General features: G+C 60.5%; 85 protein-coding genes and 6 tRNA genes (1 of these 91 only partly in view). 45 read left to right on the top strand and 46 right to left on the bottom strand.

Going from position 1 to position 115,343, the window contains the following annotated elements:
• The 6 genes from N688_RS20660 to N688_RS20685 all read left to right on the top strand — a co-directional run.
• Nucleotides 1–280: the final stretch of a peptidylprolyl isomerase gene (locus N688_RS20660; RefSeq protein WP_156025578.1), read on the top strand. It extends 581 nt beyond the left edge of the window; the window shows 280 of its 861 coding nt (coding positions 582–861); its start codon lies beyond the left edge, outside the window; the stop codon is at nucleotides 278–280.
• A 292-nt stretch (nucleotides 281–572) separates the two neighbouring features.
• On the top strand, nucleotides 573–1,019 hold the full coding sequence (locus tag N688_RS20665; protein WP_081839253.1) for a peptidylprolyl isomerase: 447 nt from the start codon (nucleotides 573–575) through the stop codon (nucleotides 1,017–1,019).
• Nucleotides 1,020–1,448: 429 nt separating this feature from the next.
• Nucleotides 1,449–2,060: an ECF transporter S component gene (locus N688_RS20670; protein ID WP_052891049.1), complete on the top strand. Its 612-nt coding sequence runs from the start codon at nucleotides 1,449–1,451 to the stop codon at nucleotides 2,058–2,060.
• Between the two features lie 182 nt (nucleotides 2,061–2,242).
• Nucleotides 2,243–4,093 carry an ABC transporter ATP-binding protein gene (locus N688_RS20675; protein WP_162179601.1) on the top strand — a complete coding sequence of 617 codons (1,851 nt, stop codon included), beginning with the start codon at nucleotides 2,243–2,245 and terminating at the stop codon, nucleotides 4,091–4,093.
• On the top strand, nucleotides 4,084–4,902 hold the full coding sequence (locus tag N688_RS20680; RefSeq protein ID WP_052891051.1) for an energy-coupling factor transporter transmembrane component T family protein: 819 nt from the start codon (nucleotides 4,084–4,086) through the stop codon (nucleotides 4,900–4,902). Before N688_RS20675 ends, N688_RS20680 begins: the two co-directional genes overlap by 10 nt.
• A gap of 37 nt (nucleotides 4,903–4,939) precedes the next feature.
• Nucleotides 4,940–5,884, top strand: coding sequence for a sucrase ferredoxin (locus N688_RS20685; protein ID WP_052891052.1), 945 nt, complete (start codon nucleotides 4,940–4,942; stop codon nucleotides 5,882–5,884).
• A gap of 256 nt (nucleotides 5,885–6,140) precedes the next feature.
• Here N688_RS20685 and N688_RS20690 read toward each other — a convergent pair whose 3' ends face one another.
• The 5 genes from N688_RS20690 to N688_RS20710 form a co-directional block, all read right to left on the bottom strand.
• Nucleotides 6,141–6,830: a YrzE family protein gene (locus tag N688_RS20690; RefSeq protein ID WP_052891053.1), complete on the bottom strand. Its 690-nt coding sequence runs from the start codon at nucleotides 6,828–6,830 to the stop codon at nucleotides 6,141–6,143.
• 33 nt (nucleotides 6,831–6,863) lie between these two features.
• Nucleotides 6,864–7,430: a signal peptidase I gene (lepB, locus tag N688_RS20695; RefSeq protein ID WP_052891054.1), complete on the bottom strand. Its 567-nt coding sequence runs from the start codon at nucleotides 7,428–7,430 to the stop codon at nucleotides 6,864–6,866.
• Between the two features lie 556 nt (nucleotides 7,431–7,986).
• Complete coding sequence (locus tag N688_RS20700; RefSeq protein ID WP_052891055.1) at nucleotides 7,987–8,370, bottom strand: CBS domain-containing protein; 384 nt, start codon at nucleotides 8,368–8,370, stop codon at nucleotides 7,987–7,989.
• A gap of 578 nt (nucleotides 8,371–8,948) precedes the next feature.
• Nucleotides 8,949–11,066 (bottom strand): glycosyltransferase, encoded by a 2,118-nt coding sequence (locus N688_RS20705; protein WP_052891056.1) that lies wholly within the window; start codon nucleotides 11,064–11,066, stop codon nucleotides 8,949–8,951.
• 157 nt (nucleotides 11,067–11,223) lie between these two features.
• Nucleotides 11,224–11,529: a hypothetical protein gene (locus N688_RS20710; RefSeq protein ID WP_052891057.1), complete on the bottom strand. Its 306-nt coding sequence runs from the start codon at nucleotides 11,527–11,529 to the stop codon at nucleotides 11,224–11,226.
• Between the two features lie 106 nt (nucleotides 11,530–11,635).
• On the opposite strand from N688_RS20710, the gene N688_RS23860 reads away from it, so the two are divergent.
• The 3 genes from N688_RS23860 (at nucleotide 11,636) to N688_RS20720 (ending at nucleotide 14,290) form a co-directional block, all read left to right on the top strand.
• The gene (locus N688_RS23860; protein WP_272945050.1) at nucleotides 11,636–11,764 is read left to right on the top strand and encodes a hypothetical protein; all 129 of its coding nucleotides are present in this window, start codon (nucleotides 11,636–11,638) and stop codon (nucleotides 11,762–11,764) included.
• A 218-nt stretch (nucleotides 11,765–11,982) separates the two neighbouring features.
• Entirely contained in the window at nucleotides 11,983–12,750 is a 768-nt protein-coding gene (locus tag N688_RS20715) for a GspE/PulE/PilB domain-containing protein (protein ID WP_052891058.1), read from the top strand.
• A gap of 46 nt (nucleotides 12,751–12,796) precedes the next feature.
• Nucleotides 12,797–14,290: an alkaline phosphatase family protein gene (locus N688_RS20720; RefSeq protein ID WP_052891059.1), complete on the top strand. Its 1,494-nt coding sequence runs from the start codon at nucleotides 12,797–12,799 to the stop codon at nucleotides 14,288–14,290.
• On the opposite strand, the gene N688_RS20725 is transcribed toward N688_RS20720, so the two are convergent.
• The 7 genes from N688_RS20725 to pdxR all read right to left on the bottom strand — a co-directional run bounded on the left by N688_RS20725 (nucleotide 14,265) and on the right by pdxR (nucleotide 23,140).
• Nucleotides 14,265–15,020, bottom strand: coding sequence for an RNA polymerase sigma factor (locus tag N688_RS20725; protein ID WP_052891060.1), 756 nt, complete (start codon nucleotides 15,018–15,020; stop codon nucleotides 14,265–14,267). The two genes, N688_RS20720 and N688_RS20725, sit on opposite strands and share 26 nt — an antisense overlap.
• Before the next feature lie 455 nt (nucleotides 15,021–15,475).
• Nucleotides 15,476–16,402: a hypothetical protein gene (locus tag N688_RS20730; protein WP_052891061.1), complete on the bottom strand. Its 927-nt coding sequence runs from the start codon at nucleotides 16,400–16,402 to the stop codon at nucleotides 15,476–15,478.
• A 32-nt stretch (nucleotides 16,403–16,434) separates the two neighbouring features.
• Nucleotides 16,435–17,772, bottom strand: a complete 1,338-nt coding sequence (locus N688_RS20735; protein WP_202901985.1) for an AI-2E family transporter — start codon at nucleotides 17,770–17,772, stop codon at nucleotides 16,435–16,437.
• A gap of 432 nt (nucleotides 17,773–18,204) precedes the next feature.
• Nucleotides 18,205–18,278: transfer RNA gene (locus N688_RS20740), tRNA-Gln, on the bottom strand.
• Nucleotides 18,279–18,361: 83 nt separating this feature from the next.
• Nucleotides 18,362–19,036 (bottom strand): 2-oxoacid:acceptor oxidoreductase family protein, encoded by a 675-nt coding sequence (locus N688_RS20745; protein ID WP_052891063.1) that lies wholly within the window; start codon nucleotides 19,034–19,036, stop codon nucleotides 18,362–18,364.
• 7 nt (nucleotides 19,037–19,043) lie between these two features.
• Nucleotides 19,044–21,107: a thiamine pyrophosphate-dependent enzyme gene (locus N688_RS20750; RefSeq protein WP_052891064.1), complete on the bottom strand. Its 2,064-nt coding sequence runs from the start codon at nucleotides 21,105–21,107 to the stop codon at nucleotides 19,044–19,046.
• Nucleotides 21,108–21,550: 443 nt separating this feature from the next.
• Nucleotides 21,551–23,140: a MocR-like pyridoxine biosynthesis transcription factor PdxR gene (pdxR, locus tag N688_RS20755; RefSeq protein WP_052891065.1), complete on the bottom strand. Its 1,590-nt coding sequence runs from the start codon at nucleotides 23,138–23,140 to the stop codon at nucleotides 21,551–21,553.
• 258 nt (nucleotides 23,141–23,398) lie between these two features.
• On the opposite strand from pdxR, the gene N688_RS20760 reads away from it, so the two are divergent.
• The 3 genes from N688_RS20760 (at nucleotide 23,399) to N688_RS20770 (ending at nucleotide 26,798) form a co-directional block, all read left to right on the top strand.
• Entirely contained in the window at nucleotides 23,399–24,247 is an 849-nt protein-coding gene (locus N688_RS20760) for an eIF2B alpha/beta/delta subunit family protein (RefSeq protein ID WP_052891066.1), read from the top strand.
• A gap of 462 nt (nucleotides 24,248–24,709) precedes the next feature.
• Nucleotides 24,710–26,347, top strand: a complete 1,638-nt coding sequence (locus tag N688_RS20765; RefSeq protein ID WP_052891067.1) for a gamma-glutamylcyclotransferase family protein — start codon at nucleotides 24,710–24,712, stop codon at nucleotides 26,345–26,347.
• 157 nt (nucleotides 26,348–26,504) lie between these two features.
• Nucleotides 26,505–26,798 carry a GYD domain-containing protein gene (locus N688_RS20770; RefSeq protein ID WP_052891068.1) on the top strand — a complete coding sequence of 98 codons (294 nt, stop codon included), beginning with the start codon at nucleotides 26,505–26,507 and terminating at the stop codon, nucleotides 26,796–26,798.
• A gap of 305 nt (nucleotides 26,799–27,103) precedes the next feature.
• Here N688_RS20770 and N688_RS20775 read toward each other — a convergent pair whose 3' ends face one another.
• Entirely contained in the window at nucleotides 27,104–28,132 is a 1,029-nt protein-coding gene (locus N688_RS20775) for a gluconeogenesis factor YvcK family protein (RefSeq protein ID WP_052891069.1), read from the bottom strand.
• A gap of 402 nt (nucleotides 28,133–28,534) precedes the next feature.
• Between N688_RS20775 and N688_RS20780 the strand changes: the two genes are divergently transcribed.
• Nucleotides 28,535–29,326, top strand: coding sequence for a PadR family transcriptional regulator (locus N688_RS20780; protein ID WP_052891070.1), 792 nt, complete (start codon nucleotides 28,535–28,537; stop codon nucleotides 29,324–29,326).
• A gap of 515 nt (nucleotides 29,327–29,841) precedes the next feature.
• On the opposite strand, the gene N688_RS20785 is transcribed toward N688_RS20780, so the two are convergent.
• From N688_RS20785 to N688_RS20800, 4 genes are all read right to left on the bottom strand, one after another.
• Entirely contained in the window at nucleotides 29,842–30,738 is an 897-nt protein-coding gene (locus tag N688_RS20785; protein ID WP_052891071.1) for a hypothetical protein, read from the bottom strand.
• Between the two features lie 160 nt (nucleotides 30,739–30,898).
• A complete protein-coding gene (locus N688_RS20790; RefSeq protein ID WP_052891072.1) occupies nucleotides 30,899–31,810 on the bottom strand; it encodes an energy-coupling factor transporter transmembrane component T family protein in 912 nt (303 codons plus the stop codon).
• A 266-nt stretch (nucleotides 31,811–32,076) separates the two neighbouring features.
• The gene (locus tag N688_RS20795; RefSeq protein ID WP_052891073.1) at nucleotides 32,077–32,664 is read right to left on the bottom strand and encodes an ECF transporter S component; all 588 of its coding nucleotides are present in this window, start codon (nucleotides 32,662–32,664) and stop codon (nucleotides 32,077–32,079) included.
• Between the two features lie 134 nt (nucleotides 32,665–32,798).
• Nucleotides 32,799–34,517 carry an ABC transporter ATP-binding protein gene (locus N688_RS20800; RefSeq protein ID WP_052891074.1) on the bottom strand — a complete coding sequence of 573 codons (1,719 nt, stop codon included), beginning with the start codon at nucleotides 34,515–34,517 and terminating at the stop codon, nucleotides 32,799–32,801.
• Nucleotides 34,518–35,114: 597 nt separating this feature from the next.
• Here N688_RS20800 and N688_RS20805 point away from each other — a divergent pair.
• From N688_RS20805 to N688_RS20835, 7 genes are all read left to right on the top strand, one after another.
• Complete coding sequence (locus tag N688_RS20805) at nucleotides 35,115–37,232, top strand: glycoside hydrolase family 9 protein (RefSeq protein WP_052891075.1); 2,118 nt, start codon at nucleotides 35,115–35,117, stop codon at nucleotides 37,230–37,232.
• 139 nt (nucleotides 37,233–37,371) lie between these two features.
• Nucleotides 37,372–38,829 carry a cellulase family glycosylhydrolase gene (locus N688_RS20810; protein WP_081839087.1) on the top strand — a complete coding sequence of 486 codons (1,458 nt, stop codon included), beginning with the start codon at nucleotides 37,372–37,374 and terminating at the stop codon, nucleotides 38,827–38,829.
• Between the two features lie 227 nt (nucleotides 38,830–39,056).
• Nucleotides 39,057–40,961 (top strand): cellulose binding domain-containing protein, encoded by a 1,905-nt coding sequence (locus N688_RS20815; protein WP_052891076.1) that lies wholly within the window; start codon nucleotides 39,057–39,059, stop codon nucleotides 40,959–40,961.
• A 561-nt stretch (nucleotides 40,962–41,522) separates the two neighbouring features.
• Entirely contained in the window at nucleotides 41,523–42,521 is a 999-nt protein-coding gene (locus tag N688_RS20820; protein ID WP_052891077.1) for a DNA-methyltransferase, read from the top strand.
• 127 nt (nucleotides 42,522–42,648) lie between these two features.
• A tRNA-Met gene (locus N688_RS20825) sits at nucleotides 42,649–42,720 on the top strand.
• A 106-nt stretch (nucleotides 42,721–42,826) separates the two neighbouring features.
• Nucleotides 42,827–42,898, top strand: a tRNA-Met gene (locus tag N688_RS20830).
• Nucleotides 42,899–43,193: 295 nt separating this feature from the next.
• A tRNA-Met gene (locus N688_RS20835) sits at nucleotides 43,194–43,269 on the top strand.
• A 408-nt stretch (nucleotides 43,270–43,677) separates the two neighbouring features.
• Here N688_RS20835 and N688_RS20840 read toward each other — a convergent pair.
• From N688_RS20840 to N688_RS20900, 12 genes are all read right to left on the bottom strand, one after another.
• A complete protein-coding gene (locus N688_RS20840; RefSeq protein ID WP_052891078.1) occupies nucleotides 43,678–44,616 on the bottom strand; it encodes a ribose-phosphate diphosphokinase in 939 nt (312 codons plus the stop codon).
• A gap of 186 nt (nucleotides 44,617–44,802) precedes the next feature.
• Nucleotides 44,803–45,693, bottom strand: coding sequence for an oxamate carbamoyltransferase subunit AllH family protein (locus tag N688_RS20845; protein ID WP_052891079.1), 891 nt, complete (start codon nucleotides 45,691–45,693; stop codon nucleotides 44,803–44,805).
• Complete coding sequence (locus N688_RS20850) at nucleotides 45,693–46,211, bottom strand: YggT family protein (protein WP_052891080.1); 519 nt, start codon at nucleotides 46,209–46,211, stop codon at nucleotides 45,693–45,695. The genes N688_RS20845 and N688_RS20850 overlap by 1 nt, the downstream gene beginning before the upstream one ends.
• An 87-nt stretch (nucleotides 46,212–46,298) precedes the next feature.
• Nucleotides 46,299–48,062 (bottom strand): DUF2079 domain-containing protein, encoded by a 1,764-nt coding sequence (locus N688_RS20855; RefSeq protein WP_052891081.1) that lies wholly within the window; start codon nucleotides 48,060–48,062, stop codon nucleotides 46,299–46,301.
• A gap of 123 nt (nucleotides 48,063–48,185) precedes the next feature.
• Nucleotides 48,186–48,785 carry a metal-dependent hydrolase gene (locus N688_RS20860; RefSeq protein ID WP_052891082.1) on the bottom strand — a complete coding sequence of 200 codons (600 nt, stop codon included), beginning with the start codon at nucleotides 48,783–48,785 and terminating at the stop codon, nucleotides 48,186–48,188.
• Between the two features lie 220 nt (nucleotides 48,786–49,005).
• Nucleotides 49,006–49,323 (bottom strand): Rieske (2Fe-2S) protein, encoded by a 318-nt coding sequence (locus tag N688_RS20870; protein WP_052891084.1) that lies wholly within the window; start codon nucleotides 49,321–49,323, stop codon nucleotides 49,006–49,008.
• Nucleotides 49,324–49,385: 62 nt separating this feature from the next.
• Complete coding sequence (locus N688_RS20875) at nucleotides 49,386–50,120, bottom strand: SDR family NAD(P)-dependent oxidoreductase (RefSeq protein WP_052891085.1); 735 nt, start codon at nucleotides 50,118–50,120, stop codon at nucleotides 49,386–49,388.
• Nucleotides 50,121–50,183: 63 nt separating this feature from the next.
• A complete protein-coding gene (gene sufU / locus N688_RS20880; protein WP_052891086.1) occupies nucleotides 50,184–50,594 on the bottom strand; it encodes a Fe-S cluster assembly sulfur transfer protein SufU in 411 nt (136 codons plus the stop codon).
• A 246-nt stretch (nucleotides 50,595–50,840) separates the two neighbouring features.
• Nucleotides 50,841–52,100 carry a cysteine desulfurase gene (locus N688_RS20885; RefSeq protein ID WP_052891087.1) on the bottom strand — a complete coding sequence of 420 codons (1,260 nt, stop codon included), beginning with the start codon at nucleotides 52,098–52,100 and terminating at the stop codon, nucleotides 50,841–50,843.
• A gap of 273 nt (nucleotides 52,101–52,373) precedes the next feature.
• Nucleotides 52,374–53,834 carry a Fe-S cluster assembly protein SufD gene (gene sufD / locus N688_RS20890; protein ID WP_052891088.1) on the bottom strand — a complete coding sequence of 487 codons (1,461 nt, stop codon included), beginning with the start codon at nucleotides 53,832–53,834 and terminating at the stop codon, nucleotides 52,374–52,376.
• Nucleotides 53,827–54,642, bottom strand: a complete 816-nt coding sequence (gene sufC, locus N688_RS20895; protein ID WP_052891089.1) for a Fe-S cluster assembly ATPase SufC — start codon at nucleotides 54,640–54,642, stop codon at nucleotides 53,827–53,829. The genes sufD and sufC overlap by 8 nt, the downstream gene beginning before the upstream one ends.
• Before the next feature lie 379 nt (nucleotides 54,643–55,021).
• Nucleotides 55,022–55,525, bottom strand: coding sequence for an RrF2 family transcriptional regulator (locus N688_RS20900; RefSeq protein ID WP_052891090.1), 504 nt, complete (start codon nucleotides 55,523–55,525; stop codon nucleotides 55,022–55,024).
• Between the two features lie 358 nt (nucleotides 55,526–55,883).
• On the opposite strand from N688_RS20900, the gene N688_RS20905 reads away from it, so the two are divergent.
• From N688_RS20905 to N688_RS20920, 4 genes are all read left to right on the top strand, one after another.
• The gene (locus N688_RS20905) at nucleotides 55,884–56,258 is read left to right on the top strand and encodes a hypothetical protein (RefSeq protein WP_156025585.1); all 375 of its coding nucleotides are present in this window, start codon (nucleotides 55,884–55,886) and stop codon (nucleotides 56,256–56,258) included.
• 293 nt (nucleotides 56,259–56,551) lie between these two features.
• Nucleotides 56,552–56,627: transfer RNA gene (locus N688_RS20910), tRNA-Pro, on the top strand.
• Nucleotides 56,628–57,111: 484 nt separating this feature from the next.
• Nucleotides 57,112–57,642, top strand: coding sequence for an HNH endonuclease (locus N688_RS20915; RefSeq protein WP_052891092.1), 531 nt, complete (start codon nucleotides 57,112–57,114; stop codon nucleotides 57,640–57,642).
• A 303-nt stretch (nucleotides 57,643–57,945) separates the two neighbouring features.
• The gene (locus tag N688_RS20920) at nucleotides 57,946–59,472 is read left to right on the top strand and encodes a DUF3536 domain-containing protein (RefSeq protein WP_052891093.1); all 1,527 of its coding nucleotides are present in this window, start codon (nucleotides 57,946–57,948) and stop codon (nucleotides 59,470–59,472) included.
• 147 nt (nucleotides 59,473–59,619) lie between these two features.
• On the opposite strand, the gene N688_RS20925 is transcribed toward N688_RS20920, so the two are convergent.
• Both N688_RS20925 and ffh read right to left on the bottom strand, forming a co-directional pair.
• The gene (locus tag N688_RS20925; protein WP_052891094.1) at nucleotides 59,620–61,326 is read right to left on the bottom strand and encodes a L,D-transpeptidase; all 1,707 of its coding nucleotides are present in this window, start codon (nucleotides 61,324–61,326) and stop codon (nucleotides 59,620–59,622) included.
• 5 nt (nucleotides 61,327–61,331) lie between these two features.
• Complete coding sequence (ffh, locus tag N688_RS20930; RefSeq protein ID WP_052891577.1) at nucleotides 61,332–62,822, bottom strand: signal recognition particle protein; 1,491 nt, start codon at nucleotides 62,820–62,822, stop codon at nucleotides 61,332–61,334.
• Between the two features lie 192 nt (nucleotides 62,823–63,014).
• On the opposite strand from ffh, the gene N688_RS20935 reads away from it, so the two are divergent.
• Nucleotides 63,015–63,764, top strand: coding sequence for a class I SAM-dependent methyltransferase (locus tag N688_RS20935; RefSeq protein ID WP_052891095.1), 750 nt, complete (start codon nucleotides 63,015–63,017; stop codon nucleotides 63,762–63,764).
• A gap of 54 nt (nucleotides 63,765–63,818) precedes the next feature.
• On the opposite strand, the gene N688_RS20940 is transcribed toward N688_RS20935, so the two are convergent.
• Nucleotides 63,819–64,493 carry a helix-turn-helix domain-containing protein gene (locus N688_RS20940; RefSeq protein ID WP_052891096.1) on the bottom strand — a complete coding sequence of 225 codons (675 nt, stop codon included), beginning with the start codon at nucleotides 64,491–64,493 and terminating at the stop codon, nucleotides 63,819–63,821.
• Nucleotides 64,494–64,506: 13 nt separating this feature from the next.
• Nucleotides 64,507–65,310 (bottom strand): RNA polymerase sigma factor, encoded by an 804-nt coding sequence (locus N688_RS20945; RefSeq protein ID WP_052891097.1) that lies wholly within the window; start codon nucleotides 65,308–65,310, stop codon nucleotides 64,507–64,509.
• Nucleotides 65,311–65,776: 466 nt separating this feature from the next.
• Between N688_RS20945 and N688_RS20950 the strand changes: the two genes are divergently transcribed.
• On the top strand, nucleotides 65,777–66,073 hold the full coding sequence (locus tag N688_RS20950; protein ID WP_052891098.1) for a hypothetical protein: 297 nt from the start codon (nucleotides 65,777–65,779) through the stop codon (nucleotides 66,071–66,073).
• Between the two features lie 141 nt (nucleotides 66,074–66,214).
• On the opposite strand, the gene N688_RS20955 is transcribed toward N688_RS20950, so the two are convergent.
• On the bottom strand, nucleotides 66,215–67,108 hold the full coding sequence (locus N688_RS20955) for a hypothetical protein (RefSeq protein ID WP_052891099.1): 894 nt from the start codon (nucleotides 67,106–67,108) through the stop codon (nucleotides 66,215–66,217).
• 407 nt (nucleotides 67,109–67,515) lie between these two features.
• Between N688_RS20955 and N688_RS20960 the strand changes: the two genes are divergently transcribed.
• The 3 genes from N688_RS20960 to N688_RS20970 all read left to right on the top strand — a co-directional run bounded on the left by N688_RS20960 (nucleotide 67,516) and on the right by N688_RS20970 (nucleotide 74,564).
• Entirely contained in the window at nucleotides 67,516–68,919 is a 1,404-nt protein-coding gene (locus N688_RS20960; protein ID WP_052891100.1) for a S53 family peptidase, read from the top strand.
• 354 nt (nucleotides 68,920–69,273) lie between these two features.
• Entirely contained in the window at nucleotides 69,274–70,668 is a 1,395-nt protein-coding gene (locus tag N688_RS20965) for a S53 family peptidase (protein WP_052891101.1), read from the top strand.
• Nucleotides 70,669–71,366: 698 nt separating this feature from the next.
• Nucleotides 71,367–74,564, top strand: coding sequence for a HEAT repeat domain-containing protein (locus N688_RS20970; protein WP_052891102.1), 3,198 nt, complete (start codon nucleotides 71,367–71,369; stop codon nucleotides 74,562–74,564).
• A 19-nt stretch (nucleotides 74,565–74,583) separates the two neighbouring features.
• Here the strand turns inward: N688_RS20970 and priA are convergent, their stop codons facing one another.
• Together priA and mutL are read right to left on the bottom strand one after the other, a co-directional pair.
• The gene (gene priA, locus N688_RS20975; RefSeq protein ID WP_052891103.1) at nucleotides 74,584–77,184 is read right to left on the bottom strand and encodes a replication restart helicase PriA; all 2,601 of its coding nucleotides are present in this window, start codon (nucleotides 77,182–77,184) and stop codon (nucleotides 74,584–74,586) included.
• Nucleotides 77,184–79,262 (bottom strand): DNA mismatch repair endonuclease MutL, encoded by a 2,079-nt coding sequence (gene mutL, locus N688_RS20980; protein WP_052891104.1) that lies wholly within the window; start codon nucleotides 79,260–79,262, stop codon nucleotides 77,184–77,186. Before mutL ends, priA begins: the two co-directional genes overlap by 1 nt.
• Nucleotides 79,263–79,768: 506 nt before the next feature.
• On the opposite strand from mutL, the gene N688_RS20985 reads away from it, so the two are divergent.
• The 3 genes from N688_RS20985 (at nucleotide 79,769) to N688_RS20995 (ending at nucleotide 83,963) form a co-directional block, all read left to right on the top strand.
• Entirely contained in the window at nucleotides 79,769–80,794 is a 1,026-nt protein-coding gene (locus tag N688_RS20985) for a hypothetical protein (RefSeq protein ID WP_052891105.1), read from the top strand.
• Between the two features lie 523 nt (nucleotides 80,795–81,317).
• Nucleotides 81,318–83,330 (top strand): BACON domain-containing protein, encoded by a 2,013-nt coding sequence (locus tag N688_RS20990; RefSeq protein ID WP_162179602.1) that lies wholly within the window; start codon nucleotides 81,318–81,320, stop codon nucleotides 83,328–83,330.
• Nucleotides 83,331–83,639: 309 nt separating this feature from the next.
• Nucleotides 83,640–83,963: a 2Fe-2S iron-sulfur cluster-binding protein gene (locus N688_RS20995; RefSeq protein WP_069803332.1), complete on the top strand. Its 324-nt coding sequence runs from the start codon at nucleotides 83,640–83,642 to the stop codon at nucleotides 83,961–83,963.
• 139 nt (nucleotides 83,964–84,102) lie between these two features.
• On the opposite strand, the gene N688_RS21000 is transcribed toward N688_RS20995, so the two are convergent.
• Complete coding sequence (locus tag N688_RS21000) at nucleotides 84,103–85,425, bottom strand: hypothetical protein (protein ID WP_052891108.1); 1,323 nt, start codon at nucleotides 85,423–85,425, stop codon at nucleotides 84,103–84,105.
• 383 nt (nucleotides 85,426–85,808) lie between these two features.
• Here N688_RS21000 and N688_RS21005 point away from each other — a divergent pair, with 383 nt between their 5' ends.
• The 4 genes from N688_RS21005 to N688_RS21020 all read left to right on the top strand — a co-directional run bounded on the left by N688_RS21005 (nucleotide 85,809) and on the right by N688_RS21020 (nucleotide 89,060).
• On the top strand, nucleotides 85,809–86,066 hold the full coding sequence (locus N688_RS21005; RefSeq protein ID WP_052891109.1) for a hypothetical protein: 258 nt from the start codon (nucleotides 85,809–85,811) through the stop codon (nucleotides 86,064–86,066).
• Between the two features lie 55 nt (nucleotides 86,067–86,121).
• Complete coding sequence (locus tag N688_RS21010) at nucleotides 86,122–86,994, top strand: SDR family NAD(P)-dependent oxidoreductase (RefSeq protein ID WP_052891110.1); 873 nt, start codon at nucleotides 86,122–86,124, stop codon at nucleotides 86,992–86,994.
• 214 nt (nucleotides 86,995–87,208) lie between these two features.
• On the top strand, nucleotides 87,209–88,117 hold the full coding sequence (locus tag N688_RS21015; protein WP_052891111.1) for a proline dehydrogenase family protein: 909 nt from the start codon (nucleotides 87,209–87,211) through the stop codon (nucleotides 88,115–88,117).
• Nucleotides 88,118–88,181: 64 nt separating this feature from the next.
• The gene (locus N688_RS21020) at nucleotides 88,182–89,060 is read left to right on the top strand and encodes a C40 family peptidase (protein WP_052891112.1); all 879 of its coding nucleotides are present in this window, start codon (nucleotides 88,182–88,184) and stop codon (nucleotides 89,058–89,060) included.
• A gap of 64 nt (nucleotides 89,061–89,124) precedes the next feature.
• Here the strand turns inward: N688_RS21020 and N688_RS21025 are convergent, their stop codons facing one another.
• Both N688_RS21025 and N688_RS21030 read right to left on the bottom strand, forming a co-directional pair.
• A complete protein-coding gene (locus tag N688_RS21025) occupies nucleotides 89,125–92,814 on the bottom strand; it encodes an NACHT domain-containing protein (protein ID WP_052891113.1) in 3,690 nt (1,229 codons plus the stop codon).
• Between the two features lie 369 nt (nucleotides 92,815–93,183).
• Nucleotides 93,184–93,256 (bottom strand) — tRNA-Arg (locus N688_RS21030).
• A 277-nt stretch (nucleotides 93,257–93,533) separates the two neighbouring features.
• Here N688_RS21030 and N688_RS21035 point away from each other — a divergent pair.
• The gene (locus tag N688_RS21035) at nucleotides 93,534–94,808 is read left to right on the top strand and encodes a M16 family metallopeptidase (protein WP_052891114.1); all 1,275 of its coding nucleotides are present in this window, start codon (nucleotides 93,534–93,536) and stop codon (nucleotides 94,806–94,808) included.
• Between the two features lie 210 nt (nucleotides 94,809–95,018).
• Here N688_RS21035 and N688_RS22535 read toward each other — a convergent pair whose 3' ends face one another.
• The 7 genes from N688_RS22535 to N688_RS21070 form a co-directional block, all read right to left on the bottom strand.
• A complete protein-coding gene (locus N688_RS22535; protein WP_162179604.1) occupies nucleotides 95,019–97,022 on the bottom strand; it encodes an ATP-binding response regulator in 2,004 nt (667 codons plus the stop codon).
• Nucleotides 97,023–97,167: 145 nt separating this feature from the next.
• Nucleotides 97,168–97,593 carry a hypothetical protein gene (locus N688_RS21045; RefSeq protein WP_052891115.1) on the bottom strand — a complete coding sequence of 142 codons (426 nt, stop codon included), beginning with the start codon at nucleotides 97,591–97,593 and terminating at the stop codon, nucleotides 97,168–97,170.
• Nucleotides 97,594–97,960: 367 nt separating this feature from the next.
• Entirely contained in the window at nucleotides 97,961–98,578 is a 618-nt protein-coding gene (locus N688_RS21050) for a cytochrome c oxidase subunit 3 (protein ID WP_052891116.1), read from the bottom strand.
• 218 nt (nucleotides 98,579–98,796) lie between these two features.
• Nucleotides 98,797–99,201 (bottom strand): cytochrome c oxidase subunit 4, encoded by a 405-nt coding sequence (locus tag N688_RS23075; protein WP_052891117.1) that lies wholly within the window; start codon nucleotides 99,199–99,201, stop codon nucleotides 98,797–98,799.
• Nucleotides 99,202–99,388: 187 nt separating this feature from the next.
• The gene (gene ctaD, locus N688_RS21060; RefSeq protein ID WP_052891118.1) at nucleotides 99,389–101,074 is read right to left on the bottom strand and encodes a cytochrome c oxidase subunit I; all 1,686 of its coding nucleotides are present in this window, start codon (nucleotides 101,072–101,074) and stop codon (nucleotides 99,389–99,391) included.
• Between the two features lie 209 nt (nucleotides 101,075–101,283).
• Nucleotides 101,284–102,321, bottom strand: coding sequence for a cytochrome c oxidase subunit II (coxB, locus tag N688_RS21065; protein ID WP_162179605.1), 1,038 nt, complete (start codon nucleotides 102,319–102,321; stop codon nucleotides 101,284–101,286).
• Nucleotides 102,322–102,755: 434 nt separating this feature from the next.
• Nucleotides 102,756–103,703 carry a cytochrome c oxidase assembly protein gene (locus tag N688_RS21070; protein ID WP_052891119.1) on the bottom strand — a complete coding sequence of 316 codons (948 nt, stop codon included), beginning with the start codon at nucleotides 103,701–103,703 and terminating at the stop codon, nucleotides 102,756–102,758.
• A gap of 333 nt (nucleotides 103,704–104,036) precedes the next feature.
• On the opposite strand from N688_RS21070, the gene N688_RS22545 reads away from it, so the two are divergent.
• The 8 genes from N688_RS22545 (at nucleotide 104,037) to N688_RS21110 (ending at nucleotide 115,213) form a co-directional block, all read left to right on the top strand.
• Nucleotides 104,037–105,893: a heme o synthase gene (locus tag N688_RS22545; protein WP_081839100.1), complete on the top strand. Its 1,857-nt coding sequence runs from the start codon at nucleotides 104,037–104,039 to the stop codon at nucleotides 105,891–105,893.
• A gap of 10 nt (nucleotides 105,894–105,903) precedes the next feature.
• Nucleotides 105,904–106,569, top strand: coding sequence for an SCO family protein (locus N688_RS21080; protein ID WP_052891120.1), 666 nt, complete (start codon nucleotides 105,904–105,906; stop codon nucleotides 106,567–106,569).
• A 322-nt stretch (nucleotides 106,570–106,891) separates the two neighbouring features.
• Complete coding sequence (locus tag N688_RS21085; RefSeq protein ID WP_052891121.1) at nucleotides 106,892–107,704, top strand: BON domain-containing protein; 813 nt, start codon at nucleotides 106,892–106,894, stop codon at nucleotides 107,702–107,704.
• Between the two features lie 466 nt (nucleotides 107,705–108,170).
• On the top strand, nucleotides 108,171–108,761 hold the full coding sequence (locus N688_RS21090; protein ID WP_052891122.1) for a response regulator: 591 nt from the start codon (nucleotides 108,171–108,173) through the stop codon (nucleotides 108,759–108,761).
• A 169-nt stretch (nucleotides 108,762–108,930) separates the two neighbouring features.
• A complete protein-coding gene (locus N688_RS21095; protein WP_052891123.1) occupies nucleotides 108,931–109,863 on the top strand; it encodes a PP2C family protein-serine/threonine phosphatase in 933 nt (310 codons plus the stop codon).
• Between the two features lie 23 nt (nucleotides 109,864–109,886).
• Nucleotides 109,887–111,893 carry a protein kinase domain-containing protein gene (locus N688_RS21100; RefSeq protein ID WP_052891124.1) on the top strand — a complete coding sequence of 669 codons (2,007 nt, stop codon included), beginning with the start codon at nucleotides 109,887–109,889 and terminating at the stop codon, nucleotides 111,891–111,893.
• Nucleotides 111,894–112,014: 121 nt separating this feature from the next.
• Nucleotides 112,015–113,925, top strand: a complete 1,911-nt coding sequence (locus tag N688_RS21105; RefSeq protein ID WP_052891125.1) for a protein phosphatase 2C domain-containing protein — start codon at nucleotides 112,015–112,017, stop codon at nucleotides 113,923–113,925.
• Nucleotides 113,926–113,974: 49 nt separating this feature from the next.
• Nucleotides 113,975–115,213 carry a vWA domain-containing protein gene (locus N688_RS21110; RefSeq protein WP_052891126.1) on the top strand — a complete coding sequence of 413 codons (1,239 nt, stop codon included), beginning with the start codon at nucleotides 113,975–113,977 and terminating at the stop codon, nucleotides 115,211–115,213.
• Nucleotides 115,214–115,343: the final 130 nt, after the last annotated feature.

Here is a 115,343-nt window from a genome sequence, read left to right on the forward strand (position 1 = left end):
AGGCTATACGCTGTCCGCCGAGCCGGTGAAGGGCAACTATACCGCTGGGATGGTGGCGATGGCCAAACCAGCTAGCGGCACCGCCAATAGTGGCAGCCAGTTCTTTATCTGCGTCTCCGACCAACCGGCAAAGCAACTGACGAAATCGTATAATCTCTTTGGCCATGTGGTCCAGGGCATGGATGTCGTCAAGAAGATCCAGGGTCCGGGCGATCAGTCTTCTCAGAAGAATATCACGCCTGATGTCATTACCCATTTGGTGGTGGTGACCGCTCCCTGACGCAGGCTCTCTCAAGGCAGGCGGGCTGAGACAAGCAGAGGGCTGGCCGCGCTCGATTGGCTCTGCTAGCCCCTGACTGACCCAGCCCGCTTTGCCCCGCTTGCACCACTCGTCAGGCATTTCCTTTGCCCTGCATGGGCGCCAGGACGGCTTTGGCCGAGAAAGCGAGCTGGGAGCCTGGTGGAATGGCTACGAGCACGCTTCCTGCTAGCTGGGAGCGGCTCCTTGAGCAAGTGAAAGTGAGGATCTACAAATAATGCCTGCTGAACGATGCTATAGTGCCCCGCCCGCCATGCAGATCGATCCGCGTAAGACCTACTATGCGACGATCAGCACGACGAAGGGCAATATCCGCCTCCAGCTCTTTGCTTCCGAGGCCCCTCTGACCGTGAATAACTTCGTGGCCCTGGCCCGCGATGGCTTCTACGATGGGTTGACCTTCCATCGTGTCGTGCCCGGCTTTGTGATCCAGGGAGGCGACCCCCTGGGCAATGGCACCGGCGGCCCGGGCTACATGTTCCCTGATGAGCCAGTGCGTCGCCCCTATAAGGCCGGCACCCTGGCTATGGCGAACGCGGGCCCCAATACGAACGGCAGCCAGTTCTTCATCTGCCTGGAGGATCAGCCACGCCTCCCACCGAATTATACGATCTTCGGGGAGACGGTCGCCGGCCTCGATGTGGTTCGCCGTATCCAGGTGGGCGACATCATGCAAAGCGTGACCATCGAAGAGGCCTAGCCCCTCTCGCTCGCTTCCATTTCGACATTCGTCTCGTCTTCTCTGACCGATAAGCCAGGCTGGCCGGCTCCTGACCTGCCGTTGCCTCCGCAGCCTGCTCCCCCTCCTCGCCTCGGGCTGCCTGCACGGCCAGGCTGGGCAGATCCGCCAGCCCTGGCCATCCCTATAGCTGCATGATGACCCTCTCCCCCCTTCTCTTACTCTTCGACTACTCTCCACCTGGCTCATCAGATTACTCCCTCCCCTTGATCAGTAGTTTTACCGATCTTGGCCACCACCTGGCCTTTTGCCTCTTGACAGTTGATATTAGCATGCCCTAATATCTTAGCAACGTAGTCGGATATTAGGCTGACCTAATACCGATATCGAAGGAACGCAAGGTCAGGCGGGGCGTATTCCCCGCTGTTGCTGTTGGAGGAGTATGACCGGATGAGCAGACAGACAGACGTGAGGCAACCAGCGCGGAGTTGGCTGTCATTGCTGGCCTGGAACACACGCGATATTTTGATTTTGGCGGCAATCAGCGTGGTCTTTGGCATCCTGCTGGGCGCCTTGCTGTACCCATACATGCTATCGGTAGTGCTCGGCCCGATTGTGGCCTGGGCCTGGATTGGACTCTATATTCTGCCGGGCTTCTTCATCGCTTATGCCCTGCGCAGGCCGGGGGCGGCCTTTTTGATCGCTCTGCTCTACTGCTTTGTGACGTTGCCCATCTCCCCCTACGGGCCGTCGATCATGATCACCGGCATTCTCTACGCCTGCTCGGGTGAGATTAGCGTGGCCCTTGGAACGCGCTATCGTCACTTCGGCCTGCCCTGGATGGCTCTGACGGGCTTTCTCGGTGGCTTTGTGATGCTGATCATCTACGCTATCTTCTATCCTTCGTCTTTCCAGTTGGCGCTTCCTGTGCTGATCGGAGTGATCGCGATTACACTCGTGAGCAGCATGCTGAGCGGCATTCTGGCCAAGTATCTGGGTGATGCCGCAGCCCGCACCGGCGTCTTGGCCGGTACGATTCGCCGGGAGCAAGATGAAATCTGATGCCCTCTGCCGGTCCAGGGAGCAAGATTGCAGCCTATGGCTCTCCCTGTCGCGCCAATCAGCGCTACCTCAGCCTCTCGCAGGGGTTGGTCAACGTCGACCAGCCCCCTCTCTCCATACCGGCTGCCGTAGTGGCTGGCCGAGAAAGCAGGCAGGGAGGAGACTGGGAGAGGAGAAAGGGAATGAGTGAGACACGGACGGCGCTCATTGAGATCGAAGATCTGACGGTCAAGTATCCTGGGCGACGGGCGCCAGCTCTAGAGGGGCTTCAGCTCCAGCTACGCGCTGGTGAGACGGTGCTGCTGTTGGGTCCCTCGGGTAGCGGCAAGAGCACGCTGGCGCTCACCCTCAACGGTCTGATTCCCCACAGTATCGGCAAGCTGCAGAGCGGTCGCATACGTGTCGCTGGCTTCGATACTCGGCAGACGACGGTTGCTACTCTGGCGCAGCGGGTGGGCATTCTTTTCCAGGACCCGGAGGCCCAGTTTGTGATGTTTACCGTGGAGGATGAGATCGCTTTCGGACTGGAAAATCTCTGCTTCTCTCCCGAGGAGATGGAGCGGCGCATCAGCGAAAGTCTGCGCCTGGTGGGGCTCACAGATCTGCGCTACCGCCGTGTTGAGCAGCTTTCAGGAGGGGAGAAGCAGCGAGTGGCGCTGGCGGCTCTGCTGGCGCTTGAGCCGGAGATCCTGGTTTTCGATGAGCCGACGGCCAATCTTGATCCCCAGGGAACACGCGAGGTCTTCGACTTGTTGCGCCGCTGCAAGGAGACGGGCCGCTATACGATCGTGCTGATCGAGCATCGCCTCGATGAGCTGATGGATCTGGTGGAGCGCATGGTTGTGCTGGGCAAACGGGGCGAGGTGATCATAGATGGGGCCCCGCGCGAGGTCTTGCGCTCCCACCTGTCAACGCTCCAGGAGCTGGGGGTCTGGGTCCCCCAGGTAGCCAGGCTGGCCCACGCGCTCCAACAACATGGCTGGTCGCTTGAGCCATTCCCTCTCACGCTGAGCGAGGCCGCAGAGGTATTAACGAAGAGGCACGCGCTCAACATTTCCCGTCAGGCATCGCCGGCTCTCCTCACCAGCGCTTCGGCTCACAAGAACGGCCATCAGCAATCATCAGGCTCGCCTCCAATCAATCCCCAACCTGGTCAGGGAGAGGCAGCAATTGAGGTCTGCTCGCTTTCTTATCGCGCCGCCGGACGAGAGGTGCTGCAGGATGTTTCGCTGGCGCTTCCCCGTGGGGCCTTACTGGCTCTGGTCGGAGCCAATGGCGCTGGGAAGACCACCCTGGCGCAGCACCTGGTCGGCATTCTGCAGCCGCCCCGGGGCTGCATCCGCTTGTTGGGCCGCGACCTCACCACAATTCCGGCTCGCGAGTTGACGCGCCACGTCGGTTATGTCTTCCAGAATCCCGAACACCAGTTTATCACCGAGGCGGTCGAGGACGAGGTGGCCTATGGACTGCGCGTCATGGGTTTGCCTGCGACAGAGGTCCAGGAGCGCACACGTACGCTGCTGGAGCGCTTCAACCTGCTCTCTCTGGCCCGCGCCAATCCTTTTACGCTGAGCCACGGCGAGAAGCGGCGCCTGAGCGTGGCCACCATGCTGGCAATGGGACAGGAAATTCTGATCCTTGATGAGCCAACCTTTGGCCAGGACGAGTACAACGCGACTGCCTTGCTGGAGTTGCTCTGGCAGCTCCACAGCGAGGGGCGCACGGTCGTCATCATCACGCACGATATGTCCCTGGTAGCCACTTACGCTCAGTATGTGGCAGTCATGAACCGTGGCAGGTTGCTGTTTTATGGGACGCCAGCGGCCCTCTTTGCGCGCGAGGAGCTGCTGGCCGAGGCTCGTCTGATGCTGCCTCCACTGGCCGAGTTGGCGCGCCGGCTCGGCTGGTCGGATCTCCTGACGCTGGAGGATCTATGTGAGCGCTGCCTCCAGACAAGCTCTCTGACGCCGCAAGAAGCGATGGGCCAGGCTGAGGGAGCAGCTTCCCTGGAGGAGGGTAGGCCATGCAAGTGATTTACCAGGAGGGCGAGTCGCTGCTGCACCGCCTGAACCCGCTCAGCAAGGTTGTGGCCCTGGTGCCCGTGGTGCTTTTTGTGGCCCTCACGACCGACCCCTGGCTACCGCTGGCCTTCATGATACTGGCGAGCGCCACGATTGTCGGTCCGGCCCGCATCGCCCCAGGGACCTTTTGGCGCCTGCAGGCCCCTCTCGCCATCAGTCTGCTGGTCTTCATGATCCTGTATCCCTTTATGGTGCGCGCTGAGTTGTTCGACCACACCCCTGTTCTGCTGCGGCTAGGCCCGCTGGTGCTCTATCAGGGCGCCTTGCTAGCCGGCACGGCAGCGGTCCTGCGCGTCTACGCCATGTTCCTGCTGTCGCTGATCTTTATGTTCACTACCGATATCAGCGACTTTATTCGCGCGATGGTCCAGCAGTGGCACTTTCCCTATCGGCTGGGCTATGGGGTGCTGGCCGCTTTCCACTTCGTTCCCCTGCTGCAAGAGGAATTTCGCCTGATTCAGGCAGCGCATCGCATCCGCGGGATCGAGACACAGGGGGGAGTGCGAACCCAGGTCGAGCGCTTGCGCCGCTACTTGATTCCGCTGCTGACCAGCGCTATCCGGCGGGCAGAGCGAACGGCTCTGGCGATGGAGAGCCGGGCCTTTGGCGCTCTCAAACAGCGCTCCTATTTCCGGCGTTTCCGCTTCAGTCGCAGTGATTATCTCTTCATTCTCTGCTTCTGGCTGCTCTGCCTGCTGGTCATTGCTCTGTTCTGGCTGACTGGCTGGATGGGGCCGCTCTCCTTCACGAAGGAGCTGTAAACCATGAGCAATATCTCGACAGTGAGGAGTATCAGGTGTGGTAGAAGGCATCTTCTGCGCCCAGCTCTCTGAGGAGCGCCAGGTACCCATTTACGGGCTGGCGCCGCTGGCAAGGATCTGGGTGCTGGTGGAATATACAGGAGCCTGGGAACGATCAGCGGTGCTCTACAACGATCTGCCAGAGCCGGCCCGGCGCTGGCTGGCCGAGGTCGCTCTGAGCTATGAAACCAGGCAGAGTATGGCGGTCTTTATCAGACGGGGACCGCGCAGCAGCGGACCGCTGCGCTGCTTTGTGGCGATTACGCTGCCCGAGCGCCAGGCGCTCTACGCCTTTCAGCTCGCCAGCTACGAGGAGTTGCCGCTGCTCCCGCTTGACCAGTTAGAGCAGGGAGCGCCCGACTACGACTGCTACCTGAGTGCAGAGCCGCTCTATATTGTCTGTACTCACGGCAGACACGATCAGTGCTGCGCCAAATTCGGCATGCCTATCTATCGGGAAGCGGCTCGCCTGGCCGGAGAACAGGTCTGGCAATGTAGCCACATCGGCGGCGATCAGTTCGCCGCCAACCTGGTTTGTCTGCCGCACGGCATCTACTATAGCCGCGTCAAGGTGCCCGAGGTGGCCGCCATTCTGGAAGCTGATCGTCAGGGGAAGCTCTACCCGGAGAAATGCCGCGGGCGGGCCATCTATCCCCAGCCTGTCCAGGCCGCCGAACATTACCTGCGACAGCGCACGGGTCAGCACGAACTCTCCGCCTTCGTCTTTCTCAAGGCGCGGCAGGATGGAGCCTATCATCGGGTGCTCTTCCGTTCGCGTCTGGATGGCTCCCTGCACAGCCTGCGCCTGGTGGAGCAGAACCATGAGCTGGCAACAGTCGAGAGCTGCCGCTGTAACCTGAGCGGCAAGCTGCAACGGCAAGAGTATTGCCTGCTCGAGCACCGCATCTATATCCCACAGGTGCAGCAGGCAGCCGTCAGCTAATTCGCCAGACAACTGCCCTCCCTCTCTCACTCAGCTCTCTCGGAACTCCTTCCTCTCTTCCCTCGCCACCAGCCTGGGGCAGGCACGGGGGCCGAGGGAAGGGAGGAAGCGAGAGCGAGCGAGCGCGCCCTCAGCTCCCCCATACCTGTCGCAGAACCCACAAAGGAGGCTGGCCCGCCTGAGGCAGGCCAGCCTCTGCCTGATCTCTGTCTCTTCGCTTGTCTTGCAAACCGCTCTTCCCGAGCTTCAGTGCATCTTAGCTGTAGCCCACGTAGTAAGGGTGGCGGCGCGTTGCTAGCCAGGCTCCAAAGAGAGCGGCTAGCCCCTCCAGCAAGCCGAGTAAGAGCATAAAGATGATGGTGACCACAATTCCCCCAATGACGCCGCCGAAGGTGACATTGCCACTGGCAGGGGCATTGCTAGGGAAGCCGGGGATATAGCGCGGCAAGAAGATCGCTCCCAGATAGCAGAGCACGCCAGCCACCAGGCCCGCCAGAAAGCCCAGGCTCCGCTGGACCGCCAGCTTGCCAACGATAAATCCCGCTATGGCGCAGATCACCAGACTGATAAAGATCGTTAGGCCGCAGAGGGTTGTGACCGAGACCGCCAGCTGATAGGCATTCTGGCTGGCGAGCTGCTCCGCATTGGTGAAGAGCGAGGCATTCAGCAGCACCAGGGCGATATTCTCGGCGGCACAGAGGAGTCCAGCCACCACTCCCACGATCAGCGTGGGCACGAGACGCCCCCGGGGTAGCTCCGGCTCGCTTGGCTCCTCGCGCTGGTGCATGCGACGACGCCGCTCGCGCTCTTCTTCATCTTCTTCGCTCAGATCTGGCAATGGCTCGATATGATGGCGATGACGACCGTGACGCTCCTCTTCCTCATCCTGGCCCCACTCCTCATTTTCGTGCTGGTGGAAAGGATAGCGCTGCTCCGACTCGTTCATTGAGGGCCTACTCCCTTTTTGACTGTTTGATCCTCATTTACTGGTTGTTTGAGGGTTGGCAGCAGGAATATGAGCAAAGACCGCCGGGTAGGTATTGATCACTTGCCACTTGTTGATGGGCCAGTAGACCGCAATGGCCTTGCCGACAATATAATTGCGCGGGACCACGCCCCAGTTACGCGAATCGTCACTATCGGGACGGTTATCGCCCAGCACAAAGTACTGGTCTTTGCCCAACTTCCAGACATTGGCGATGGCATTGTAGGGGGCCTTGATATACGGTTCATTGAGCAGGACGCCATTGACCCAGACATGGGTACTATCCGTCCGAATGACATCTCCGGGAATGCCAATAACGCGCTTGATAAAGTCCTGGCGCGTATCCAGTGGCCAATGAAAGACAATCACATCCCCACGCTCGGGCGGGTGAAACAAATAGGCCAGCTTGTTGACAATGACATTCTCTCCGTCGACCAGCGTAGGCTGCATGCTCACATTCTCAACATGGTAGTTCTGGATGGCCAGGCGCGTTGCCAGGAAGAGGATCAGCGCCAGGGCAATGACCTCTAGAATATCTCGGGCAAGATGTGCTCGTTTCAAGACCGTTACCTCGCTCGCCTGTTCCGATCACTGCATGCGGGAGAACCAGCTCCGGCTCGCTCGTCCGCTCGCTACGCGCTTGCCTGGCCAGACGCCCGGCCAGCTGGCCACCAGGCCGGTGTGGTTCCCCGACAAAAGCTGGCTCCTGTACTCTATAGCTCTGTCTGGGCACATTATAGCGAAAGATCGAGAGCAGCCTTCACTTTCCACCTCGCGCAGGGGAGAAAGCAGCCCAATGGTACCAGCCTGCTTGTCTGCCAGCAACCCAACAAGCCCCGCCTCCCACCCTTCCAGGGCCGAGGCTACTACTCACCTCAACCTGCCGCGCAGGAAAGGAGCCTGGCCCCTCACCTCTGTCCCCCTGCCTTGACATGGCGACAGCGCTGCTGTCAACGGAAGAGAACCGTGACAGGCTCCTCCCCTGCTTTCACTGAGAAGCTGGCTGAGCTTGGGATCAGCAAGGCGCCGCGCCGGCTCGATTATCCTCCTGCCCGCCTGGCCTGATGGGCCAACGCTCTTCCTTCAGCCTTCCTATGATAGCACGGGTTGTCGTCTCTTACCAGCTGCGTACAATGAGGTGCCCGGCGGCTACGGCATGGACAATATCAGCACGGCTCACAATACCAACCAGACGGCCATTTTCGATGACGGGGACACGCTTGATCTTGCGTTCAGAGAGCAAAGCGGCGATCTCTTCCAGGGAAGTTTCTGCGGAGACAACGATCAGCTCATGGCTCATGATGTCAGCGACGCGCAAGCCTTCGCGATTGACCTTGCTGATGATGTCAGCCTCGGTGACCATGCCGATCAGCCTGCCGTCTCCATCGACAACGGGTGCGCCACTAATGCGCTTTTGATCCAGCAGCTTGGCTGCTTCCTGAGCACTCGCCTCGGGGCGAATGGTGTAGACCGTGCGAGTCATAATGTCTCTGGCGATCATTGAGCACTCTCCTCTGCTGCTCTGCTGATAGAACGATGCATACGAGCGGGCAGACGCTCCCATTTCCAACTCAGAAAGGATTGGACCGGGCGACGATACGACAACGTATCAGTGTCTTCCCTCACTGCGCTGTGATGGCAAGCCAAATTGCTGAGACGATGCCCACGAAAGGCCGAATAGCAGCAAGCCCCCCTGCCCGCCACCCTACACTGGCGGCAAGGCAAGACAGACGAGACGAGCAGAGAACAACGGCGCCTGGCAGGTAGGGGGTAGAGCTGAGACGACCTGACCAGACCTGCTTCCTTCTGCGACGAGCACAGGGCTGCCTGGAACAGGCAGCCCCCTGACTGAGCCAGGCAGTCGCCGGCGGAGAGATGGTCGCCCTGCTGTCCCATCCAGAGACGGACGGAAGGACAGAGAGTGAGGCTGAGGAGGTCCTGGCCGGCTGGTCCCGTCGTCGTCTGCGCCCCCCCTGATTCCTCTGGCTGATCCCCCGCTGATACATTACCATACCGGATGGCGAGGAGGCGAGGGTTTCTCTAGCCATCTCAACTTGAGCAGGGGCCACCAGCGTCAGGCTACCAGCGAAAGCTCTCATAGAGCTTGACGAGGCGCCTGGCATAGTCGCGCCAACCAGCAACAGCCTCTAACCGCGGCTCCGCGCAGGAGGTACGTAGCAGCTCCTGAACCACGCTCGAACGGACCTCGCCCAGCGCTCGCTCTAGATCAGCTTCATCGGCGGCATGATAGAAGACTACGGCCTGTGAGGCAGGGAGATCAGCAAAAGAGGGGAGCGCCGGGGCCACGACGGCCCGCCCATAGGAGAGGGCCAGCAGCGCCAACTCCACATTGCCCGCCCGCAGGTGGGAGCGCTGCGGCAGGACCACGGCATCGGCAGCTCCCAGATAGAGCGGGATGTCTTCATCAAGGGGAGGCCGGAGAAAGAGATGCAGCATGGACATGCGGGCCGCCAGCCGCAGAAGGCGAGTGGCCCGAGGACGGTCGGCAGGCGCTCCGACCAGCAGCAGGTGCGGCCCCTGCGAGACATCGCCCGGCACGGGCATGAGCTTTTCCCAGAGGCGGCGGAAGCTCTCGCAGAGATTGAGCACTTCATCCTCACTATGCCAGGCAGCAAAGCAGAGATAGACATAGGGCACGGATGCCGGAATCCCCAGGCGACGATAGGCTTCGATCCGTGGCAGGGGCGCCGCATAGTAGCCCCGAAAACCCGCCGGAGGCAGACCCTGGGTCCGCTCCTGGAGAGAGCGCTCAGGATAGAAGTCTTCGATGCGCTGTGTAGGGACCAGAATGGCATTGGCCTGACGCAATACGTAGCTCTCCAACCAGCGCCGCAGCAGCGAACGGAAGCCACGCGCGCTATGCCACCAGCCCCCACTGTCGGCCACAACCAGCGGCAACCCCAGACGACGCGCGAGCCAGAGGCGCAAGAGAAGATTGAGACCACGCCGCAGGGGCAAACACCAGGCTCCTGGACGCTGTAGCTGGACGATTCCGCAAGCCTGGCCATCCAGACCACGGTGACGCCAGAGCCAGGTCAGGGAAAGATTGGCACGCTCCACCTGACAGGCCAACCCTTCGCGCCGCAGCGCCTGCGCTAACAAGAGGGTAGCCGCTTCGCACTGCGGCGCCATCACCAGCAATACTGCCAGGCTGCCTTCCTGGGGCAAGGGACGCCAGAGTAAGCTCAGACGTTGCTGGAAGCGTCCCCAACAGCGCACGCTCTCCATAGTCAGGTGCAGGTGCTGCGCCGAGGTACCGCGGGCGATGAGCAGGTGAGGCTGCTCCCAAAGGCAGAGGCGCCCGAGCTGCCTGAGATCCGCAAGTAAGGCCCTCCAGGAGAGACAGGCGTTACGCTCCTCAGCCCGCTGAGCGAGAGCCGCGCTTAACTCCATGAGCACCTCAGAACGCCCTTGCCAGTAGGCATGGCCGATAAAAAAGGTGCGGCAGAGGCGCGCGGCATGGGCCCGATGGGCCACCAGGGCCCGTGGCTCATACCAGAGCACATAGCCAGCCGCGTGGAGCCGCCGGCAAAGATCTTCTACACCCAGCCGCGTCGGCACCGCCAGGCGCTTGTCGAGAAGCGGCGAGAAACCACCGACGGCCCGCAGAGCGGCGACCTTCACCGAAAAGCTGCAGCTGCTCAAACTCTGGGGAGCCTTCAGCTGCCGGCGCTCGCTCGCAGGAGCAAAATAGCCGAGCACAGGCAGCAGCTCATCGGTCAGCCAGTAGGGACGAGGCGCTTCCCAATAGAGTTCGACCCGCCCACCGACAGCGTCGGCGCCGGTCTCGACGTAAGTCTGCAGCAGATACTCCAGGAAGCGGGGCGAGGCAAGAGCATCGTCGTCAAGAAAAACGGCAATCTCTCCTCGCGCCACCTGGAGCGCCGCATTGCGCGCATAGGCCAGGCCATTGCGCCGTTCGATCAGACAGCGCACCTGCCAGTCACGCTCGTCCGGCGCCCGGGCCTGCAGATAGCGCTGCAGCACCGCAGGCGTGCCATCCTGCGAGCCATTGTCAACCACGATCACCTCGTAGAGATGGCGCGCCAGCGTCTGACGCCGCAGGCTGGCCAGCGCCGAGAGCACGAGGTTGCAACGGTTATAAGTACAGAGAATGACGCTCAGCTGAGGGGAGCGACCCTTGCCACGCTCGTTCCCTCCCACCTGCTTATGCATAGCCCCTTCCCTCCTGCCTGGTCCTGGAGGCCAAGCCCGTGCGCTTGCCCTCTGCTCATTTCAAGCCTGGAGAAGAATGGAGAAGAAGAGACAGCGATGCACTCACGACTAACCCGGCCTGGACGATGCGCCGCGCCACCCGCCCGGCCCGGCACAGTCAGGCCCGCTCTCCCACTCCGGCAACGATTGCCTCGATATGGCAACAGACCTGCTCTATCCACTCCGGTTCCAGGGAGGTCTCCCCCTCGCTTGCCTCACCCCTTTCCCAGAGGTCGCCAGCAAAGAGAGGCTCAGCCTTCTTCTCTTTATCAGACACAAGGCCCTCGCTAACCTCTTCGCCGACCACAGGAGCCGGCTCGCTCTCCTCGATCCGTACGAAGACGCTGGCATCGGGAACCATGCCCTGGTCCGGGGCTAGCATCGGACTCCAGCGAATTCTCCACCCAATGGGATAATCATTCATACTCCCACTACCTCCCAGCACTTCCTTCTCACCTGCTTCCTTAGCCTCGCTTCATGCTGGCACCGCACCGCTTGAGCGCAGGCCCCGCCTATGAGGAGGGGCGGCCATGATCAGCTCAGCCTGTGAGCGTTCGTTCGCACGCAAGGGGAGAAAGGGAAGCTCTGACCTGGCCGCCGTCTACCTGCCACAGTATGGCATGCTCTCTTCCGCCTTGGGAAGAGAAATTCAGTTGTGACCAGGTAATATCTTTTATTTCCAGGTTAACAATAGAAAACAAGAAATACATATTTTATTCTACTTTTATAAAGCTATTTCAAATTCTTCTCTACCAGAATAGACAACATAATTTTCATGAAAATAGTATACTACATACGCAGCATGTATTGCATGCTTTACCCCGTCGTAGACGGGCGGGCGCGTGGCAGGAAGCTGGCGCCTGTAGAGGAGGATAGCGTGAAGGACGAGGAGCGCACAGGATCGCGAGATCGGGAGGTTGCCTTACCACCGCCAGCGGCCAGCGCAGGCGAGGTGCCAGAGGAAGAGTCATTTGCTCTGATCCATCTCCAGACCAGCGAGCAGTCGGCGGCGGCACTTGAGCGAGCGGTGCGTCGTATTCGGCAGCAGATTCGCGCCAGAGACCTCATTTTCTGTCTAGAGGGCGAGTGTGCACTGCTGCTGCGCTCGGCCACGCTGGCGGGGGCGGAGGCTGTTATGCAGCGACTTCGCCCTCTGCTGGCTGATGTCGAGCATAGCGTGCGCTGTCTCGCAGGAGAGGCGGCGCGTCAGTTCCTGAGCGAGCTACAACGGAGACGGCCCCGCCTGATCGAAGCGGAACAACGAGACCGAGGCCAGCAGGGTTCCAGTCAGGCCAGGCAGAGCGAGGAAGCAGCGGTCGCCGAGGAAGACCAGGGCCAGGCTGGAAGTCAGCTGCCCTACCTGGCCTTTCTCTCCAGCTACCCCTCGCTGCGCCTTCTCCATCTGTTGCCCTATGAGTTGGCCCAGCGTTATCGCTGTGTCCCCATTGGGGCCGAGCGAGGGACCCTGACCCTGGCCACGGCGCGTCGGCTAGACCGCGCCATCCTGGACCAGTTGCAAACGGTGACGCAGCGCGCCATCTTCCAGGTGCGTTGCGAGCCAGAGATGATCAGCGAAATTCTCCACTACTGGGAGCAACAGCAGCGGCGGCTCTTCATTGACCAGTCACCAGAGAACCCGGCCTGAGCAAGACCGGGCCACCCATCACCTCAGCGAGAGAAGGTGAAAAGTTATGACACAAGTGGTCATTCTGGGATTCGATGGCCTGGACGCAGACCTGCTACGAGTCTATGGCCCGGCCCTGCCCCACCTGCGGCGTCTCATGCTGGAGTCGCCTTTCCTCGAACTCACCTCCTGCATCCCGCCGGACACTGTCCCGGCCTGGGGCAGTCTCTACACTGGCCTGAATCCCGCCAACCACGGCCTGCTGTCTCTTCCTATCAGCGGCCTGACAGCACTGGTAGATCACGAGACAGGAGAGCCACCCGCCCTCACGTGTGGCACTACCTTCTGGGACCTGGCCAGCGCCAGCGGTAAAAGGATTTGCGTGCTCAACCCGTACCTGGCTTATCCCGCCTGGCCAGTCAACGGTATCATGTTGGCGCTCTCGCCAGGCGATGGTAGCATGAGTATTGCGCCCGAAGAGCACGAGCTTAGCCTGGTTTTCCCTGCTCTGCCACGCCTGACCGAACAGGCTACACGACGCGAGCAGCTGCGGACCTTTTACCACGAACTGGTGAGCTGCACTCTCCAACAGGCTGCCCTCGGCCTGGAACTGCTGCAACAAGAGCGCTGGGACCTCTTCTTCCTGCAGCTCAACGCGCTGGATATGGTTCAGCACCTTTTCTGGCACTACAGCGATCTCAGCGATCCGGCCTATCCAGGGCAGAGCGAGCACCTGACACGTATTCCAAGCTTCTATCGTCTCTGTGATCATATTGTCGGCGAAGTACGGACAGCACTGCCAGCCGAGAGCATCTTGATTGTCGTCAGCGCCTATGGTCACGGACGGCGCAGCCACCAACGAGTCAATCTCAACGAGTGGCTACGCAGACAGGGCCTGCTCATGGTTCAGGCTCCTGGCCCACGACTGCTAGAGCGTCCCTTTCCAGTGCGTGCGCGTAGATACCTGCCCCTCGACGAGCTGCTGATCCATGCCAGCCCTGGCACGCGCGAACGTCGGCCATCGGCTCGCTCCCAGTCCCGTCTCATCGATGAAGAGCGCTCTCTGGCACGCGCCTTCAGCCTGGGGGGCGATGGACCATTCGGCGGTGTGGCCCTCAATCGTCAGGGCCTCGAGGAACAGGGTCGCGACTACGAGGAAATGCGCGCGTTTCTGCAAGAAGAGATCCAGCGCCTGTGCTCGCGCGGTCGCCCGTTGCTCCGCTGGGTACGCAAACGCGAGGAAGTCTATCAGGGCAGGTATTTGGAGCGGCTGCCGGATCTCCTGTTTGAGCTCCAGGGCGATTTTGCGATCGGCGACGACTTATATGTGCCGCTGCTGACAACACCAGCGGCGAGGCGCACTGTTTCGGGGACCCATCGCAAGGATGGCGTTCTACTCATCGGTAACCTCCTCCACCATGAGCCAAGAGTGAACGATCTGCACGAGATTACGGTGATGGACGTCGCTCCTACGGTCCTCAGCTTGCTCGGGATCAACAACGCGGTACGCTTCGATGGCCAGCCGCTCCTCGCGCTCAGGACCGCCGAGTCGCTGTCGTGAAATAGCGCTCAGGGAGCGGACGAGCAGTCACCACGCGGTCACTCGCCTCGCTCATGAGAGCCTGACGCAAATTGGAGAGGGCACTCTGGATGCGCTTCTTCAGCGTATTCTCGGAGATGTGCAAAGCGCGGGCCATTTCTGGCAAGGTCATCCCGCTGTAGTAGTGCAAGACAATAGCAACACGTTGCTTGGTAGGCAGCTCTTCGACGGCTCGCGCCAGATCCCAACTGCGTTCAATCGAGCCTTTGTGCAGCTCAGCAGTGCGGGCAAGCAGGTCCGTCTCTAGATCACAGAGCGCCTGGCGCAGGAAGGCACTGGAGCGCGCCAGACGCCGCTTGAAACTGATACACTGATTGACTACGATGCGTACCAGCCAGGGACGTAACGCACCGGCTTCACGCAGATCAGCGAGGTGATGCCATGCCTGAATGAGCGCGTCTTGTACAATGTCTTCAGCAGCGTCTCGATCACCCACGATCATGAAGGCCGTCCGCAACATCAGCGAGCTGTACTGCAAGGCAATGTCGCTGAAGGCGTCTCCGTCACCACGCAGAACCCGTGTAATGAGTAGCTGCTGCTGGTCAGCCTGCTCCTCTCGCTCGCCGCTCGCTGGCTCCTCTCCAGGGAAACCTGGCGTGGGCGCAGCCAACAGCGGCCCCACAGCGGGCGTCATGGCTGCTGGTCCCGCCGTGGCAAGCTGGCATTCTTGATACACCGTGAGTGAGAGCATGGTCTACTTAACCTCCTGCGTATGCAAACCACATACAGATATATAACATAGTATATACAATAAAGCAAGGGATGCATACCTATAATTGTCTGTATAGAAAACCTTTGTATAAAGTTGAGCATACTTTTTGTGTGCATCGTGTAGACAATCGCCCGACAGCCCGCTCTGCGGTCTACCAGCATCCCGGCAGCATCAGGAAAATAAGAAGCCCCATCGGACGTCTTTCCCCGTTACACGTCACTCCCCTCTCTCCCTGGTGAGCGCCAGAACTACCGCACGCGACGGCTGACCACTTTGCCTTGTCCTAGGCCGCTTTTGACACAGACAGCGAGGAATATTGCTGATCACCAGCCAGAGCAGCAGAGAAGACGAGGGTGATGCGAAACTTCGAGAAAAAGAGAAAAGGCAGTCGAGGATTATATGGTGTGCTTTTGTAGTTGCACGGGCGGATCGTTCTACAATGGAAGAGAGCCGCGGGCGGCGGCCAGCACTGCTGTGCGGCCCTGGTGCTGCTCCAGGGTTAAAAAGCGTTGGAGGCCCTGACCATAGAGATCGCGGCGACGCAGCAAGCGCTGGGCCATGCGCTTCTCGCCCAGGGCGAGCAAGACATGGTAGGCTGTCCACTCAGCAAAACCTTCTCCTACCAGGAGTGGTAGCCCTTCCAAACCCTGCCAGGACTGCCAGGCGTGAGCCAGCTCGTGGGCCGCCACTGCTTGAAAGAGATCGCGCGGTAAATAGTGCTCGATGTAGATATCCTGTTCCTGGCCCTGCTGGAGAAAAATGCCGAGCAAGTGGGGATTGCTCGCCGCGCCTTCCTCACCGGGCTGCAAGCTCTCTCGACGCTGCTGATGCAGCTCTTGCAACAGCGCGCGCTCGCACAGGTGGAGACGGGGCAGCACAGGCAGGGTCAGCCCCGGTTCTTGCGGCAGCAGGAGAAAGATGCGCTGGTAAAGTGGCGCCGCCTCATTCGGGCTAGCGACCGCCTCAGCCCAGCAGGTGGCACAGCGGTATGACTCGCCATGTCGTCCAGGCAGCGAGCGCCCTTGCTCATTGATAGGGGCCTGGCAGACGTCGCAGCGGGGGCGCTCCTCCAGGCAGCGCTGGCAATACTTGAGCGGCGAATCCCCTATCATGTAGGCGGTTTCCAGCAAGGCCTGCCCACAGCAAGCGCAGAAGGCTATCTGGGCACGGCAACTGGGGCAGAGCAGCGCCCCGCCCGCCCACTCCAGGTGCCGCCCTGGTAGAGCACAGCGCTGACAGCGTGGCACTGTGCTCTCACAGGTTGGGCAGATGACCAGCCCATTGGAGTAAATCAGGTATCGCTCTACCAGCGCCAGCGGCGTTCCACAGAGGTGGCAGAAGCGAGGGTACCTGCGGCTCATGACACTGCGTTTTCACTGGATGTGCTTCGGCGTTAGAGTAAGTGATCCGAGACTGAGGGAGCCGGCGGCACTTCGCGCGGGCCTCCTTGTGCACTGACGGCCCCGGCCCCACTCGCAGCGCTCGTCTCCTCAGCCCCCTCCTTCTCGACCATTGACGAGGCCGACACGCCCACCCCGATTGACTCCGCCTTCACGGGGAAGGAGGTCGGCGCTGGCAATGGCACCGGTGGCTCCTCAAATTGCTCTGGATTGAGGCTACGCCACTCTTGCCAGACGGCCACCAGTAGCGCCTGCAGCATACCCGCCAGGGGAGCGGCAAAAATGGCTCCGATCACCCCGAATAGTTCAGCCCCGGCCAGCAGCGCAAAGAGGGAAACGACCGGATGCAGGCCAACAGCTCGCCCGACGATGCGTGGCCCGATGACATCCCCTTCGACGATATGCACGCCGATGAAGTAGGCCAGCACCAGCACCGCCGTCAGCCAGCCCTGGCTGAGCGCGATGAGCACACAGATCGCCCCCGAGGTGAGTGTCCCCAAGACCGGGATAAACTCTAGCAGGAAGGCCAGCACCCCCAGCAGGACCGCATAGGGAACCTGCAGGATGAACATGCCCAGGCCAACCAGCACCCCTACCAGCGTCGAGAGCAGGAGCTGACCACGGATATACCCCCCAACCACTCGCTCGACTGTATCCAGAAAGAAACGGGTCCGCGCCCGCTGCCGCGTCGGCACACCACGCCGCAACCAGCGCACCGCGTGTTCGCCGTCAATGAGCAGATAAATGCTCAGCACCATCACAATGACGATGTCGAGGATACCCTCGAAGACGCCTGTGACAATCGGCAAGGCGCTGGTGGCTATGTTCTCTAGCTGGTTAAAGAGCTGCTGGCGCAGATCACTTAATTGGCTTGAGCTGATGCCAAAACGATTAAGAATCTCTTCAAGTGGGGTCACCGAGCCACCCGGCCTCGGAGTCAGCATCTGCTGTACATAGTGCGCCAGGGAGAGAATCTGCTCGATCGTGGTTGTGATCACAAAGTACAGAAGAACACTTAGCCCGCCAAGCACTACAAGATAGACTAGCAGAATAGCGATAAGCCGGGGCATAAAGCGTTCCAATAAGCGCACTGCTGGGGCAATCGCATAGGCCAGTAAGGCAGCGATTACCAGCATCAGCAGCGAGTGCGCAACATGGCTGATGCCCCAGAGGACCAGGACGCCGAGGGCCATCCAGGCCAGAATGGCCAGTGGAATATCACGCCGGCGCGTCCAGCGAGCAGCGGAACGCATCTCCTCTTCGAATGCTGTTTTGCCGGCTGGTTCTAACGATGCTCTATGAGAGGGATCAGTGCCAGTGCCAGTCGACATCGATGATGATGCCCCTTTCTTGAGAGTCTTGCTTGTTTGCTTGACAGGATCAACCAGACTCCTTCCTCATCAACCTGAAGGCAGGAGCTTCTCGCAGTCGATCTTCGCTCCGGTCTCGCCTCCTGGCCCTGATGTTTCTTTAGCAGCACTCTATTCTATTGAAGCGTGAAACCATAACACGGGCCGAAGGGAAGACGCACATCAAATAGAAAACGTACCTACTTGTTATACGACAGAGCCAGCCAATCGTTTCGGAGGTTTTTTTCGTCGTCACCCTCACCTGCGAATTATGTGCTCTGCCTGTGCGCTCTCGTCTTCCTGAGCCAATCTGCGGAGCGGACTAGGTTGGCTTTCTCTCCCAAGACCAGCCGGTAGGCGCAGCTGCCAGCCCGAAGGCAAATAAAAAAGGAGAGGCGTTCGTGCCTCTCCGACTGGCTGGGGTGCAGGGATTCGAACCCCGATTGGCCGATCCAGAGTCGGCAGTCCTACCGTTGAACGACACCCCAACAGACTGGTATGTCAGACAGCAGCGGTTGGTCTGGCCTTGACCGTGCTTGCGTATGCATATTACCGCAACCACAGGGATTTGTCAAGTCCCTGGCAGCGGCCTGAGCAGGGTGCCGCGCTGCCAGGCGCAAGCGAAGAGGCGCCCGGCCACAGCAGCGATGGCCGGTTCTTCCTCCAGGTGCCGGGTCAGAGCGTGCTCCAGGGCGGCGCGAGGGAGCAGGTCAATGGCGCTGCAGCAGACAGCCAGCATGAAGAGGGAGAGCAATCCAGCAGGAACCTCTTCATCTTCCGCCGCCCGCTCTCCGGCTGGCGATGGCGACCAGCCAGAACAGCGCGGTTCCACAAAGATGCCCTTCATCCCTCGCTGCTGTAAAGCGGCAGTCAGGGTCTGCTGGTCAGGATAGGGCTGGCCGCGCAGGCTGGCTGCCAGCGGAGGTCGGCGCCAGGTAGAGATGAAAGCCAGGGCTCCGACCCGTGCCAGAGGAAGTATGCGCAGCGCCTCGCTCATCTCTAAGGCGATGAGCAAGTCGGCCTGCCCGGGGGCGATGCGTGGCGTAGAGGCCGGGCCGAAGCGCAGATGACAGCAAGCGCTTCCTCCCAGGCGGGCCAGGCTCAGAGGAGCGAAGGTCTGCACTGTCAAGCCAATTTCGTCGGCGGCCAGCGCCAGTATCTCCAGGGCAGTCTGTAGCCCCTGACCGCCGACACCGGCCAGAACCAGGGCTTGCCAGGGTAGCTCAAGCTCTGCGGATTCGGGCATCAGCGTTCTACTCCCGCACGAGAAGGGATGGCCAGGCTGAGGTCAGCGCTTTCTGCTCGTTGTGGTCGCTGGCCGCACTTGCCAGCGGGCTGATGGCCTCGAACGGGCAAGCGGCAGCGCATAGCCCACAGGCCACGCAGCTCAGAGGATCAATGTGTACCCGTCGCTCGCCCTTGCCTTTCGGCCCCTCGCCCTCGCCTGGGCCGCCCTCTGCTGGTACGAGCGCCACAGATGGACAACCGACCTCATAATAACAGGGCAGATCGTCGCAGCCCCGGCCAGCGCAACAGCGGGTTTCATCGACCTGAAACGGGGCCGTCTGGCCGGGCAACAAGCGACCTGGAACCGTACACGGTGCGCGCGCAATGACGACTGCCACGCCCCGGTAGGCCAGAGCCTCGCGCAGCGTTGCCATCGTGGTCTCTAGCTCATAAGGATTGACCTCGCGTACAAAGGTCACGCCACAGCCGCGTACAATTGTCTCAATGTCGGCCCGCGGCCTGGCTCTTGGTTCGGCGCCGTCCTGCCACGATCCTGGATTCGGCTGCTGCCCCGTCATCGCCGTCAGCCCATTATCGAGCAAGAGCAAGGTCAGATGCACTCCGGCCTGTACCGCGTTGAGCAGGCCGGCAATGCCACCGTGAAAGAAGGTGCTATCGCCCATCGCCGCCAGCACCGGGCGCTCAACGCCAGCGTACTTCAGTCCCTGAGCAATTCCCAGGCTGGCCCCCATCGAGACCTCGGTCCAGCAGACCGAGAGAGGGGCATGCATTCCCAGGATCGTACAGCCGATATCTCCCGCCGTGATGACCTCCTCGGGCTGATAGCCAGCGGCCTGTAGGGCGCGCCTGAGCGCGTAGTAGGTCAGACGGTGCGGACAGCCGGGGCAGAACTCCAGGGTACGCGGCAAGGGAGCTAACAAGCCACCCGCCTCCGGGGGAGCAGACAACTGCTGCGCCAGGGCCTGGGCTTCAGCGGCGGCGTCCTGGTAGCCAGCCGTCTCCAACAGGACAGCCAGCGCCTGCGCCACTTGCGCCTGGTTGTACTCGCCCACACGCGGCAGCAGACCGGTGCGCTTGCCCAGCAAGCGCGCCTGTAGATTGTGCTCTGCTATCAGGGCTGCCACCTGGGTCTCGATCAGTGGCTCCAGCTCCTCCAAGATCAGCACGGCCTCCAGCGGGGCCAGGAAGGCTCGTAGCTCTTCGCCGGGCAGGGGATGAATCAGGCCCAGTTTGAAGACCGCCAGTGGTGGCGCTGTGCTCAGGCGAGCCTGGACCTCGCTCAGATAGGCTGCACTCACGCCAGCGACCACTACCCCGATGCCCCCCTCCCGAGAAGCAGCCGCCACTGAACCAGTCGGCTCCTCGCGCACATTGGCCACACTCAGCAGCCTACCAGCCTTCTCCAGGCGCGCCAGGGCAGCAGCATGTTGCTCGCGGCACCACTGAGGCACAGCCTTCGTGAAGCGTGCTATATCCCGCTGGAAGCGAGCCGGCTGCTCCACGGCAGGACGCTCGACAGGCGCTACTCTGATCCAGGCTTGAGAGGCCGCCACCGCCGTTGTTCCCAGTAGCAACACCGGCGCCCCCGTCTCTGCCGAAGCCTGGAAAGCCAGCCGGGTCAGCGCATAGGCTTCCTCGGGACTGGCGGGCATCAACAGCGGCAGGCTCGCCAGGAGTGCATAGTAGCGCGAATCCTGCTCAACCATTCCATAGAAGACCCCGACATCATCCACAGCATAGACCACCAGGGCCCCATTGACACCACTGTGAGCGATCGAGAGCAGCGAATCCGCCAGAACATTGAGGCCCGACATCTTCATTGTCACCAGGCTCTTCCTGCCGGCCCAGGCAGCTCCCGCGGCTACCTCCAGCGCCACCTTCTCATTGACACTCCACTCAGCGGCCAGGCCATAACGCGCCGCCAGCGGCAAGAGTGCCGCCAGTGTCCCACCGCCAGGATTGCCCGGATAGCCGGTCGCCACCTGGACACCAGCCTCCAGGGCAGCTCGCGCCACCGCCTCATCGCCGCTCAAAAACAGCCGCTTGCCCGGAGCGGTCAGACGATTCAACTCCAGACACACTCCTCTCGTTCTTGGCTTTTGTACCGTCGGCCTGCCTCACGCAGTCAGTCAGCCGGCCAGGGATCAGACCAGGTACCCGCAGCCGGCTCGCCAGGTTCGCTTGAAAGAAAGACCAGAGTCAGGGACCAGGTGCAGCCAGCACACCAGCCCGACGCTGCCCAGGATGCGCAGGAGTAAACGGCACCCTGGAGGCCTGCCGGAGCGCACGATCGATCAGGTGGTGCCTGGTTGGCAGCTCACAACAAGCGCTAGCCAGCATCAGCGAGCGCCAGGGGAAGGAAGACGATCCCGGTCCAGCCACATCAGGTCGGCCTGGCCGGTCATCATTTTCCGATACCGGGCGAAGGCTGTCAACAAACGCCTGTTAGAGCAGAGTGTCAGCCAGCGCTGGCGCAGAGCCAGGTCCCGAGCGGAGGCGACAAGGTGTGCTCTCAGACCATCGGGATATGCTCAGGAGGAGAGGAACGGGCCAGCTCTTGACCGCGCTGCAGTAACAGACGCTTCAACACCATGCCAATACGGCGAATCCCTTCTTCGATCTGCGCTTGCTGGGGATAGGCATAGCTCAGGCGAATATATTGTTGGCCGCCACCATCGACGTGAAATGGCTCGCCGTTGAGCAGGGCCACCCCTTCAGCTGCTGCCTCACGCAGCAGCGTGCGTGCCCGCAGGCCAGTCGGGAGGCGGCACCAGAGATGAAAGCCTCCTCCTGGCGGGGTCACCCGTATCTCGCGGGGCCAGTAGCGCTCAATGGCCTGGAGCATAAGATCACGCTTGCGCCGATAGGCGGCACTCAGGCGCTGCAGATGCCCATCCAACCAGCCACGCCGCAAAACCTCAGCCACCAGCCACTGACTAAAGGCATTGGTGTTCAAATCAAAGATCTGCTTATGCAACGAGAGACGCTCAATCATCGGGACCGGTCCGGCCAGCCAGGCTACCCGCAGGCCCGGCGCCAGCATTTTGGAGAACGTGCTCAGGTAGATCACCTGCTCGCTGCTATCGAGGGCCTTCAGCGGCGGAGGTGGCGGCGTATCGAAATACAGCTCACCGTAGGTATCATCCTCCAACACTGGCACCTGATAGCGCCGACAGAGCTGCAGCAAGCGCCGTCGGCGCTCAGGCGACATCACCACGCCTGTCGGATTCTGAAAGGTCGGCAGCGTATAGATCAGCCGCGGACGATGGCGCGCTAGCACGCTCTCCAAGAGATCCAGACGCAAGCCTTCAGCATCCAGCGGGATACCAATGACCCGCGCCCCCAAGGCCCGAAAAGCCTGAATGGCCCCGATGTAGGTGGGAACCTCGACCACGACCTCATCGCCGGGGCGCAGCAGAAAACGCCCAACGAGACCGATCCCCTGCGTCGAGCCAGACAGGATTAAAATATGCCCGGCATCTACAGGCACTCCCCGCCGGCGCATCCGCAGAGCCACTTGCTGACGCAGACTCTGCAAGCCCTCTACCGGGCAGTAGCCGAGCGCCTCCTGACGAGCAGGCAAGAGCGCCTCCTGACAGATCTCGCGGAACAGCTCCGCCGGCAGCAAGCCAGGCTCAGGCATGGCGCTGGCAAAGGAGATCATCCCGCCGTACTCAGCCAGCGCCATCAGCTCGCTGAGCAAGCGGGCATCAGGCCCAAGCACCTCGCTCTCGCCGGCGGAGAGTCCCAGCAGCCAGGAAGGCATTTCTGGCTCGCATTCCTCATCCTCCAGAGCGAGCAGGCTGCGACGGACCAATGTCCCACGCCCCACATGCCCCTCGATGAGGCTTTCGCTCGCCAACTCGTTGTAAGCATTCATGACCGTTGTACGATTGACACCCAGCTCGCGTGCTAAGGCTCGCTCCGTGGGCAGACGGGTCCCTTCGGGCAAGGACCCAGAGAGGATCGCCTCACGCAATTGGTGATAAATCTGCCGATAGAGCGGCACACTGCTGCTGCGATCAAGCCGAACAAAGACGGAGGCGGCAGGAGCAGCGGACCACGGGCGTGAGTGGGGTTCAAATGGGCGTGACTGTGGCATACTTTCCCCCCTCCTGCATTGGCTCATACCAATAGCAGTGTAGTGCGCCAAGCAGCGAATCACAAGAGCCAATGCCGGCGATCCAAAGTGAACCAATCGGAACCTGATCAAATCAGGAGAGAAGGCCCCTAAAGAGACCTCGTCAGGCAAAGTCAGCTTTTCTGACCCTTGGCACGCCTTAAGAGAGCGCGCGATAATAACTAGTAATGGCAGCGACCAGGCCCGAAAGCCAAGATCCAACCATGAAGGGAGAGAAGCATGAAGAATCTCCAGGAGCGCATTGAGGCTGTGCGCAATGACCGCGAACATGGCTCACGTTGGCTGGTGGGCGAGACCATTGCCATCCTGGAAGAGCTGGCCAGCGCCCCAGACAGCTCACCAGAAGAGAGGCTGGCCCAGGTGCGTGCTGCCGGCGAGGAGCTGCTGCAGGCCCGTCCAGCGATGGCCGCCATCGCCGGGGCAGTCCGGCGTATCTTACAAGCATCAGGAGGACCGGCAGGCATGGCACTGGAGGCAGCGCGCTTGCGCGAAGAATATGAGCGCGCACCGCAGGCAATCATCGCTCATGCTCGCCCACTGCTGGCCGGTACCCTGATGACGCATAGTCTCTCGGGAACCGTCTTGGAGGCTCTACACGCCTGCACCTCCCAGATCAAACGGGTCATTGTCCTGGAGGGGCGCCCCCGCTATGAAGGCCGCGAGATGGCCCGCCGCCTGCAGGCCTTGAACCTGGCCGTTACCCTCATCACCGATGCCGAGGCGGCCATCTTTCTTCCAGAGTGCACGGCGGTGGTGGTCGGCGCCGACAGCGTCCTCGCCAACGGCGATGTCATCAACAAAGCCGGTACCGCCCTCCTGGCCTGGGCTTGCCGCGGCTACGGCATCCCTTTCTATGTCCTGTGCGAATCCCTGAAAATCTCCTCCCAGCCCTGGACAGGTGATCTCTCCCTCCTGGAGGAGAAAGAGCCAGAGGAGGTACTGGAGGAGCCTACCCCCGGCATCGAGGTGCGCAACTTCTATTTCGATCGCACCCCCGGCGAGCTGGTCACCGCTATTGTGACCGAGCGCGGCTTTTTTAATAAGGAGCCGCTCAGCGACTTTCGCTAGCCACAGGTCCTGCAGACTTGGCGAAAGCGACACAAATGTGTATCCTATCAATTGCAGTAGTGGAACCATCTCTTACAGCATCTCCGCATTATGCTCGCTTGCTCAAGCAAGGCGAGTAGGATCAGGCAGAGAGGGACCAGGGCAGGGGCGCTAGCGAGGACACAGCCCCAGAGCTGCAGAGCCGAGGCGAGACCACACATAGACCAGGCGAGGGCTGGGAGGCCCGTCCTTCTCTGTTCTGATCCCAGTGCCGTCAGAGCGCGGAGCTTGCGGCCCGGCACGGAATGACAGACTGGCCGGGCACTGGCCAGGGTGGAAATGAGGCTCTACGCCAGGTCATGACCAGGCACGACACGGAACGGCGCGGCGCACTGCTGTCGTCAGGGGCGATGATGGGCATGGGCGGGACGAGGGCTACGCACAGGCCAGGCACCGCGCCTGCAGTTGGAAGGGGGAAGTGATATGCACGGTGATACTGAGCAGCCGGCTCAGGGAGAGTGGCAGGAGAGTCAGTCAGGCGAGGCACAGCCAGCGCACGAACATGAGCGGGAGCGCGAGGCTCCGATCGAGAGAGAGCGAAGGGAGAGAAGAGAGATGCGTGAGGGACGCGAGGGGCGTGGAGAGAAGCGGCGACGAGCTGACGATTTTGTAGCGCCAGGTGTGCCCATTGTGCGCAGCAGTACGCCACGCCCGCCTTCGCTGGCGCTGGGCGAGGCGGCGAGCACCTTCGGCCCCCGTCTGACGGATGGCGGCGCCCCCTTTCCCGAGGAGGCCCCGGCTGCGCCTCCCGTCCCCGAAGCATACAGCTCGTTGGAAGAGACGCCGCTGCCAATCGCCAGCCAGGCGATGGAGAAGGAGGACGTGGCCGCCTCAACACAGCCGGGACAGGAGCGCAATGAGTTTCTCTGGCTGTTTGAGTACGGCCCAGAGATGGATACGGTGGTGCTGAACAGTCCCCAATTGCTGGATGGGCTGGCACTGCCGTACGGACCAGGGATGCTCAAAGGCTACGAGCTAGGTTTTGGCACAGTGCGCACAGCCACGGGCGAGGTTGTGGCCTCGATTCTGCCGAGCAGCGACCCGGCTGCCGCTGTCTGGGGCATGCTTTATCGTGTGCCGCGTCGGCTGGCTTTGCCGGCAGAGGACGGCGTGGTCCCCCTGGATAAGGCTCACGATGCTGTTCCTCCAATCGGCCTCTTCGAGCCGCTAACGGTGGTAGTCCACGAGCCTCTCCGCCAGCGCGAGATTACCTGCACAACCTACATCGCTTCGGCAACGGTTCGCAAGTATTTCCAACCATGTCTACCCGAGCGCTACACAGGCGATCCCTATGTGCGGCACCTGCTGGAGAGCGCCCGCCGTCAGAAGCTGCCGGAGAGCTACCTGCTGGACCTGGAAGGCCGGGCCAGCCCTTCCCCTGCGTCAGCAGGGGGAAGGAGCGCACGCGGACTCGCCAGCGGGCCAGGCGGGCCGGCGATCGCCCACCATCTAGCGCAGAGCGATGAACTGGATACGGAGCCAATCGTGGCCGTCTCAGGCAAAGATGAACGAGAGCGGCCTACCCCGGCTTTGCCGAGCCAGACCCAGGCGCCAGGGACAACCCTCCCAAAGTCAGCGCTGCCAGCCCCAGCGCAGTCCGCAGGCCCGGCTGAGCCACCGCCTGCCCCCGCTGCCACCCGCCCGGCTCCGCAGGGCTGGCTACTGGCACTCTCCGTCTATCATGCTCTCTTGCTCCTGGCCGTGCTGGCCCTGGCCATCAGCGAGGGGCTGGGCTTTGGACAGGCGGTCTTTACGCCAGATTTCGCCCCCTTCGGCGTGCCCTGGCTGGTCCTGGCTTACGGTCTGCTCGGCGGTTGCGTCAGTTGCCTGGTCTCTCTGCGCCAGTCCACCTCACGGAGCCAACCCCTCTTCTTGCTGATCACCTGGTTCGTGCGCCCCTACCTCGGGATGGTGCTGGCCATGCTGGCCTACCTCTTGCTCGATAGTGGCCTGGTCGTTCTTGGTTCACTGCCCGGACACACCAATGCTCTCTTCTCGCTGGTGGGTATGCTGGCCGGCTACTGCGAACATCGCTTCTTTTTTCAGCGTCCATCAGCCTGAAAGAGGGACAGTAGAAAAATTACGATTAAGAAAGGATTGACAGGCTGGCAGTAGAGCTTGTGAAAGTGCAATTGGGAGTGTACAATTGCAACAGAAGGCTGACCCCGTAGCGCTCCATCTTGAGTTGAAGACCTGTCAAGGGCGAGGAGGTCCTTCGATGCCAACCTACATCAGCCTGGTCAATCTGACTGAGCAAGGGATCAGGGAAGCAAAGAACGCCCCCGAACGTCTCCAGATGTTCGAGAAGGCGCTCCAGGAAGCAGGAGGCAAGCTGATCGGCTTCTATCTGGTCATGGGCCAGTACGACTATGTCATCATTACCGAGGCTCCTGACGATCAGACTGCCGCGCGCTTGATTCTTGGTGTCATCGCTCAAGGCAGCCTACGAAGCCAGACCATGCGAGCGTTTCCGCGGGAGGAGTTCGAGCAGATCGCCCGCACTTTACCCTAAAGGGGAGAAGCCCCGCAAGCGCTCAGGCACAGGAGAGAACGCAGGCCATCAGACGAGGCGAAGCCAGCTATGTGCGCGAGGCCAGAGGCTGGCCTGGCTGGGTGCCTGGCCCTGGCCGTCTGCTCTCGAGCGGCCTCCTCGCACACTACCACACTGGCAGCTCTCGTCTGACCTGGCCGCGGCCCCAAAGCGTGGCGCCACCCCCAGCCGTAGCTGGCAGCTGGCCCTCGGCCTGGAAAAGGGACAGAAGCCGAGCGCAAGCCGATGCGGCAGGATCAGAAGGGAGAGATTCCGGCTGGCTGGAACTAGAAAGGATCGGATGAGAAAATAGCCTTCACCAGCCGCTCGGGATCGTGACGGGCCAACATATCATCTTCAAGATTGAAATGGCCAATGACGACGTTTGGCACCAGCCTGGCTAAACGAGCACGATCGACGACCACCGGCTCGCTCTTCTCCTCAGCGTAGGTGCGGAGCACTTCGGGAGGGAACGGGCCATCGTTGACAATCACGCGGTCGACGCGGCCCCCAAGGTAGCGATAGATCTCGCTGACAAAATCAGAGGCCTTGTAGCCGTCGGTCTCCCCATGCTTGGTCATGAGGTTGCAGACATAGACTTTCTCGGCTTCGGACTCACGCACGGCACGCGCGATGTCCTTGACGAGGAAATTAGGGATGAGACTCGTGTAGAGATCACCCGGACCAATGATGATGACATCAGCCCGGCGAATGGCACGAATGGCCTGGGGGCAGGCCGGCGCGTCCTCGGGCACCATGCGCAAGCGGACAATGGGCGAGAGCGGCCCCAGATTCTTTTTGCCGCGCGTGTCAATGTCGGTCTCGCCACAAATAGTGGTGCCATCCTCCAGCTCAGCGCAGATGGTGGTCTGCGCCAGTGTGACCGGCAGCACCCGCCCGGCGGTGTTGAGCAGCTCTTGCGCATCCTCAATGGCCAACATGAGATCGCCATTGTTGATGTCCTGGAGACCCTTGAGAATGAGATTCCCCAGGCTGTGGCCACCAACTCCCCCCTTCCCTTCTCCCTGTTCATCTGTGCTCTCAAAGCGATGCATGAAGACCTCGCGCCACAGCGCCCCATTGCGGGCCAGAGCAACGAGCGACATGCGCAGGTCCCCCAGCGGCAATTGACGCCGAAACTCATCCATGAGGCGACGCGAGCTTCCTCCACTGTCGGACATGGTGACAATGGCGCTGATGTTGTATGGGTACTTTTTGAGATGCGAAAGGAGGGCGAAGGTTCCAGAGCCTCCGCCAATGGTGACGACTCGCTTTCCGACGTGCCGCTCTCCTGGGCGATAATACTGTTCTGGCACCTCAGATCTCCTGTGGCTGATTCCAGTCTCAACTGACAAACGACGTCTACCTCTCTCGGCAATTTTCTTAACCTAAGAGAAACTATACACGGTCGGTGAATGCTGTCGACAAGTCTCTCGGCTCTCTAGTACATGGGGCATGTTAGCTGGCTGCTGTCTACCCTACACCGCCAGCCGGCTCTCCCACTCCCACGCGCTTCTCTCTCCGTCAGTTTATCCTATCACGCCCCCCTCCCTTCTGCAAGCGGGCTGCTTTCGATCCCTTGACATAGATACGATATATCGTTATACTAAACACAGTGGTTTTCGATATATCGTTATCTCGTAGCGCCTTGGGTGACCCTCACTCACCAGCGAGGGGGTCCGACGCTGGAGATAGAGCAGAGAAAGGAGCTCCGTTTCATGTTCGGTCGACGCTTTGTCTGGCAGTCTTACGGTTGGGATGATGGTGGCTCGTTCCCCTGGCAGCGCCCTCCTACCCCAGATCTTCCACGCTTCTGGCAGGCACGCCGTGGGCGGCCTCCCTTCGGCCCAGGTCCACACGGCCCGCACGGCCCGCATGGTCCACACGGCCCCGGCCCGCGCGGTCCCGCCGCCTTCTTTGAGCGTCTGCGCTTCTTTGGGCGCGGCGATCTGAAATATGTGTTGTTGGAGCTGCTCCAGGAGCGCCCCATGCATGGCTATGAGATGATGAAGGTGCTGGAGGAACGAGCCGGCGGCTTCTATAGCCCTAGCCCGGGTTCGATCTATCCAACTCTGCAAATGCTGGAGGATCGCGGCTTCATCACCTCTAGCGAGGCCGAGGGGCGCAAGGTCTATACGATCACAGAGGCCGGACGCGCTTTCCTGGCCGAGCACCAGCGCGAGGCGGAACGCTTCGGCCCAGGCTGGCCACTGCACGCGGCTGGCGCTCGTGCCTGGTCGCCAGAGCTACAGGCGCTGCGCCAGGAGGCCGGCGAGGTGGCTCGTCTCTTCATGATCGCCGGACGCTCCGCCGTGGGCGATCCTAACCGCCTGTCACGCCTGCGCAGCATCCTCGAGCGCACGCATAAGGAGCTGACTGACCTGATCTATGGCTCGCCTTCCTCCACCGCCAGCAGCAGCCCTGCCGGCTCCTCCAGCGAGAGTAGCCGCGCGGAAGAAGGTCCTTCCTCTTCGTCAGCGACTAGCGACGAGCCTCCCGCTCAGTCTTAGGACCGCGGCTCTGAGGCTGGCCCGCCAGCAGCAGGCGAGCCAGCGCAGGCGGGGCAGATTGACGACGAGCGGGGTCGGCCACTTCAGGCCAGGCCCGACCCCGCTTTGTCCCCTGGAAAACGCGAGACGAGAATGGACGACAATTGCTCCTCAGCGAACCGGGACAGATCTCTGAGACCAATGAGCACTTTTGTGCAGCTACGCTCAAAAGCTCTGCCTTATTCACACAAGCTCCCAAGGTTCCCGTGCCGAGTGTCGTGAGTGCAGCTCTTCCTTGCAACACGAGGGGCAGAGAACCTGGGGTACCTTATATCCAATCTCTCCTATATATCTTGTGTTACAAGAGGCATTTAGGTTATACTGTAGGGGACGGGAGTCGCTCTACCACTCTGTGGGCGCGGTGGTGGGGATTCAGATATCCCGTTTCTTTCTTTTTTTGGGGGAGAGGCAGGGAGGAGAGGAGGAGAGCAAGAGGAAGGACTGCGCCAGCCTGAGCGGCGACCCGCCCGCCAGCGTCAGGAGGCAGGCGCAGGTCGCAGCCGTACCAGGATGAGGCCCAGCCATAACGTCCAGAGAGCGAAGAGCAAGAAAGCCGGTGTCGTCAAAAACGCCTGACCGCTGGCCGGTGCCAGAGCCACCTGCACGGCACTACCAATCAGGAAGAGCGCCAGCAGAATCGCCACATAGCCCAGAGCCACCCAGAGCGGCGGCCAGAGCTGCAGGCCACTACGCACAATCACGAAGCCGAACAGCAGCATTGCCAGCGCCAGGAGCAGCCCGCCAGCCGTATTGCTTACGAGCGAACAAATGCCCACCACCAGGACAAAACTCGGCGTCAGCACGGCCTCAGCCGTGAAAGTGCGCGCCACCCCTATCTGGTAGACCGTACTGGCCAGATTGCCCAAGACCAGCAAGAGAAGACCCAGCATGCCAGCCCAAGCGGCAATGACCGCGAAGCCCTTCCCGCGCCAGGGCACGGCCAGCAGCTCTTCGGCAGTCTGCGGCAAGGGCTTCTCGCCGGCAGCAACATCAGTCCGTGGGCCATCAGCGATCTCCGCCTCTGCGGCAGGGGGGACTTCCTCGCCCGTTGCTGCACCGGTTCCCTCCTCCTCGTCGCGTCCCAAGACCTCCTGGGCAACAATGATGCGAAAGAGCGTGAAAGGCAAGCTCAATGCAAGAGCGAAGGCTGCCATCTGCAGCAGGCGATAGAGAGCGAAAGACCAGATATGCAGATGCAGCCAGAGAAGATAGCTAGCAAACTGACCGTGGCTGGCCGCAGCCAGGGCCTCACCATAGCCATGCGGCAGCAGCCAGAGCCACTGGTAGAGCGGCGCCCCAAGCAGCAACAGCAGCCCCCCAAGCACATAATAGGAGCCATTGATCCGCAGGCGTGTCAGAAACGTACGTCTCATCCGGGACCTCATTCGCCTAAAAACAAGCTGTCGTCTATATCATAGCAAGAGAAGCCGAGTCCCGACACGGCCTGGGCCATTCGGTCTGCAGTGCAGTGCAGTGCAGGTCGGCGGCTTCAGCGACGAAAGCCACCGACCGCCGACCTCGCTCATCTCCGACTCAACGCAGGAGAAAAGCTGGCAGGCCCTGCTCATGGAGAATGTGCAGCGGACCACTGACGTAGAAGTTACCGAGAATGTTGAGGGCCGTCACCAGCACAAAAAGCGCAACGATCAGAGCCATCAACAGGCGATCGAGCGGACGAGTCTGCAGCTCCGTCAGCCAGGTGCGTCGTCCCACCCCAAAGCAACGCAGCTCCATTGCATTGACAATATCTTCCGCTCCCACTACCGAGCCGATCACAATGGGCACCACCAGCGGGGCCAGGCGGGCGATCCTGCCGAAGATACCGCCGCGCAGCTTATCCAGCTCGAAGCCCCGCGCGCGCTGCGCATCCAGCGTCACACTGAAATCGCGGGCCAGCGTCGGCAGGAAGCGGAACGAGAGATCGATGGCATAAGCAAACTGATCCGGCAGGCCCAGCTGCTTGAAAGCCACTCCGATCTGGCCAGGATTGGTTGTATAGGGGATCACCACCGCCAGGAAGGCAATGCTGAAGTTGCGCAGGCCCATCGTCAGCATGTACGTAATGCTCTCTACGCTGAAGATCAGCGGCTTCGGGCCAACATAGGGAGGATGATTGAGAAAGCCGAAGAACGGCAGCGAGAACAGTTGATGCTGGTGGCTCAGATCGATTCCCTGGACGATGGCACCGCCGGAGAGAAAATAGTTGCCAAAGACCAGGATCACATTGAGAAAGATAATGAAAAGCCAGGCCCGCCTCGTCTCCGACCACTTGAGGCGTGCCAGGGCATAGTAGCAAGCTGATCCCACAAAGCCGACCAGAATCAGCCAGACATTCGACGTCTGAGCCGCGGCCAGACCATAGGCCAGCAGCAAGAGCAGCTTGACCCGTGGATCAAGACGATGAATAGGCGTATCACGCTTGATATAAGGGAGTGCTATGAGCATGGCACATGCTTCCTTCTGCCAACACCACAGAGCAAGAGAGAGAAGGGAGAGCGGCGACAGGAGAGCCGAGAGCGAGACCAGCGACAGCCCCTATCGTCGGTCCTCCCACCCCTCTCCCCCTTCTCCTCGGTCACTCATCTTCGCGAGAACAGAGCCGATTCTCTGATCAGACCAGAGCGGAAAGCGCAGCCCCTCAGCTTCCGCCGCGCCAGCCAGGTTGCGGCTCAGGAGCCTGAGACTGCCCTGCGGGCAGGGCGAGCGACCAGTCAGCGCCCGAAGCGCACCATCGCTGCCCGATAAGCCAGCAGCAGAATGGGCAAGAGGATCAGGCCATTGATCAGGTCGGAGAGCGCCGCCGGCAGCCAGTAGCCGACGACAGCAGTCGCGAAGCTGAGCTTCGAGAGCCAGATCTCCGTAATGGAGGCGAAACCGATGCCGACGATGACCCCCAGCGCGGCAAAGACCTCCGCCAGCACGATGGAGCGCGAATTGCGATAGACGCCCCAGGTAAAGTAGATCACCAGGCCGGCGATAAAGCCAATCAGGGCATTACCTACATCCCAGTTCCAGTAGACTCCATAGCCCGAGATATAGTCGCCCAAGAGGTTGCCCACACCGCCGGAGAAGAGGCCCACCCAGGGACCAAAAACGGCCCCAAAAAAGAGAGGGATGACGATGGCCGGGCGGAACGAGACATTGCCAGCGCTGGGAAGCTGGAGAATATTCGTGAAGTAGCTGAAAATGCCATAGAGCGCCGCCCCAAGCGCCATGTAGACAATGTGCCGGACCCCAATCCCCCACACCCGGCTTGTGACCTCGCGCTCAGACAGGTTCTCTTTCTCGGTCGTAGCCATAAAGCAATGAACTCCTTTCTGGATGATCGCAATGATCGCAGACCCTTGGGATAACACAGACAGACCAGGGACGACAGTCACAGGAAGAAGCAAACCAGCGGAGAAGAGCAGATAGCTCTACTCACTTTCGCCCGTCACGCCAGGCTGCGACTACATTCCGTCAGCAAATAGCGCAAGAGCGAAGTCGGGCGCAAATTACAGCTTTCCAGCAAGGTCTGATCGGCCAGCACCTCTAGCGGTGCCCCATCGGCCACCAGGTGGCCATCCTTGAGGAGAAGAACGCGCTGGGTATACCGCAGCGCGAGATCGAGATCATGCGTAATGAAGAGGAGGGCATCCAGCTCAGGAAGCTCTCGCAGATGCTCCATAAAGGAGATATAGGAGCGATAATCTTGACCCGCCGTCGGCTCGTCCAGCAGCAGAATACGGCTCTCCATCGCCAGGACCGAGGCGATGCTCACCCGCTTCTGCTGCCCGAAACTAAGAGAGAGAGGGGAACGCTCGGCAAAACGAGCTACATCCAGAGCCTCGGCAGCTCGCTGAACAGCGCGCTGGAGCCGCTCGGGCGGGAAGCGCAGATTCTCGGGGCCGAAGCTCAGTTCCTTCTGAACTGTAGGAGCGAAGAGCATGGCACTTGGGCTTTGGAAGACGTAGCCGATGCGCGTCGCCAGCTGGGCCACGCTGAGCTTGCGCGTATCCTCGCCATAGAGCAAGACTGTCCCCGCCGTCGGACGCAGCAATCCTAGCGCCTGCTTGACCAGGGTGGTCTTGCCGGCTCCATTCGGCCCGAGCAGGGCGATCGTCTCGCCACGGCCCACCCTGAACGAAATGCCATGCAGAATCTCCTCGCCATCGGCCTCATAGCGATAGTGGACATTCTCGAAGACGAGCACCGGCTCGGCTGGGTGAGCCTCTGCTGCCCCCGCACTTCTGGTCACAATCGGGCGCACCAGTCGCTCGACCACTTGACGAGGCTCGGTAGCGCGGCGTAGCGTCGCCTCGATCGGCAGCTTCACCTGCTCCGGATCGGCCATCTCCAGAAAGGAGGACACATCACCCAGAAAGACCTGCCTCCCGTCCCGCATTAAAAGTACCTTATCAGGGCGCAGCTTGAGGGTCTCCTCGACGCGATGCTCCACAATAATGACAGCTCGCCCCTCGGCACGCAGGCTATTGATCAGCTCTTCCAGCTCATCGATAGCCCGGGCATCCAGGTTGGCAAAGGGCTCATCGAAGAGGAAAATCGAGGGCTGCATCACCAGGACCCCAGCCGCCGCCACCTGCTGACGCTGCCCGCCCGAAAGCGCAAAGGTCGCCTCCTGACGGAAAGATTCCAGATGGAGACGCTGCAGTACAGCATCAACCCGCCGACGGATCTCGGCCCGCGGCACGTTGAGATTCTCCAGGCCGAAAGCAATCTCCTGCTCAACAGTGCTGCCGACGATCTGCTTCTCGGGATCTTGCAGCATCGTGCCGATATAGCGCGCCCGCTCGCGCAAGCTCATACCAGCAGCCGAACGCCCCTCGATCCAGATCTCCCCACTCAGTTCTCCGCGGAAGGTATGAGGAATGAGGCCATTGAGACACTTGAGCAGCGTGCTCTTGCCACAGCCACTCGGCCCGGCAATCAGCAAAAGCTCCCCATGTGCGAGCGAGAAGGAAATATCGCGAATGGCATACGAGGGCTTCGCCTCCGCACCGGCAACAGAGGAATCAGGGACAGCTATCCTGGTCTTCTTCGATGGAGGCGACTCTTCATCGAGGGCGCGATAGCGAAAGCTCAATCCCTTGACAGCAACAGCCGGAGGTGCGTCCTGCGATGCATCTCTCGTGTTGTCGGGATGAGTAACCATCTATACGTGTTACCTGCTGCTTCCAGTGAACGCAGACAACTTTACGAACAGTGGAAGCCCTTTGATCAGATAAGATTAGCTCTCTGTTAATTGTACCGAGCGACAGGGGAAGCTGTCAATGTTGTCGAGTCTTGCTAGAACAGTGGCTACAGAGATACCGCAATTGCTGTAATCTCATCAATGGAAAGGAAGTACTCCAAGGAAGAACGAGGAAGGCTGTCATCTCACTGACTGGCATCTGCCTTCTATCTGCTCTGGCCATTGCCGCGACCGCTGCCTATACTGCTCTCAGGCAGACAGTGCAGAGCACCGACCTTCCCCGGCAGAGGAAAGTGGAAGGAGCCAGACAAGGAGCGCAGGCCGGGCCTCGTTCAGCCAGTATGGCGCGCTCGCCTCCAGGTGGTTGGGTTGCGCGCTGGTGATTGCGCGCATTCTGGTGATCCGCCTGTCTGTCTTCGCCCCGGGCCGACGTGAGCCGGCCAGCGATCAGCCAGCGATGAGCTAGCAAGCGGAAGGCAGCGCGCTGACTATACAGGACAAGACACGAGCGAGTGAGTCAAGGATGATACCCAGGAGCGTCTTGAAAGGAGTCAGACCGTGTCTACCCGCATCTCGCGGCGCGAACTACTGCAGCAATCGCGCAATCTGCTGGTAGCGCTGCCGCTAGGTTCCCTGGGAGCAGCGCTTGCCGGTATTGAAAGCCCCCTTGGGGCAAGCGCGGCTCCCGCTCCCCAGTACAACCTGGCTGCAGCCCTACAGATGTCGATCTACTTCTATGACGCCCAGAAATCCGGGCCAGGCGTTACCGGCGGTCTCCTCCCCTGGCGCGGCGACAGCGACCTCTCCGACGCCGCCGTTCCCCTGCAACCCAAGAACAGCAACAACGTCGGGACCAACATGTCGGCCTCCTTTATTGCCGCCCATCGGCAGGTGCTTGACCCGGCAGGCAAAGGCACCGTCGACGTCAGCGGAGGCTTCCACGACGCTGGCGATCACGTGAAATTTGGCCTGCCTCAAGCGTACGCCATCTCTACGCTGGGCTGGGGCTTCTATGAATTCCGCCAGGCGTTCGTCTCCGCCGGGCAGGAGGCCCACATGATGGCCATCCTGCGCTGGGGCTGCGATTACCTCCTGCGCTCTACCTTCCGCGATAGCAGCGGCAATGTGGTGGCCTTCTGCTATCAGGTCGGCGAAGGCTCCATCGATCATACTGTCTGGGCGCCGCCCGAAGTGGAGAACCTGGCGCGCCCGGCCTACTTCGCCACCTCCGAGACGCCGGCCAGCGACATGTGTGGACAGGCCGCTGCCGCTCTGACCATCATGTCCCTCAACAGCCAGAGCAGCGACTCCACTTACGCCGCCAAATGCCTGGATTACGCTAAGGCGCTCTATCGTTTCGCCGTTGCCAATCGTGGCCTTGGCTACTCTGGGGGCTTCTATAACTCCAGCGGGGACAGCGACGACCTGGCCTGGGCCGCTATCTGGCTCTATATCGCCACTGGCCAGCAGTCCTATCTGAACGATATTATCGCCACCGACTCCAGCGGTCACTATACCGGCTACCTCAAGGCCATTATGAACAGCACCCAGGATAACTGGCAAAATACCTGGGTACACTGCTGGGACGCTGTTTGGGGGGGCATGTTCCTCAAGCTCGCGCCCATCACCAACGACTCCAAGCACTGGTATATCGCCCGCTGGAACCTCGAATACTGGTCCAATGTGGCCCACCAGGACCCCAACGATAAGAATTTCCTCAAGCCCACGCCCGGCGGCTTCATGGTCATCAATACCTGGGGGTCCTGCCGCTACAACACCGCCGCCCAACTCTGCGCCCTGGTCTATCGCAAGTACACTGGCGACTCGCGCTTCTCCGACTGGGCCGTAGGGCAGATGAATTATATTCTGGGCAGCAATCCGATGAACCGCTGCTACATGGTGGGCTTCTCCTCGAATGCGGCCAAACATCCTCACCATCGCGCAGCCCACGGTTCCTTCACCAACAGTATGTCTGACCCTCCCAACCATCGCCACACCCTTTGGGGTGGCCTGGTCGGCGGCCCTGACACCAGCGACTATCACGACGATGCAACCAACGATTTCGTCTACAATGAGGTGGCGGTCGACTACAGCGCGGCCTTCGTGGGAGCACTGGCGGGCCTCTACTACTACTACGGCTCTGGCCAACAGCCCAATCCTAATTTCTCGACCGCCGAAACGCCGGTCAATCCCTTCTTCGTCGAAGCGCTGGTCAATCAGGATAGCAACCAGAGCACACAGATCACGCTGACGCTCCATAGCGACACCACCCAGCCGCCGCAGTTCGTCACCGGCCTCAAGGTGCGCTACTTCTTCAACATCAGCGAGCTGCAGGCCATCGGTCAGTCGATTAACTCGGTCTCGGTAGCCATCTACTACGACCAGAACCAGTACCTGCCCAACGGCGGCCCGGTCGCCGTGCGTGGCCCCTACGCCTGGGGCAACTCCACTACGGTCTACTACTACGAATTCGACTGGTCGGCCTACCCGCTCTGGTATACGCGCGATCTCGAATTCGCCCTGATCGTGGCCATCGGCAGTGACTACAAGTATCACTGGGACTCGTCGAACGACTGGAGCCGTCAGGGCCTGACCTCGACCAGGGCGATCACCCAGTATATACCAGTCTACCGCAACGGCACGCTGGTCTTTGGGCAGGAGCCGCCAAAGTCATAACCGCGGCGGCAGCTCCCCATTCCCAGGAGGGAGCAAGACAGGTAGCCTGACAAGCAAGCACACTAAGCCAAGGCAGCAGCAACCGATAGGGCCTGCTCTCAGGGATGAGATAGCCGCAACACATGAGGAGGGAACGCTCGTGAAGAAAGCCCTGTCCTGCGGTCTGCCAGCGCTCTTGGCCTTACTGGCACTCGCGCTGGCAGGTCTGATCTGGTACGCGCCCCAGCATGCGCCACGTGCCCAGGCCGCCGTCTCCTACAGCGGCCTGCACGTTTCGGGTAATCAGCTCCTCAACGGCTCCGGCCAGCCGGTTCGCCCGCTGGGAGTCGATCGCTCCGGCACCGAGTATATGTGCGACGCCGCCGGCGATACCACCGTCTTCGACGGGCCGAGCGATGCCGCCTCGGTAGCCGCCATGATGAGCTGGCACCTCAATGCCGTGCGCCTCCCGCTGAACGAGGATTGCTGGCTCGGGATCAATGGCTATCCCGCCGCCCAGTACACCGCGGCTCAGTACCGGCAGGCCATCATCGATTATGTGAACCTGCTGACCTCCAATAACTTGATCACGATTCTTGACCTGCACTGGAGCGCCCCCGGCACCCAACAAGCAAACAAACAGCTTGCGATGCCAGATCTGGACCACGCGCCAGCCTTCTGGACCTCGGTGGCCAATACCTTCAAGAACAATTCATCGGTGATCTTCGATCTCTACAACGAGCCTTTCACCACGAGCTGGGATTGCTGGCTCAACGGGAGCGCGGCAGCCAACGCCAGCCCCTGCACCGACGTGCCCTTTGCTGTGGCCGGCATGCAGACGCTGGTGAACACCGTGCGCGCCACCGGGGCCACCAATGTCATCATGCTCGGCGGCCTGGCCTACGCCAACGATCTGTCAGGCTGGCTTTCCCACAAGCCCAGCGATTCTTTGAATAACCTGGCTGCCTCTTTTCACCTCTACAATTTCAATACATGTAACTACACCAATTGCTGGGTCCTGACGGTGGCGCCTGTGGCGGCGCAGGTGCCAGTGATCGCCGGGGAGATCGGCGAGAATGACTGCGCCCACGGCTTCATCGACATGGCCATGACCTGGCTGGACCAGAACAACATCGGCTATCTGGCCTGGGCCTGGGACACCTACAACTGCTGGAGCTTCCCGTCGCTCATTACCGACTACAACGGCACGCCGACGCCCTACGGGCAGGGTCTGCTCAACCACCTGACGGACCTCGCCAACGGTGTCACCCCAACACCAACGCCCACACCGCTGCCTGGCCACTACTGCGCCGCCCACTATAGCGCCAGCTACTGGGCAGGTGGCATGACGGCCAATATCACGATCACCAACATCAGCAACGCTGCCATTGTCGGCTGGACCCTGGTCTTTACCTTCCCTGGGGACCAGCAGATCACGGCGGGCTGGAGCGCCACCTGGAGCCAGCAGGGCCAGCAGGTTACGGCCCGCGATGTGGGCTACAACGACGTCATTGCTGCCGGTGGCTCGCTCTCTATTGGCTTCAATGGCACCTGGACCAGCAACCACAGCGATCCGACGGTCTTCACCCTTAACGGCGTGACCTGCAACACAGTCTAACCACGGGAGAGGTCGCGCCAGATGGCGGAGGACCCAGGGGCAATACCGGACTTGCTCGTGACGGACACGGGGCTGAGTCAGGTACTGGTCTCCAGCGCAGCGCGCACAGTGGTGGTGGCCAGGCTGCCCGGCTCAGCCCGGCACCCGTTCACATACATCTCTTCAGACCAACAACATCTGACTGACCAAACAACAAGGAGAGTCCTCTGGAGAAAGGAAGACAGGCTATGCTCAGGAAACAGCTCAAGACTCTATGCGCTGGGCTGGCGCTCCTGGCGCTGATCGGCGCCCTGACGCTCAGCATCGTCGTCCAGGCACGCCCGGCCTACGCAGCATCAAGCGTCACCATTAATGGGGCGACGACTTACCAGACCATCGATGGCTTTGGCGCCTCCGAAGCCTTCGGACAGGCCAATGCCATGATCAACGCAGGCTCCACGCTTGAGAGACAGATGTTGGACTTGCTGTTCAGTCCGACGACCGGCGCCGGGCTGACCATTCTGCGCAACCTGATCCCTTCGGACAGCAGTCACACAATTGAGCCAAACAGCCCGGGCAGCCCGACAGCCACGCCGCAATATGTGTCCATCGGGACTGACTGGGGCCAGCTGCCTCTGACCCAGCAGGTGATTCAGAACTACGGCGTGACGCGCATCTACGCCGACGCCTGGAGCGCTCCCGGCTTCATGAAGACCAACGGTTCCGAGAGCAACGGTGGCACCCTCTGCGGTGCTCCTGGGGCGACCTGCAGCTCGGGCGACTGGCGCCAGGCTTATGCTAACTATCTGGTGCAGTACATTAAGGATTATCAGGCGGCGGGCGTGACCATCACCAACATAGGCTTTGTCAACGAGCCGAATCTGACCACCTCCTACTCCAGCATGGTCATGAATCCCACGCAGACCGCCGACTTTGCCAAGATTCTGGGGCCGACCCTGGCCAATGCGGGTCTGTCGGCCCAGATCGTTTGCTGCGATGCTGAGGGCTGGGACCTGGCCCCAAGCTACACCAGCGCCATTGTCAACGATGCAACGGCCAATTCCTATGTCAAGGTGATCTCCAGCCACGGCTACACTGGCGCCCCGACTTCGTCGCTCAACTCGAACGGCAAGCCGGTCTGGGAAACCGAGTGGTCGACCTTCGATAGCTTCGATGCCGCCTGGGACGATGGCAGCGATGCCTCCGGTCTGACCTGGGCCCAGCATATTCACGTCGGACTGACCTCGGCGAACCTGAGCGCCTTCCTCTACTGGTGGGGCGTGGCCAGCACCTCGGTTTCGAGCGACAATCAGGGCCTGATCCAGCTGAACGGCACGACCATTACGCCGTCGAAGCGCCTGTGGGCCTTCGCCAACTACAGCCGCTTCGTCCGACCCGGTGCGGTGCGCATCGGTGCCAGCAGCTCCGACAGCAATCTGCTGGTCTCGGCCTACCGCAACACCAATGGCACGCTGGCCATCGTGGTCATCAACCTGGCAAGCAGCAATACGGCGACGACTTTCTCGCTGCAGAATACCAATGTGGCGAATGGGGCCACGGTGACCCCCTATCTGACGAATAGCAGCAACAACACAGCGGCCCAGGCGACGCTCTCGGTAAGTGGTGGCTCCTTCAGTGCGACCGTGCCGGCGCGCTCGCTGGTGACCTACGTCATCCCGGCTGGCACCGGAGGCGTTACACCAACTCCCACGCCGGCCCCAACCAGCACGCCTACCCCGGCGCCGTCGCCCAGCCCAACGGCGACGCCTTCACCGACACCGGCTCCTACTAGCACGCCTTCACCTACTCCTACCCCAACACCAGGGGCAGCCTGCCAGGTGCACTATAGCGTCGCGAGCCAGTGGCCGGGCGGCTTCCAGGGCAGCATCACCATCACGAATACGGGGAGCAGCCCCATCAACGGCTGGACCCTGCGTTTCAGCTTCACGGCTGGTCAGCAGATCACTCAGCTCTGGAACGGGAGCTATACGCAGCAAGGGGCCCAGGTGACGATCACCAACGCCTCCTACAACGCCCAGATCCCGGCGGGCGCCACTCTGGGCGCTTCACCAGGCTTCCTGGCTAGCTGGAACGGCAGCAATCCCGCGCCAACTTCGTTCACCTTGAATGGCGCGACCTGCAGCGTCGTCTAGAGCGCGGCGAGCTGAGATGAGGTGAGGTGACAAGAACAAAGGACACCTTGCCTCTCCAGCTCGCCCTATGGCAGGCATTTCCTTTGAAGAAAGGAGGCAAGAACCGCCCACCGAGCTGAAGCTAGAGCAGCAGTGCTCGTCGGAGCTAGCGCCCTGTCCAACGCCCGTGAGAGCGGCGCGGCGAGAGGGCAGACGCTCCACGGGCCCCGCTCCACGCATCTTCTCTGCTGAAAACGTGAAGCCTTTTCTTTTCAAGAGGCACCGGATAGGTCCTTCATCGACCTGTCCGGTACCTCCTTCTTTTGGCTGCAGCACGGCACGAGGTCTTGACAAAGACCTGCGCCTCTCCCATAGTTTCCCCAGAGAGCAATGAAACCCTCGATTGGCCCGTCCCGCAACCAGGCAGCAAGAGAGCGAGCCAGGATCTCTGCCCGCCGCGCGCCAGGATCGGAGTAAGCGACAAAGGGTTTCTGTCAGCTGCACAGCGAGGCCTATGCCCAGCCTGGCCCTGCAAGGTATCATAGATGACAAAAGACGATAGAGGAGAAGCCTACAACCACTATGGAAACTCATCAATTATCTTGGTTCGGGGAGTCGTCGGCTCCTGATTGCGTTGAGCACTTCGACAGCCAGCAGCGGATCGTCGTTCATCTGGGCGATGCGCTGGGCTTCCTGAAGACGCTGCCCTCAGAAAGCATTGCCCTGGTCATTACTTCTCCACCTTACAACCTGGGCAAGGAGTATGAGACGCGCAAAGATGTCCTGGCATACTTGCAAGAGCAAGAAGCCGTCATCGATGAAATCGTTCGGGTGACCAGTCCAGAGGGCAGTATCTGCTGGCAGGTCGGGAACTTTGTTGAAGCTGGTGAGGTATTTCCTCTAGATATCTTCTATTATGACATCTTTAAGAAAAAAGGCTTGAAGCTAAGGAACAGAATAATATGGCGTTATAGTCATGGAATGCACATGTCTCGTCGTTTTTCTGGGCGCTACGAAACGATTCTGTGGTTCACCAGAGGAGATCACTATACATTTCATCTAGATCCCGTGCGTGTTCCAGCCAAGTATCCAGGCAAGCGGCATTACAAGGGACCCCATAAGGGGGCGCCGTCGGGGAACCCTCTAGGGAAAAATCCCTCAGATTTCTGGGAGGTGGTGGTCCAAGATTGGGAAGAGGAGGTCTGGTATATCCCCAATGTGAAAGCGGCGCATCCCGAGAAGACGAGCCATCCATGCCAGTACCCTGTAGAGTTAGCCGAGCGCTGTGTGTTAGCACTCACGAATGAAGATGAATGGGTGCTTGATCCCTACTGCGGCGCCGGTTCGTCCCTCATTGCAGGGATCAAGCACGGTCGGCGTGTAGCAGGGTGCGACAAGGAGGAAGCCTACATCAAGATCACGCACGAGCGCATCCGAGCTTTTTTCGAGGGGTGCCTGCCGCTCAGGCCATTGGGGCGTGAACTCTATCAGCCAAGCGGCAAGGTCGCGCGTGTTCCCATCGAATGGGAACAGGGAGCCATCCCTCACGCCTATGGAAATGCCAGGGCAGAGCTTACATAAGTGCTCTGCCATCGGTTCCTTTCTCGATGCGTGGCGCCGACTTGCTTACCGCATCCTGCTCAATGGCAACTACCCAGAGCACACCTCTTGACATCCTGGGAACCTTGTAGTATCATGAAAACGCCGACGCGGGGTGGAGCAGCGGTAGCTCGTTGGGCTCATAACCCAAAGGTCGCAGGTTCGAATCCTGCCCCCGCAATCCAGCCAGTGTCTCCCCTGTCTCTCTTCCTTATGAGGTGCAGGCACGCTGGCAGGGTAAAATTCAGTGCTTTCAGCACTATGCCTTTCTCATTACTCGCCAACGACGCGGGGTGGAGCAGCGGTAGCTCGTTGGGCTCATAACCCAAAGGTCGCAGGTTCGAATCCTGCCCCCGCAATTTCTTCTCTTGCCTCCGTTAAGGCACGCTCTAGCGACAACGCATACTTCGCCTCACTCGTCTCTGCGAGTGAGGCTTTTTCTCGTCCATTTCCTGGCCCTCTCCCTGACCCTCGCTCTCGCGCAGCTTCTCCCAAAGATGGCCTTCTCCCTCTTGACAGGATGTGGTAAGATAAGAGTCGAAATCACTAGCAAGGCAGCTCTGCCAGCCGGAGTCGCAACCTCTGGCAAGGTGCTGGCTTTCCCAGGAGCATCCTTTCTCAACAGCAGCGCTGCCCCTGGTCAGTCCGTTCGATGGCGGCGTAGCTCAGTCGGTAGAGCAGGGGACTCATAAGCCCTGGGTCGTAGGTTCGAGTCCTACCGCCGCTACCAGGTAGCGCCGAAGATAGAGGCGCTCATCATAGACCAGCAGGTAGATCGGTCGAAAGAAGATAGGCCCCTCGCGGTCTATCTTTTCTTTTTGTGTAATGGCTTGGGGAACAAACATGCAGTGAGGGGGATAACACTGACTCACAGAGCTTTCCAGCAATCGATCGCTCGTGGCTGCCCGCGCAGCCAGCCAGCCAGCCAGAGAGGCCATCCTTGCGAGAGGGAGCAGTTCCATATCCACTGCGACAGCGCTCCCCTGCAACTCTGCTGCCTCAGCTACAGGGGAGGCCATCCACCAGCGCTCGCCTTAGTTAGAAGTTAGAAACAGCTACCTCGTCGCCCCGTCGCCACGCCAGCACCAGGTTCGCGCGAAGAAAGAAGGCTGTTTTCCCAGCTTCTTACCTCAGCTCCCTACTGGAATAGCTCCGTCACCGAGCGGTTCTCATGGATACGGCTGATCGCTCCAGCGAAGAGTTCCGCCACCGACAAAATCGTCATATTGGGTAAGCGCTTCTCTTCCGGCAGAGGAATGGTGTCCGTCACCACGATCTCCTTGATCTCGGCCTCGCGCAGCCGCTCGATTGCCGGACCCGAGAAGACGCCATGTGAGGCACAGCAATAGACCTCACGCGCCCCATGTTCACGCACGACCCGCACCGCCTGCGTGATTGAGCTGGCCGTATCGATCTCCTCATCGACAATCAGAGCGTGGCGTCCCTCCACATTGCCGATCACGTTCTTGGCCTCTGTCACCCCGTCATTGCCTAAACGGCGCTTCTCGACAATGGCCAGCGGCGCATTCAGGCGATCGGCCAGTTGGCGAGCCTTCTTGGCGAACCCTTCATCGGCAGAGACCACGGTAAAGTTCTCCAGTCCCTTGGCCCGGAAATAGCGCGCCTGCAGGGTCTGGGCCGTCAGCTCATCAACCGGAATATTGAAGAATCCCTGGATCTGACCAGCATGCAGGTCCATTGTCAAGACACGATGGGCCCCGGCCACTGTGATGCAATCAGCCAGGAGCCTGGCCGTAATAGGAACCCGCGGCTGATCCTTCTTATCGGTGCGACCATAGGCATAGTAGGGAATGACCGCCGTAATGCGCTGCGCCGAGGCCCGCTTGAGAGCATCGATCATGATCAGAAGTTCCATGATCGAGCGATTGACCGGCGAGCTGAAAGGCTGAATGACAAAAACGTCGTGGCCACGAACGTTTTCGTTGATTTTCACAAAAATGTTTTCGTTGCTAAATTGGAAGACCTCGGCCTTTCCCAGCTCGATCCCCAGGTGACGGCAGATGGCAGCAGCCAGCACGGGATTGGCGTTACCTGTGAAAACACTGAGCTTGTTCATAGCACCTCCGGCCTGCCTGCGCCCAGTATAGCACAAGGCTGCCTCGATGTAAACTATGGATGACTTAAAAAGAACCTGCTCAGATTTTATCGAGAAATAATGGCGCTACGTGCTTGGAGAAAGCAAGTTGGCAGGATAAGACCAGACAACAGCAGGCGTAAAGCAGGCTCAATAGTTACCACTCGCCTAGCCAGCGCCGCCTGATTCCGGCCAGGGCAGGAGCGACGGAGAGGTCAGGCCCAACACCAGGCCACATAAGAGATCATAGCCCGAACTGGCCCCCAGGGCCAGCACAGCCTGCGCTTGTGCAAGCAGGCGCTCCTCATGCTCCTCAGCGAGACTTTCCAGCAGCTGGAGCAGCGGCAGAGCGAAGCAGCCGCGCGCGGCCCATGAGAGCCAGGTTCGACTCAGCAGGTGCGTCCGTGGTCCAGCCGCCTCCAGCAGCTGCGCGCAGGTCGTCAGGAAGCCTGGTTCAGCGCCACGGAGCCACCAGCCAGCGGCCAGCCAACCGACAAGCAGGTCATCGCCCGAGGGAGTAAGGCCCGGGCCACGTCCGGCCAGCAGTTCAGCCAGCGTCTTGGGTTCCTCTGGCAGGCAGTGCTCGCCGCGGAGCGCTGCGTTCATAGCTGCCAGCAAGGGATGACTCTCCTCCTGGCGCACCCTCAGTAGCCCAGGCGCCAGGAGCAGCCGGCGCAGGCGCTCTCGGTTCCGCACCAGTAGCATCGGCTCAAGATGCGGCGGGCGCCTGAGCTGTGTCCGCCAGCATGGGCAGCTTTGCAGGTCAACTGACCAATGAAGATCTTCTATATACAGGCGCCCAGCCCCCAGCAACACCGGCATGCCGGGCCGCAGGGCGCAGAAAGGAAAGGCCCCCCGCGCAGCTCTCAGACGAATACCATTCGGCAGAGCCGGGCCATCCTGCGCATTCAGTGACAGCACGAACTCAAGTGGGAAGAGCAGATTAGCAGCGGCAGAGAAAACGCTGTGCACCTCTCCACGCTGCACCGCACCGGCGATGGCCCCCGCAATTGCTTCGCTACAGGCCAGTGCCGAGGAGACAGGGGCCAGGCCCTCCATTACTCCTCTGGCTCCTTCGGAGTCGAGATCAACAGGCGCAGGAAGCTCGTAATGGCCAGGAAGATCAGGGCATAGACGGCCATCGCAATCAGCGTCGGCCATTCAAAGGCCCAGTTATGCAGCGATGGGGTCTTGACAATACCATTGAAAGGCAACAGGATAATCCCAGTCAGGGCGTAGAGCAGGCCAGCGAAGGCATTACTGGGGTCAGCAGCAATGAGGCGGAAGATAAAGCGGAGCAGCAAAGCCACCTCCAACACCGCCAGAAACCACCACAGAAAGTCTTTAAACTTGCCGATCGCAAAGACCAGTGTGCGAGCCTCATTCTCACGATTGACCAGCTCCAGCTCAGCCATCGGCAGCGATGGCGCCACCGGAGCTGAAGCTGCCACCGGCTCGTGAGGCGGCGGAGGTGCCTGCTTCGGCTGCAATTCCTCCATCGGAGGTAATGCGCCTGGTGGCGGCACTCTGCCTGGTTCGGCACTGGTCGGATCACTGTAAAATGGGTCTCCGTACATAGCACCTCTCCTCTGTTCATCAACTGTCCACAGGAGCGAATAAAGCAGAGAGTCTCACCTGCAAGGATTATAACATACTATGGTCTACTATGAACTATTGCGTTTGAGTAAAACGACCCCCTCGGCGCGTGCAATGAGACGAAATTGTCCCGAGGCCGTCAAGCGATTGAGAATCTCGATCGTACTGGCACGATCCTCGGGAAAAACCGCGTTGAGATCGACAATGATGTAGTCAACTGTATACTGCTTTCCATCGATCGTGCCGGTAAAAGAGGGAAAGACCGCCAGCCGCTGCCTTTCGCTGAGATGTGGATTGAGATTATCCCCCGCCGAGACGGAGGCATCCGGCGGGATCATCGCCAGCAGCTGCTGGATGTGCTGCTCACGCGGCCCAGGCTCATGATCGGCCCAGAAACTATTGAGCACCGGCGCCTCGGCGACGTAATTGACGCCGATGAGCAGCAAGATCCAGAGCATAGCATACCACTGCAGGCACGTCAGGTTGATCTGCCGGGCCAGCGGGACCATCCGCATGCAGAAGCGCTGCCATTGCTTGCGCCACCAGGCCGGCTGGAGCAGGCGCAGAGCCAGCTTCCGCAGGCGCAGGTACTTATCCTGTCCCCAGTTTCGCAGCGCCTGAGCGCGCTCCATCGGCAAGCGCTTTGCCAACCAGACTGGCCACAATCGTCTCCCGCCACTCACTGCTTCCTCGTCCACATCCTCGGATGCCCCACCCTGCCCCCCTTCTCTTCTCCGCTCCGGCACCATCAGCTCCAGCGGGGGGAGTGGCTCCCCGCGCCAGCTCGCCCAGAGGGCCAGGAAGCGCCGCAGACCGACGATCCCCGCCATCACCGCAAAAGGAATGATCGTGGCATTGTAGTGGTAGACGCCGCTATACAGGGCCGGGTTCGTATTCAGAATATTGACCGCCAGACTTGGCAGGGCCGGAATCAGCCATTCAGGGGCGAGCAGAGCGAAAAAGCCCGTATTTCTGATGAGGCTGGCCAGATAGTAGAAGCGCTCCACCGTGAAGAAGGTGGTGAAGAGCAGCCAGGGATGGAGCAGCAGATTGACGATAGCAGCGCCGGGCGAGCTACCAAGCGTCTCGTAGCGATACCAGAAGTTGTTGGCCTGCTGGCCTGGGAAAAAATGGGGAATGATCACCCCAAAAGCCAGGGCCGACCACAGGAAGCCGCCAATGAAGAGCGCCAGGCCCAGGCGCGGCAGACGATAGCGCCAGATCATCACGAGGCCCAGCAGACCGATCGCCAGCGGCACATCCTCTTTACAGGAGGCCGCCAGGAAACAGCAAACTACCAGAAGCACATAGCGACGATAGGTGAGGGCCAGCAGAGCATAGAGCAGCAGCGGCGTGGCCAGGCTCACAGCATGGAAATCGAAGATGTTCAGACCCAGCAAGGCCGGCGCCAGCAGATAGGCCACCACGCAGAGGGCCGCCAACAGCGGCCAGCGCGGTAGATAGTAGCGGGCCAGCAGAAAGACAGGGAAAGCCCCCAGCGCCAGTACCAGCGTTTGAAAGATGAGCAGGGTGCGCGGGTCGGAGCGAATCAGATAGAGGAGTGAGAGCAGTAACAGGATGGGTTCAAAATGCACCCCCAGGCGGGTAGGGGGACCATACCAGTCGATCGCCTGGTTCGTGAACTGGAAGGGCCGGCCATGTAAGGTGTTCCAGATGGCCTGGTCATAGTTACCCAGATCGAAGGCCGTCGCCTTGAACGTATCGTAGCGGAGCACGGCTTGATGACTCATCTCCAGGAAATACACCAGCGTCGCCAGCACAACCAGGCCCCAGGCTAGCCACAGTTGGACCCGCAGATTGAATACTTTCATAGCCCCTTCGCTCTGAGCTACTCTTTCTCTCTTTTCATACCTTCTGACCTTCTGGCCCCCCTCTATCCTGCCATCACCCGCACCCGCCTGGCCTCGTACTCCTCCCTCCCTCTATCGGTCCCCTTATATATAAATGACGTTCTGCCAGATGCCAATGCCTACCAGGATGATAAAGGACCAGACAATGACATGCTCTGGCCACGTGCCTGTACGGAAGCGCCAGTCAGGATTGGGAGGGAAGCCAAAGCGCTTCGGGTTGGGCCAGAGCAAAGGTACTCCGCCCTCAGTAAGAGCATCGCAGAGTATGTGGACAATGCAGCCAAAGAGTACGGCGAAGAAGATCATATGGGTCGCGTTCATGAGGCTTGCCGGTGCACTCAGGCCGCGCATCGCCAGCAGGGAGAGGACCAGTTGCTGCGCCCCCAGTGCGAGCAGGGAGCCAAGTAGCAGGCCGAGCAGACTGTGAAAGAGGGTACGATGGCCTGCTATATGCTGAATCTCGCGGCTGATCCAGCCGAATTTGCGCCCAAGCGTGCTATGGGCGTTGTCGATGTCGGGCAACAGCGCGCCAAAGCCGACGGCAACGTAGTAGATCGCCTTAGCCACGACGAGCTTCAGGGGAACACTGGGCGCCAGGGTGATCGGGGGACCACTCAGGTGAACAAGACTGTCCAGAACAACACCAGCCGTGAGGCCAATCAGAAGATGTGACCTGCCTACCATAACAGCGTTTCTCCATCCGCAAGCGAAAATTGAGCTTCGTCTTCGAGTGAAGGTTTCACGCGGCTATTGTAGGGGGTCTTCAGTGACTGCGCAAGAGGATTCCCGCGCAGAATCAGCAGCTCAGCCAGCCAGCCAGTGAGAGCCAGACCAGAGAGTCCGAGGTCGCGGCACCAGCCCGCCTCTTCGTGAGCTGGCCGCGGCGATGGAGTGAGGGAGAAGCTCACTCGGGAGGAAGAGCCACCTTAATCAGGCCGTCCTCAACACGTACAGGATAGAGCACCAGATCCTGACGGGCAGGACCACGCAGGACCTTGCCAGTACGGAGATCGAACTGGGCTCCGTGAACGGGGCAAGTGAGGACGCCGTCCTGCAGCTCTCCCTCGTAAAGGCGTCCCCCAACGTGGGTACACTCTCCATTACAGGCATAGACCGCGCCGTCGACCTTGGCCAGGCAGATCGCTTCACCCTCAACCTCGACTCCCAACAGCTCCCCCTCACCCAGCTCATCCCAGCGTGCAACGGCCACAAACTCACTCATGGCAGCCTCATCCCCTCGCAAGAGTTGGTTTGTTCGTGCTCATCGCAGCCTTCCCCCATCATTCAGATGCCGCGTCCCTGGACAGGGATAATGGCCCCAGTGACGCCATCGCTGGCGGCGGTGGCCAGAAAGATAGCCACCTCGGCAATCTCGCGAGGACTGACCCACCGGGCGCGCAGCTCCTCGGGAGAGGGATGCAGCTCATCGAGATTGGACTGCGTGGCAATCAAGCCGGGGGCAATGGCGTTGACAGAGATCCCGACCGCCTTGCCTGCCTGAGCAAAGGTGCGCGTCAGGGCATCCACCCCCGCCTTGGCACAGTTGTAGGCCAGCGTCTGCGCCCCGGCGTTCTGAATGCTGTAGGCCCGGCTAAAGTTGATAATCTTGCCGCCTCCCTGGGCCAGCATCACCGGCCAAACCGCGCGCGTGCAGAGAAAGGCCGTGCGCAGATTATTATTCAGCTCCCGCTCCCAGTCCTCTAGCGCATACTCGTGAGGGGGAGCATACTTCGTCAGCCCGCCAGCCAGATTGACCAGCACATCGATGCGACCCTGCCAGGCCAGTGCCTCCGCCACCAGCTGCTCTGCTCCCTGCTCGCTGGTCAGATCCGCAGCCACTCCCTTGACCCTGGCGCCACGCTCCTGCAGCTCGGCAGCCCGAGCCGCCACCCGCTCCGCACTGCGCGAAGCAATTACCAGCGTTGCCCCCTCCTCAGCAAAAAAACCGGCCAGGGCAAAGCCCATCTGACCCGGATGGCTCACGCCGGTAATCACCGCAACTTTTCCTTCCAGACGCATCGTTCAGGCAGCTCCTTTCCGTCGCTTCACACATCCGCTGCCTTGCCAGACCCTATGAGCCGCCTACAGCTCATCATCGCGCTCCTCGGCATGCTCCGGGCGCTCCAGGCCAGCCAGGACCAGGCTTTTATGAAGGACGCGCAGCCCTAAGAAGGCGCACTTCATCCGCGCAGGACTGATGGGAATACCCAGCGCCTCCAGAATATCATCTTTGCCCAGGCGCACCACTTCTTCTACGCTCTTACCCTCCACCATCTCCGTCAGCATCGAGGTGGCCGCCTGACTGATCGCGCAGCCCCGGCCCTGAAAGCGCACCGCCGTAACGCGATCGCCTTCGACCAGGAGATCCATGCTCACCTGATCGCCACAGAGCGGATTGGAATCCTCCACGTGCACCGTCGGATTCTCCAGCCGCCCATAGTTGCGCGGATCGCGATAATGATCTAGAATATACTCACGATAATCCATCGACATCGCGCTGCCTCCAGGTAAGGAATCGACCAGGCGGCAAGACAAGATAGACTGACAAACAACCCCTGCCGCACCCCCCTCATCCCCCACCTACCCTGGTCTATCTCGCCTCGCCCAGTTCCTGTGCATCACGGCCCGGCACAGGCGCGGCCAGCCAGTGAGCGGCGGCAATCTTGTAAGCAAGCAAGCAAAGAAACAGGCAGGCAGGCAGCGTAAAGCGGCCAGGCACAGGATTATTATAGTATAGACCTAGAGCTGAAAAATCTCCAGCGCCCGCCGCAGTCCCTGGACCAGCACATCGATCTCTTCCGGCAGCGTATAGACATAGAAGCTGGCGCGGGCGGTTGCCACCAGGCCCAGATGCTCCATGAGAGGCTGTGCGCAGTGATGGCCAGCGCGAATAGCCACGCCGAACTCCTGATCGAGGATCGACGCCAGATCGTGGGGATGGATATCGGCCAGCGAAAAAGAGACCACCCCGCCGCGCTGCTCCCCCGAGGCTGGCCCATAGATTCGCAACTGAGGAACCGTCTGCAACCGCTCCAGCGCGTAGGCCGTAATCGCTCGCTCATGCTGGCGAACCCACTCCATGCCGAGCGCGCTCAAATAATCGACAGCCGCCCCCAGACCAACGGCCTCGGCAATGGCCGGCGTACCCGCCTCAAACTTCCAGGGCAGATCGTTCCAGGTCGAGGAGCGCAGGCTGACACTGCGGATCATATCGCCACCCCCCAGGAAAGGCGGCATGGCCTCCAAGAGCTCGCGCTTGCCGTAGAGCACCCCAATCCCGGTTGGGCCCAGCATCTTATGGCCGCTAAAACAAACAAAATCAGCATCCAGCTCCTGGACATCCAGCGGCAAATGAGGAGCACTCTGGGCGGCATCCACCAGGACCACAGCCCCAGCAGCGTGGGCCTGAGCGATCATCTCCTTCACAGGATTAATCGTCCCCAGGACATTGGACATTTGAGTAAAAGCCACCAGCTTCGGCCCCTGCTCCAGCAGCCGGGCATAGACATCCAGCTGCAGCAAGCCCTCGGGTGACACCGGGACAAACTCCAGCCGCGCCCCGCTACGCTGGGCCAGTAGCTGCCAGGGGACCAGATTGCTGTGATGCTCCATCGTTGTCAGCACAATCAGATCGCCGGCCCTAATGTTCGCCCACCCCCAGCTATAGGCCACCAGATTAATGCTCTCGGTCGTATTGCGCGTAAAAATGACCTGCCTGCTCTGGCGCGCGTTGATAAAGCGCGCCACCTTCGTCCGCGCGCGCTCCAGGGCCGCCGTCGCCTCCTCGCTAATCTCGTAGACACCGCGGTGCACATTGGCATGAGAGCTGCGATAGTAGGCATTCATGGCCTCAATGACCGCCAGCGGCTTCTGCGAACTGGCCGCGCTATCCAGATACACCAGCGGCTTGCCATGAACCTGCCGCGACAGAATCGGGAAATCGCCTCGGATCTCCTCCACACTGCGTGGCTCGCGGCGCACCTCAACAACGTCCTGCATGGTATTCCCTGATCTCTTTCTCTCTACAATGGGCTCGCCAGCTCGTTGGCGGGCCGCATCTCCCGTGCGGCCCACGGCAGGCAGACAGGCAGGGAGGAGGAAGAGCACCCCCCAGTCCTCTTCTTTGCCCGCCAGGCGAGCGCAACAGCAGCCAAAAGCCAATCAGAAAGCAAAGAAAGAAAGAAAGAAAGAAAGAAAGAGAGGAGGAGCCGCGAGCAAAGCTCGCATCCTCCATCCCTGGCCAGACGGGGCAGCGGGAGCCTCTGCCCGCGCCTACTCTGGCAGCAGACGGATCTCCTCCTCTTCCGAAGGGCGATCGAAGCTCACCGCGCTCTCATCAACGCCCTCGATCTCCCAGCGCTCCTGAGCCTCGATCCAGTCGGCCTCTGACTCGTGGCCGCCCCGCATGCGGCGCACAATATTGCGGCGCAGGCGCGTGCGCAGGCTATCGAGCGTAATACGCTGCAGGACCGGCTCAAAGAAGCCCTGGACGATAATGCGCTCGGCCTCATCCTTGGGAAGGCCACGAGCCATCAAGTAGAAGAGCTGCTCCTCATCGACCTGGCCGGTCGTTGCGCCGTGGCTCGCGCTCACCTCGTTGGCCCCGATCTCCAGACCAGGAATGGCCTCCGCGCGGCAATGCTTGCTCAGCAGCAGATTATGCTCCGACAAAAAGGAAGCCGTCTGCTGAGCCCCCGGCTGCACGCGGATCATCCCATCGAACTCCACCCGCGACTCATCGGTCAGCGCCCCATGCACCAGGGTCTCAGCATTGGTCGAGAGACCCACATGATTCGAGAGGCTCTTAATCACAAAGCGCTGATCCTGGTCGCTGAAGAAGACGCCCACCAGCTCGGCGGCGCTGCCATTGCCGATCAGATTCGAGCCAATATTAGAGAACGTCAGGCGGCTACCCAGATCGGCCATCACCCATGAGACGCTACTGTCGGCCTCATGGATCGAATTCTTATGCATCACGCTCCAGACGTTGCGGCCCAGGTCCTGGAGGCTGGTGAACTCGATGCGTGCCCCATTCCTGGTAAAGACCTCGACCACCGCGCTCAGCAGAGAAGGCTGCTCGCCCTCGAAGGTAGAAGCATACTCCTCCACATAGCGAGCGCTGCTCAGCTCATCGGCGATAATCAAGGTATGGGCAAAAGCCGCTGCTGACGGCGAATCGAGCCAGATCTGAGCCAGGATTGGCGCTTCGATCTCCACGCCGCTGGGAATATAGAGGAAGACGCCCCCGCTCCAGAAGGCCGCATGGAGGGCCGTATACTTATCGGTGGCCAGCGGCACAGCCTGGGTCATAAAGTAGCGCTGCACCAGATCGCCGTGCTCGCGCACCGCCGTATCAAGATCGGTCAGAATCACCCCGCGGCTCTTCAGCTCCTCGGACAGCTCGACGCGCACCACCGAGCTATTGCGCTGCAGCACCAGGCCCGAGCGCTCAGCAGCGCCGACCAGAGCATCGCGCAGCCCCTCCTCGATGGAAGGCGGTAGCGCTCCATCGCCATCGGCAGGCAGATAGGGATGCAGCTCCTGGAAATGGAAGCGCGCCAGCCGCTGCAGTGTCCCCAGATCGCCGCGTCGTCCCAGAGGAGCTGGCGTCTGCTCGTAGATCTCCCAGGCCTCCAGCCGCTTCTGCAGCATCCACTCAGGCTCACCCTTGCGGCGCGAGAGCGCAATGACCGCCTCACGAGAAAAGCCGGTTGTCGCCAGAGTCTCAGTCATTGACGCCCACCTCGCTCCCCTCGGGACGGAGCCACTCGTAGCCCTTCTCCTCCAGCTCCAGGGCCAGCTCCTTGCCGCCGGAGCGCACAACACGACCGTCGAACATCACATGTACGAAATCAGGCACAATGTAATTGAGGATGCGCTGATAGTGGGTAATCACCAGCAAGCCCAGCTTAGGGCCGCGGAGGGCATTGACGCTATCGGAGACGATCTTAAGGGCATCGATATCGAGGCCCGAGTCGGTCTCATCCATCATAGCGATCTCCGGCTCCAGCAGAGCCATCTGCAGGATCTCTGCGCGCTTCTTCTCGCCGCCGGAGAAACCATCATTGATCGAGCGATTGATGAAGCTATTATCGACCTTCAGCAGCTTCATCTTCTCGCGCAGCAGATTGCGGAACTCAGAGGGGGGGATCGTCTTGCGCGGGGCCGGTCTGCCGCCAGGGGTCTCCTCGCCGACGGGCCTGGGGCCTTCGCGCACTGCCTCCAGAGCGCGGCGCAGGAAGTTGGCCACACTCACCCCGGGGATCGCCATCGGATATTGGAACGCCAGGAAGAGGCCCATCCGAGCACGACGATCCGGCGAATACTCGAGAATATTCTCCCCCTTAAACCAGATTTCGCCGTCGGTGACCTCGTACTTGGGGTTGCCCATAATGACGTTGGCGAGCGTACTCTTGCCGGAGCCATTAGGACCCATCAGGGCATGGACCTCGCCCTGCCGCACCACCAGATCGACGCCACGCAAAATGGGCTTGCCCTCGATGCTGGCGTGAAGATTCTTAATGACCAATTCTGAAGCCATTAGCGAAAACCATCCTCCTTGGAAGAGCTTGAGATACGACGAGACTACCTCAGCCTGATAGCCATCGCTGCACGGCCTCTGCCAGATTGCATAGGCAAGGACCGGAGCGAGCTGGTTAGAAGATGACAGACTGGCTGCCTGGGTGCTGCACTGCGCTGAGCAGGGAGCTGTTCGCTCATCAGCCTGTCTGTCTGTCTGCCTGTCTATGTCACTGCATCCGGGGCAGTCTGGCGCGGCCCTCGAATCGAGCCGAGTCCTCAGCTCTCTTCGCGGTCATCTTCTGCCACCTCAGCCCTCGCCAACCCTCGCCCCACCGGCAGGCAGGCCCCACCGACCCATCCCCGGCTCACGGGCCCCACCCGGCTCAGCTCAACTCAGCTCACATAGCCGATGACGGAGCCACACGGATATCCGAGATGGAGATAAAGTGCGTTGGAGCGTTCTGCGCCTCCTGCTCGGAGGCGCCCACCAGATCGGCGAGAGTGATCGAATCCAGCGTCTGGGCGACAGCATCGCGCACCCTGGCCCAGAGGAACTTCGTCTTGCAGGAGTCGAGCAGACTGCAAATCTGCGTCATCTCTCCCTCCGTCGCGCAGATCATGGGCGCGATCGGCCCCTCCAGGACCCGCACAATCTCCCCCATCGTGATCTCCTCCGGCGGGCGGCTCAACCGATAACCACCATGTGCCCCGCGTGTGCTGACCACCAGCGGCGGCTCAGACTCACGCAGCAGCTTCACCAGCTGCTCCAGATACGCCAGAGACAACTGCTCGGCCTGGGCAATGTCGGTCAATGACCGCGGGCGCGAGCTGTAGTAGTGGCGAGCCAGATCAACCATGAGGCGTACGCCATACTCGCCTTTTGTGGAGACTCTCAGAATCATGGCCCGCTCCTTTCTCGCCCCGTGGGGAATGCTGATTCCTCGCTTTCATCGCTCCTACGCAGGTTACTCTTAATCCGACCTGCTCACTAGGATATATTCTAGCACTTCCGGCGGGAGAGCGTCAACCTCGCTCTGTGGCCGGCGGGATGCCGCTGCCGGTTCGCCACGTTTGCCGAGGATGAAGACCAGGCAGGAAAGCCCCAGAACAGGACGCAGAGACTGACCGATCATTCTATTGGCATGATATCAATCCTATCTTCAAAGACGTGCGAAAAACGGCTACTATAGAGGGAGAGCTGTGATGTGTCTGAGAGGACTCCACAGCAAGGGGAGTAGACAGTGAACAGCAAGGAGCTAGATGATGGAAGAAGAAGGGAAGCTCATTAAGAAGAGCCTCTGGCTCTTTGAGTACAACCGGGGCGACTCCGCCCTCTATCTTCAGCAGTTTTATGCCATCGATGAGAACGATGTGCGCCGCCAGATCGAGGAGTTCATCCGTCGCTCCAATTTTCCGGTCTATTGGGAGCGGCTGCGCCACGTGCCCAGCGGCTTCACCATCGGCTACTCCTCGCTCAGGGGAACCATCTACGAGCGGCCCGATGGCAGCGTGATAGAGGAGGCCGAGATCCACGCCCAGCCCACACCGCCGGAAACAGCGGTCCAGGCTCCTCCCCCAGGCGAGAGCACGTCAGAGACAGCCAGCGGCTCAGCCAGCGAGGCAGCACCCGGCTAACAGCTCAGCAATCTCGCCCTCTTCCTTCGCCTACCCTATTGCCAAGCCAAGACTGCCTGTGCTATACTATGCAACGACAAGAGGCATGCGAGAACGCGCGCGCCTGCAGGCCGCTCGTCAAGAGCCACAGTCGCAGCGACCTGGAGGCTACGTCTCAGCTCTGCCTCTCCACCAGCTCACGCTGGTGACGTCGTTCGTAGAATGTTCGTTTCGCCTCATCGATTGTACAGAAGGGAATAACCGAGCAGGGCAAACGAGCGAGACCGGCGAAGAACTTGCACGAGTCGGTTTAGCGGGGTGTAGCGCAGTGGCTAGCGCGCAGCGTTCGGGACGCTGAGGTCGGAGGTTCGAGTCCTCTCACCCCGACCAAGTTGGCACTTTCTCTTCCTGGAGCTCATCTCTCGTTGGTTTGTTACCTGGCCGGCCCAACAGCCGGCTAGCTCAACGGTCGGCTGAGGTCAGGTCAGGCCCGGCTACCGGTCCGATCCGCTAGAGCAGGGAGCTTGCAACTACGGTGGAACGCCGCTTGAAGACAGCAGAGAGTCTGGTGGACAGAGCCTTGCCTTCTGGCTCTCTCTGCTACCCACCTCTTAGCTGCCCGCCTGCGGCTCCCCTGGTGCTTCTTCAGTCCCCAGGCGCTCGGATCGGTGGTCTGTCCAACCCCTGCCTGATCGTGCAAGGTCAACGCCCGTCTCCCTGGCCAATCGGTGAGCAACGCAGGCGGCGATGAGAAGCTGACGAGAGGTGAGGCCCCGGCCTCTCTCTCCCTCTAGTCTCGGTTCGGTTCGGTTCGGCTTTCTCCTCGCTGTCTGCCCGGTGGTTCAGCTCTGACAGAGAGGAAGGAAAGCCATTCATGCCTGTCTTAGTTCTGAACTCTTCCTTTCAGCCTCTCTCGGTCATCTCAGAGCGTCGTCTGGTCGTCCTGCTGTCAAAGAAAAAGGTGACTTTCCTGGACGACGAGGTTCGCAAGGCCATTGAGGAGAATATTCAGGCCCGCCGCCTCGACCACGAGCGGCCCGTGATCGTACAGTTGCTCGCCAACGTCCGTGTTCCGCGCGTCGCCCTCCAGCCCACACGCGCGAATATCTTCCTGCGCGACGAGGAAACCTGTCAGTACTGCGGCAAGCGGACCCGCGAGCTGACGCTCGACCATGTCATCCCGCGCTCGCGTGGCGGTAAGAGCACCTGGGAGAACCTGGTGACTTCCTGCAAGGCCTGCAATAGCAAGAAGGGCAATCGCCTCCTCAAAGAGGTCAATATGCGCCTGATCCGCCAGCCTCGTCCGCTGACGCAGGAGTACGCCGGCGTCTTCCTGCTGCGTTACCCGAAGCTCCGTCAGGCTTATGAGGAGTTCTTGATGAGTACGCAGTCGCGCTCGGCCTGAACCGGGCGCGAGAACCACCGGCTCGGCGCTCCCAGCCAGGACGGGCGCGACGACCAGAGCCAGGCCGAGGTCAGCTCAGCTCAGCTCAGCTCAGCTCAGCTCAGCTCAGCTCAGCTGCTGCGACAGCTCTCCCTCTGGCTACCGTGACGCCATGAGTGGAACGCGCTTCCCTCGGCCTGCGTATATCTTATATGCCACGGGTTGGTTATGCTGTGCGCAGGGGTGGGAGAAGCACCGCTGGTAGAGGCAGAGGTGGTTGCGCAGCAGCTAACTCTGTGAGCAGATGAGAAGGTTCATTGGTCTATGCTTGAACAGCAAGCGGTGAGCGAGGCTGCAAGCCCCGGCGCTGCGCCTCTCTTTCTCTGCCTCCACGGGCACTTCTACCAGCCCCCGCGTGAGGACCCTTTCACTGGCGCTATTCCTGCCGAGGCCGAAGCCGCTCCCTTTGCCAATTTTAATGAGAAGATTACGGCGGAGTGCTACCGCCCCAATGCTGAGGCCGGCAATTTCGAGCTGATCAGTTATGACCTGGGGCCAACGCTGGCCTCCTGGTTGGCCGACCATCATCCCACTGTCCATCAGACAATCATCGAGGCCGACCGGCAGCACCGCGCCCGCTACGGCAGTGGCAATGCCCTGGCTCATCCCTACCATCATGTGATCCTCCCCCTGGCCAATAGCCGCGATAAGTATACCCAGATCGTCTGGGGCCTGGAGGATTTTCACCAGCGCTACGGGCGCGAGGCGGCAGGGATGTGGCTGCCCGAGACGGCAGTGGATATGGAGACGCTCGATCTCCTGGCTCGTTGCGGCATCACCTTCACAGTGCTGGCTCCCTGGCAGGCCGCTACCCCGGTAGATGTGACAGAACCCTATCTGGTGCGCCTGCCAGGGGGTCGCAGCATGACGGTCTTCTTCTACCACTCCCCGCTCTCTGGCGCGGTCTCCTTCGACGGCAATGCGACGGTGAACGCCGATCACTTTGCCTCGACGATTTTATCCGCTCATCTGGTACCAGAAAAGCTGGAGCGGCATGAGCCGCAGCTGATTTTGATCGCCACGGACGGCGAGCTGTATGGCCACCATTGGATCTGGCGCGATAAGTTTTTGACGCGCCTGGTGCGCTATAGCGCCGAGGCCGCTGGTTTCCAGTTGTCTACCCTGGAGCGCTACCTGCTTCTGCACCCTCCCCGACGCGAGGTGACGCTGCGTACACCAACGTCCTGGAGCTGCTTTCATGGGGTCGATCGCTGGGCCTGGGGCTGCGCCTGCACAGAAGGGCGCAGCGACTGGAAAGGGGCCTTGCGCCAGGCCCTGAATCGCCTGGCAGCTCGCGGCGATCAGCTCTTCGAGCGCTCCGCGGCAGAGGTACTACGCGATCCCTGGGCGGCCCGCAATGGCTACCTGGCTTTGCGCAATGGCTGGCGCTCACCCGAAAGCTTCTGGGAGGAGTTCGCCCGGCCCCTTGGCCAGGTGGGGAAAGCCGCCCTCGCTGAGAAGCGTCGGCGCGTCCTGCTCCTCCTGGAGGCCGAGTACTCCTTGCTATGCAGTTTTACCAGCTGCGCCTTTTTCTTTGAGGATCTGGATCGCATTGAGCCGCGCAATGCCCTGGCCTTCGCCCGACGAGCCATCAGTCTCTTCTGGCAGGCTTTGGGCGTTGACCTCCAAAGCGATTTTCTGCAGGACCTGCGCGCGGCCCATAGTTGGCACCGTCCCCTGAGCGGAACGGACCTCTACCAGCGTCTGCCACAGGTGCGCGCCGATCTGCTGCCGCCGTTGCCTGCTCCCCATCAGCTGGCGGAGGATAGCGAAGGCGAAGATGTCGCTTGAGGCACACCCCTCAACTCAAAGATCCCCTCCTCCTCCCAGCTTACCAGGCCAGGCTCTTCTTGCTCTCCTCCAGAAACGGGCGCTGCCCTCTCAAACAGAGCAGCGCCCGCATGCGGTCCCTCTCTTCTTGCTTGCTTGGTCAGGCAACTAGTAGATCACGATGACGGTGTTCCAGTCGGTGTGAGCATAGAGCCAGGCCATCTGGCTTTCCTGGACGTTGACACAGCCGTGGCTGCCGTTGCCAGCAAAGCTCTCGTCGCCGCCACTGTCATAATGAGGGAACTGGGTCCCAGGGCCAAAATCGGCGCGCCACCAGGCATCGTGGACGAAGAAGCCGCCCCAGTGATAGAGAATGGCATAGTTGATGTGCGTGGGGGGATAGTAGTAGGGCGAGCCTGGGGGATCGCTCGACTTAAACTCGGTCGGCGATTCACGGCTCTGCGTCGGCCAGACCCCCGGCAGAGCCGGACGCTCGACTCGACCCGTGGTGACCAGGAAGGCATTCACCAGCTTGCCATGATCGTAGATGCGCATGGCCTGCTCGGTGAAGGAGACCATCAGCACCTGGGAGCCGCGCAGGCGGTAGTGGTCGAGGATCTGTAGATCGGTCTGGTGAACCTTGTTGTAGGGCGTGTGGTCGTTGTAGTTCTGCTCCATCATGTGGAGATTGAAGAGCAGATTCTGCTCCTCATCAACGACCGCCTGATAGTCCTCGGTGGTGTAGGTCCAGCTCAGCTCACGATTGAGCCAGTAGCCAATACCGTCAAGGGTGTAGCCGGCATCGAGAATGTAGTTGTTGCCGTCAAATTTATCATGATAGAGATGGGCCTTGCCCCAGCTACGGGCCTGGCGGTCGATCTCGTTCACCAACCAGTGAGCCTCGCCGCGTACAAGGTCGGGATACATGGCGGCCATATCGGCATCGATCTGGCGCGAGACGGCCAGATATTGCTCTAGCGTTGTGGCCCGCTCCATCGCCGCTTTGTCGACATTGTAGCGCTGCTGATAGCTGCTGGCATCGATGCCATATTTCTTGAGATCGTCGATCTGGGCCTTAAAGGTGTTGAGCTTGACGCTGCCAACGTAAGGAACAGCCTGAATAGAATTGACCACCGCCAGCTCGTACTGGGCATTGATCAGGCTCTGTAGATACTGGAATTCGCTGGGCTTCCTGGCCTGGTTGAAGGTCTGCAGGTCGTCTTGATATTGGGCCTGCATGGCCGTGACATCTATGTTCGCCTTCTGTAGCTGCTTGATCGTATTCTGCAAGGCCACCAGCCGATCATGTGTCGTCTTCATCAGATTTAAAGCCTGGGTATGGGTCTGAGCCTCCTTACTGATCGCAGCATAATCTCGGGGATAGCGCGCTGTGGCCATCAGATCCTGATCATGCTGATATTGCTGCGTAAAAAATTGAAGATTGCCAAAACCATCGACACGGCGCGCCGTCAGGGCATCCTGGAAATTCTGCATATCCTGCTGGGCCCGCGTCTGAAATTGTTCAGTAGTAGTATTAATAACTTGTTGAGTTTGATCGTGCAAATGCTTGTATTGGCTGGTCAGATGAGTATAATAGGCTGTGACTGGCCGATCGTCGAACGGAGAGAACGGAGGGGAACTGCTGCTGAGAGTCGCCTCCTGCTTTTGAATCGGTTGCAATAGAGTGGCGGGTACACCGATAGAGAGAGCGTAGTGCAACAACTGATCGAGCTGATCTTTGCTCTGGCTGGCCTGCTGGCGGGCCTGGGAATCGCCGCCGCAGGCGCTCATGAGCAGCAGGAGCAGCATCAAGCTCAGCAAGAGCAGCGCGCCAGGCGCGGGTGGGCGAGCGCGGGGCTGAGGTCTGGCCGGCATAGGGATTACCTCCTCTTTTTCTGCTTGGCCTTTTGCTTTTTCCGTTCCTTACGGGCAGCCTTGCCGGTCTTCTTAGGCTCCCCGCTGTTCAGCTGAGGCAGGCTCGGAGCAGCCGGCATACCGGGCAGGCCAGCCGCCAGGCCGCCGCCATCGCTGGCGTACTGGCGCATCAAGCGAGCCCAGGGACCTTTGCCGCTGGAGAGCTGGCGTAGCATGGCACGTGTCTCATTGAACTGAGCGAGGAGCTGATTGACCTCCTGCACGCTGGTACCGCTGCCGCGTGCGATGCGTCGGCGTCGGCTGCCATTAATACTATCGGGATTGCGTCGCTCCTCGGGCGTCATCGAGAGGATGATCGCCTCGACATGCTTCAAAGGATCACCCTCCAGGGCCTCATCCATCTCGGGCAAAGCGGCCAGCTTGTTGAAGCCGGGCAACATCTCCAGAATGGAGCGCAGGGGTCCCATGCGCTTGAGCTGGCGCATCGCCTTGAGGAAGTCCTCCAGGTCAAACTGTCCCTGCTGCAAGCGGGCCTGGGTCTGGAGCGCCTCTTGTTGATCAATGGCCTCCTGCGCTCGCTCGATGAGCGTCAGGACGTCGCCCATTCCCAGTATACGCGAGGCCAAACGGTCGGGGTAAAACGGTTCCAGGGCATCCGTCTTTTCACCGACGCCCAGGAACTTAATGGGCACCCCCGTGACCGCCCGAATCGAGAGAGCCGCGCCACCACGGGCATCGCCATCCATCTTGGTCAGGATCATTCCCGTCAGCGCTACCGCCTGGTTGAAGTCGCTGGCCACACGTACCGCCTCCTGACCAGTCATGGCGTCGGCCACAAGCAGGACCTCGCGCGGCTGCACCCGGCGGCGAATGGCAATGACCTCCTGCATCATCTGCTCATCGATGTTGAGACGCCCGGCAGTATCCAGAATAACGACAGAGGCAGCCTGCTCGCGGGCGTAGTCGACGGCATGGACGCAGATGTCGACCGGGTTGGCTCCCATCGGCTCGGCATAGACAGGAATTGAGAGCTGCTTGCCCAGGGTCTGCAGCTGGCGCACAGCCGCTGGCCGATACATGTCGGCAGCCACGAGCAGCGGACGCTGGCCTTCCCTGCGCAAATAGTTGGCCAGCTTTGCCGCCGTCGTGGTCTTACCTGAGCCTTGTAGCCCGACCAGCATGATGACATTGGGTGGTGGACCTCCCAGGTCAAGCCGATTCTGACTTCCTTCGCCACCCAGCATCTCGATGAGTTCGTCATGCACGATCTGCAGCACTTGCTGAGCCGGCGAGAAGCTCCCCAAGACCTCTGCACCAATGGCTTTGGCCCGCACGCGCTCGACAAACTGGCGCACTACCCGGAGGTTGACATCCGCATCAAGCAGGGCCATGCGCACTTCACGCATGGCTTCATTGACGTCAGCCTCGGTCAGCTTTCCCTTGCCACTCAGCCCGCTGAAGATTCCTTCAAGGCGCTTTGAGAGACTTTCAAACATAGCCATAGGAACAGGTTCCTCTCTCCACCAATCGCGTAATCAGTCGCCCTATTATACCATCTTTCCCGGCTCTGTTCGCACCCGTTGTAAGGATACTCCCTTTTCTGTACAACTCCCCGACGAAAAGCGACCATTCCTATTACTATATAATCGATGAGCATGCCCTATAGTCTCTTGAGGGAGAAGGCTGGTATGTTTCTCGTAAAACGCTGGCAGAAGAGGTTTTTTTCCAGTGCTCACCCTTTTCGGTGGCAGTTACAGCTGACGGTGGCGCGCAGCGCCTATATAGAGGCGGCAGCGGCGCGCTTCTATGGGGGGCCAGTCCTGGGGCAAGAGGAGATCCTGGTCGTGGGCTGTGGCCAGGGTCAGCTCTGCGAGGAGCTGGCGCGACGCGGGGCCATCATCGTGGGGCTTGACGATTCGCCGTCGGTTCTGGAGCAGGCAGAGCGCCATGCCCGCCAGAGCGGCCTGGGCCATTTGATCGCCTATCTGCGTGGGCAGGCTGAGGCTCTCCCTTTCGCCACCGGCTCCTTCTCGATGGTCGTCTGCTTGCAGGCCCTGGAGCAGGTCAAAGACTTACGGGCGGCCATTGCCGAAATGGCGCGTGTGCTGGCTCCAGGCGGCCTGCTGGTCTTTGAGGCCCTCAATGACAGCTGGCCAGTGCGCTTGCTGTTGGGCTGGCCGGGAAGGCGCCGGCCACTGGTGCTCGAACAGAAGAAGGCTGGCCGACCGCGGGGCCTCATTCGTCCGCGTGAGCTGGCTTTCCTGCTCACCGCCTCTGGTCTGCACCCTGTCGAGATAGGCCGCTTTCTCCCCCGCGACATTGCCGACGGCGGCCTCATCTGGAGCCTCAGCCGCGTCACGAGGGCCCGCTACCTCGGCTACGCGCTACGCCTGCCTCCGCCACGGCCAGACTGCTCGTTGTGCCAGGGAGCTGGGTGACGAGCCAGCCCCAACCAGGAAGCAAGAGGATGGGCGGCGAGCCAGGCGGCGCGCTTACTCCTCTAACCAGCTGCGCTTCTCTTGCTCGCTCATATCGCTGCGGGCAATGGCCTCAGCCAGGCTCTGCCTGGCTGGCGCTTCCTGGCGTTGTCGCCGAGCTGCCTCGCCTGTCTGCCGGCGGTTGAGGGCGAGGGTTGGCTGACTGTTGCGCAGCAGCTCGCCGAACTCGTGCGGGCTGATGTCGAAGAAGTTCGCCAGCCGTTCAAGTTGGCGAGCGCTAAGGCTCAGCAGATCGATCAGGCCATCCTCAAACTTTTTCCAGACGTCGACGCCCAGGCGCAAACCGCGCGCCGCTTCGGTCAGGCTTAGCCGACGTCGCTGGCGCAGTTCACGCAGGGTTCTAACGGAAGCCAGCAAGGCGGTTGAGGCTTCGGGCCTGTCCTGAGCCCTGGCCTCGCTGCTCTGATTGAGGCCGAAGACGCGGGCCAGCGCACGCTGACAGGCTCGCTCCGTCAGGGGGAGCAGCTGGATCTCTTCAGGCGAGGCGAGCGTGTCATGTTCTTGCGCCAGCGCCGTCGCGTGGTAGGCTGCGATGAAGTCGATGAGATCCCCCTGGGCCTCGGGATGCGCGCGCAAGAGTGCGATTTGAGCCTGCTTATCGCCGCGTTCCTCGGCGGCCAGCCAGGCCATCTTCAGCTGCTGGATTGTCTGGCGATCGATGCTTGCCATGATTGACGCCTCCTCACCTTTGCTGGTTCTGCCCGTGAACCGTGGGCACATGCTGCGCTGGTCGTCGCTGATGCGTCAGCTGCATCAGCGCTGCTTCCAATTCCTCTCGCTCGCGATCGAGGCAGGCACGCAGGTAGGTCCGGGCCTTCTCATAGCGCAGGCGCACCGTGCGCTCGGTCCGCTGACAAAGCTGCGCGATATCGTCCCACTTCAAACCCTGGAAGACGCGCAGCACCACAATCTTGCGATCGAGCGGGTCCGAGAGATAGGCTAGAATACGCCTGCTCTCTTCAAGGGCATGCAGGCGCTCATAGGCATCCTGGGGATCGGCCACGTCGGCGCCGGGCGATCCTTCTTCCTCGGAGGGACTGGCCTGGAGCGATTCGATCAGAGAACGAGGGATGTGCTGCGGCTGTCCCGCAGGGCGTCCCTCGCTGTCGCGCCGGTAGTGCAGCCCCTCCTGACGGAGGACGCGCGTGAACTCGTCTGCACAGAGACAGCGCAAATAATGGGGGAAATTCTGAGTCATGAACACCTCCTGTGAGTCAAGGGCCTCGCGCAGGAGATGCTCGACCATATTGGCAATGGCTTCCTCGCGCAGATCGGGCCGATGGCGTAAGCCTTGAGTGCGCCGCTGAAATTCTGGCCCACAGCGTTCGACCAGCGCCTCAGAGAGGAGCCGGACACGCTCGCTGTCTCCCTGCGCATCACAGGCACGGATCGCTAGCACCAGCTCGGCCTCACTGATCAGATAGCGGCCTTCCGGGTTCCTGCGCCGTAGTTGCTCCCTGAGAGCAGGGTCCTGCAGGTTGATCATGCCTATGCTCTCCCCTTCTCTTGTTTCAGGTGATCTGGTCTCCCCAGGCATGGCAGTAAGCGCGCTTTTCAGATGACTTGCTATTCACTCTTTCTTTTCGCGGCTGGCCAAAACGGAAAGGCCGACCTGGGCCTCGTCTTCACCCGGCGAGACATCGTCTCCCCATCCCCACCCGGCAGCATAGCAGAAAGGTCCTCCCTAAGCAAGCCCGCAGCCCGCTTCCTTCGCCACTCAGGGCGGCACACTCCCAATAACCAGGGCAACAGAGCGCGACAACGCTATGGACGAGGCGCCAGCTTTGCGCTATCATCTAGCTGGATGACCTGTCTCCTCTTCCTTATACAGGTTTTCAACCGTGGCGAGGACTGTTCTCCAGCGTAGAGAGCGCACTCCGCTCAACACATCTTTTCTACGCTGCTACGCTTTTTGAGACTGCGAGCACAGAGAAGGAAGGTGGTTAACAGAGATGGAGCTGGAAAAGGTAAAGCCGTCACAAGTACCGACCGTCGCGCCGAAGTATCCGCAATGGCCGACCTCGCGCCGCGGGCCACAGGCCACAGAGCCACCACCGGGCTATCGCCCGGTGCCCGTGCGCAGCGATCAGGTCATTGAGCTGGCAGCTGGCGTCACGTGGAGCGAAACGGGCATTCGGTTTCTGGAGCAGATGGGGCTAAAGCCACAGGGCCAGAACAGTCAGGAAGAGCTGCCCAAGGAGAAGGGCTGGCTCCGGCTGCGTAAGTCGCGCCCCGATCTTCCCCGCTGAGCCGAGCGATTGACCTGGTCTGGCCTGGAGCCTGCCAGACTCAGGCCAGGCTGGGACGGGATGGATGAAACACAGTGGGGCCGCGCAGCCCTCATACCAGACAGAGACTATAACCGCATGGCAGCCTCCCCCGGCGGCGTTTCAGCAGCGCCAGGGTACGCTCAGCTGCCGATTATTCCAGGAGAAGATGAGTTTTCCCGAGATCGGACAGGTCGCGGGGAGATAGATAATCACCTGCTGCTGTTGTCCTGGCTCAATGCTGCTACTGGCGGGATTAAAGCGGGCGGCAACGCCCTGGGACCAGGCTTGCCAGCGTACATTGCCCGCCGGCCCGCTAGCCATAAGCGTGGCTGTACAGCGATAACCGTTATCGGGAAGGCAGTTGGCTGGGCTAAAACTCTGTGGGAAGAGGGCAAGCTCGATAGCCGCATCGTCCTGCCCGCGCTGGACTCCTGCCAGTTTGCCACTGGCAGTGGCCGACAGAAGCGAGGCCGGAGTCAGACCCTCACGCGCCGCCAAGACCCCTACAAGATAGACCAGGAGGCTGATACTCACCAGCAGCAGTAGCAAAGAGGCGATCAGGGTCCCTATCCAGAGCTTCTTGAAAGGGGGATCAGCCGCTCTTCTGTGAGTGGCTCTCTGAGACAGTCCTGGCCAGGGCCTGCTTCGAACGCGCGGAGCACGCGGGGATGGCTCGGGCGGTAGCACCGGCAGCGTTGGTGCGCTGTAGAAAGCCGCCTGCGACCCTGCGCTGCCCTGACCAGGACGCTCTAATGGGAGGGTGTCTTCACGGTGATCAGCCACCATAGCGCCCGGCGCTGGCACAACCAGCGCTTGCTCTTGTCGCCCGTCACCACCACCCTCAGCGACAGCTGAGACCGTTCGGGCAGGAATCTCTTCCTCCACCTTCTCTCTCTTCTCCGTGGGCACCTCTTCCTCTCCGCCAGCAGGGAGGTGGCGCAGCTCCGACTCGCCGGCACCTTCCTCACCAGGCCGCGACTCTCCCAGCGATGGCTTTTCCAATGAGCCGGTCATAACAATCTCTCCTTCCTTCCTTCCTTCCTCATCTGGGTGATGCTCCTCTTCTTTTCCCCTTCTTTTTCAGTATACGAGCGGCCTGGCGGGAAGGTGACGCAGTCACCGTAGTGGCGGGCCATTTACTTCGGCAGCGACTTTACAGCAAGAGTGAAGCGCGATGGGGCGCCGATCTGCCGCTAGAGATGATCCCGCGCTTAAGCAAGCGAGCAAGCAAAGAAGCGCTATATGTTTAGATTTCTTAAGCTAGATCTTTACCTTCTATCAACCTGTTCCTCTTCAAAAAAAGCTGGAAGACCATGTATACTATAAGCGGGTGCCATTCCTATTCCTCTCTATCCGCACCAGGCACGAGTTTTCTCTACTGTCTTAAGGCACTATGTTTTAAAAAAGGGGGTCAGACATCGATGAACGATCCTGCTCTCGTCCGTCGGCTCTCGCGCCTGCTCATTACCGCAGTGGCGGTCTGCGCCATGCTGGCGCTCAGCCTTGGTCTGAGCGGAGGAACGAGTGCGGCGGCACTGACGGCTCGTGGCGTACATGGCTTCGCCGTGGTGCGCCCGCAGTACGAGTATGTTGGTGTTGCTCGTAGCGATACAACCTTCCGCTGCCAGACGACGACGCCGCCCAACTGCTACGGCCCCAAGCAGATTCGCGAAGCATATGAGATTACTCCGATCCTGAATAAAGGGATTACAGGAAAAGGACGCTCGATCGTTATTATTGACGCCTACCAGAGTCCCACCATCGCCCACGATCTGCAGACCTTCGACTCTATCTTCGGGTTGCCCGACCCACCTTTCACCATCATCGCACCGGATGGATTGACTCCCTTCGATCCGAACGATGCGAACCAGGTCAGCTGGGCGGGCGAGATCACGCTTGATGTGGAGTGGGCCCACGCTATTGCTCCCGACGCCCAGATCGTGCTGGTGCTGGCCAAGTCCAATCAGGATACGGATATCCTCAGCGCGACGCGCTACGCGATTCGCCATAATCTGGGTGACGTCATTTCCCAGAGCTTTGGCGAGGGCGAGAGCTGCGTCGATCCGAAGCTGCTGCGCCAGGAGCACGAGCTGTTCCGGGAGGCCACGCTGAAGGGGATCACGCTCTTCGCTTCTTCAGGCGACCAGGGAGCGGCTCAGCCGACGTGCGACGGCAATTCGTATTTCCTCAGCGCTAGCTCGCCAGCCAGCGATCCTCTGGTGACGAGTGTGGGAGGAACGAAGCTGATCGCCGATGGCCAGACCGGCGCTTACCAGAGCGAGACGGCCTGGAATGAGCCACAGTACGAGGTGGCCAGCGGCGGCGGCTTCAGCACCATCTATCCGAAGCCGTTCTACCAGATCGGCACCTCCGGGATTGGCCGTTATCGCGGCGTGCCCGATGTAGCCTACAACGCTGCGGTCGACGGCGGCGTGCTGGCTGTCTGGAGTTCGTCGGGCCTGGGCCAGGATCTGGTCTTCCGCTTCGGCGGTACGAGCGCCGGCTCGCCCCAGTGGGCCGGGATTACAGCCCTGGCCGATCAGTTGGGCCACCACCGCGTAGGCTTCCTCAATCCTGCCTTCTACCTGATCGGCCATTCGCCGCTCTACGGGCAGGCTTTCCACGACATTACGACGGGGAACAATACCTTTACGGGCACCGACGCCAACGGCAACCCGGTGACCATTAACGGCTACTCCGCCGCGAAGGGCTGGGACCCCGTGACCGGTTGGGGCACGCCGCGCGTGGCCCATCTCTTGCCACTGCTGGTGGCTTTCGGCTGCGGTACGTCGGGCCGCGATCTGACACGCGCTCGCTCTCTGTAAGGTGACAACAGGCCAGTCAGGCCCCTGGCTGGCCATCAAACCAGACTGGGAAGAGGAGGAGCAACCTCGACCCTCGCTCGGCTCCTCTCTCTTCCCAGTTTCTCTTTCGTCGCCCTTGCTCCGTTCCTCTTCCTCACACATCCACCTTCCCCTTCTCACCATGTTTCGCCGATCCATTTCTATCTCTGTATCTTTCAAACATTTACTAGATCATTATCACCTTTAACCATGTTTTAACTGTTTTTATCTATTCAAAAGCGGTTGTATCCTCTTACACTAAGATCGATGGGTGCCGCAAGGTATCGATCGCGGCGCACATTGTCCCGTTTAGCTCACAAGGAGGTCACGATTCTCATGGAGAGAACCCCCATTACGCGCTGGCTGCCGCACCTGGTAGCCACCGTCTTCGTCCTGTGTGGCTTACTGGTAGGGACGCTGATCCACTTCTACGCCAACCAGATCGTTCAGGCGGCCAAACCCCATTACGTGATCAACCGGCCCGAGTACATCTACGCTGGCGCGGTGAACAAGGACCGGACCTTCCCGTGCCAGACCACGAATCCGGCGACCTGCTTTGGGCCGAAGCAGATTCAGGCCGCCTACGAGGTTGCCCCTGTGCTGGCCAAGGGGATCACCGGCAAAGGGCACACCATTGTGATCATTGACGCCTACCAGAGTCCGACAATCCGCCATGACCTGCATACCTTCGACACGCTCTTCGGTTTGCCGGACCCGCCCAGCTTCAATATCGTGGCACCCGACGGCCTGCCTCCTTTCAATTCCTTCGACAGCACGCAGGTCGGCTGGGCTGCAGAGATTAGCCTTGATGTCGAATGGGCCCATGCCATCGCCCCAGATGCGGCTATCACTCTGGTGCTGGCTAAGTCCAACCAGGACATCGATGTGCTAAACGCGACGCGCTACGCGGTCGAGCACAATCTGGGCGATATCATCTCGCAGAGCTTTGGTGAAGGCGAGAGCTGTGTCGATCCTCAGTTGCTCAAGCAGGAGCATGAGCTGTTCTCTAAAGCGGTGGCACAAGGTATGACACTCTTTGCGGCCTCGGGCGATCAGGGCGCGGCTCAGTATACCTGCGATGGCAACTCCTACTTCCTGAGTGTCTCTTCGCCAGCCAGCGATCCCCTGGTGACGGCAGTTGGCGGGACGCTGCTGGAGGCAAACGGCACGCAGGGGAGCTATCAGGGCGAAGAAGCCTGGGATGAGCCACAGTATCAGGCGGCCAGCGGTGGGGGCTTCAGCACCGTCTATCCCCGGCCAGATTACCAGAATGGGGTTGCCCAGATCGGCGGCTACCGCGGCCTGCCGGATGTGGCCTTCAACGCCGGCATCGATAGCGGCGTGCTGGTGGTCTGGAGTTCATCGGGCGAGGGTGAAGATCTGGTCTTCCGCTTTGGTGGTACGAGCGCCGGCTCGCCCCAGTGGGCCGGAATCGCTGCCCTGGCGGATCAACTGGCCGGCCATCGCCTGGGCAATCTGAACCCAGCCCTCTATGCAATCGGACGCTCGAATCTCTATACGCAGGCCTTTCACGATGTTACCTCGGGCGACAATACCTTTGTCGGCCAGGATGGGCAGGGCAATGCTGTCGCTATCCAGGGTTATAGCGCTGGGGCCGGCTGGGACGCCGTGACCGGTTGGGGAACACCGCGCGTGGCCAAGCTGCTTCCTTTGCTGATCCAACCACCTTCCTCCGCCCCAATGCGTCCGCTGCTCTTCCCCTTCCGCTGAGGACCTTCCTTATTCATCCCTTCCCCCCACCCGCCACGCGCTGGAAGGCTATCGCTCGCCTGGCCCGGCCATCATGGCCTGACAGTGGTGCTGTTCCTGGAAAGCGTCAGGAACAGCACCATTTTCCCATTTTCAACACTTCTAAATGATTCTGTAGCTGATCTTCTTCTTATTGATCACATTAGAAAGGGATATCTCTTTCAGAGCAGAGCCATAAGAATAGTGAATAGTTCCATATAGCGGAATTATTTTGACAGATGACAAACTAACAACTATTCTCTTTTCTAGGATGCAGAGAGACCACGGGGTACAGGGTGCCCCAGCGCCTCCAGACAGGGTAGTTATAGGGTCGTCCTTCCTTCGACACCCCCCTTGCAGCGTTGCGCGTGCGCCTGCTGGTACAGTGTAGTACAGCTTCTCAGGAAGAGGAGTGCCGTTACAGGCAACAGCCTCCTGTCTGGGGCCTGGGCCGACTTTGCTTCTCTTCTCTTTGCCTCTCTTCCTCTGCGGAAAGAGAGGCTTGATCGCATAAGCACTACCGCCTTGTTCTCTTCGCCCGCCAGCACTGGGGGGAAACAAAGGTGGTGACATGTCCAATGTGTTTGGTACCGACAACGGTTTACTCCAGGTTCACAGCTCTCCGCTCACGGCAGTATCTATTCGCATGCAGTGCGCGCAAGCTAAGAAACGAGGACGGTATGTGTGCCCGCGCTCTTCGCCTTCTGGCAACAATGGGGACGATGGTTCTGGCCCAGACACTCTTCGTCGGCTGGTCCATGACTGTTCCAGGCACGCTCTCCTCCGGCGGGCCCGCGCAGTCGATAGGCGCTCGGACAGCGCCAGGGCTGATGACGGTGGCTCTCCTCGCTGGCTCTCCCAGCGGCGGCGCCTGGTGGGAAAATACGCCCATCGTAGTGGCTTTCATCTCTCTGGTGGGGGCAGTGCTGGCCGCAGCTATCCCTGCCGCTGTTAATCTCTACCTGGGACGCTTGCGCGCCTCTCAGGGCGAGGAGGAGGCCAATGCCTGGCGCCAGCGGCTCTCTGCTCGCTGTCTGCGCCAGACACTTGAGCAGTATCGAGCAGGGTTACGGGTTGATCCTCGCTTGACGCATCTTCAGATTCTTGATATGAACCTTCCTATCAACTTGCTCGATCTCTATATCCGTGTGCGCCTGCACGAGGAGACTCGCCCAGGCTACCAGCTCGATGAGGAGCGCTACGGACGCCGGTTGAGCGGTGATCTCGTCGACCTCTGCCGCAGCGGCCATCGCTATTGCGATAGCCAGGTGGCCTCGACGCTCGACCCGGATGAGGCTATTCGCCGCTATCGCCGGAGCGTGGTGCTGGGCGACCCCGGGGCCGGTAAGACAACCCTCCTGAAGTATCTGGCTTTGCGCTCGCTCTCTGGCCAACTCGAGGGCCTGCCCGACCTCCCTATCTTCGTCGAGCTGAATACTTTTGTCTCCGCCAGCCCCACCACCATGTCCCACAACATCGATATTATTCAATTTGCTGCCCGGACTTGGGAGGAGCGCTATCGCATCCCTCGCACGTCTGCGCTGGCGTTGATGCATTCGCGCTTACAGGAAGGGCGCGCACTTCTACTACTCGACGCTCTCGATGAGACACTGACTGGCGCCCATAAAGAGGAGGCTGAGTCAACCTATCGTTCTATCGTGATGATGATTGTAGAGCTGGCAACGCGCTATCCCCAGGTGCCGATCGTGGTGACGGCTCGTAAGGCTGGCTACCATCAGCGCAGCCGCTTGACGGGCTTCCGCGAGCTGGAGGTGCTCGATTTCCGGCCCGAGGATATTCGCCAGTTCATCCGGCGCTGGCTGGCACTGACCGGCTCTCGGCTGGGTCCCGAGGCCGCGAACGATCTGATCTATCGTCTCGAACGCAGTCCCCGCGTCCAGGCCCTGGCCGGTAATCCCCTGCTGCTCTCGCTGATCCTCCTGCTCTATGAAGAGCAGCTGGATCTACCAGATCGGCGTGTTGAACTCTATCGACGCTGCGTGGAAACGCTGCTGACACGTTGGGATAGCAGCCGCGATATTCATCGCCACAGCCAATTTTTGTCTCAGCACAAGCTGCAGTTGCTGGAGGCTATCGCCTGGCATTTCCACTTGCGTGGCCAGCGCTACTTTCCCGAGGATGAGCTGTTGCAGGAAATCGCTCGCTTCTTGCCGACCATCGGTCTCGATCCTGAACAGAGCCAGGAGATCTTCAGCGAGATCATTGGGCAACATACTCTTTTGAAGGAGCAGGCGCGCGGCTGCTATGGCTTTCTTCATTTGACGTTACAGGAGTATTTGACTGCTCTCTATGCTGTGGAGCATGGAAAGCTCTTAGAGCTGATTAAACGGCGCGGTAATCCCTGGTGGGAAGAGGTGATTCTGCTCTATGCGGGGCGAGTCAGCGATATCAGTCCGCTGCTTCAGCATCTGCTTGGCAATGGTGGGCGGCGGCGTTCCAGCGACGATCTCTTCCATACGAATCTGCTGTTGGCGGGGCGCTGCCTGGCGATGCGTCCGACGATGCGCGAGAGTGGTCTACGCCAGGAAGTTATCAGCCGCCTCTTTGCCTTACTGACGGCGACACCTTATCCGCTGGACCGGCGCAACAGTGCAGAGGTGCTGGCGGAGGTCGGTGGCGAGTGGGTCAACATGGGTCTCTTGCACCTGCTAGCTGATGAAGGGGTTGACGTTCAGGTGCGGGATGCCATTGCCGATGCTCTGGGGCAGCTTGGGGAGCGCTCACTGGCCCTGCCGCTTATGCATCTCCTGGTCGATGAGCAGCTCGATGCTTCGGTGCGCTATGCCATTGCGAATGCCCTGGGGCAGCTTGGGGAGCGTTCGATTGTGCCTCATCTTTTGCGCCTGCTCTCCGATGAGGGGATTGACCCTTCGGTGCGCTATGCCATTGCCCACGCTCTGGGCTATCTGGGGGAGCGTTCAATTGCGCCCCAGCTGCTTTGCCTGTTGACGGATGAAGAGGTCGATCCCTCGGTGCGTGACGCGATTGCGGCGACGCTGGGTCAGCTCGGCGAGCGCTCTGTCGCTCCCCAGTTATTGACCTTGCTGATCGATGAGCGCTTGCCGCTGTCGCTGCGCCATACGCTGGCGGCGGCCCTGGGTCGGCTTGGCGAGCGCTCCGTCGCTCCCCAGCTGTTGCGTCTGCTCGCCGACGAGCGCTTGCCGCTGCCGCTGCGCCATGCGATTGCGGCGGCTTTGGCCCGCCTGGGTGAGCGTAGCCTGATTCCCCAGCTCTTGGGCCTGCTTGACAATGAATATATCGACCGTTCGGTACGTCATGCTATTGCGGTGGTGCTGGGTTACCTGGGGGAGCGTTCGGTCATTCCTTTGTTGCTGCAGCTGCTGGCCGACGAAGAGGTTGAGCTGCCAGTGCGTGAGGCGATCGCTGGGGCTTTGGGCCATTTGAGCGAGCGCTGGGTGGTGCCGCAATTGTTGACGCTGCTGGCCGATCGGCGGCGCGGCTCCTGGATGCGAGAGGCGATTGCCCGTACGCTGGGCAATTTGGGCGAGCGCAGCGTGGGCCCTTATTTGCTGGCGCTGCTGAGCGATGAAGAGGTGGAGCTGCCAGTGCGCTGCACCATCGCCCATACGCTGGGGCAGCTGGGGGAGCGTTCGATCGTTCCTCAGCTGTTGCATCTGCTCTGTCGCGAGGAGGAAGACAAGTACTTGCGCCGGGCCCTGGCGGAGGCGCTCGGGCAGCTCGCCCAGGATCAGGAGACCCTGCAGACGCTGACGGGGCTGCTCCAGGATACGGATATCGCCGATGCCATCTACGAGGCGCTCTGGAGGATCAGTCGCCGTCTGGGCGTGCGCCTGATGCCAGGCCAGGGATGCGTACGGATTGAGGCTATCCCCTAGTGATTGGGGAGGATGGCGCTTACATGGTGCTCACCGGGTCGATGTCGATATGCCAGCCCGGGGGGATGGTGATGGCACGTAGCAGGGGACGCAGATCGGGGCCGCGCGCGATCATCTGCCAGCGGAATTCGTCGCGGATGCGTTCCATGACTGCCGGGGCTGGTCCCACAATGTCGGTTTCTTCTAACTCCAGCTCGGCAATAGCGCGATCGAGCTGCTCGCGCAAGAGCAGGGCCTCGTTCTGGGCGCGACGGCGGTTGGTATGGCTATAGGTGAACTTGACAAATTGGCGGAAAGGGGGATAGGCGTAGCGCTGACGCAGGATGATCTCAGCAGCGTAGAACTCATGGTAGGCGTGGCGCGAGGCAGTTTCAATGGCAAAGTGCTCCGGGTTGAAGGTCTGGATGATGACGAGTCCTGACTCGCTGCCGCGCCCAGCCCGGCCCGCCACCTGGGTGAGGAGGGTGAAGGCGCGCTCCGTGGCGGCGAAGTCCGGTAGCATGAGGGCGATGTCGGCGGCGACCACCCCCACCAGGGTCACCCCTGGCAGATCGAGGCCCTTGGCGATCATCTGGGTGCCGATCAATATGTCGGCTTCGTGATTGGCAAAGCGGTCCAGAAGCTGCTCATGGGCGCGCCGCGTGCGAGCCGTGTCGCGGTCCCAGCGCAGCAGTCGAGCCTGGGGAAAGGTCTGCTGGATCGCCTGCTCCACTTTCTCGGTGCCGATGCCGAAGTAGCGCAGGCCATGATTGTTACAGTGGGGACAGCGTGTCAAGACAGGGCGTCGAAGATTGCAGTAGTGGCAGAGGAGGATGCGCTCAGTGGCGTGATAGGTCAGCGGTACGTCGCAGTGCTCGCACATGGCGACATAGCCGCACTCGCGGCAGAGAACACAGCTGGCTGCTCCTCGACGATTGAGGTAGAGAATGGCCTGCTGGCGTCGGGCGAGGACGTTCTCCAGCTCGCTGCGCAGACGACGACTGAGGATGCTGGTGTTGCCAGCATGCAGCTCGCTGCGCAGGTCGACGATTTCCACGGGGGGCAGGGGGACCCCGATGCGCTCGGGCAGCTCCACCAGTTGATAGGCTCCCTGTTGGGCACGGTAGAAGCTGGTTACGGACGGGGTAGCGCTGCCCAGGACGACGGGAATGTCGAGAAGCCGCCCCAGGGTGCAGGCTACCTCGCGCGCGTGGTAGGTGGGACGACGCTCCTCCTGCTTGTAGGCCGTCTCGTGCTCTTCGTCAAGGATGATGATGCCCAGGTCAGGCAGAGGGACAAAGAGGGCAGAGCGCGAGCCGAGGACGACATCCACCTGGCCGGCCCGAATGCGCCGCCATTCATCGTAGCGCTCGCCCGGGCTGAGGGCACTGTGGATAATGGCGACCCGTCCCGGGAAGCGCCCGGCAATACGCTGGATGGCCTGGGCTGTAATGGCGATCTCAGGGACGAGCACGAGGCCTTTCTGACCACGGGCAATGAGGGCCGCCAGGGCCTGCAGATAGACCTCGGTCTTGCCGCTGCCTGTGACCCCATGCAGGAGCAGGGGACGCTGAGAAGCTTCAGGGGCAAGGATGGCGCGCACGGCAGCCTCCTGGGCAGACGTCAGCCGCAGGGGAGAGCTGGGCACAATGGGGCGCTCTCGCAACGGATCACGCCGTACTTCTACGTCCTCTTCAATCGCGAGAACGCCCTCAGCAACGAGCTGTTGCAGCTGGGTCTGGGTGAGGCCGCTGGCGCGCGCCAGGCGACTCGGTGTCCAGAGTACATCGGGCGGGCTATGTTCGAGCAAGTCAATGGCAGCCAGCGCGCGCAGGGCCCGCTGGCTCTCTTGACCCTGACCACCCCTTGCCGCCGCAATGGGGGCTTGGGCGGCAGATCCCACAACCGACAGGGGAGCCGCCGAAGGTGGACGCCGGCGCAGAGAGGGAGAGGGAGGCAGCAGGTCCACAGGTGTGCCCGACGTCGCAGCGGTCACCGGATACTGCGGCAGGCTTTCCGCTAGCTGACGCTTCCAGGCGGCCAGCTCCTCTCCAGCCAGGCAGAGTCGAACGGCACGCTGACGCCGCGGACGTAGACGCGGCTCTGCCAAACGCGGCACGCGCTCAATCAGGCCGCTGGTCACTGCCTCCTTGAGCAGGGCACGGGCGCGCGTAGGACCTAGCATAGCCTGCAGACGGGCCACATCAATCTCGCCTTCATCCAGGAGTAGACCGATCAGAGCCTGGAGCGACAGCGAGGCTGTCTCACGCGGCTCTGTGTTGACGAGAGTTAGCACAGCACGCGACCCCTGCAGTAGACCAGGTGGGAGCATGAGCTGCACAACCAGCGCCAGCGAGGTGACATAGTAGTCGGCCATCCACTCCGCCAGAGCGCGCTGATGGGACAAGAGCACCGGCTGCGGGTCAAGCAGCGCATGCACGGGACGCAGCGTCTCTGGCAGGCTGTGCTCGCAGGACCCCACCAGTTGCCAGATGATACCTTCGACCAGTCGTTCCCCATAGGGGACGGCCACCAGCTGGCCCGGCTGAAGCTCTCCCTCCAGCTCCGCCGGCACCTCATAGGTCAGCAGCGGTCGCTCGCCCTGCCAACTGGCGGCCACGGTCAGCACTTCCGCAAACACTAGCGCCTCCCGAATTCGCGTTCTAGAGCACCAGCGCTGAAGTGGATGGTTGTCGGTCGGCCATGACAGCAGCTAAACGGTGCGCGTGTGTGGGCAAGCTGCTCGACCAGTTCGCGCATTTCGCTGCTGGTCAGAAAATAGTTGGCTTTAATAGCCGCCTTACAAGCGATGTTGGCAAGGGCATGCTCCTCCCAGGTCTGGCTGTAGCCATCGTGTTCGGGGGCGGTCACTTCCCTGAGCAGCTCCTGCAGGGAGCGCGCGCTGAGCTGCTTGGCGAGCACAGAAGGCACAGCACGCGCCAGGACCTGCCCGTGATCAAGCAGCTCTAGTTCGAAGCCCAGGCCACGCAGATCGTCGAGACGCTCCTCGATGGCTTCCAACTCAGCAGGCGAGAGGTCAAGGCGCAGAGGAGTCAGAAGCATCTGAGCAAGCGAAGTCTGCTCCTGGCGGGCGGCCAGCATGCGCTCCAGGATAATGCGTTCGTGAGCGGCATGCTGATCAATCAAATAGAGGCCATCGCGCCCCTCCGCCACAATATAGCTCTGGAGCAGTTGCCCTATGACTCGTAGCTCAGGAAAATGGCTGTGCTCCTGGCGAGGTCCGGGCTGCACAGCAGGGGCAGGCAAGACCTCAGCCGGGGCAAGCGGAGCAGCCAGAGCAGGCCCCTCTTCCCTAGACAGGGCATCCTCGACAGCCTGCTTTTGCTTCTGCTCCGGCTCCGTGCCGCCCGTTGCAGGCTGCCCAGAGCGGCGGGACACGCCTGTCAGCGCCTGGCGCCCATGCCCTGGTTCACCCTGCTGGGGGCGCAGATGGCTTTGCCAAAGGCGCGACTGCAGAGCGGTTCGCTCCCCGCGTTCCTCCTCACTGACCGTCAACCAGGGGTTATCAAGGGGAAAAGCATGCTGCAGCACAGTCACTTCCGGAGTTGCCTCCGGTTTCAACGAGGCTGCCTGCTCCTCTTCTGTGGACTCTTCTGGTGGCTGGGACAACGACGCAGCGGAGACTGGAGGTGATCCCGCAGCGGCGCTGCCCACAGCCGCAGGGGCGGACTGCTGTGCCGCCTGCCAGCTGGGAGCCTCAGCCTCTTCCAGGACGGCGCGCCGCACAGCGCGCATCAACTCGGCGTAGACCCGACGCTCGCGCAGGAAGCGAATCTCCGTCTTGGCGGGGTGAACATTGACATCGATCTGGGATGGATCTACCTGTATGTTGATGACCGCCAGAGGATGACGTCCGCTGAGCAGCAGGGTTCGATAGGCCTCTTCCACAGCGGCAATCAGTAAGCGGCTGTGAACCCACCGGCGATTGACAAAGAAAGAGAGATACTGGCGCGTGCTCTTATAACACGCAGGCCGGCTGACATAGCCGCTGATCGCTGGGCGCTCGGGATCATCGGCAGGCTGGCCACTGAGCGGCACCATCTGCCTGGCCACCGCTGGACCATACATCTGCACCAGCACCGTCGCCAGTTGACCATCGCCTGGAGTCGTAAAGACTTCACGCCCCTCGCTGGTGACGGTAAAGCGAATCTCGGGATAGGCTAGAGCATACTGCTGGAGCAGATGCAAGCAGTGACTAACCTCCGTCTGGCGGCTCTTCAGAAACTTCAGACGCGCCGGCACCGCACTGAACAGGTTGCGCACCGTGACAATGGTGCCCTCGGGCGAGGCAGCAGGACCGACTGCCGAAATTTGCCCATTGCAGGCGCTCACCTGAGCGCCCTGGGCGCCACTGCGGGGACGGCTGATCAAAACCACCTCAGCCACCGCAGCAATGCTCGCCAGCGCCTCCCCACGGAAGCCCAGCGAGCGAATACGCTCCAGATCCTCCACCGTGCTGACTTTACTCGTAGCATGACGCGCCAGGGCTAACGGCAGCTCCTCTGCAGGAATACCGCAGCCATTGTCGCTCACCCGTATCAGCTGCAGACCGCCACGGATGAGATCAACACGGATCTGCGAGGCACCGGCATCAATGCTGTTCTCGATTAATTCTTTCACAACCGAGGCGGGGCGCTCCACCACCTCGCCAGCGGCGATTTTGGCTGCGACCTCCGGGGCCAGTTGGCGAATCGGCATAGGGCAGACTCTTCCTTCACTGCTTCACTGCTTCGCTGCTGAAGCGAGCTGGGAGAAACACGCTCCTCCAGGCTGCTCCCGCCCTCGCTCCACTCCTCAGATAAGCTTCCTCGGCCTGGCCTCTTTCCCCCTCACGGATCAGCGCCAAAGCAGATCAGCTCAGGTCAGGCCAGGCAAGAACGAGTGTTCGTGCTGACTGATTATACCATAGGATCGCCCCTTGTGCGCGCTGTGAACCAGGCTCCGCGTTCGACTGGGGGCGGGCTTGCTCGTCGTCGTAGTTCCCGGGCAGGACAAGCCGCAGTAGCCTTTTTGGGCCTCAAGTGTCGCTGGCCCCTCACCTGACGGCCCCCAGGAAGAAATATAACTATTTATCTATGCTTCGTATAGATAAAAGATGTACTGCCCATAATTTTAACGGAATTTTAATGGCCGAGGTCGGAGGAGCATGCTATAGTTAGGTAAGGAGCGGTGCGTAGCTATTGAGAGGGTCCAAGGAAGGAAGAATGTACGAGCCTCACCGATGGCATGAATTTCTGAGCAGCATCGAAGACAATCCTCAAGAGCAAATGCGCTTATTAGAAGCAGCAGGTATTTCCCCCATGACCCTGACACGCTGGGTCGCCGGCGAAGAATCTCCCTGTCCTTACGCACTCTATCGTCTCTTCTGTGCCTTACCAGATCACCATCAAGGGCTGTTAGAGGAAGTAGCGCGGGAATTTGCCCTATTGAGCCGGGGCGACCAGGGGTCCACTCTCTGCAGCGAGGCTCAGGAGATCGCGCCTGTCTTCTATGACCGCGTCTTGAATGCCGCGCTGAGGGTGCCGATGCCGCTACGCACCTGGGCGATCAGCAACCTTGTGCTGCAGCAGGCCACCATTCATCTGGACCCTCGGCGTCAGGGGCTGAGCTTAATAATTGTGCGCTGCATGCCGCCCTCACGTGGCGGATGCGTGCGCAGTCTGCGTACGGCGCTAGTCAACGACAGCCGGCGCTGGCAGCTCAGTTCTCAGAGCGAAGCCTGCTTTTATGGCAGCGAGTCCCTGGCTGGTCATGCCGTCTCCATCGCTCGCACGGTCATCTTCCAGGTACCAATCCAGGCTTCGCTTGCGCTCCCCACTGCTGGCCTGGAGCCGTTGGTGCAGGATGAGGCTCTCAGTGCAGTGGCCTGTCCGATTGTCCGTGCTCGTCGCGTTGCTGGCTGCTTGCTGGCTGTGAGCAGTCGGCTGCAGCTGCAAGCTCAGGAACGGCTCTCTCTTCTGCACAAATACAGGGACTTGCTGTTGCTTGCCTTTGAACCTGAAGAATTCTATCCTATTGACCTGATTCGCCTGTACAGGTTGCCACCGCTGGAGGTGCAAAAGCCCTTGCTCTCGGGTCTGCGTCGCCGTGTCGCCCGGATGATGAGCGAGGCCACACGTCAGCACCATCCGCTTGACGTCAGTCAGGCTGAGGCGCTGACCTGGTGCCAACTTGAAGAGGAGCTCCTCGCGCAGGTAGCTCCCGCCAGCGAGGAGAGCGACGAGTTGTAAGCCGCTCCCAGGGATTTGCGAGGGTCATAGTGCTTATGATGCACCCCTCGCATCCCCTGTTATCCTCTCCTTGCGATCCTGTCCCTTTCTCACCCCTTGTCAGGCTCTTCGGCTCCTGGCCATCTCAGCGTTCAACGCCTGTTCCCCCTCAGCACTGCCACTCTGGTCAGTGCCCGCCTCCAGCTACTGTTGTGCCAATATTGAAGAATTATGATACACTATGGTCGGTCCTGCTTCTCCTCTGGACGTTTGGCAAGGTCTGACGTCTATCTCAGTAGAGAGCATGTGAGTACTTCCTCCCCAATAGCCCGGTCTCAGCGCAACCGAGGGCCGGAGTAACCGCCATGAGGTAGGCTCGTCCAGCCGGTCCGGTCAGCCCAGCCGGTCGGCCCTACTCATGGGCAGCAAGGTCAGAGAGTGGGACACACCAATGCAGACCAAGCGTTGTCGTTTTTGTCATCAACCAGTGTCTATTTATGCCCAGGTGTGCCGTCACTGTGGGCGCTCCCTGGTGCCTTCTTCTGTGCCAAAGAGAAGAGAGAGACTGCGGAGACGCTCCATTCCCCCGGCATCGCCTCAGCCAATCGGCTATCATGCCGGACTGCACCCCGAGGATCAGCCTTATCTTTCCAGCCCGTTTCTGGTGCCGCCACTCGCTACGGGGGAGGAAGCTGGGGCAGAGCAACTGGCTTCTTCTGCCGCGCGTTCCGACAAGGCGGAGCCACAGCCGATGCACCTGGAGAGCCAGGAGGTTTGGCCCTTCCCTGCGCGGATTCAGCGAGGGGGGAGCAGTCGCGCCGAGGAGATCCTGGCTCCAGGCTCTTCTTCTCATCGGCGCAACCTCCTGCCGCGCGCCTTGCTGGTGCTGTTCCTGGTAGCGCTGGCAATGAGCGCGGCTCTTTCCTATCTGTTCTTCGCCCGCCGTTGGTCGGTTGCGACACTGACGCCTTCGCTGACGGTGATTCCGCGCCAGTTGCATTTCAATGAGAGTCTGACCCTGGTTGGCAAAGGATTTGGGGCCGGTGATCTGCTCGCCTTGCAGCGTGACGGAACGATCCCGTTACGAGATGCCCGCGGTCAGCCGCTGCGTGTGCAGGCCAATGCCATTGGCGCTTTCGCTCTTCAGGTGACCGTAACGCCAGATTGGCAGCCTGGAGAACACCAGCTTCTGGTTGTTGATGAGACGCAGCTTTTGAGTATTGCAACGACCATTACCGTGCTGCCTTCGACGTCAACGCCGCCGCAGCTGAGGCTTTCCGATTACAGCGTTGATCTGGGGGCCGATCTTCCAGGGACGACGACGCGGCTGGCGATTACCTTGCTCAACGCTGGCGGTGGTCAGCTGAGCTGGCGGGCTAGCAGCGATCGTTCCTGGCTGCAAGTAGACCCAGTCAGCGGCAGTTTTGTCGGGAGCGAAGTAGTGACCTTGGTGGCTCAGCGTGGCGAGCTGGCAGCCGGCAACTATACAGCTCATGTGACTTTTGTCCAGCAGGCGGGAGAGCAGGGGAAAACCACGCAAGTCTTGGCGGTCACCATGACGGTCCTGGGTTCGTCGGCCACACTGAGTATCGCGCCCGCCAGTTTGAGTTACACGGCAAGTAGCGGCACGCAGGCCCCACTGAGGCAGACAGTGGCTCTGCAGAACCACAGTCAGCAGGCGCTTGACTGGAGCAGTCAGGTGAGTACCAACGCTGGCGGGGCCTGGCTGCAAGTCACGCCGAGCGCTGGCCACCTGGAGGCCGGAGCCAGCATCACGCTCAGTGTGACGGTCTCGCCTGCCTCGCTCTCTGCGGGAAGCTATCAAGGGACGGTGCTCTTTGAGAACCGTAGTGGTCTGGGAGATGAACCACAGTTGATGGTCAGTCTGCATGTGGTAGCACCGGGCCGGCTGGCCCTGACGCCGTCTGCGCTCAGCTTCACAACGGCCCAGGGTCAGAATCCTGCTCCGCAGTCGCTGACGCTGCAGAACAGCGGTGGCCTCACACTGAGCTGGTCTCTGACGAGTAGCACAGGAGACAACAGGCAGTGGCTGGGAGCGACGCCAACGGCAGGTACGCTAGCCCCAGGGGGGCGCGCCACGGTGAGTGTGCAGGTCAACGCGGCTGGCCTGGTCCCTGGAAGCTATCAGGGACGCCTGATCTTCAGCGCCGGCTCGCTCAGACAAGAAATTACGGTTGCTTTAACGGTGCAGACACCAGCCGTGCCCACGATTACCGTCGGGCCAACGATCCTGATCTTTGACGTGCCGCACGGGACGACGCCGGCGGCTCAGACCGTGACCATCACGAATGACGGCCAGGCACCGCTCAATTGGACCATTACCGCCGATAAGAGCGACCCGCCGTTGCAGATCACGCCCGCTAGTGGTGGCCCGCTGGCACCAGGGCAAAACACAACGGTCAGTATCGCCCCCGTGCTCTCCCAGGTGCCTGCCAATACCTCGCTCAGTCTGACATTGACGGTGGCAGAACGTGATCCTGACCTGGCCTCTCTGGTTGCCCCGCAGCAGGTGCTCGTTCTCATCGCTGTCATCTAAGGCTCAGGCGTGTGGCTCTGTAGGGTCCCTGGCTCTCCCTCTCTGCCCTTGCTAGCCCTGGTGCTCTATGCTACACTCTCACCAGGCACAGCAGCAACAGACATCGACGCGCCTGACCCGGCTACGGGGCTAACAGGTGAGAGGTCAGGGCGTGGGGAAATGGAGGGACCAGAGAGAGGCGAGGTGAGACGGGGCGCGCCCTCTCCCACCAGCCTGTTCGGGTTCCGTCTGCTCTGCTGACTGGCTGGCTGGTTCCCTGCAAGGGAGCACATCAAGAGAGCCAGCACCATTCCTGTGGAGGAATTCACCGTGCCAACGATTACGTTTGTACGTGAAAAGGTCAAGGTTGAGGTTCCTGAAGGCGACAATGTGCGCTACCCAGCGCTTGAGCACGATGTACCCGTTTACTGCGGCTTGTGGAAATTCGCCAACTGCCACGGCAATGGACTCTGTGGGACGGATCGCGTAGCGGTCTCCCCAGCCAGCAATACGAATGAGCTGACCTTCATGGAAAAGTTCTGGCTGCGCAACGATCTCAAGAAGAACCCGAATGTGCGCCTGGCCTGCCAGGTGCGCGTCTACGGCGACGTAAATGTTGAGACGTTGTGTAAGAGGGGCGGGGAAGGAGCCTAGCGCCAGGTAGAGGCTGAGAAGGAGCAGGGCAGGACCTGTGTGCTTGTGGCCGCCCTTGTCTCCTTCCTCCTTTTTTGGAGGGGCTTCCTTCGCCCCCTCGTGGTCCGCTCCTGACCGCTAGCGCAGGACCAGGCTCAGGTTAGGGGCGCACAACGAAATAGAGGCGAATGGCCAGTTGGGGCTGTTTCCCCGCATCGTTCCAGTAGAGTTCGACCATGCCTTCCAGGGGCTGAGTAAAGCGCATCATCGAGACGCCCGTCCAGGAGCCGCCTTTAGAGTCTGGAGTGGCTTTTGAGAGCACCTGATAGAGCAGGCCATTGGTGTACCACTTGACGGTGACTGTGCCGGCTTTTTTGGCATGGACGCTGTAGGTCAGATAAATGGTCTGGCCGGGTTTAAAGACCTGACTGGGCTGAAGCGCGATGCCGGTCTTGGGGTCGACGCTGGGCGCAGTTGTGGCTGAGCTAATGATGCCGTAAGCCGGTCCATTCTCGCTGGCCTTGGGGTCGGGCAGGTTGGGCACCGGCGTCGCCGCGACGTTGGGAGGCGCAGCGCCAACGAGCTGGCCCAGGAAGGACAGCTTGCCCGTCACCTTAGCGTAATAGGTTGCAGCGCTGCACAGCAAGAGAATAACGATCACAAAGCTGAGGAAACCGCTGATGGCGCGGTAGCGCGGGATGATCGGCCTCGGCTTCGTGTACATGGGCGGAATATAGAGCGCCTCCTCCTCCGTTGGGATACCCGCAATCGGAGGCCCTGGTACCTGCTGATTGAATGGCAAGAGGGCGCCGGTGTTGGTTCTCTGGTCCTGGACCTGTGGAATGAGGATCAGCGACTGCGTCGAGGGATTGGCCGGGTCCTGATAGAGCACGGGCAGCATGGCCATTGTCTGCTGACCCTGGCCCTGAAGAGGAGGTTGAGGGCCAGTCTGCTGCTGGACCGACATTCCCTCGAAGCCTGGGTAAGCGCCAGGAAATTGTTGCTGGCCCGCCGGGAAGGGTTCCTGGGAAACAGCCTCGGTCGCCTCGCCCGGCGGCAGTGACTGATTCTGGCCCCAGAGAGGCGCGGAGATACCGTCAGTCCCGCTCATGGCTCCGGGAGAGCTGAAGCCAGGGGTGCTTAAAGCCGGATAGCTCACATCCGAGCCGCCGGAACCGACGGACGGGTAGTTCACCCCCGAGCCTCCCCCATTGCCCAGGCTGCCCAGCCCCTGCTGCTGATAGGGCTGATAGCTCGACAGTGATTGTGCCTGCCACTCTGTCCCTGTTCCAATTCCAGGCCCGGGTCCAGTCCCAAAAGAGGCCCCCAGCGGCGGCATGGCAACCGTCGTGTGACCACTGCCAGCGGAGAAGAAGCCACTGCCGCCGCTGTTGGCACCATTGGCCGGCGCCGGCCCACCGCAGTAAGGACAGGGACCCTCACCCTCCGGTCGATACGTATTACAGTGGACACAGAGCATCATCACAATCACCTTCGCTATTTACCGGAAGTTATCTATCGAGCATCGATCTCCTTTCTGACAGTAGCATTGTTGCCTGATGCGGTCAAGAGTGAGCGGGCGCTTTAGGGCAAAATGGCTATCTCCAACGTATACAAATCTGTTTCAGAATGTGTCTCTCACCAGGAGGCCAGCCAGGATAAGAGCGCCCTTGCACCGTCAGAAGCGGCCATGATAGCATTACCTTGATGAAGGAATGCAAGGCCGACAGACGCAGCCTGGTCCGCTTTTTTGCCTGTCTGTTTGCTGATCAGTTGACTGACTGTCTGGTTCGCTGGCTGCGCCGCCGGCGCTTGCTCGCTTGCAGCTTGTTGGTCTTGATCTGACTGCCTACTGAGCAGGTGCCTATGGGAGAGTCACAGGAGCAATGGTATCAGCGCCAGGCAGTAGAGCATCTGGCGCAGCATATTCCTTTTGAGCAGGATGTTGCATCAAAGGCGGAGCAGATCGAGATGCTGCGCAGTCTGGTTCTCCGTCATGGCCGCGAGATGGACCCCGAGCAGTTCGGCTTTGAGGCCCGCTGTGAGCTGATCCGCCTGGGTCTCTGGAATCGCATCGGGCCTGGTCCGCGTTCAGAAAACCAGGAGGGCGAGGAGCTTTTCTGATCTCTGGCCAGCCAGCGGCAGAGCGACGGAGAAGAAGAGAGGAGCAGAGAGCAACATGAGTACGACGGCAGGGAATGCGGCCATTGTGATTACGGGTTGCTCCAGCGGTTTCGGACGTGTCACGGCCCTGTATCTGGCGCGACGGGGCTGGCAGGTCTTTGCCACGGTGCGACGCGAGGCGGATGCCGGGCAGCTGCTGGCAGAGGCCAAGGCAGGCGGGAGCGATGGGAACCTGACGCCGCTCTTATGTGATATTACGGACGCCGCCCAGGTGAAGGCTCTGGGTGAGCAGGTGGCGGCGGCAACGCCAGCGTTGACAGCGCTCCTCAACAATGCGGGCACGGCCTTCGCTGGCCCTTTGGAGCTGATCGATCTTGACGATCTGCGGGCGCAGTTCGAGATCAATACGATTGCCCATATTGGGGTGACACAGGCGCTGCTCCCGTTGCTGAAGGCGGCACGGGGGACGATTATCAATGTGAGCAGTGTGAATGGCCGTATTCCTTTGCCGGCTCTGGGTCCCTATGGGGCGAGCAAGTTCGCGCTGGAGGCCCTGAGTGATAGCCTGCGGGTCGAGTTGGCGCCTTTCGGGGTGCGGGTGGTGGTGATTGAGCCGACCTCTAGCCCGACAGGGATCTGGCAGACGAGCATGGAACGGGCTCGCAGCAAGCTGGAACAGTACCGCGGCCAGGGAAGTCCTTACGAGCGCTTGCTCACGGTGATGGAGAAGAGCGCTATGCGCCTGGCCTCTGGCAGAGGAGGGTTCCCGCCAGAGCAGTTTGCTCAGACAGTTGAGAAGATTCTGCGCAGCCCTCGCCCACGCACGCGCTACGCTGTGCCGCCAGCGATGGCCTGGGCAATGCGTCTGCGCTATTGGCTCCCCGATCGTTTCTGGGACTGGCAGATTCGTCGCTCACTGCGCTGGTAGCCTCGCGATGACCGTGGTGGCGCTGCTGCTCGGGCCGCCTCCCTCATCTGGCTAGCTTGACTGTTCTGAGGGGCGTTGAGCTGCTCTGGAACCCGGTGGCAAGGGAGCCAGAGCGGCTATTTTTGTGCTATCATAGGGGCAGGAAAGCTTAGCAAGACAAGGCTATGCTGATGCTTGATCATTTCGATTTCGTCATTGGTCAGAGGGGGCGCTGATGCTCAGAGATACACTGCTGTATCTATCGCAGCATGATGGGCTGCGCAACTTTGCGCTGTCGAACCGGGCAGCGCGCAATTTCTCTCATCGTTTTGTGGCCGGCGAGCAGCTGAGCGACAGTATCGAGGTGACTCGCACGCTCAATCAGCGGGGGCTGAGCGTGGCGCTGGATCACCTCGGCGAGAACGTTACCGACGAGCACGAGGCGCGAGCGGCGACCGAGGATTATATCCGCGCCCTGGGCAGCATTAAGGAGAGCGGCCTCGATGCCAATATCTCGATTAAGCTGACCGCCCTGGGCCTGGACATTTCGCCGATCTTGTGCGAGGAGAATCTGCGCCGCCTTTTGTCGGAGGCTGGTCGCCTGGGGATCTTTGTCTGCATCGATATGGAAAGCTCGGCCTATACCGAGCGGACGCTCGATCTGACGCTGCGCTTGCATCGCGAGTTTGAGCAGGTTGGGACGGTGATCCAGGCTTATCTGTATCGTAGCAAGGATGACCTGGAGCGCCTGCTACAAGAAGGGGTGCGCGTGCGCCTGGTGAAGGGAGCCTATAAGGAGCCGCCGAATCTGGCTTTTCCCCAGAAGGCAGAGGTGGATGCCAATTATGTGCGCTTGATGGGGATGGTGCTGGCACGCGGGAATTTCCCGGCCATCGCCACCCACGATGAGGCGATGATTACGGCGGCCTGCCGCTTTGTCCGCGATCATGGGATCAGCCGCGATGCATTCGAGTTTCAGATGCTCTATGGTATCCGACGCGATTTGCAGGAGCGCCTGGTGCGTCAGGGCTATCATGTGCGGGTCTATGTGCCCTACGGCTCGCAATGGTATCCCTATCTGATGCGCCGCCTGGCGGAGCGCCCGGCCAATCTGATGTTCGTCTTGAGCAATGCCTGGCGCTGAGTACTCCTGTAGAGGCAGGCGCCCGGTATTTTTCAAGGCAAAGGCAAGCGAGGGGTGAGCGCTGATGATGACAAAGCTGGTGGTGGCGGTGCCAGTGGCAGATGTGCGGCGCGAGCCGGATGCGGCTTCGGAGCTGGTGACGCAGGCACTGCTGAACCGTGAGGTGGTAGTTGATGGGGAGCAGGGCGAGTGGCTACATGGGCAGCTTTCGGATTACAGTGGCTGGCTGCGCGAGGCCGATCTGGAGGAGCCGATTGTGACGGGCTTCTGCCGGGTTGGCGAGAGCTGTGGGACGGCTCTGCCGCTGGTGGCAGTGGTGCAGAGGCCACGAACCTGGCTCTTTGCGGGGGCGGAGGACGCTGAGACGCTGGAGCCGGTCTATCTGTCGACGCTCTTGCCGGTGACCGATCTGCGTTTCGCTTCACGGGTGGAGGTGGCTCTGCCGGGCGAGCGCCGTGGCTGGTTGGAGCGCGAGGCGGTGGCGGTAGAGCTGGCCCACGAAGCTTTTCCGCACCGCCCCGTGACGGTGGCGCTAGGGTATGCCAGCGAGCTGCTGGGCACGCCCTACCTATGGGGCGGGACGACCTGTGAGGGGATCGATTGCAGCGGCCTGGTGCAGTTGTGTTATCGGATGGCGGGCTATGTGTTGCCGCGCGATGCGGATCAGCAGTATGCCTTTCTGAGGCGCTCGGTGCCGCTGAGGGAGCTGCGCGCCGGCGACTTGCTCTTTTTTGGGCGCGAGCGGATTACGCATGTGGCGCTGGCTCTGGATGAGCGCCGCTTTGTGCATGCGGAGGGGGTGGAGTATCATCGCGTGGTGATCAATAGTCTGGAGCCGGGCGACGAGGACTATAACGAGCGGCTGGCGAGCTGTGTGTGGGGAGTGAAGCGCGTGGTGACGGAGGATGAACAGGCGGAAGGCCGCCAGCCCAGGCTTGAGTGAGTGCGTGAGGCTGGGCCTGGCCAGCGGTCGCATCTGCTGCGTTATGAGGAGATGGAGACGGGGCCTAGGAGAGGTTAGGCAGGCCGTCGGCAGGACTGGAGCCGCGGCGCGGGAGCAGGACGTAGCGCCGGCTGCCGCGCGGGCGTTCGACGACCAGCAGGCCAGCCCGCCGCGTGACGTGCCAGAGCGCTTCGAAAAGCCAATCAACTACCCAGTAGCAGACCGGAAGGTTGGAATCTATCACTGCCTTTTGAAAGAGAGCGAGCAGGCGCCTGGCGACTTCGGGCGTTTCGCCGAGCTGGCTGATCGCCTGTATGAGTCCCCAGAGCTTTGCGCCTCTGAGGCTAATCAGTTCTGCCTTCATCGACGAGCGCTCCAAGACGTCGAGCAGCACAGGCACCAGGTCGCGACGTTCAGCGGCCTCTATTGCCTCTATCAACGAGAGTGAGAGCTGTCCCCTCGCAAACCGACTCCTCCTCAGCAAGCGCCCCAGCGTCTTCGCCCCGCTATGCTTTACCAGATACTCAGGTAAATGGGATTTCCATAGGGCACTCTCTGAAGAGGAAAGCCTATCATGATGGCCCTGGAGAGCCAGCTCTTCAGCCTGTGCCAGAACGCCCAAATCCAGATCATCGAGGCATACCAGGGCCAACAGCAGGGTGCTTTTGAGTCTCTCATCTTGCTCACGCTCCCAACAGACGCGCAGGGGAGCAGCAAGGGTGCGATTTTCACTTTGCCCCAAAGCAAGAGCGAGAGCAGCACGCACTTCGCTGTGCAGACTGAGATCGGCCAGCGCAGCTAGCGCTCCCGTCTGCGCTAGCGGGACCTCTTTGGCCAGGTGGCCCAGCTCCTCGACACAGACCAGGCGTAACATTATCGCTAGCCGCTCATTCCTCACCAATGACAGCAGAACCTCTATCGCCTCACTATCGCCACGCCCTCCCAGTACCTTAACTAAACCTTCCATACATTTTTGACACATATCTACAGATAACTTCTCATTCCTCACCAATGACAGCAGAACCTCTATTGCCTTCTTATTATAAGATCTAGTTAATATATTTATCAATACTCCTATACAATCGCCGCGCACCTTTTCAGGTAACTTCTTATTGTTCACCAGTGACAGGAGGATCTTTATCGCCTTCTCATCGCCGTAGCTCTCTAGCATCCCAGCCAGCAGCATGACACAATCAGAGCGAAACCTGACAGTCAGCTCTTCAGTTCTTACTAATGTCAATAAAAACTCTATTTTCTTATTACTATTATAAAGCTTTTTTACTTTATTTAGCAAATTTATCATTATTTTATCATCTACATTTTGTTTTTCCAGTCTTATCATCAGAAGCTCCATTTTTCTATCTTGAGATGGAATAATTCTTATTCCTGATAATTTTGCATATCCATGATCAACAATCATATATTCATCTTCTTTAATTGTTTTGCGAGAATTAATCTCAATTTCATCAAAAACGCTGATATAATCAAAATCTTCCAGAGCAAAGCTCCTAATTTGATTCTTTTTCTGGTATAAAAATCTTTTCACTATTTTCAGCATAAATAGATTCTTATCTTGTAGTATCTCCATCAAGCGCTTCGTGATAGTCTCATCGCCTGATCCTAACACAGGTTCGCTATAGACACGTCCCAACGGGGCTAATATCTCGACAAGTTTTTTCTCCATCAGACTATAGGGAGTGCGCTCCAGCTCATCAAGGAGGCGTTTCGGCAATTCGTACCGCAGCTCTGGCCGGTCGCGCAATAGAGGTTGCGCCAGTAGGCAGCGTCCTGCCAGCAGCAGCTTGCTGTGAAAGAGATCCTCTGGTGGTGCCTTCTTGCTGTCATGAAGCAGTGCGCGAAAGAGCGGCGTCGCATCGTTGACTGCTCCCGCATAGAGCAGCGTCACCTCTTCCCACCACGGATCACCCAGGTAGGGAAGCAGCAGCTCAACGCTGCCGCTCTCACTGACGTAACAGGCTGCGCAATACTCCTGCAACGTCAGATGCAGAAAACCATAGAGATCCTGACCTTGCTCCCGCAACAGCCCACTATCATCGCTGAGTGCCTCCAGCACCTGCCTCGCCAGGTCTGGCCCGCCGGTCTGCCAGAGGCGCGGCAAAAACTCGGCGATCCACTCCTCCAGCGCCGCGCGTGGTGCATAGCGCCAGCCGCGAGCGTGCATATGCCAGGCCAGCTCATAGAGCAAATGGCGATGGTGATCGGGGCGCAGATGCACAGGACTGCCCATGCGTCGGATATTGCGCTCACGATCCCAGCGCTCCAACAGGAGCGTCACGCACTCCCGATAGAGCGCCGCGCGCCGCGCCGGCAGCTCACCGCTCTCCTCATAGAGGAGGACGATCAGCGTCAGCAGTAGCGGATTGGCCGCCAGCGTCAACAGATGCGGCTGTTGGAGCAACTCATCCAGCAGGCGCTTACCCTCAGCTCGCGCTTCGGGCCTACCGTTCCCCTCCTGGGCAAACCAGCGCTGGACAAACTGCTCAATCTCCTGCTGGCGAAAATCGAGCACATCCAGCTCATCGAAGCCGGTCAGGCGGCGATGCAAGCGATAGCCGGCGCGGCGGGCCGTCACCACCACCGCCGAGCGATTGGCCAGCCGCTGCACCGCCTCCACCACCCGGCGATAGCTCTGCCCGGCCTCCTCTGGCGACTCACCAATCAGGGTCTCATCCAGCGCATCCAACAAAAAGAGCGTCTTGCCCTCCTCCAGGCGCGTGCGCAGATAGAGGGCTACCTCCTCCTCCTCAAGTCCGTAGTCTCGGTAATCGCGCGTCAGGCGCCAGACTGCATAAGTTAACAAATTCTCCTGACCCGAGGCTGCAAAAGCATTCAGGCTCAGATAGATTGGAACCGGAGGCAAAGCCGGAGCCTCGCCGCGCAGAATGCAGATCGCCAGATGGCGCAGCAGCGTCGTCTTACCAGCCCCTGGGTCGCCCAGTATCACGCAGCGCGAATGGCGGTGGACCGCCTCCTGTGGCTCCAAAGCCTCCCCGAAACGCCGCTCCAGCCGCCGTCGTTGGCGTCGCCGCACATGCAGATGATCAAACTGTTCCCCTTGCTCCTCGGGACCGAGATAGCGGATCTCCGGCTTCTCGTGCAGACGCAGACGGATATAAATCCGCTCGATCGGGAAAGCCGTACGCATCCCCAGCACCTGCAGCAGGGTCAGACTGCGGTCCCCCAGCAGCGCCCGTCGATAACGCTCCTCCACGCGGGAGCAGAGTGCTTCAAGCCCCTCCTTGCCCATCTCTCTGGCAGCTTCGGCCTGCCCTTCCTCGTCCGCCTCCAGCATTGCGCAGATCGCCTTCGCCACCCTGACCCAGAGCTGGTCGCGTTCAGCTCGCCTCAGCTCCGCGCAGCCCTTTTCATTCATAAATTTCAGCTTTTCGAGAGGCGTCCCCTCTAGCGAGCAGGCCCGTGCTCGCACGGGAATCAGAAGGAGCCCCCCCACCTGTCCCCGTCGCCAAAGCACATTAAGCACCTTCTGCTCCTCTTTCCGCCCACTCAACAGCTCTGCACTCACCAGTACCACCGCCACCTGAGCCTGCCGAGCAACCTGCTCTACCTCCTGGGAAGGCACCCGTCCGGCGGGCACATCGAGCGAGGCGAAACAATGCAGGCGCGAGCGCAGAGCGGGTGCCTGCAAATGATTTCTCAATTCCTCCACGAAGCGCCTATCGCGAGCCGCAGCGCATAGAAAAACCAGAGCCGTCTTCGTCTCAGCCCCCGTCATAGCTGATCGATCACCTGCCTTGTGCCCGGAGCTTCATCCTATCAACTCCTCATCGCATGATCCTCGTCTATTTTAGCATAAGAACGGCCAATATCAATGGATTGCTCTAGAAGAAACTGGCGGCCAATCCAGTACTCAACGGTCATCTTGACGATTATAGAACTATAGACAAGAGCAGCTATACTGGCGCCAGCCGGTGGGACCACCCGAAGAAAAGGCCCCAGAAATAGGCAAAGAGAGACGCTCGGAGCAGCTGAAGAAGAGGAGAAAGCAGATCATCCCAATATGCAACTAAGGATTATTCCGGCGAAGAATGGGCAGATGAAGCGTGTAGAGCAGGCAACTGATTACGAGCTATAACCAAGAAAGTGGGGCCGAGAGGAATCGAACCTCCGACACGCGACTTAGGAGGTCGCTGCTCTATCCACTGAGCTACGGCCCCTTTTTGCTTTAGACGCAGAACGGCAATGCAAGCCAACGACCTGCTCCGGTCAGAGGCCAGAGAAGAGACTGGTTTCATCCTAGCATGCTCTTGGGGTCCTGTCAAGCGCCAGGCGTGGTGCACGCAACAGCCGGCGGGCGGGGGACGGCAGAGCACAACCAACGCTGGCCAGCTATCGCGGAGGCCAGCCCTCTCGATTTGACAGTCGCTCTTGGCAGGGGCTATCATGCTAGAAAAAAGAACATATGAGGCTCCTGTTCACGCGGAGGAAGAGAGCATGACAGATTCTATCACCGTTGGTCGGGACGTCTTCCATACCCACCGCCTCAGCAACGGCCTACAGATCGTGGGTCAGAGTATGCCCGACTTCGAATCGGTCTCCATCGCCTACTACGTGCGCACTGGCTCGCGCGACGAGCACGACCCGACCATCGAGGGCGTCTCACACTTCCTCGAACACATGGTCTTCAAAGGCACCCGGCACCTCGACTGGCAGCAGATCACTCTGGAATTCAACAAAATCGGTGCCGAGCTAAACGCCTTCACCTCGCACGAAGCCACCATGTATTTCGCCCGCGTCCTCGGCGAATACAGCGAGCGCGCCCTCGAACTCCTCAGCGACATGATGTATCCGCGCCTGGCCGAAAGCGACTTCGAAACCGAAAAAGAGGTCATCATCAACGAGATCGCTCGCTCTGAAGACCAGCCCTACAACCTGGCCTTCCGCCGTCTGGCCCAAACCTACTTCAACGGCCATCCCCTGGGCCACGACGTCCTCGGCTCCCGCGAAAGCATTCGCAACATGCGCATCGAGCAAATGCGCGACTACTGGCAGCGCCGCTATGGAGCCAACAACATAATTCTGACCGTAGCTGGCAACTTCGACTGGGAGCGCTTCGTCGCACGCGCCGAGCAGCTCTGCAGCGACTGGCGCAGCAGCGAGAGCGAACGCGAGCCGCAGCCCTACGAGCCAGCCCACTCCCTCAACAACGTCATCGTTGACCCGCGCCTCAAGCAGCAGATCATCTTGCTCGCCATGCCCTGCGTCAGCATCCAGGACCCTGACTACTACGCTGCCGCCCTTGGGGGGAGCATCCTGGGGGACACCGACGGCTCACGCATCTACTGGAACATCCATCAAAAAGGCCTGGCCGAATCGGCCAGCGCCGGCCTGTGGGCCCTCGAAGACACCGGTATGCTCCTGCTCGAAGCCAACTCTACCCCTGAAGAGGCCCCGCGCGTCCTGCGTCTCCTGCGAGCCGAGCTTGAGAGCCTGCTCGAGGACGGCATCTACGAAGACGAACTGCGCCGCGCCAAGGATAAATGGATCAGCAGCATCGTCCTCAGCAGCGAATCAACCTTCACTCGCATGCGCACCCTGGCCTCGGACTGGGTCACCGAAGGCCGCCTGATTAGCATCGATGAGGAAATCGAGCGTGTTGAGCGCGTCACCACCGACGACATCATGCGCACCCTGCAACGCTTTCCCCTACGCGACAAACAGGTGCTGGTTGCCCTCGGCCCCTTGAGCGAAGAGCAGCTCTTCCAATAAGAGGACGGCCACAGACCCAGAGCACACCAGCATCAGAAGAAGGCACGGACGAGAAGAACAACAGCAAACAGCGACAAGGGGAAGAAAGAGCGCCTCAAAAACGGAAGACGGCGGCCAGGTTTCTTTTCCTGGCCTGCCTCACGCCCAAAAAGGAAGCCCGGAAAGAGGCAAGCACAAGGGGAGAGCAGAGGAGAAAGCAACGAGCCGGACTCAGCCGGGCAGGCGGGCCAGCTTATAGCCCACATCCGGCACCGTCAGAATATAACGCGGATGGCGCGGGTCCGGCTCAATCTTGCGCCGCAAACGACTGATATAGACCCAGACAAAATCTATCTCGCGGCTATATTCCGGCCCCCAGACCTTTTCGAGCAGCAGCTCATGAGTCATCACCATACCAGCATGCTGCGCCAGAGTGCTCAGCAAGCGATACTCTGTGCGACTCAACTGCACTGGCTGCCCGTTGACAAAGACCTGATGCTGCGCATAATCGATCACCAAGTCGCCCGTACGGAAGATACGCTGATGCCTCGTCTCGCCAGCACTTTCCCGGCTACGCCGACGCAGGCGGCAACGCACCCGCGCCAGCAGCTCCCGCAGATGAAAAGGCTTGTAGACCAGGTCATCGGCACCAGCATCGAGCAGGCGAATCCCCTCCTCCTCATGACCGGTAGCACAGAGAGCGATCACCGGCGTCTCCGCGAATTCGCGCAGACGGCGCAGCAGCTCCAAAGCCGCCACATCGGCCAGGTCAGCCAACAAGATCAAGTCTGGCTCCTGCAGATCTAGCAAGCGGAAGAACTGGGCGCTATGGGTTGCCAGCTGCACCTGACAGCCCTGCTCCTCCAGATGGGCCCGCAGGTAGCGAGCAATACGCGCATCCTGCTCGGCCAGCAAAACGGAGGCCAGGCGCTCGCGGCGCACGCTCGGCCCTTGACCCTGAACCGAGGCGCTTGCAGAAGTCAAAGCAGGCAGCGTCTCCGTTGTCAAAGCGCCAGCGGGAAGCTCTTCCGTCGCCTGCAGCGGCAAGGTAAATGAGAAGGTGGCCCCCTGACCCAGGCCAGGCGAATCGGCCCAGATTCGCCCGCCATGCGCCTCAATGGTCGCGCGGGCCACGGCCAGCCCGAGGCCGCTCCCCTCCTCCTCGTCCTCAGCCTCCTCGCGCGGCAAGCGGTAGAAGCGCTGAAAGATATGCTCCAGATGCTCCTGTGGAATGCCCAGGCCCTGATCCGTCACACTCACGCGCACCTCAGCGCCCTCGACCTCCACCTCCAGACGAATGGTTCCCCCACCAGGCGAATAACGAACCGCATTATCTAGCAAATGATTAAGTACTTGCTCTATGCGCAAAGGATCACACGGCACCGGAGGCAAGGCAGGAGGCAGGCGCAGAATAAAACGATGACCGGGGGCCGAGCGCTCACGCTGTTCCACCAGACGGCGCAGCAGCTCCTCAAACTGCACCTGGGCCAGGCGCAGCGTCTGTGTTCCACTATCGAGCCGCCACACATCCAAGAGCGTATTCAGAATCTCGTGCAAGCGATCAGCCTGAGCATCGATCATTTCCAGCATTTCACGCTGCACAGCCGGGTCCCAGCGGCGAGAAGAACCGAGCAAGGTTGTTGCACAGCCCTTAATAATCGCCAGAGGTGTCTTCAGCTCATGAGCCGCCAGCGCCAGAGCCTCGGAACGAGCCTGAGTGGCCTCGCGCTCCAGCGTCACATCCTCCAGGAGGAGGCCCCGCCCCAGTAGGCGACCCTCGTCGCCATAGATAGGGAAGCTGTGCACGCGCAACCAGCGGACCGCCGCATCTACCAGAGCCAGATCAGTCGAAGCCTCCAGCTCGGGATGCTCCCAGAAGCGATCAAGGGCCTCCTGAGCACGTTGGGGGTCGGCAGCCCGCGTCAGCAAACGCGCCCGTACATCCACCGTCGACCCGACAACCAGCTCATGGGCCTGGCAACCCAGCAGCTCGCGTGCCCGCCTGTTCGCACAGACCAGCCGCTCGCGCTGGCTCAAAAGCAGCAAGCCACTGCTGAGGTTCTCCGCGACAGCTGCCAGGATCGCCTGGGCAGGAGAGGCCATCAGCGCAGAGGCGGTCGAGGCCCAAGGGAGAGTAGCATCAGGCGCAGGGCAGGCGAGGAACGTCATCCACTCCTCAGAAGAGCGACGGTCAGCGCTGGCCATGTCCGCCCCATCTCTGGCGGCGCGTTCCATGAAACGAACACCTTTCCGCATTGCTGGTACGATCGATGAGTACTCATGAATATTCTAGCAAGGCGGTCAAGGTTCAAGACAGCCTGCCCCTCAAGGAGAGAGCCAGCATCAGACCTGGAGCACTCGCGCAAGAGGAGAAAAAGAGCTAATGAAGCGTTGCCAGTCCCACGATCAATAAAAGATGCAAAAGCATGCCAATGATCAGCGTCCACGCAATAAACATAATAGCGCGATGATCATGGACCAAGCGCCGGACACGAGGGGCCGGAGAAGCAGAAGCCGGGCGTCGCTCGGCAGCAACCAGGCCCAGCGCAATGCGCAGACGCAGGGGTGAGCGCACCGGCGAGCGACTCATCTCAGCGAGCAGCGCACCGTAGCAATCACGACACAACACCCAGGACTGACGCGGCTCGGGCGCACCCTCGGGCTCCGTGACTGCAATGGCCTCCAGCGGGATGCGCTGCGTACAGACCGAGCAATTGCGGATAATGCGCTTCCTCGCCCGTGGTGACTGCCTACCCTCGTCGATGCTGTGCGAAGACAAGCTGCCGCTATGCTTAACCTCTCCCATGATTGGCGATTCCTTTCCAAAGCTCGCCGGTCCAATCAGCACTTCGCTGGCGATCAAGGGACAATCGCAGGCAGGGACCTTTTCCCCCACGTCTCTAATTGTATCACACCCTCGGAAGGATTACGCACCAAGCAAACAAGGGCGTCTTCAAGCAGGCCCGGGAGCCGCCAGAAGAGAACGCCCTTGCTTATCAGTCTGACACTACTGCTAGCTGTTCGGGAGCGAGGGGACAGGCCCGGCTGCTCCCCCTGGCGGGGGCCAGCCGGGCCGGCCTGGTCTCAGATTGGGAGCGTAGAGAACCAGCCAGCCCAGACTATGAGAGCCATTGTCGCAGCCTACCTGACGCCCTCTGCACCGCTACGCTCCGCTACCCGCGCAACAGCGGGAGCAGGTAGACAATGCTGAAGACAAAGATCCAGACCACGTCAACGAAGTGCCAGTACATCTCGCCGGCCTGGAAAGCGAAATGTCGCTCCTTCGTAAAGTGACCGTTCAAAGCGCGCACAAAGACGATCAGCAGGAAGATCAGACCAACGGTCACATGCAGGCCGTGGAAGCCAGTCAGCGTAAAGAAGGCCGAGCCAAAGAGCTGGCTCTGAGGTGTGAAACCCTCACTGATCAGCGAGCTATACTCATAGACCTGGCCTCCCAGGAAAATAGCCCCCATGACAATGGTTGCCAACAAGCCCCAGATCAAGCGCTGCTGGCTGCCCTTCTCAATGCCTTTGGCAGCAATATAGTGGATAGGCGCACTACTTCCCAACAGAATGACAGTATTGATGAGCGGATACCAGATCTCACTAGGCAGATGCCAGCCGTGGCCGCCCTGGCGAATCTCCAGATAGAGATAGGCGGCGATCAGGTTCGCGAAGATCAGCGCCTCCGAGGCGATGAAGAACATCATGCCCCACCAGCCGAGGCTGCGCCCACCTTCATCATGCACCTGCTCCAGGGCAGGTATCCCCTCGCGATAGGCAACACTCATACCTCGAAATTCTCCTGACTGTTCTCTTCAAGAAGCTCAACAGAGGTGATCGTGCTGGCAACTCCTCAGCGCGAAGCCAACCCCAGGCAAGATTGCCAGCACCAGACGCAGGCCAGCGGTCGATAGAGAGCGCATCCAGCGCATGCCCAGGTCTTGCGCAAGAGCAGATCAAGCAGCTGACAACAGGAGCAACGCCCCCTCCGCTCTCTCAACCTCATCTAATAGCGCTCCAGGCCCCAACCGACCACGGCCACCACGATCAGCAAAGCCCCGATCACCAGCACTGCAGGATGAGTCACGACACCCAAACAGGCCAGCGCAATGGCCAGAGCCAGCACGAAGGGCCAGAGACTGGCATGAGGGCCACGAGGGGTTCTGGCGCGAGACGGGCGAACCTGCGGACCCTGCGGAACCTGCGGACCCTGCGGACCCTGCGACTGCTCACTGGCCCCTTCTTCAGCCTCCGGTCGCGGCTGCTGCCCCCTCACCACCGTGGCCTCATCGCTCTTCTCCTGCGTCTCGGCGCTCCCAGGATTACCTGACCTTTTCCGTCCCTCCCCCTGCCTTTGCAGGCCCTCGCCCTCAATCGGGGGCCTATCTTTCTGCTCTTCCTCGTTAATCACAGTACGCCTCTCTCGGGCGATAGCCGGGCCGGCTCATCCAGAGACAGGCGAGATAGCCCTTCCCAGGGTGAGTGCGCCGGTTTCCGCCTGGTGCCCTGGGCGGGCCGGCCAAAGCTCAGCCAGCCAATCAGCCCAGACCCCAACCGGAACACGGCGCGGCTCACAGGCGCTCAGCATCGCCCTGCCCTCAATGGACGGCCACCTTCCAGTCTGCCGTCTCCGGATTCTTCTTATCGTAGAATGGGCGGCGGCTGCGCACCACCGGGATCGTCTTAAAGTTGTACGGCTCCGGCGGAGAAGTCGTATCCCACTCCAACGTGAAAGCATCCCAGGGATCACCGCCCGCCGGTTGACCCTGACGGAGACTGGCCACAAAATTGAACAAGAAGACCAGGATAGCCGCCGCAATAATGAAGGCGCCGACCGTCTCCAGCAGATTCAGCTCATTCCAGCCCAGATCGGGAGCATAGGTATAGATACGGCGCGGCATCCCGAGCAGGCCCAGAATATGCATCGGGAAGAAGGTCACATTCACCCCGATCAGCATCAGCCAGAACTGGATCTGGCCCAAGCGCTCATTCAGGAGTTTGCCCGTCATCTTCGGGAACCAGTAGAAGATGGCCGCGAAGATCGCGAAGACTGCTCCGCCGAAGAGGACATAGTGCAGGTGAGCGATCACAAAGTAGCTATCGGTCACCTGATAGTCGAAAGGTACGATCGCCAGCGCCACCCCGTTCAGGCCGCCGATCAAGAACATGGCCACAAAGCCGAGGGCGAAGAGCATCGGCGTCTTGAATGAGAGCTTCCCACCGTAGATCGTCGCCAACCAGTTGAAGATCTTGACCGCCGTCGGGATCGCGATCAAGGTCGTGCTGGTCGCGAAGAAAGCCTGAGCCACCACTGGCAGGCCCACAGCAAACATATGATGCGCCCAGACCGTAAAGCTCAGGAACCCGATAGCGACCCCCGACCAGGCCACGAAGGTATAGCCAAAGATCGGCTTGCGCGAGAAGACCGGCAGCACCTCCGAGACGATACCGAAAGCAGGAAGGATCAGAATATAGACCTCCGGGTGGCCGAAGGACCAGAAGAGATGCTGCCACAGCAGCGGATCACCATTAAAGGCCGCCTGATAGAAGTGTGTGCCCAGATGGCGATCGAGCAAGAGCAAGCCCGAGGCCGCCGTCAGGCTGGGCAGGGCAAAGAGCAGCAGGAAGGACGTGACCAGCGTCATCCAGACGAAGAGCGGCATGCGGTTAATCGTCATGCCCGGCGCGCGCAGCTTGAAAATGGTCACCACGAAGTTCAACGCGCCCGCAACTGACGAGATACCCAGCAGCAGCACGCCCAAAGCCCAGAAATCCATATTGATCGAGGGCGTCGCCGGGATACAGTTCACCCCCTGCACGCCGCACTCAGTCAACGGTGCGTAAGCGAACCAGCCGCCGTCTGGTGCCGCATGGAACAAGAAGCTAGACTGGAGAAAGAGGCCACCGAAGAGCACAATCCAGTAGCCAAAGGCATTCAGGCGCGGGAAGGCCATATCGCGCGCCCCAATCATCAGCGGCACCACATAGTTACCGAGACCTGTGAACATCGGCATCACGAAGAGGAAGATCATCGTGGTGCCATGCATCGTAAAGATCTCGTTATAGGTCTGGGGATCGAGCACCTTGCCGTCCGGCAGCGCCAGCTGAGTTCGGATCAGCAACGCCTCCAACCCGCCGACCACGAAGAAAAAGAAGGCCGTGACCATATACATGATCCCGATCTTCTTATGATCGGTAGTCGTCAGCCACTGGCCAATATATGTCTCGCTAAAGCGCTTCTGTCGGACCAGAGCAGGACGCTCAACAATGGTACTGGTTGCCATGGAAAATCCTCCGAATATCCAATCAGCCCCTTCAGGCAAACCGGGGAGACCAGACCTCTCTCTGACAGGCCGGCAGGCGGCAGAGAGAGCCACCGCCCGGCGCTCGATCAGCTCGCCTCTGGCTAATGGCCTGACTGCCCCCGCCTCGCGTCTTCGTCAGGCAGGTGGCCTGTGGCCTATCGAAAAAGCTATTCTCCATTATTATAGTTTTACTTCAGGCTTTCCAGATAGGCCACCAGGTCATTGACCTCGGACTGGGAGAGTCCGAGATTGGGCATATCATTCCCCGGCTTCACCGCCTGCGGATCATGCAACCACTTCGCCAGGTTTTCTGGCGTATTTTTGAGCACGCCGCCGGCGATCATATCACGGCTTCCAAAGTGTGTCAGATTGGGGCCGACCAGCGTTTGCGGCTGCGTATTGAAATCGTTGAGGTTGACCCCCACGATCCCGTGGCAAGCCGTGCACCCCTTCGACTTGAAGAGCGCCAGCCCGCGCGCATACTGCGGATTATTAGCTGCCGCTTGCTGCTGGCCACTCACCCAGGTTGCAAACTGGTCCGGCGGCAGCGCAATCACATTAAAGGCCATGTTGGCATGCTGCAGGCCGCAGTACTCGGCGCACTGGCCGTGGTAGGTTCCGGGCTTATCGACGCTAAACCACTTCTCGTTGTCGTGGCCAGGCACCACGTCGGTCTTGCCCGTCAGATTGGGCACCCAGAAGCTGTGGATCACATTATTCGAATAGAGCTTGACATGAACCACCGTCCCCGTCGGCACCACCAGATCATCAGCGGTAATGACCTTCTGGGTCGGATAGTCGAACTCCCACCACCACTGATGGCCAACCGCCGTGACTTCCAGCTGCTGCCCACCTGTAGGGATGGTATCGACCTGGAACATCGTGCGGATCGTAAAGACCAGCACCACAAAGAGGAAGATGGAGGGCGCCACGGTCCACACAATTTCCAGCGTCGTGTTCCCATGAATCTGGCGCGGCGTCGGCATTCCCGGACGCTCGCGGAAGCGAATGATCGACCAGATGAGAATCCCCTCGACAACCACAAAGACAAAGGTGGCCACACCCAGGATAAACCAGAAGAGATTGGCCTCATCCTGGGCGACCGGCCCCGCCGGGTTGAGGATCGAGGGATTGCCGCCACAGGCGGCGAACAGGAGCGAGGATAAGAGCAACGTCAGAAGCAACAGCCCCCAACGTGTTTTCCCTCGAAATAACGGTATCCTCACTGCTCGCACTCCTCAATTAGACACAGATTAGCGCTCTAGATAATTATAGGGCTGCCCCGCGGGGGCCTTCAACCAGAGCGCGGGCCTCTCCACTCGCCTCGCCTGCCTTTCCTCCCCTTCGACCCGACCAGACCAGACTCGTCCCGTCCCGTCAGAGTCCGGCCTTCTTTCATCGCGCTGCTGCAGTCGCAGACTTGCTGGCCGGCGCCCCGGCAGCACCAGCAGCACCAGCAAAGCAACTCGACGACCTCTTTTGTCCTCTGCACCGCTTACGGGCAGCGGAAGTAAGGCGACAGAGCAGGCCCAGTCTGGCAGATCAGTCTAGCGCCTTTCCCTGACAGAGAACTTGCAGGACCGGAAAGGGACCTTACAGCCGCCTGAATGCGGCTCTCCGGCAGCGGACCTTGATCGGCAGCGATCGCCATGCTCTCAATTCAAGGCCGCGACTCGCCAGGACGCTCGTTTCTGGCAGAAGATGGCAGGCTGATGCCCTTGCTTCGGTCTTCTGTGCCGCTCTCAGCACTTCCCTGCTCAGGCAGCGATGACCTCCGCTCCTCTTCTTCCGCTTCTCGCTGCCAGGCCAGGCGCTCGCGCTCCTCTTGACGCCGCTCTTGCTCCAGCATCCAGCGGATAAAGAGGACGCTCATCAGCACAATCACCAGAATATTGGCCGGCACCCACATAATCAGTCCACCGAGCTGCTGATCCGTGGCGGCGGAGATTCCCCAGATGCGCGGCGCCGCCAGGTAGGGAGCATAGAGCGGCGGCACAAAGGTCAATCCCGCCCCCAGCAAGACCATCGGCATCCCACTGAGGAAGAGATAGAGCACCTGGGCAGGCAAGGGCAGCGGCCCCAGCTCACCTTCCAGCGGACTCAACACTGGCCACCAGAATAGGAAGCTGAAGACAATAAAGGTTACATGCTCCAAAACATGGATGCCCTCATTCTCCAGGGTAGCGTCATAGAGCGGCGGCGCATGCCAGAGAAAGATGTCGGCATTGAAGAGAAAGAAGGTGACGACCGGCAAGGTCAGCACTCTGGCCAGTCTGAACAGCAGGCGGTTGCGCAGGAGAGGAGCGACCAGCCAGCCAGGTATCCCCCAGAGCATCATCGGCGGAGCCACCAAGGTGATCAGTAGGTGCTGCACCATATGGGCGCTGAAGAGATAGTCATCCCCCAGCTCATCAAGCGGCGATACCAGAGCCAGCAAAATGACCAGTACACCCAGCAGAAAGACGACCACCCGGCTGCGCTGAACTGGCGGCCCCAGGTCGTACTGCCGGCGCAGCGGCCCAATGGCGTAGAGATAGAGGACCGTAATCGCTACACAGCCGACTACTACCGAAGGAATGAAATGCCAGGCTCTCAGCCAGAAGTCCATTGCCCCGCTCCCATTGCGCGATGATCGTACCCTCAAGTGACCCTTGCAGGAACCCAGAGCAGAGCAGCGGCCCTGCATCCTTTGCTCCGTCGCCCTGTCCCCCGCCAGTGTCTACCAGCGCTTGGCTCGCCTGCCGCCAAACTGCTCTTAGATACTATAGCAAGGGAAAGCAGCGGCGACAACAGCATTCAGGTAACTGTAAGGTCCTCCTCCTGGCCTGTAAGGGCAGTATCAGGTTCAGGTCTGACAATACAGACAACGCTCTGAAGTTGACTGGACGAAGCGGGCTATTATTTACCTGTAGAGACTCTTGATCGGGAGCCTGTAGCTGTTATGAAGATGATACGCCGTATCGCATGGGTCGCGGTTGGTTTCACATATTTTTTGGTGGCACTGGGGGGAACGGTGCGGGTCAACGATGCCGGCCTGAGCTGTCCCGACTGGCCGCTCTGTTATGGCCGGCCCTTTGTCTTTCCCGATATCCGCACCCTGCTTGAGGAGTCACACCGCTATACGGCATCGATCGTCAGCGTTTTGATCCTGGCCCTGGCCATCTGCGCTTTGCTCTGGGCACGTAAGGAGCGACAGGTCCTTGTGCCCGCCCTGATCGCTCCGGCATTGCTAGTGGTGCAGATTGTGCTGGGAGGGCTGACGGTGCTCTGGAAGCTGCCCCCCGAGATCATCACCGCTCATCTGGCTACGGCCCTGGCAATCTTCGCGACGGTGATTACGATCGCGGTGATGGCAGGCCAGCCCTCTCCAAGCCAGGAGCACCCAGCGCAGACACGCCGTTTCCTGCGGCTGGCTGTGACCACGGCACTGCTGGTCTATGGCTTGATGCTGAGCGGTTCCTACGTCGTTGGGAGCGGTGCAACCTTCGCCTGTACGAGCTGGCCGCTATGCGGTCAAACGCTTCCCGGCATGGCCCGTCTGGGAGACATTAACACCCTTCACCGCCTGATCGCCACCATTGTGGGGCTGGTGGTGGCCTGGACCCTCTACACGGCCTGGCGTCGGCGCCGTGTTGCTCCCGGCCAGGCTCGCGTCGCTGTCGCCGCCGCCTTACTCTTTGTCTTGCAGTCCCTGATCGGTGGAACAATCCCCCTGCTTGGCAGCGGCTCGCTGCATTTCGGCAGCATTCCCAATCAGGATGCAGCCACCTTTATGCGCGGCCTGCACCTGGCGGTGGCCAGCGCTGTCTGGGGCCTGCTGGTGTTGCTGGCAGTTTTGGCCGCTCGCCAGTTGCGCGCTGCTCCCCAGGGTGCTGAGTTGGAGCGACTGGAGGCCGCGGAGGCCGCTGCACGCGAGAGCGTCAGCCCTCTGCGCCAGACGATCTCGGGCTATATTGATTTGATGAAGCCCCATGTGACAGTGCTGCTGCTGGGAACAACCGTGGCGGCCATGGCCATTGCCTACCAGGGCCTGCCTCCCCTGGGCCTGACAGTCGCCACCTTGCTGGGCGGCGCTCTGGCAGCGGGCAGCGCCAATGCCATTAACTGCTACTACGATCGCGATATCGATAGCATCATGTCCCGCACCTCACGCCGCTCTCTTCCCGCTGGGCGTGTGCGGCCACGCCAGGCCCTGATCTTCGGCGTTGCACTCGGCGTGGCCTCTTTCCTGATCCTGGCCTTCTTTGTGAATCTGCTGAGCGCGGTGTTGGCCTGCGGGGCTATTCTCTTCTACGTGGGCGTCTACACTATGTGGTTGAAGCGCACCACGGCCCAGAATATCGTCATTGGGGGAGCCGCCGGCGCAGTTCCTGTTCTCGTCGGCTGGGCGGCGGTTACTGGTACCATCTCGCTGCCAGCGATCTGGCTCTTCGCCATCATTTTCTACTGGACACCACCCCACTTCTGGGCCCTCTCGCTCTTGATCGAGAAGGACTACGAGAAGGCCCATGTGCCAATGCTCCCGGTACTCTTTGGCGAGGAGGAGACACGCAAGCAGATCTTCCTCTACTCGCTCCTGTTGCTGGCCGTGACGTTGGTGCTCTTCGCCATGCGGGCAATGAGCTACCTCTATCTGGTAGCAGCCGTGGTGCTGGGAGGCATCCTGGTGTATATGGCCCTGCGCCTGCTTTGGGATAGGCAGTCACGGCGCTGGGCTCGCACCTTGTTCTGGTATTCGAATTGCTATCTGGCGATGATCTTCGCCGCAATGGTGCTGGATCGCGTCATTTTCCACTAGGAGCTGAGTCGTGAGGTGGCTGAACTGGCGCCTGGCTTCGCGCCTTTCGGTATTGACAATGGCCTTACTGGTGGTTCTCGTGGTGGCTGTGCTGAACTTGCGAGCCGGCCAGGGAGGAAGCGCCAACGGCCAACCTGCAGGCCAGCCCACCGCTGGCAGCCCTGGGCTACAGGGAACGCTGCTCGATGGCCGACCTGCCCCTGGTTTCCAGCTCACAGATCAGTTCGGTCGCAGCGTCTCGCTGGCAGACTTTAAGGGGAAACCGGTGGTGATCACCTTCCTCTATACCCATTGCCCAACGGTCTGCCCCGTGACCGCCGAGAAGCTACATACGGTCATGCAGCAGCTCGGCAGCGATGCCCAGCGCGTGGCGGTCCTGGCTGTAAGCGTCGACCCGGTAGGCGATACCCAGGCCGCCGCTCTGGCCTTCTCGAATACTCATAAGATGACCTCCTATTGGCATTTCTTGATCGGCTCGCGCTCGGCTCTCTCGCCTATCTGGCGCGCCTATAGCATCGATGCCGAAGCGGCTACCGCCAATAGCAGCAGCGGCTCGGTATCCCATACCGCCGTGCTCTATGTGCTGGATAAACAGGGACGCGAGCGCGTTCTCTTGAGCGATGATTTCATCCCTTCCCAGCTGACGAGCGACCTGCAAACGCTGCTTAAAGAGTAGCGCCAGCACAGCAAGCCTCGCTCTTTGCATGGGACTGGACTGGACTGGACTGGACTGGACTGGCCAGGCTTGAGGCCTGGCTAGCAGGAGGATAAGAGCAAGAGCACAGACAGGCACCGCCCACCAGGACAGGCTGAGGCATGGCCCTGAACGGAAAGAGGAGCAGCGGAGCAGATGACGGCCACCGCCCAAGCGGTGGGACCTGGCTTGCAAGAATGCTTCTCTCCTGCTATCCTTAGAAATGGAGGGGACTCTTGCCATCTGTCCGTGCTCGTACGCTATTTATTCTGCAGTAGAAAGATTTCGCGGAGATGCGATAAGTATGGAAACTCACCTGCAAGGCATCAATCTCGCGACAGGTGACCTGACCGCAACACTCCTCCCAGCCTACGAGGAGGAGCACGAGGGAACAGGAGAGCATCACCTGCCGATCCCTAGCTACTGGCCACTGGTCGCCAGCGTGGCCATCTTCGTGACCTTCATCGGCCTGCTGATCATCAATCAGACGCCGGTGCTGGCTCTGCTGGGTGCACTGGGCACGCTCATCGGGATCGTCGGCTGGGGACTGGAAGACCCACAGGCTCACGCTCACGCTGAGACCTACCCCGGCTTCGGTGTCGGTACTGCCGAGGGCGAGGTCAGCCCGCTGGCCGAGGCAGTGCGCGAGCAGGCCCAGGAGATTGTTGATCGCCTGGTGGTGCGCGGCGATCTGGCCTGGAGTGCCCACCCGGTCAACGTGGAGGTGGAGCAGGAAGGCGTGGTCCTGGCCCTCTACGGTAAGGTGGAGCTGGAGGCTCAGAAGAAGACCATCGAGGATGAGATTCGTAAGCTGCCCCATGTGATCGATGTGCGCAACTTCATTATCGCCGAGGATGCTATCCTCAACGAGGCGAACCGCCGCATCGCTCAGCTCCAAGAGGCGGGCAAGCTGGAAGGCGCCACAGATCTGCGGGTGCTCGTTGAAAACTATGTCCTCCATCTCTACGGCGAGGTGCCTACGCGCCAGATGAAATACTTGCTGGAGGATGAATTGATCCAGATCCCCGGCGTGCGCGTGGTGGTGAACCACATTGGCTTGAATGAGGATATCCCGGGCGAACTGGGCCGCACGAAGGGAAAGGTCGGCAAAGGCTAGTCTCCGGGCTCGGGGACCTTCTTCCCCCGCTCAAAGGCTGGCCGCCCCAATCCTGAGCGCTGAATGCGCTTGCGAGCCAACCGCAGGGCCTGTCTCTTCCACCTCTACGACGCTGCCTGGCTGAGTATAGCCAGTCAGCCAGGCAGCAAGGCGCTTTGCAGGTTCCTCTTGAGCTGAGACGCCGAAAACACAAGCAAGGCGAGCAAAAGCAGCAACTTTTGCTCGCCTCCTTTTTTCCTGGCTTTCCGCAAGGCAGGTGTCAGGGCCTGCCATGATGATCGCTCGCCCCCCGTTCCCCTGCTTCCTGTTCTGCCAGAGACGAGTAGCTGTAACCGCCGGCTGGGCCGAAACGTATCCTTTAGAAGAAGAGCATGATGACAGTACCAGCCAGGCCAGCAAAAGCACTCCGGCTGCTATACAGCCGAGGAGAAGTAGCGGACGCCGCCGAGCAGGAGGCCAGAGAGCAATGGCAGAACTCTCCAGCCGAAGTCGAACAGTACTGTTGATCGAGGCAGAGGCACCCCTGCGACGTCTGATTGCCCTGGGCCTGCAACACAAGGGGATCACGGTTATCGCAGCCTCTCCCCAGCATTGGCCCTCTCTCTCATCTGATTGGCGACCAGGACTGCTGATCGTCGATCTCGATCGGGGGCGCCGGCAAGATGCTTCCCTCCTGCAAATCGCGCGCACTCAAGCGCAGGTTGCCGGAGTACCAATCATCGCTTTGTCCTGGGAAGCGCTTTCCCTGCCACAGGATGACGCTACGTCTTACGTACGCAAGCCTTTCGATGCGCGTTTGCTGTATGCTCTCATCGAAGAGCAACTCTCGGCCCAGGCCGTGGCCACGGAGGCCGTGATCCATGAGGCTAGTTTATGCCCTCTGGTAACGGCTGCTGGCCTGCTGCTGGTCATTATCGGTCTGCTGGGACAATTGGTCATTGCAGGAATAGGCCTGGCGATCGCACTGGCTGCCCTGCTGTGGTGGACCCTGGGCCGGCAGCCGCGGGCTGACCTGCTCTCCCCCCAGCTACAACCTTCGCACCCATGCCACGTATAGACTAGTGTCAAGGCTAGATGATACAGTAATAAGAGTTTTCTGAACCCTTCTTTAATGATGTGGATAGAGGTAGTCTATGCCTTTCACCTCTCTCTAAATATGCGTTATGCTATAGCAAATAAACAGAGAAATACAGGCAGAAAAGCCCGCCTGCATGAGGTACTCGACTATGTCATTGAAACTGCTTGCCGCGGATAAAACCGATGTTGGTCGGCAACGAGAACAGAATGAAGATTGTGCCTATCGGCGTATCAGTCCGGAGGGGGATGTTGCCCTTTTCATTGTCGCCGATGGAATGGGTGGCTACCGCGCCGGGGAAGTCGCCAGCCGCCTGGCGGTAGAAACGATCAGCCGGGCATTGGATAGCTTTTTCCAGCCGCTGAGCGAGCAGCCTACGATTCAGCTTGCTCCCCCCCTGGAAGAGCAACCGACCGTGAAGCTGGCCCCGCCAGCCGATGAGGCATCCAAAGCGAGGAGCAAGCCGGAGGAAGTCCCCCCCCATCAGCAACTGACACCAGAGCAACAGGCCAGATTGACCGTCAAACTGCCCGAAACGCCACTGCTGCGCTCCATCGAAGAGCGGCTCGTAAACGCCATCAGGCAGGCCAACAGCGCCATCATCCACCACGGCGAGCAGCGAAGGGAGGCCCGGGGGCTGGGCTGCACCGTTACCGCGGCCCTGGTCTACCAGGGTACAGCCTACATTGCCAACGTTGGTGATAGCAGAACCTACCTGCTGCGTCATGGTCAGCTCAAGCCCCTGACGCGCGACCACTCGTTGGTGGCCAAGCTGGTCGAAGCACAGCAAATCTCGCCTGAAGAGATTTACACCCACCCGCAGCGCAATCTCATCTACCGCTCGCTGGGGGCGGGCCGCCGGCAGGTTGAGGTAGACGTCTTTCAGGAGCGCCTCCAGCCTGGCGACATGTTGCTACTATGTAGTGATGGGCTGTGGGAAATGGTCCGCGATGACGAAATCAGCAAAACCTTAAGCGAACAGAAGTCCCTTCAGGACATCTGCGATCAGCTGATCGCTTTGGCTAACGCACACGGGGGCGAAGACAATATCACAGCCCTTGTCGTGCGCGTCGAGGCAGCCTGAAGGCGATTGAGGAAGAAAGCGCTATGGCTCTCCCGATCGGCACAATTCTCGATGGCAAATTCCGCGTTGTGGAAGTGCTCGGCGAAGGCGGGATGGGCACCGTCTACAAGGTCGAGCAGGTCGACCGCCCCGGCTTTTATCGCGCTGTCAAGGAGTTGCTCATCAACCCGGGAATGCCAGAGGAGGAGCGCAAGGCCGCGATCGAGCGCTTCAATAAAGAGATTGATTTGATGTTCAATCTCAAGCACCCTAATATTCCCTCGTTGATCGTCAGCTTCCAGGAACGAGGCAATTACTACTTCGTCATGGAATTTGTGCCGGGTAAAAGCCTCGATAAGATCCTGGAAGAGAACAAGAGGCCGCTCGATGAGGAACAGGTTATCCGCTGGATGATCAAGGTCTGCGAGGCGCTCAGCTACATCCACTCGCGCAACCCACCGATCATTTTGCGCGACCTCAAGCCGGGCAACATCATGATTACGCCGGAGGGCGACGTTCAGCTGATCGACTTTGGGATCGCACGCCGCTTCAACCCGAATAAGCGCACCAACACCGAGAACCTGGGCACCATTTCCTATGCCTCGCCCGAGCATCTTGGCTCAATCACCGCTCCGGGCCAGAAGCGCTCGCCTCAAAACCCCGGTCGCTTGGTGCAAACCGACGCTCGCTCAGACATCTATTCACTTGGGGCCACGATGTACCACTTGCTGACCAACCAGGAGCCGGAGCCGATGCAGACGCCGGCCCCGGGCAGCATCCGGGCCAAGAATCCGAAGCTGCGCACGATCCAGGTGGATGGGCGCATCATCTGCCCGATCGAGCAGGTCATTATCAAAGCCATGCAGCAGGACCCAGCCCATCGCTTCCAGAGCGCCGAGGCCATGCGAGTAGCCTTGCAGCAGTGCCTGCCTGGCCAGGCAGCGCCTGCGACCATTCAGATTCCGGCGATCTCGCCCAATGCGACCATTGTGGTGCCAGCCACACGCGGACAGGCTCCTGTCCCAGGGGCAGGGCCCTCTCAAGCTCCCCAGGGACCCGGGCCGATTTGCCCACGCTGTGGTCTTCAGAACCGTCCAGGGGCCAAATTCTGCAAGCGCGATGGCCAGCCTCTTTTCCAGGGAGCAGCCGCGGTTCCTCCCAACGTACGCCTGCAGGCCCAGGCATACGCCTCACTGCCAGCAGGCGTCGTACGCCAACCGATCCGCGCCCGCCCTATCTCTGTTGGCGCCCCGGTCAGCAACGACCCCCTGGCCTTCTACCGGCGCGGCCTGCAAGATCTCAATAACCAGCGCTACGTCGAAGCCATCGAGGAATTCAAGCAAGCGCTGGCCCTCGGACGCCCTACCTACGACGTACTCTACAGCCTGGCCCGAGCGTATCGCCAATATGCTCAGTCCCTGCGCGATAAAGACGAGAAGCTTTTCCGTGAAAATATGACCCATGCTGCCGAGCACTTCGCTCAGGCGGTCAATAACCGGCAGAATGCCCTGGACGCCTACTTCCAGCTTGGCCTCTGCTATCTCGACCTGGGCCTTTACCCCAAGGCCGAGGCAGCTTTCAAAGAGGCGCAGCGCATCGCCCCCCAGGACGCGGCCATCTATTACCAGCTGGGGCAAGTGGCCATGAAACAGGGTTACCAGCGCGAGGCCGAGGGCTACCTGCTCGAAGGTCTGAAGATCAATCCCGATCACGCCCTCATCCTGCTAGCCCTGGGTCGCCTGTACAGCGAAACGCGCCAGTACAACTCGGCGATCCGCATCCTGCAGGAGGCCACACGCTGCGACCCCTCTCACGTAGATGGCTGGTATGAGCTGGGTCGCGCCCATATGCGCGCCAACCAGTGGAATCAGGCCCTGAGCGCTCTGGAGCAGGCACGCCAACGTGATCCCGAGCGAGCCGAGATCTACAGCGCCATGGCCACGTGCTATCTGAAAATGCGCAAAAAGGTGGAGGCCAGACAAATGCTCCGCGAAGCCCTGCAGCGCGATCCCAATAACGCCGAGGCGCTGCGCCTGCAAAAGCAGCTGTGATGGGCCTGACCAATGGCATCGCCAACCATAGTAAGGAAGAGAGTTGTCGCCAGCCACTCCTGAAGCCGAACACCAGGAGAAGAGAGGACCGAATCCGTCTCAGAGAGCGAGGAGAGCAGGTATGATCTGTCCAGTTTGCAGCACGCCCAACCGCGACGATGCGAAATTCTGCAAAAGCTGTGGGCGCTCGCTTCCACGGGAAGCCCCCGCCAGCGAAAGTTCCGCCGTCTCCGAGCAGCCAACCAGGCGATCTCAAGAAGCGGAGCGCATCGCCGCCAGCCCGGGGCCGGAAGACCCAAGCCAGGCCCCGACACTGATCCTTACTCCCGAGCGCATGATGGCCTATCATAGCCAGCGCTGGCAGCGCGAGCTAGAGGAGACCGAACGCCAGCAGAGGCAGCAACAGCCAGCCAGCAGTGGATCAGGACAAGAGGCCAGAGACATCGCCGACCTGCCAACCATTCTGATGGCGCCGGGAACTGGCGAGGCGCTGGCCGAGGCTCGCGAGAGCTCAGGCAGCGCGGCCACCAATGAGCAGCCTGCCGTTACAGGGGTCCCATCCGGCGAGAGCGGCAGCCAGACAAAGCCAGGCAGTGGCGAACTGAGAGACACCTCCGCGGCTCCCGCCGTAGAGAGCGAGCCAGCCACTGACGCCTCTCTCAGCAGTGCCGGACCCTCCCCGGCGGAGTCAGCGGAACCAGAAGCGACAGAGGCAGAATCACAAGAAGGGACAACAACCGCGGTGGAAGAGCCAGCATCACCAGCATCAGCAGATCAACCTGCTCAGCCAAAGGCCAGCGACCAGAGCTTTGCAGCCAGTGCAAACCTGGAGCAACAGAGCCAGTCAGCAGAGAGTGCCGGTCCCGAAGCAGCGCCAGCAGCGAGCAGCGGGCCACTAGAGAGCGGCACCCTTCTGGGTGGGCGCTACCTGATCAACCAGCTCGTTCGCGAAGAGGAACACGAGCGCATCTATCAGGTCACCGACCAGCAGGGCTACCAGCGCTGCTGGAACTGTGGCAGCCAGGAGAATGCCGAAGGAGATGAGTTCTGCATCAACTGCGGCGCCGAACTGCTGGGGATGTCCTACCTTCTGCACGAATTCAGTGGCGAGCAGGCCAGCCCCGAGACCCAGGTCACCAGCGGCCACATCGTGAACACCTTCATTGAAGGAGGGCGCACCTACGCCGTGGAGCAGCCGCAGGCCGAGCGCGACCCCTTCCCCGAGGGCGTCCACCTGATCGCAGCGGCCCTCTCCGACGCCGGCATCGTCCGCGGCGACGAGCCGAACGAGGACAGTACCCTCCTGCTCCTCCTGGAGCGCTCACACGAATCCATCTCCCAGCCAGTAGGCCTCTTCATCGTCGCCGACGGCATGGGAGGACACGCCAGCGGTCAGCTTGCCAGCCGCGTTGCCATCAATACCATCGCCGAGCGCATCGCACGCGATCTGCTGGCAGCCCCCCTGAGCGCCGAAAAGGAGAGCCAGCAACCGCCGGCGCCCGCCGAGGAAGAGCAGCTCGTGCGCTTGCTGCAGGAAGCGGTCGAGGAGGCCAATAGCCGTCTCTGCCAGATCAACCAGCAGAACAAGACCGATATGGGTTGCACCCTGACCGGTTTTATGATTGTGGGGCGCCACTCGTATATCGTTAATGTGGGTGACAGTCGTACCTATATGGTCCGTGGCGGTCAGCTCTATCAGCGGACGACCGATCACTCGCTCGTGGGGCAGCTTGTGGCGGGCGGCCTGATCCAACCTGACGAGGTCTACACTCATCCGCAGCGCAGCCAGATCTTCCGCAGCCTGGGTGATCGTCCCAATGTGCAGATCGACCTCTTCAAGCAGGAGCTTTACCCGGGTGACATCCTGCTGAGCTGCTCAGACGGGCTGTGGGAGATGGTACGCGACCCACAGATCGAGAGCATTCTCAACGCAGCCCCAGATCCACAGACAGCCTGTGCCCAGTTGATAGAGGCAGCCAATGCAAATGGGGGAGAAGACAACATCAGCGCTGTTGTGGTCTTTGTACGTTGAACACTATGATATACTGAAGGCTGCCACCAATGAAAGGAGCTGATAGACTATGCCTGGTGAGGTAGTGCTGGCGTATCAGCTGGGGAAGGACTACATGCCGGTCACCGGTGGGAGCCAGCTCGCCTATGTCCTGCTGGAGGCCAAGCCCACCGAGATGATGGCCCAGGTCCGCCTCCCCCTGAATTTTGCCCTGGTGCTGGATCACTCCGGCTCCATGAAAGGGGCCAAGCTGCACAACGTCAAAGAGGCGGTCAAGATGGTCATCGATCACCTGGAGCCGACCGACTACGTCTCAGTCATCGTCTTCGACGACACGGCTCAGGTCATCATCCCCTCCATGCCAGCTCAGGACAAGGTGGGCATGAAGGCGGCCATCGACCGCATACGCGACGGTGGTGGCACCACCATGTCGCTGGGCATGATCCAGGGTCTCAACGAACTGCGACGCTACAGCTTCCCCAACACCGTCAATCGCATGATTCTCCTGACGGATGGGGTCACTTACGGCGACTCAGACCGCTGTCGCCAGCTTGCCCGCGAAGCTGCAGCCGCGGGAATCGCCATCTATCCGCTGGGCATCGGGCAGGACTGGGATGAGGGCCTGCTGGACGACATTGGCCAGCTTAGTGGGGGAATGCCGGCGGAATTTATCAGGAATCCTGCCGATGCCATGAGCATCTTCCAGCAGCAGGTTCAGAGCGCCGTCGCGGTGGCCGTGCGCAACGCCGTCATCACCCTGCGCCTGCCAACAGGCGTCACCCCGAAAAAGGCCGTCAAAGTCTTGCCTATCATCAGCGATCTGGGCCAGTCCGTCCTTTCGGACCGCCAGGTGGTGATTCCCCTGGGCGACCTGGAGAAGGAGACACCCCAGGCCGTGCTGGTCGAACTGCTCATCGACCCACGTCCGGCGGGCCTCTTCCGCATTGCCCAGGCCGAGTTGTCCTACGATGTGCCCATCGCCAATCTGGTAGGCGAGCGGATTCGTGAAGATATTAAAGTCACCTTTACGACTGATCCCAACCAGGCGGCCCAGGTGAACGCGCGAGTCATGAACTTCGCAGAGAAAGCCAACGCCCAGCGCCTCGTGACACGCATCCTTGATGAGTATAAGCGCACAGGCAAGGTGACAACGCGCCTGGCCCCTAACGTGACGCGCATCCTTGATGAAGAGACACAAGCAGCACTTGATCAAATCAGCAAAGGACAGCAGATTTCTCAGGAGCAAGTTAAATCGATTGGCAATAAGACGAGAAAGTTGACGCAACGCCTAGACGATATCCTGCCCTGACAGTACGCAAGAGAGCAGAAAGAGCAGCACAGCACGGGAGGGTTCACTCAGGGTGTTGTCCGTCCGCGCCACCGACGCGCGCGGAGGTGAGAAGGCGTGCTTCAGGGGTAACACCGGATTAGAGGAGGAG

It is taken from the genome of Thermogemmatispora carboxidivorans, from assembly GCF_000702505.1.
GTDB lineage: Bacteria > Chloroflexota > Ktedonobacteria > Ktedonobacterales > Ktedonobacteraceae > Thermogemmatispora > Thermogemmatispora carboxidivorans.

What these genes read in the sequence shown, in the direction of transcription:
- N688_RS20665 (WP_081839253.1), top strand. Translation starts at nt 573, where the DNA reads ATGCAGATCGATCCGCGTAAGACCTACTATGCGACGATCAGCACGACG.
- N688_RS20670 (WP_052891049.1), top strand. Translation starts at nt 1,449, where the DNA reads ATGAGCAGACAGACAGACGTGAGGCAACCAGCGCGGAGTTGGCTGTCA.
- N688_RS20675 (WP_162179601.1), top strand. Translation starts at nt 2,243, where the DNA reads ATGAGTGAGACACGGACGGCGCTCATTGAGATCGAAGATCTGACGGTC.
- N688_RS20680 (WP_052891051.1), top strand. Translation starts at nt 4,084, where the DNA reads ATGCAAGTGATTTACCAGGAGGGCGAGTCGCTGCTGCACCGCCTGAAC.
- N688_RS20690 (WP_052891053.1), bottom strand. Translation starts at nt 6,830, where the DNA reads ATGAACGAGTCGGAGCAGCGCTATCCTTTCCACCAGCACGAAAATGAG.
- N688_RS20700 (WP_052891055.1), bottom strand. Translation starts at nt 8,370, where the DNA reads ATGATCGCCAGAGACATTATGACTCGCACGGTCTACACCATTCGCCCC.
- N688_RS20705 (WP_052891056.1), bottom strand. Translation starts at nt 11,066, where the DNA reads ATGCATAAGCAGGTGGGAGGGAACGAGCGTGGCAAGGGTCGCTCCCCT.
- N688_RS20710 (WP_052891057.1), bottom strand. Translation starts at nt 11,529, where the DNA reads ATGAATGATTATCCCATTGGGTGGAGAATTCGCTGGAGTCCGATGCTA.
- N688_RS23860 (WP_272945050.1), top strand. Translation starts at nt 11,636, where the DNA reads ATGATCAGCTCAGCCTGTGAGCGTTCGTTCGCACGCAAGGGGAGAAAG.
- N688_RS20720 (WP_052891059.1), top strand. Translation starts at nt 12,797, where the DNA reads ATGACACAAGTGGTCATTCTGGGATTCGATGGCCTGGACGCAGACCTG.
- N688_RS20725 (WP_052891060.1), bottom strand. Translation starts at nt 15,020, where the DNA reads ATGCTCTCACTCACGGTGTATCAAGAATGCCAGCTTGCCACGGCGGGA.
- N688_RS20730 (WP_052891061.1), bottom strand. Translation starts at nt 16,402, where the DNA reads ATGAGCCGCAGGTACCCTCGCTTCTGCCACCTCTGTGGAACGCCGCTG.
- N688_RS20735 (WP_202901985.1), bottom strand. Translation starts at nt 17,772, where the DNA reads ATGTCGACTGGCACTGGCACTGATCCCTCTCATAGAGCATCGTTAGAA.
- N688_RS20745 (WP_052891063.1), bottom strand. Translation starts at nt 19,036, where the DNA reads ATGCCCGAATCCGCAGAGCTTGAGCTACCCTGGCAAGCCCTGGTTCTG.
- pdxR (WP_052891065.1), bottom strand. Translation starts at nt 23,140, where the DNA reads ATGCCACAGTCACGCCCATTTGAACCCCACTCACGCCCGTGGTCCGCT.
- N688_RS20760 (WP_052891066.1), top strand. Translation starts at nt 23,399, where the DNA reads ATGAAGAATCTCCAGGAGCGCATTGAGGCTGTGCGCAATGACCGCGAA.
- N688_RS20765 (WP_052891067.1), top strand. Translation starts at nt 24,710, where the DNA reads ATGCACGGTGATACTGAGCAGCCGGCTCAGGGAGAGTGGCAGGAGAGT.
- N688_RS20770 (WP_052891068.1), top strand. Translation starts at nt 26,505, where the DNA reads ATGCCAACCTACATCAGCCTGGTCAATCTGACTGAGCAAGGGATCAGG.
- N688_RS20780 (WP_052891070.1), top strand. Translation starts at nt 28,535, where the DNA reads ATGTTCGGTCGACGCTTTGTCTGGCAGTCTTACGGTTGGGATGATGGT.
- N688_RS20785 (WP_052891071.1), bottom strand. Translation starts at nt 30,738, where the DNA reads ATGAGACGTACGTTTCTGACACGCCTGCGGATCAATGGCTCCTATTAT.
- N688_RS20790 (WP_052891072.1), bottom strand. Translation starts at nt 31,810, where the DNA reads ATGCTCATAGCACTCCCTTATATCAAGCGTGATACGCCTATTCATCGT.
- N688_RS20795 (WP_052891073.1), bottom strand. Translation starts at nt 32,664, where the DNA reads ATGGCTACGACCGAGAAAGAGAACCTGTCTGAGCGCGAGGTCACAAGC.
- N688_RS20800 (WP_052891074.1), bottom strand. Translation starts at nt 34,517, where the DNA reads ATGGTTACTCATCCCGACAACACGAGAGATGCATCGCAGGACGCACCT.
- N688_RS20815 (WP_052891076.1), top strand. Translation starts at nt 39,057, where the DNA reads ATGCTCAGGAAACAGCTCAAGACTCTATGCGCTGGGCTGGCGCTCCTG.
- N688_RS20820 (WP_052891077.1), top strand. Translation starts at nt 41,523, where the DNA reads ATGGAAACTCATCAATTATCTTGGTTCGGGGAGTCGTCGGCTCCTGAT.
- N688_RS20840 (WP_052891078.1), bottom strand. Translation starts at nt 44,616, where the DNA reads ATGAACAAGCTCAGTGTTTTCACAGGTAACGCCAATCCCGTGCTGGCT.
- N688_RS20845 (WP_052891079.1), bottom strand. Translation starts at nt 45,693, where the DNA reads ATGGAGGGCCTGGCCCCTGTCTCCTCGGCACTGGCCTGTAGCGAAGCA.
- N688_RS20850 (WP_052891080.1), bottom strand. Translation starts at nt 46,211, where the DNA reads ATGTACGGAGACCCATTTTACAGTGATCCGACCAGTGCCGAACCAGGC.
- N688_RS20855 (WP_052891081.1), bottom strand. Translation starts at nt 48,062, where the DNA reads ATGAAAGTATTCAATCTGCGGGTCCAACTGTGGCTAGCCTGGGGCCTG.
- N688_RS20860 (WP_052891082.1), bottom strand. Translation starts at nt 48,785, where the DNA reads ATGGTAGGCAGGTCACATCTTCTGATTGGCCTCACGGCTGGTGTTGTT.
- N688_RS20870 (WP_052891084.1), bottom strand. Translation starts at nt 49,323, where the DNA reads ATGAGTGAGTTTGTGGCCGTTGCACGCTGGGATGAGCTGGGTGAGGGG.
- N688_RS20875 (WP_052891085.1), bottom strand. Translation starts at nt 50,120, where the DNA reads ATGCGTCTGGAAGGAAAAGTTGCGGTGATTACCGGCGTGAGCCATCCG.
- sufU (WP_052891086.1), bottom strand. Translation starts at nt 50,594, where the DNA reads ATGTCGATGGATTATCGTGAGTATATTCTAGATCATTATCGCGATCCG.
- N688_RS20885 (WP_052891087.1), bottom strand. Translation starts at nt 52,100, where the DNA reads ATGCAGGACGTTGTTGAGGTGCGCCGCGAGCCACGCAGTGTGGAGGAG.
- sufD (WP_052891088.1), bottom strand. Translation starts at nt 53,834, where the DNA reads ATGACTGAGACTCTGGCGACAACCGGCTTTTCTCGTGAGGCGGTCATT.
- sufC (WP_052891089.1), bottom strand. Translation starts at nt 54,642, where the DNA reads ATGGCTTCAGAATTGGTCATTAAGAATCTTCACGCCAGCATCGAGGGC.
- N688_RS20900 (WP_052891090.1), bottom strand. Translation starts at nt 55,525, where the DNA reads ATGATTCTGAGAGTCTCCACAAAAGGCGAGTATGGCGTACGCCTCATG.
- N688_RS20905 (WP_156025585.1), top strand. Translation starts at nt 55,884, where the DNA reads ATGATGGAAGAAGAAGGGAAGCTCATTAAGAAGAGCCTCTGGCTCTTT.
- N688_RS20915 (WP_052891092.1), top strand. Translation starts at nt 57,112, where the DNA reads ATGCCTGTCTTAGTTCTGAACTCTTCCTTTCAGCCTCTCTCGGTCATC.
- N688_RS20920 (WP_052891093.1), top strand. Translation starts at nt 57,946, where the DNA reads ATGCTTGAACAGCAAGCGGTGAGCGAGGCTGCAAGCCCCGGCGCTGCG.
- N688_RS20925 (WP_052891094.1), bottom strand. Translation starts at nt 61,326, where the DNA reads ATGCCGGCCAGACCTCAGCCCCGCGCTCGCCCACCCGCGCCTGGCGCG.
- ffh (WP_052891577.1), bottom strand. Translation starts at nt 62,822, where the DNA reads ATGTTTGAAAGTCTCTCAAAGCGCCTTGAAGGAATCTTCAGCGGGCTG.
- N688_RS20935 (WP_052891095.1), top strand. Translation starts at nt 63,015, where the DNA reads ATGTTTCTCGTAAAACGCTGGCAGAAGAGGTTTTTTTCCAGTGCTCAC.
- N688_RS20940 (WP_052891096.1), bottom strand. Translation starts at nt 64,493, where the DNA reads ATGGCAAGCATCGATCGCCAGACAATCCAGCAGCTGAAGATGGCCTGG.
- N688_RS20945 (WP_052891097.1), bottom strand. Translation starts at nt 65,310, where the DNA reads ATGATCAACCTGCAGGACCCTGCTCTCAGGGAGCAACTACGGCGCAGG.
- N688_RS20950 (WP_052891098.1), top strand. Translation starts at nt 65,777, where the DNA reads ATGGAGCTGGAAAAGGTAAAGCCGTCACAAGTACCGACCGTCGCGCCG.
- N688_RS20955 (WP_052891099.1), bottom strand. Translation starts at nt 67,108, where the DNA reads ATGACCGGCTCATTGGAAAAGCCATCGCTGGGAGAGTCGCGGCCTGGT.
- N688_RS20960 (WP_052891100.1), top strand. Translation starts at nt 67,516, where the DNA reads ATGAACGATCCTGCTCTCGTCCGTCGGCTCTCGCGCCTGCTCATTACC.
- N688_RS20965 (WP_052891101.1), top strand. Translation starts at nt 69,274, where the DNA reads ATGGAGAGAACCCCCATTACGCGCTGGCTGCCGCACCTGGTAGCCACC.
- N688_RS20970 (WP_052891102.1), top strand. Translation starts at nt 71,367, where the DNA reads ATGTGTGCCCGCGCTCTTCGCCTTCTGGCAACAATGGGGACGATGGTT.
- mutL (WP_052891104.1), bottom strand. Translation starts at nt 79,262, where the DNA reads ATGCCGATTCGCCAACTGGCCCCGGAGGTCGCAGCCAAAATCGCCGCT.
- N688_RS20985 (WP_052891105.1), top strand. Translation starts at nt 79,769, where the DNA reads ATGTACGAGCCTCACCGATGGCATGAATTTCTGAGCAGCATCGAAGAC.
- N688_RS21000 (WP_052891108.1), bottom strand. Translation starts at nt 85,425, where the DNA reads ATGATGCTCTGTGTCCACTGTAATACGTATCGACCGGAGGGTGAGGGT.
- N688_RS21005 (WP_052891109.1), top strand. Translation starts at nt 85,809, where the DNA reads ATGGGAGAGTCACAGGAGCAATGGTATCAGCGCCAGGCAGTAGAGCAT.
- N688_RS21010 (WP_052891110.1), top strand. Translation starts at nt 86,122, where the DNA reads ATGAGTACGACGGCAGGGAATGCGGCCATTGTGATTACGGGTTGCTCC.
- N688_RS21015 (WP_052891111.1), top strand. Translation starts at nt 87,209, where the DNA reads ATGCTCAGAGATACACTGCTGTATCTATCGCAGCATGATGGGCTGCGC.
- N688_RS21020 (WP_052891112.1), top strand. Translation starts at nt 88,182, where the DNA reads ATGATGACAAAGCTGGTGGTGGCGGTGCCAGTGGCAGATGTGCGGCGC.
- N688_RS21025 (WP_052891113.1), bottom strand. Translation starts at nt 92,814, where the DNA reads ATGACGGGGGCTGAGACGAAGACGGCTCTGGTTTTTCTATGCGCTGCG.
- N688_RS21035 (WP_052891114.1), top strand. Translation starts at nt 93,534, where the DNA reads ATGACAGATTCTATCACCGTTGGTCGGGACGTCTTCCATACCCACCGC.
- N688_RS22535 (WP_162179604.1), bottom strand. Translation starts at nt 97,022, where the DNA reads ATGGAACGCGCCGCCAGAGATGGGGCGGACATGGCCAGCGCTGACCGT.
- N688_RS21045 (WP_052891115.1), bottom strand. Translation starts at nt 97,593, where the DNA reads ATGGGAGAGGTTAAGCATAGCGGCAGCTTGTCTTCGCACAGCATCGAC.
- N688_RS21050 (WP_052891116.1), bottom strand. Translation starts at nt 98,578, where the DNA reads ATGAGTGTTGCCTATCGCGAGGGGATACCTGCCCTGGAGCAGGTGCAT.
- ctaD (WP_052891118.1), bottom strand. Translation starts at nt 101,074, where the DNA reads ATGGCAACCAGTACCATTGTTGAGCGTCCTGCTCTGGTCCGACAGAAG.
- N688_RS21070 (WP_052891119.1), bottom strand. Translation starts at nt 103,703, where the DNA reads ATGGACTTCTGGCTGAGAGCCTGGCATTTCATTCCTTCGGTAGTAGTC.
- N688_RS22545 (WP_081839100.1), top strand. Translation starts at nt 104,037, where the DNA reads ATGAAGATGATACGCCGTATCGCATGGGTCGCGGTTGGTTTCACATAT.
- N688_RS21085 (WP_052891121.1), top strand. Translation starts at nt 106,892, where the DNA reads ATGGAAACTCACCTGCAAGGCATCAATCTCGCGACAGGTGACCTGACC.
- N688_RS21090 (WP_052891122.1), top strand. Translation starts at nt 108,171, where the DNA reads ATGGCAGAACTCTCCAGCCGAAGTCGAACAGTACTGTTGATCGAGGCA.
- N688_RS21095 (WP_052891123.1), top strand. Translation starts at nt 108,931, where the DNA reads ATGTCATTGAAACTGCTTGCCGCGGATAAAACCGATGTTGGTCGGCAA.
- N688_RS21100 (WP_052891124.1), top strand. Translation starts at nt 109,887, where the DNA reads ATGGCTCTCCCGATCGGCACAATTCTCGATGGCAAATTCCGCGTTGTG.
- N688_RS21105 (WP_052891125.1), top strand. Translation starts at nt 112,015, where the DNA reads ATGATCTGTCCAGTTTGCAGCACGCCCAACCGCGACGATGCGAAATTC.
- N688_RS21110 (WP_052891126.1), top strand. Translation starts at nt 113,975, where the DNA reads ATGCCTGGTGAGGTAGTGCTGGCGTATCAGCTGGGGAAGGACTACATG.